Annotated in this window: 95 protein-coding genes, 5 tRNA genes, 3 rRNA genes and 1 pseudogene (2 of these 104 running past the window's edge); 45 read left to right on the top strand and 59 right to left on the bottom strand. The window is 63.7% G+C overall.

Annotated elements, in window-relative coordinates:
* The 8 genes from rseP to rpsB form a co-directional block, all read right to left on the bottom strand.
* Window positions 1-451 carry the 5' end (the start) of a sigma E protease regulator RseP gene (gene rseP, locus LCW13_RS15555; protein ID WP_043333016.1) on the bottom strand. The gene continues 905 nt to the left of window position 1, outside the view, so only the first 451 of its 1,356 coding nucleotides appear in the window; its start codon is at window positions 449-451; its stop codon lies off the left edge, out of view.
* A gap of 88 nt (window positions 452-539) precedes the next feature.
* Window positions 540-1,742: a 1-deoxy-D-xylulose-5-phosphate reductoisomerase gene (gene ispC, locus LCW13_RS15560; protein ID WP_394805779.1), complete on the bottom strand. Its 1,203-nt coding sequence runs from the start codon at window positions 1,740-1,742 to the stop codon at window positions 540-542.
* Between the two features lie 53 nt (window positions 1,743-1,795).
* A complete protein-coding gene (locus LCW13_RS15565; RefSeq protein ID WP_054556524.1) occupies window positions 1,796-2,599 on the bottom strand; it encodes a phosphatidate cytidylyltransferase in 804 nt (267 codons plus the stop codon).
* A complete protein-coding gene (gene uppS, locus LCW13_RS15570; RefSeq protein ID WP_043333020.1) occupies window positions 2,599-3,342 on the bottom strand; it encodes a polyprenyl diphosphate synthase in 744 nt (247 codons plus the stop codon). The genes LCW13_RS15565 and uppS overlap by 1 nt, the downstream gene beginning before the upstream one ends.
* Before the next feature lie 54 nt (window positions 3,343-3,396).
* On the bottom strand, window positions 3,397-3,954 hold the full coding sequence (gene frr / locus LCW13_RS15575) for a ribosome recycling factor (protein WP_043333023.1): 558 nt from the start codon (window positions 3,952-3,954) through the stop codon (window positions 3,397-3,399).
* A 4-nt stretch (window positions 3,955-3,958) separates the two neighbouring features.
* On the bottom strand, window positions 3,959-4,696 hold the full coding sequence (gene pyrH / locus LCW13_RS15580) for a UMP kinase (RefSeq protein ID WP_225347344.1): 738 nt from the start codon (window positions 4,694-4,696) through the stop codon (window positions 3,959-3,961).
* Window positions 4,697-4,812: 116 nt separating this feature from the next.
* The gene (tsf, locus tag LCW13_RS15585; protein ID WP_043333025.1) at window positions 4,813-5,682 is read right to left on the bottom strand and encodes a translation elongation factor Ts; all 870 of its coding nucleotides are present in this window, start codon (window positions 5,680-5,682) and stop codon (window positions 4,813-4,815) included.
* Window positions 5,683-5,860: 178 nt separating this feature from the next.
* A complete protein-coding gene (gene rpsB, locus LCW13_RS15590; RefSeq protein WP_043333027.1) occupies window positions 5,861-6,595 on the bottom strand; it encodes a 30S ribosomal protein S2 in 735 nt (244 codons plus the stop codon).
* Between the two features lie 315 nt (window positions 6,596-6,910).
* Between rpsB and map the strand changes: the two genes are divergently transcribed.
* From map to LCW13_RS15625, 7 genes are all read left to right on the top strand, one after another.
* A complete protein-coding gene (map, locus tag LCW13_RS15595; protein ID WP_043333030.1) occupies window positions 6,911-7,702 on the top strand; it encodes a type I methionyl aminopeptidase in 792 nt (263 codons plus the stop codon).
* A 5-nt stretch (window positions 7,703-7,707) separates the two neighbouring features.
* Window positions 7,708-10,419, top strand: coding sequence for a [protein-PII] uridylyltransferase (locus LCW13_RS15600; RefSeq protein WP_043333097.1), 2,712 nt, complete (start codon window positions 7,708-7,710; stop codon window positions 10,417-10,419).
* Window positions 10,420-10,614: 195 nt separating this feature from the next.
* Window positions 10,615-11,814 (top strand): succinyldiaminopimelate transaminase, encoded by a 1,200-nt coding sequence (gene dapC / locus LCW13_RS15605; RefSeq protein WP_225347345.1) that lies wholly within the window; start codon window positions 10,615-10,617, stop codon window positions 11,812-11,814.
* A 39-nt stretch (window positions 11,815-11,853) separates the two neighbouring features.
* Complete coding sequence (locus tag LCW13_RS15610) at window positions 11,854-12,255, top strand: arsenate reductase (protein WP_318527666.1); 402 nt, start codon at window positions 11,854-11,856, stop codon at window positions 12,253-12,255.
* A gap of 40 nt (window positions 12,256-12,295) precedes the next feature.
* A complete protein-coding gene (gene dapD / locus LCW13_RS15615) occupies window positions 12,296-13,321 on the top strand; it encodes a 2,3,4,5-tetrahydropyridine-2,6-dicarboxylate N-succinyltransferase (RefSeq protein ID WP_225347346.1) in 1,026 nt (341 codons plus the stop codon).
* 158 nt (window positions 13,322-13,479) lie between these two features.
* Window positions 13,480-14,679 (top strand): succinyl-diaminopimelate desuccinylase, encoded by a 1,200-nt coding sequence (gene dapE, locus LCW13_RS15620; protein ID WP_225347347.1) that lies wholly within the window; start codon window positions 13,480-13,482, stop codon window positions 14,677-14,679.
* Complete coding sequence (locus LCW13_RS15625; protein ID WP_043333036.1) at window positions 14,676-15,089, top strand: hypothetical protein; 414 nt, start codon at window positions 14,676-14,678, stop codon at window positions 15,087-15,089. Before dapE ends, LCW13_RS15625 begins: the two co-directional genes overlap by 4 nt.
* A 95-nt stretch (window positions 15,090-15,184) precedes the next feature.
* On the opposite strand, the gene LCW13_RS17490 is transcribed toward LCW13_RS15625, so the two are convergent.
* Entirely contained in the window at window positions 15,185-15,649 is a 465-nt protein-coding gene (locus LCW13_RS17490; RefSeq protein ID WP_043333039.1) for a cold-shock protein, read from the bottom strand.
* A 596-nt stretch (window positions 15,650-16,245) separates the two neighbouring features.
* On the opposite strand from LCW13_RS17490, the gene LCW13_RS15635 reads away from it, so the two are divergent.
* Entirely contained in the window at window positions 16,246-16,497 is a 252-nt protein-coding gene (locus LCW13_RS15635; protein WP_225347348.1) for a SlyX family protein, read from the top strand.
* 190 nt (window positions 16,498-16,687) lie between these two features.
* Here the strand turns inward: LCW13_RS15635 and trxB are convergent, their stop codons facing one another.
* Entirely contained in the window at window positions 16,688-17,644 is a 957-nt protein-coding gene (gene trxB / locus LCW13_RS15640) for a thioredoxin-disulfide reductase (protein WP_043333042.1), read from the bottom strand.
* 11 nt (window positions 17,645-17,655) lie between these two features.
* Here trxB and LCW13_RS15645 point away from each other — a divergent pair, with 11 nt between their 5' ends.
* Window positions 17,656-17,889 carry a hypothetical protein gene (locus tag LCW13_RS15645; RefSeq protein ID WP_225347349.1) on the top strand — a complete coding sequence of 78 codons (234 nt, stop codon included), beginning with the start codon at window positions 17,656-17,658 and terminating at the stop codon, window positions 17,887-17,889.
* A gap of 225 nt (window positions 17,890-18,114) precedes the next feature.
* Here LCW13_RS15645 and LCW13_RS15650 read toward each other — a convergent pair whose 3' ends face one another.
* Window positions 18,115-18,717: a peroxiredoxin gene (locus LCW13_RS15650; protein ID WP_043333044.1), complete on the bottom strand. Its 603-nt coding sequence runs from the start codon at window positions 18,715-18,717 to the stop codon at window positions 18,115-18,117.
* Window positions 18,718-19,001: 284 nt separating this feature from the next.
* On the bottom strand, window positions 19,002-19,367 hold the full coding sequence (locus LCW13_RS15655; protein WP_216060559.1) for a CPXCG motif-containing cysteine-rich protein: 366 nt from the start codon (window positions 19,365-19,367) through the stop codon (window positions 19,002-19,004).
* A gap of 377 nt (window positions 19,368-19,744) precedes the next feature.
* On the opposite strand from LCW13_RS15655, the gene acnA reads away from it, so the two are divergent.
* On the top strand, window positions 19,745-22,504 hold the full coding sequence (acnA, locus tag LCW13_RS15660; protein ID WP_225347350.1) for an aconitate hydratase AcnA: 2,760 nt from the start codon (window positions 19,745-19,747) through the stop codon (window positions 22,502-22,504).
* Between the two features lie 146 nt (window positions 22,505-22,650).
* Here the strand turns inward: acnA and LCW13_RS15665 are convergent, their stop codons facing one another.
* The 11 genes from LCW13_RS15665 to radC all read right to left on the bottom strand — a co-directional run bounded on the left by LCW13_RS15665 (window position 22,651) and on the right by radC (window position 33,530).
* A complete protein-coding gene (locus tag LCW13_RS15665; RefSeq protein ID WP_043333048.1) occupies window positions 22,651-24,330 on the bottom strand; it encodes an NAD-dependent malic enzyme in 1,680 nt (559 codons plus the stop codon).
* A 311-nt stretch (window positions 24,331-24,641) separates the two neighbouring features.
* Window positions 24,642-25,886, bottom strand: a complete 1,245-nt coding sequence (locus tag LCW13_RS15670; RefSeq protein ID WP_225347351.1) for a YeeE/YedE family protein — start codon at window positions 25,884-25,886, stop codon at window positions 24,642-24,644.
* A 250-nt stretch (window positions 25,887-26,136) separates the two neighbouring features.
* On the bottom strand, window positions 26,137-27,150 hold the full coding sequence (locus LCW13_RS15675; protein ID WP_225347352.1) for a tryptophan--tRNA ligase: 1,014 nt from the start codon (window positions 27,148-27,150) through the stop codon (window positions 26,137-26,139).
* A 186-nt stretch (window positions 27,151-27,336) separates the two neighbouring features.
* Window positions 27,337-28,458: an alanine dehydrogenase gene (gene ald, locus LCW13_RS15680; protein ID WP_225347353.1), complete on the bottom strand. Its 1,122-nt coding sequence runs from the start codon at window positions 28,456-28,458 to the stop codon at window positions 27,337-27,339.
* Between the two features lie 143 nt (window positions 28,459-28,601).
* Complete coding sequence (locus LCW13_RS15685; protein WP_216060563.1) at window positions 28,602-29,108, bottom strand: acyl-CoA thioesterase; 507 nt, start codon at window positions 29,106-29,108, stop codon at window positions 28,602-28,604.
* On the bottom strand, window positions 29,105-29,461 hold the full coding sequence (locus tag LCW13_RS15690; protein WP_225347354.1) for a putative signal transducing protein: 357 nt from the start codon (window positions 29,459-29,461) through the stop codon (window positions 29,105-29,107). The genes LCW13_RS15685 and LCW13_RS15690 overlap by 4 nt, the downstream gene beginning before the upstream one ends.
* Before the next feature lie 174 nt (window positions 29,462-29,635).
* Complete coding sequence (locus tag LCW13_RS15695) at window positions 29,636-30,826, bottom strand: class I SAM-dependent rRNA methyltransferase (protein ID WP_043336266.1); 1,191 nt, start codon at window positions 30,824-30,826, stop codon at window positions 29,636-29,638.
* Between the two features lie 130 nt (window positions 30,827-30,956).
* On the bottom strand, window positions 30,957-31,772 hold the full coding sequence (gene mutM / locus LCW13_RS15700; RefSeq protein WP_043336268.1) for a bifunctional DNA-formamidopyrimidine glycosylase/DNA-(apurinic or apyrimidinic site) lyase: 816 nt from the start codon (window positions 31,770-31,772) through the stop codon (window positions 30,957-30,959).
* A 156-nt stretch (window positions 31,773-31,928) separates the two neighbouring features.
* A complete protein-coding gene (gene rpmG / locus LCW13_RS15705; RefSeq protein ID WP_016417370.1) occupies window positions 31,929-32,084 on the bottom strand; it encodes a 50S ribosomal protein L33 in 156 nt (51 codons plus the stop codon).
* A gap of 92 nt (window positions 32,085-32,176) precedes the next feature.
* Window positions 32,177-32,413 (bottom strand): 50S ribosomal protein L28, encoded by a 237-nt coding sequence (gene rpmB / locus LCW13_RS15710; RefSeq protein ID WP_043336270.1) that lies wholly within the window; start codon window positions 32,411-32,413, stop codon window positions 32,177-32,179.
* Between the two features lie 442 nt (window positions 32,414-32,855).
* Entirely contained in the window at window positions 32,856-33,530 is a 675-nt protein-coding gene (radC, locus tag LCW13_RS15715) for a RadC family protein (RefSeq protein WP_043336272.1), read from the bottom strand.
* A 300-nt stretch (window positions 33,531-33,830) separates the two neighbouring features.
* Between radC and coaBC the strand changes: the two genes are divergently transcribed.
* From coaBC to slmA, 5 genes are all read left to right on the top strand, one after another.
* Entirely contained in the window at window positions 33,831-35,180 is a 1,350-nt protein-coding gene (coaBC, locus tag LCW13_RS15720; RefSeq protein WP_225347355.1) for a bifunctional phosphopantothenoylcysteine decarboxylase/phosphopantothenate--cysteine ligase CoaBC, read from the top strand.
* The gene (gene dut, locus LCW13_RS15725; RefSeq protein ID WP_107335897.1) at window positions 35,181-35,639 is read left to right on the top strand and encodes a dUTP diphosphatase; all 459 of its coding nucleotides are present in this window, start codon (window positions 35,181-35,183) and stop codon (window positions 35,637-35,639) included. It begins immediately after the preceding gene.
* Window positions 35,640-35,810: 171 nt separating this feature from the next.
* Window positions 35,811-37,193, top strand: a complete 1,383-nt coding sequence (locus tag LCW13_RS15730; RefSeq protein WP_054556539.1) for a phosphomannomutase/phosphoglucomutase — start codon at window positions 35,811-35,813, stop codon at window positions 37,191-37,193.
* A 231-nt stretch (window positions 37,194-37,424) separates the two neighbouring features.
* Entirely contained in the window at window positions 37,425-38,342 is a 918-nt protein-coding gene (gene argB / locus LCW13_RS15735) for an acetylglutamate kinase (protein ID WP_043336279.1), read from the top strand.
* A 112-nt stretch (window positions 38,343-38,454) separates the two neighbouring features.
* Window positions 38,455-39,072 carry a nucleoid occlusion factor SlmA gene (gene slmA, locus LCW13_RS15740; RefSeq protein ID WP_043336281.1) on the top strand — a complete coding sequence of 206 codons (618 nt, stop codon included), beginning with the start codon at window positions 38,455-38,457 and terminating at the stop codon, window positions 39,070-39,072.
* A gap of 142 nt (window positions 39,073-39,214) precedes the next feature.
* Here the strand turns inward: slmA and LCW13_RS15745 are convergent, their stop codons facing one another.
* The 5 genes from LCW13_RS15745 to ftsY form a co-directional block, all read right to left on the bottom strand.
* Window positions 39,215-41,845, bottom strand: a complete 2,631-nt coding sequence (locus tag LCW13_RS15745) for a putative bifunctional diguanylate cyclase/phosphodiesterase (protein WP_225347356.1) — start codon at window positions 41,843-41,845, stop codon at window positions 39,215-39,217.
* A 195-nt stretch (window positions 41,846-42,040) separates the two neighbouring features.
* Complete coding sequence (gene rpoH / locus LCW13_RS15750) at window positions 42,041-42,916, bottom strand: RNA polymerase sigma factor RpoH (protein ID WP_043336284.1); 876 nt, start codon at window positions 42,914-42,916, stop codon at window positions 42,041-42,043.
* Window positions 42,917-43,174: 258 nt separating this feature from the next.
* Window positions 43,175-44,257, bottom strand: coding sequence for a permease-like cell division protein FtsX (ftsX, locus tag LCW13_RS15755; RefSeq protein WP_225347357.1), 1,083 nt, complete (start codon window positions 44,255-44,257; stop codon window positions 43,175-43,177).
* Window positions 44,254-44,922, bottom strand: coding sequence for a cell division ATP-binding protein FtsE (gene ftsE / locus LCW13_RS15760; protein WP_043336289.1), 669 nt, complete (start codon window positions 44,920-44,922; stop codon window positions 44,254-44,256). The genes ftsX and ftsE overlap by 4 nt, the downstream gene beginning before the upstream one ends.
* The gene (gene ftsY / locus LCW13_RS15765; protein ID WP_404813692.1) at window positions 44,919-46,334 is read right to left on the bottom strand and encodes a signal recognition particle-docking protein FtsY; all 1,416 of its coding nucleotides are present in this window, start codon (window positions 46,332-46,334) and stop codon (window positions 44,919-44,921) included. Before ftsY ends, ftsE begins: the two co-directional genes overlap by 4 nt.
* A 451-nt stretch (window positions 46,335-46,785) precedes the next feature.
* Between ftsY and rsmD the strand changes: the two genes are divergently transcribed.
* Window positions 46,786-47,460, top strand: a complete 675-nt coding sequence (gene rsmD / locus LCW13_RS15770) for a 16S rRNA (guanine(966)-N(2))-methyltransferase RsmD (protein WP_225347359.1) — start codon at window positions 46,786-46,788, stop codon at window positions 47,458-47,460.
* A gap of 182 nt (window positions 47,461-47,642) precedes the next feature.
* Window positions 47,643-47,903, top strand: a complete 261-nt coding sequence (gene zapB, locus LCW13_RS15775; RefSeq protein ID WP_225347360.1) for a cell division protein ZapB — start codon at window positions 47,643-47,645, stop codon at window positions 47,901-47,903.
* Between the two features lie 193 nt (window positions 47,904-48,096).
* On the opposite strand, the gene LCW13_RS15780 is transcribed toward zapB, so the two are convergent.
* From LCW13_RS15780 to prfB, 6 genes are all read right to left on the bottom strand, one after another.
* Window positions 48,097-48,615, bottom strand: a complete 519-nt coding sequence (locus LCW13_RS15780) for a GNAT family N-acetyltransferase (protein WP_225347361.1) — start codon at window positions 48,613-48,615, stop codon at window positions 48,097-48,099.
* Window positions 48,612-49,583, bottom strand: a complete 972-nt coding sequence (locus tag LCW13_RS15785; protein ID WP_225347362.1) for a hypothetical protein — start codon at window positions 49,581-49,583, stop codon at window positions 48,612-48,614. The genes LCW13_RS15780 and LCW13_RS15785 overlap by 4 nt, the downstream gene beginning before the upstream one ends.
* A 2-nt stretch (window positions 49,584-49,585) precedes the next feature.
* Window positions 49,586-49,897 carry a BolA family protein gene (locus LCW13_RS15790; protein ID WP_043336297.1) on the bottom strand — a complete coding sequence of 104 codons (312 nt, stop codon included), beginning with the start codon at window positions 49,895-49,897 and terminating at the stop codon, window positions 49,586-49,588.
* Between the two features lie 229 nt (window positions 49,898-50,126).
* Entirely contained in the window at window positions 50,127-50,510 is a 384-nt protein-coding gene (locus tag LCW13_RS15795) for a hypothetical protein (RefSeq protein ID WP_043336300.1), read from the bottom strand.
* Window positions 50,511-50,877: 367 nt separating this feature from the next.
* Window positions 50,878-52,416, bottom strand: a complete 1,539-nt coding sequence (lysS, locus tag LCW13_RS15800; RefSeq protein ID WP_043336301.1) for a lysine--tRNA ligase — start codon at window positions 52,414-52,416, stop codon at window positions 50,878-50,880.
* Window positions 52,417-52,580: 164 nt separating this feature from the next.
* A protein-coding gene (gene prfB, locus LCW13_RS15805; protein ID WP_107335890.1) for a peptide chain release factor 2 occupies window positions 52,581-53,679 on the bottom strand; the annotation gives its coding sequence in 2 pieces (ribosomal slippage) (window positions 52,581-53,603 and window positions 53,605-53,679; 1,098 coding nt in all).
* A 419-nt stretch (window positions 53,680-54,098) separates the two neighbouring features.
* On the opposite strand from prfB, the gene LCW13_RS15810 reads away from it, so the two are divergent.
* From LCW13_RS15810 to LCW13_RS15835, 6 genes are all read left to right on the top strand, one after another.
* A complete protein-coding gene (locus tag LCW13_RS15810; protein WP_225347363.1) occupies window positions 54,099-55,724 on the top strand; it encodes a peptide ABC transporter substrate-binding protein in 1,626 nt (541 codons plus the stop codon).
* A 150-nt stretch (window positions 55,725-55,874) separates the two neighbouring features.
* Window positions 55,875-57,512: a peptide ABC transporter substrate-binding protein gene (locus LCW13_RS15815; protein ID WP_225347364.1), complete on the top strand. Its 1,638-nt coding sequence runs from the start codon at window positions 55,875-55,877 to the stop codon at window positions 57,510-57,512.
* A gap of 59 nt (window positions 57,513-57,571) precedes the next feature.
* Window positions 57,572-58,498: an oligopeptide ABC transporter permease OppB gene (oppB, locus tag LCW13_RS15820; RefSeq protein ID WP_043337152.1), complete on the top strand. Its 927-nt coding sequence runs from the start codon at window positions 57,572-57,574 to the stop codon at window positions 58,496-58,498.
* A 14-nt stretch (window positions 58,499-58,512) separates the two neighbouring features.
* Window positions 58,513-59,436 carry an ABC transporter permease gene (locus tag LCW13_RS15825; protein WP_107335886.1) on the top strand — a complete coding sequence of 308 codons (924 nt, stop codon included), beginning with the start codon at window positions 58,513-58,515 and terminating at the stop codon, window positions 59,434-59,436.
* Between the two features lie 147 nt (window positions 59,437-59,583).
* Window positions 59,584-61,179 carry an ABC transporter ATP-binding protein gene (locus LCW13_RS15830; RefSeq protein ID WP_225348186.1) on the top strand — a complete coding sequence of 532 codons (1,596 nt, stop codon included), beginning with the start codon at window positions 59,584-59,586 and terminating at the stop codon, window positions 61,177-61,179.
* Between the two features lie 353 nt (window positions 61,180-61,532).
* Window positions 61,533-62,615 carry a porin gene (locus tag LCW13_RS15835; RefSeq protein WP_225347365.1) on the top strand — a complete coding sequence of 361 codons (1,083 nt, stop codon included), beginning with the start codon at window positions 61,533-61,535 and terminating at the stop codon, window positions 62,613-62,615.
* 178 nt (window positions 62,616-62,793) lie between these two features.
* Here the strand turns inward: LCW13_RS15835 and LCW13_RS15840 are convergent, their stop codons facing one another.
* Window positions 62,794-64,047 (bottom strand): OmpP1/FadL family transporter, encoded by a 1,254-nt coding sequence (locus tag LCW13_RS15840; protein WP_225347366.1) that lies wholly within the window; start codon window positions 64,045-64,047, stop codon window positions 62,794-62,796.
* Window positions 64,048-64,490: 443 nt separating this feature from the next.
* On the opposite strand from LCW13_RS15840, the gene LCW13_RS15845 reads away from it, so the two are divergent.
* Together LCW13_RS15845 and LCW13_RS15850 are read left to right on the top strand one after the other, a co-directional pair.
* Entirely contained in the window at window positions 64,491-64,946 is a 456-nt protein-coding gene (locus tag LCW13_RS15845) for a MerR family DNA-binding protein (protein ID WP_213113556.1), read from the top strand.
* Window positions 64,943-67,753, top strand: coding sequence for a heavy metal translocating P-type ATPase (locus LCW13_RS15850; protein WP_286782323.1), 2,811 nt, complete (start codon window positions 64,943-64,945; stop codon window positions 67,751-67,753). Before LCW13_RS15845 ends, LCW13_RS15850 begins: the two co-directional genes overlap by 4 nt.
* Window positions 67,754-68,399: 646 nt before the next feature.
* On the opposite strand, the gene rrf is transcribed toward LCW13_RS15850, so the two are convergent.
* From rrf to ffh, 15 genes are all read right to left on the bottom strand, one after another.
* Window positions 68,400-68,515, bottom strand: a 5S ribosomal RNA gene (gene rrf, locus LCW13_RS15855).
* A 137-nt stretch (window positions 68,516-68,652) separates the two neighbouring features.
* Window positions 68,653-71,538: ribosomal RNA gene (locus LCW13_RS15860) — 23S ribosomal RNA — on the bottom strand.
* Between the two features lie 233 nt (window positions 71,539-71,771).
* A tRNA-Ala gene (locus LCW13_RS15865) sits at window positions 71,772-71,847 on the bottom strand.
* 39 nt (window positions 71,848-71,886) lie between these two features.
* Window positions 71,887-71,963 (bottom strand) — tRNA-Ile (locus LCW13_RS15870).
* 76 nt (window positions 71,964-72,039) lie between these two features.
* Window positions 72,040-73,580, bottom strand: a 16S ribosomal RNA gene (locus tag LCW13_RS15875).
* The 16S, 23S and 5S rRNA genes sit together here with 2 tRNA genes alongside, the layout of an rRNA operon.
* A 479-nt stretch (window positions 73,581-74,059) precedes the next feature.
* Window positions 74,060-75,865 carry a single-stranded-DNA-specific exonuclease RecJ gene (locus LCW13_RS15880; RefSeq protein ID WP_225348188.1) on the bottom strand — a complete coding sequence of 602 codons (1,806 nt, stop codon included), beginning with the start codon at window positions 75,863-75,865 and terminating at the stop codon, window positions 74,060-74,062.
* 159 nt (window positions 75,866-76,024) lie between these two features.
* Window positions 76,025-77,416 (bottom strand): threonine synthase, encoded by a 1,392-nt coding sequence (gene thrC, locus LCW13_RS15885; protein ID WP_225347367.1) that lies wholly within the window; start codon window positions 77,414-77,416, stop codon window positions 76,025-76,027.
* A 115-nt stretch (window positions 77,417-77,531) separates the two neighbouring features.
* Window positions 77,532-78,848 carry a homoserine dehydrogenase gene (locus tag LCW13_RS15890; protein WP_225347368.1) on the bottom strand — a complete coding sequence of 439 codons (1,317 nt, stop codon included), beginning with the start codon at window positions 78,846-78,848 and terminating at the stop codon, window positions 77,532-77,534.
* 172 nt (window positions 78,849-79,020) lie between these two features.
* Complete coding sequence (locus LCW13_RS15895; protein WP_213114777.1) at window positions 79,021-79,791, bottom strand: DsbC family protein; 771 nt, start codon at window positions 79,789-79,791, stop codon at window positions 79,021-79,023.
* Window positions 79,792-79,830: 39 nt separating this feature from the next.
* Window positions 79,831-80,736, bottom strand: coding sequence for a site-specific tyrosine recombinase XerD (gene xerD / locus LCW13_RS15900; RefSeq protein ID WP_225348189.1), 906 nt, complete (start codon window positions 80,734-80,736; stop codon window positions 79,831-79,833).
* Window positions 80,737-81,006: 270 nt separating this feature from the next.
* A complete protein-coding gene (rplS, locus tag LCW13_RS15905; RefSeq protein ID WP_043336437.1) occupies window positions 81,007-81,363 on the bottom strand; it encodes a 50S ribosomal protein L19 in 357 nt (118 codons plus the stop codon).
* A gap of 196 nt (window positions 81,364-81,559) precedes the next feature.
* Window positions 81,560-82,312 (bottom strand): tRNA (guanosine(37)-N1)-methyltransferase TrmD, encoded by a 753-nt coding sequence (gene trmD / locus LCW13_RS15910; protein WP_043336440.1) that lies wholly within the window; start codon window positions 82,310-82,312, stop codon window positions 81,560-81,562.
* A 25-nt stretch (window positions 82,313-82,337) separates the two neighbouring features.
* Window positions 82,338-82,904 carry a ribosome maturation factor RimM gene (rimM, locus tag LCW13_RS15915; protein WP_082388946.1) on the bottom strand — a complete coding sequence of 189 codons (567 nt, stop codon included), beginning with the start codon at window positions 82,902-82,904 and terminating at the stop codon, window positions 82,338-82,340.
* A gap of 7 nt (window positions 82,905-82,911) precedes the next feature.
* Window positions 82,912-83,163, bottom strand: coding sequence for a 30S ribosomal protein S16 (gene rpsP / locus LCW13_RS15920; protein ID WP_043336448.1), 252 nt, complete (start codon window positions 83,161-83,163; stop codon window positions 82,912-82,914).
* 223 nt (window positions 83,164-83,386) lie between these two features.
* Complete coding sequence (gene ffh, locus LCW13_RS15925; protein WP_054557273.1) at window positions 83,387-84,823, bottom strand: signal recognition particle protein; 1,437 nt, start codon at window positions 84,821-84,823, stop codon at window positions 83,387-83,389.
* Between the two features lie 385 nt (window positions 84,824-85,208).
* On the opposite strand from ffh, the gene LCW13_RS15930 reads away from it, so the two are divergent.
* From LCW13_RS15930 to LCW13_RS15940, 3 genes are all read left to right on the top strand, one after another.
* Complete coding sequence (locus LCW13_RS15930; RefSeq protein WP_043336454.1) at window positions 85,209-86,006, top strand: cytochrome C assembly family protein; 798 nt, start codon at window positions 85,209-85,211, stop codon at window positions 86,004-86,006.
* Window positions 86,007-86,105: 99 nt separating this feature from the next.
* Window positions 86,106-87,383 carry an HlyC/CorC family transporter gene (locus LCW13_RS15935; protein ID WP_043336457.1) on the top strand — a complete coding sequence of 426 codons (1,278 nt, stop codon included), beginning with the start codon at window positions 86,106-86,108 and terminating at the stop codon, window positions 87,381-87,383.
* Between the two features lie 332 nt (window positions 87,384-87,715).
* Complete coding sequence (locus tag LCW13_RS15940) at window positions 87,716-88,951, top strand: multidrug effflux MFS transporter (RefSeq protein WP_225347369.1); 1,236 nt, start codon at window positions 87,716-87,718, stop codon at window positions 88,949-88,951.
* Between the two features lie 122 nt (window positions 88,952-89,073).
* On the opposite strand, the gene LCW13_RS15945 is transcribed toward LCW13_RS15940, so the two are convergent.
* Window positions 89,074-90,966, bottom strand: a complete 1,893-nt coding sequence (locus LCW13_RS15945) for an MFS transporter (RefSeq protein ID WP_192839485.1) — start codon at window positions 90,964-90,966, stop codon at window positions 89,074-89,076.
* Window positions 90,963-91,607: a TetR/AcrR family transcriptional regulator gene (locus tag LCW13_RS15950; protein ID WP_043336466.1), complete on the bottom strand. Its 645-nt coding sequence runs from the start codon at window positions 91,605-91,607 to the stop codon at window positions 90,963-90,965. The genes LCW13_RS15945 and LCW13_RS15950 overlap by 4 nt, the downstream gene beginning before the upstream one ends.
* 295 nt (window positions 91,608-91,902) lie before the next feature.
* On the opposite strand from LCW13_RS15950, the gene LCW13_RS15955 reads away from it, so the two are divergent.
* Both LCW13_RS15955 and LCW13_RS15960 read left to right on the top strand, forming a co-directional pair.
* Window positions 91,903-92,613, top strand: a complete 711-nt coding sequence (locus LCW13_RS15955) for an SOS response-associated peptidase (RefSeq protein ID WP_084589627.1) — start codon at window positions 91,903-91,905, stop codon at window positions 92,611-92,613.
* A gap of 140 nt (window positions 92,614-92,753) precedes the next feature.
* Window positions 92,754-95,738, top strand: a complete 2,985-nt coding sequence (locus LCW13_RS15960) for an insulinase family protein (RefSeq protein ID WP_225347370.1) — start codon at window positions 92,754-92,756, stop codon at window positions 95,736-95,738.
* A 164-nt stretch (window positions 95,739-95,902) separates the two neighbouring features.
* Here the strand turns inward: LCW13_RS15960 and sbcB are convergent, their stop codons facing one another.
* From sbcB to minC, 4 genes are all read right to left on the bottom strand, one after another.
* Complete coding sequence (sbcB, locus tag LCW13_RS15965) at window positions 95,903-97,378, bottom strand: exodeoxyribonuclease I (RefSeq protein ID WP_225347371.1); 1,476 nt, start codon at window positions 97,376-97,378, stop codon at window positions 95,903-95,905.
* A 166-nt stretch (window positions 97,379-97,544) separates the two neighbouring features.
* Entirely contained in the window at window positions 97,545-97,805 is a 261-nt protein-coding gene (minE, locus tag LCW13_RS15970) for a cell division topological specificity factor MinE (protein ID WP_043336475.1), read from the bottom strand.
* Entirely contained in the window at window positions 97,802-98,620 is an 819-nt protein-coding gene (gene minD, locus LCW13_RS15975) for a septum site-determining protein MinD (RefSeq protein ID WP_054557277.1), read from the bottom strand. The genes minE and minD overlap by 4 nt, the downstream gene beginning before the upstream one ends.
* A gap of 82 nt (window positions 98,621-98,702) precedes the next feature.
* Window positions 98,703-99,461, bottom strand: a complete 759-nt coding sequence (minC, locus tag LCW13_RS15980) for a septum site-determining protein MinC (RefSeq protein ID WP_107335876.1) — start codon at window positions 99,459-99,461, stop codon at window positions 98,703-98,705.
* Between the two features lie 525 nt (window positions 99,462-99,986).
* Here minC and LCW13_RS15985 point away from each other — a divergent pair.
* Window positions 99,987-102,830: a DUF349 domain-containing protein gene (locus LCW13_RS15985; protein ID WP_225347372.1), complete on the top strand. Its 2,844-nt coding sequence runs from the start codon at window positions 99,987-99,989 to the stop codon at window positions 102,828-102,830.
* Between the two features lie 151 nt (window positions 102,831-102,981).
* On the opposite strand, the gene phbB is transcribed toward LCW13_RS15985, so the two are convergent.
* On the bottom strand, window positions 102,982-103,728 hold the full coding sequence (gene phbB, locus LCW13_RS15990) for an acetoacetyl-CoA reductase (RefSeq protein WP_043336510.1): 747 nt from the start codon (window positions 103,726-103,728) through the stop codon (window positions 102,982-102,984).
* A 370-nt stretch (window positions 103,729-104,098) separates the two neighbouring features.
* Between phbB and LCW13_RS15995 the strand changes: the two genes are divergently transcribed.
* The 5 genes from LCW13_RS15995 (at window position 104,099) to LCW13_RS16015 (ending at window position 106,144) form a co-directional block, all read left to right on the top strand.
* A tRNA-Met gene (locus LCW13_RS15995) sits at window positions 104,099-104,175 on the top strand.
* Window positions 104,176-104,227: 52 nt separating this feature from the next.
* Window positions 104,228-104,304, top strand: a tRNA-Met gene (locus LCW13_RS16000).
* A gap of 43 nt (window positions 104,305-104,347) precedes the next feature.
* Window positions 104,348-104,424: transfer RNA gene (locus LCW13_RS16005), tRNA-Met, on the top strand.
* Window positions 104,425-104,564: 140 nt separating this feature from the next.
* Window positions 104,565-105,044, top strand: coding sequence for an EVE domain-containing protein (locus LCW13_RS16010; protein ID WP_216059990.1), 480 nt, complete (start codon window positions 104,565-104,567; stop codon window positions 105,042-105,044).
* Between the two features lie 134 nt (window positions 105,045-105,178).
* Window positions 105,179-106,144 (top strand): tetratricopeptide repeat protein, encoded by a 966-nt coding sequence (locus tag LCW13_RS16015; RefSeq protein WP_043336518.1) that lies wholly within the window; start codon window positions 105,179-105,181, stop codon window positions 106,142-106,144.
* Between the two features lie 627 nt (window positions 106,145-106,771).
* Here LCW13_RS16015 and LCW13_RS16020 read toward each other — a convergent pair.
* A complete protein-coding gene (locus tag LCW13_RS16020) occupies window positions 106,772-107,926 on the bottom strand; it encodes a MalY/PatB family protein (RefSeq protein ID WP_225347373.1) in 1,155 nt (384 codons plus the stop codon).
* Between the two features lie 120 nt (window positions 107,927-108,046).
* On the opposite strand from LCW13_RS16020, the gene LCW13_RS16025 reads away from it, so the two are divergent.
* From LCW13_RS16025 to LCW13_RS16065, 9 genes and pseudogenes are all read left to right on the top strand, one after another.
* The gene (locus LCW13_RS16025) at window positions 108,047-108,472 is read left to right on the top strand and encodes a hypothetical protein (protein ID WP_043336524.1); all 426 of its coding nucleotides are present in this window, start codon (window positions 108,047-108,049) and stop codon (window positions 108,470-108,472) included.
* 590 nt (window positions 108,473-109,062) lie between these two features.
* On the top strand, window positions 109,063-109,500 hold the full coding sequence (locus tag LCW13_RS16030; RefSeq protein WP_043336528.1) for a universal stress protein: 438 nt from the start codon (window positions 109,063-109,065) through the stop codon (window positions 109,498-109,500).
* A gap of 80 nt (window positions 109,501-109,580) precedes the next feature.
* A complete protein-coding gene (locus tag LCW13_RS16035; RefSeq protein WP_054557282.1) occupies window positions 109,581-111,122 on the top strand; it encodes an alanine/glycine:cation symporter family protein in 1,542 nt (513 codons plus the stop codon).
* Between the two features lie 215 nt (window positions 111,123-111,337).
* Window positions 111,338-112,360 (top strand): zinc-binding dehydrogenase, encoded by a 1,023-nt coding sequence (locus LCW13_RS16040; RefSeq protein ID WP_225347374.1) that lies wholly within the window; start codon window positions 111,338-111,340, stop codon window positions 112,358-112,360.
* The gene (locus LCW13_RS16045) at window positions 112,357-113,178 is read left to right on the top strand and encodes a hypothetical protein (RefSeq protein WP_043336537.1); all 822 of its coding nucleotides are present in this window, start codon (window positions 112,357-112,359) and stop codon (window positions 113,176-113,178) included. Before LCW13_RS16040 ends, LCW13_RS16045 begins: the two co-directional genes overlap by 4 nt.
* Before the next feature lie 47 nt (window positions 113,179-113,225).
* Window positions 113,226-113,615, top strand: a pseudogene (locus tag LCW13_RS16050) (acyl-CoA thioesterase); the annotation flags it as partial.
* Between the two features lie 95 nt (window positions 113,616-113,710).
* Window positions 113,711-114,190: an aminoacyl-tRNA deacylase gene (locus LCW13_RS16055; protein ID WP_054557284.1), complete on the top strand. Its 480-nt coding sequence runs from the start codon at window positions 113,711-113,713 to the stop codon at window positions 114,188-114,190.
* A gap of 119 nt (window positions 114,191-114,309) precedes the next feature.
* On the top strand, window positions 114,310-114,639 hold the full coding sequence (locus LCW13_RS16060) for a hypothetical protein (RefSeq protein ID WP_043336543.1): 330 nt from the start codon (window positions 114,310-114,312) through the stop codon (window positions 114,637-114,639).
* The gene (locus LCW13_RS16065) at window positions 114,617-115,144 is read left to right on the top strand and encodes a DUF501 domain-containing protein (RefSeq protein WP_043336547.1); all 528 of its coding nucleotides are present in this window, start codon (window positions 114,617-114,619) and stop codon (window positions 115,142-115,144) included. The genes LCW13_RS16060 and LCW13_RS16065 overlap by 23 nt, the downstream gene beginning before the upstream one ends.
* A 104-nt stretch (window positions 115,145-115,248) precedes the next feature.
* Here LCW13_RS16065 and LCW13_RS16070 read toward each other — a convergent pair whose 3' ends face one another.
* Window positions 115,249-115,343, bottom strand: partial view of a sodium-dependent transporter gene (locus tag LCW13_RS16070; protein WP_043336549.1) — the final stretch only. Its footprint extends 1,246 nt past the window's final position; only the last 95 of its 1,341 coding nucleotides appear in the window; the start codon falls outside the window, past its right edge; the stop codon is at window positions 115,249-115,251.

The raw sequence follows: 115,343 nt of genomic DNA on the forward strand, positions 1-115,343 counted from the left end.
CGATCTCGGTCTTCGGCGCAAGGCCGGCGCGGCCAGCCGGCGAGTCCGGCGCCACGGCACCGACCATCGGCACCACCGTGGTGGTACCGGCGACGAACAGCGCCCAGTAGGCGACGATGGCCAGCAGGAAGTTGGCCAGCGGGCCCGCCGAGACGACGGCGATACGCTTCCACACCGACTTGGTATTGAAGGCCAGATGACGCTCGGCCGGATCGACCGGCCCTTCGCGCTCATCCAGCATCTTGACGTAGCCACCCAGCGGGATGGCGGCGACGCCGTACTCGGTGCCGTGGCGATCGGTCCACGACCAGAAGGGTTTGCCGAAGCCGATGGAGAAGCGCAGCACCTTGATGCCGCAACGACGCGCGACCCAGAAATGACCGTACTCATGGATGGTGATCAACACCCCCAACACGACGATCACGGCAAGAATATTCTGGATCACACCCATCACGCGCTCCTGGAGATTGGTGCCCGAGATGGGCAGCCTGCCTTGCAACGCTCACGAAGAAAGTGACAAGACAGTGCAAGATAGGATTTCAGGGCCCGGCGAGGGCCAACTCGGCGGCAGCCAGCTCACGCGCCGCCGCGTCTTCGGCGAGAATCACCTCGAGGCCATCCACCGCCAGTGGCGGACGCGCCTGCATGACGGCCTGCACCACTGCCGGGATTCGATCGAAGGCCAGGCGACCCTCGAGGAAGGCGGCCACTGCCACCTCGTTGGCGGCATTCATCACCGCAGGCCAGGTGCCGCCTGCCGCGATGGCCTCGCGCGCCAGCCGCAGACACGGGAAGCGCGTCTCGTCGGCGGCACGGAAATCGAGGCGCGCGACCTGAAACAGGTCCAGCGGCTCGACGCCGGCATCGATACGCTCCGGCCACGCCAGCGCATAGGCGATCGGCGTACGCATGTCCGGATTGCCCATCTGGGCCAGCACCGAGCCGTCACTGTAGGCCGCCATCGAGTGAATCACGCTCTGGGGATGCACGACCACCTGGATGTCGTCCGGCCCGCAGGCGAACAGCCAGCAGGCCTCGATCAGCTCCAGGCCCTTGTTCATCAGGGTGGCGCTATCGACGGAAATCTTGCGCCCCATCGACCAGTTGGGGTGCGCGCAAGCTTCGTCCGGTGTCACCGTGGCCAGCCGCTCGGCAGGCCATTCGGCATCATCGCGGAACGGGCCGCCGGAGGCGGTCAGCAACAGCTTCTCGACGCCGATCGGCGCCAGACCATCACGATGCTGGGCCGGCAGGCACTGGAAGATGGCATTGTGCTCGGAATCGATCGGCAGCAGGGTCGCCCCGTGCTGCTTCACCGCATCCATGAACAGCTGCCCGGCACACACCAGCGCTTCCTTGTTGGCCAGCAGCACGCGCTTGCCGGCTCGCACCGCCGCCAGTGTCGGCAACAGGCCAGCCGCACCGACGATGGCGGCCATCACGCTATCGACTTCAGGCGCCTCGCTGATGTCGACCAGCGCCTGCTCACCATGGCGTACCTCGATGGGCGTGCCCTGATAGCTCTCGACGCCCTTGAGCGCCTCACTGAGCCACGCAGCCGCCTCGCACGAGGCGATCACCGCCACCTGCGGGCGATGCGTCAGGCACAGCTCCAGCAGCGCCTCGTGACGCGTGGCAGCGCTGAGCGCATGCACCCGATAACGCTCGGGATGGCGCGCGATCACATCCAGGGTGCTGGATCCGATGGAGCCGGTCGCGCCGAGGATGGTGATGCGCTGCAACGCAGGCGCCTCATGAGGAGTCTCGTGGTTCACGCTCACGTTCACATTCGTGCTCACGCACCACCTCCCAGCACCCACGGCAACAACAGGGCAAACAGCGGCACCGCCGCGGTCAGGCTGTCGATGCGGTCCATCACGCCACCATGACCGGGCAGCAGATGGCTTGAGTCCTTCATCTGACGCTGGCGCTTGAACATGCTCTCGAGCAGGTCACCCAGCACCGAGACGGCGGTCACGCCCAGCGTGACCAGCAGCAGCGGCAGCCAGTCGGCCAGCCCCGCCAGCGCATAGCCGGTCGCCAGCAGGCCGGTGGCCACCAGACCACCATAGACGCCCTCCCAGGACTTGCCCGGGCTGACGCGCGGCGCCAGCTTGCGCTTGCCGAAGCGCTTGCCGGAGAAGTAGGCACCGATATCCGCCGCCCACACCATCAGCAGCACATACAGCAGCCACTCGCCGCCACTGGCCTTGAGCTGCACGAAGCCGAACCAGGTCGGCAGCAGTGCCAGCACGCCGACGCCCAGCCGCACGCCGGTCGCCTGCCATTCCTGACTGGCGGCCGGATAGCGCATCACCCAACGCAGATTGACCAGCCATGCCAGTGCGGCCAGATACAGCGGCCAACGCGCAAGAGCGCCATCGAACTGCCAGACCAGCAGCATCAGCACGCTGAGCACCAGCGGGAACAGCAGGCGCGCCATGCCGGCACGCACGCCAGACAGGTTGGACCACTCCCAGGCGGCCAACGCGACGACAGCGCCGGTGAAGGTGGCAAAGGCAGCACCGTCGAGGCCGAACAGCCCCCACAGCGCCAGCGGCGCGAGAATGAGCGCGGTGATGATTCGTTGTCTGAGCACTAGAGCCCCTCGGCGTCGAGTTGTTCGCTGGTCATGCCATAACGACGCTGACGCAGGGCGTAGGCGCTGAGCGCTTCATCGAAGGCGGCCGCATCGAAATCAGGCCACAGCACGGGCGAGAAATAGAACTCGGCATAGGCCAGCTGCCAGATCAGGAAGTTGGAGATGCGCTGCTCACCGCTGGTGCGGATACACAGATCCACCTCCGGCAGTTCGCTCAGGCACACTTCCGCCCCGAGACGTGACTCGTCGATGTCCGCGGCCTTGAGCTCGCCGCGCTCGACCTGCTCCGCCAGACGGCGGGCGGCCTCGGCGATATCCCAACGGCCGCCATAATTGGCGCAGATCACCACGTGCATGCCGCGATTGCCGCGCGTCATGTCTTCGGCGCTCTGGATATGCTTTTGAATCGAATTGGAAAAACGACTGCGCTCGCCGATGACCGAGAGTCGGATATCGTGGCGATGAAGCTTCTTGACCTCGCGCTTGAGCGCCAGCAGAAACAGCTCCATCAGCGCACTGACTTCATTGGCCGGGCGCTTCCAGTTCTCACTGGAGAAGGCAAACAGGGTCAGCACTTCCACGCCCTGCTCGGCAGCGCGACGGATGGTACTGCGGACGGTTTCGGCACCGGCGCGATGGCCGCGTATGCCAGCCCAGCCGCGGGACTTCGCCCAGCGGTTGTTGCCGTCCATGATGATCGCCACATGGCGTGGCGTGGAGGGGGAATTCGGTGACGTCATGGGGTCTCGCTACGAGCACCGGATGCCGCCGGCAAACGCCGGCGGCAGACCCGATCAGACCTGCATCAGGTCGGTTTCCTTGTGCTCCAGAGCACTGTCGACTTCCGCCACATACTTGTCGGTCAGCTTCTGGATCTCGTCTTCTCCGCGACGTGCATCGTCTTCGGAGATGTCCTTGTCCTTGAGCAGGCTCTTGATGTCGCCATTGGCGTCACGACGCACATTGCGGAGCGCCACGCGGGCGTTTTCCGCTTCTGCACGCGCCTGCTTGGTGTAACCGCGACGCGTCTCTTCCGTCAGCATCGGCATCGGGACGCGAATCACGTCACCGGCGGTGGACGGGTTGAGACCCAGGTCAGAAGTCATGATGGCCTTCTCGACCTTCGGCACCATGGGCTTTTCCCACGGCACGACAGTCAGGGTGCGCGCATCTTCGGTGGTGATGTTGGCCACCTGATTCAGCGGTACCTGGCTACCATAGTAATCGACCGTCACGGCATCCAGGATGCTGGGATGCGCACGACCCGTACGGATCTTGCCGAAGGCGGCACCGAGGGACTCGATGGTCTTCTTCATGCGTGATTCGGCGTCTTTCTTGATGTCGTTGATCACAGTCTTACCCTCTATCAATCAGCGTGCCTTCCTTGCCACCCACCACCAGGTTGAGCAGCGCGCCTGCCTTGTTCATGTTGAACACCCGCACCGGCATGTCATGGTCACGTACCAGGCAGATGGCGGTCAAATCCATCACGCCAAGCTTCTGGTCCAGCGCATCATCGTAGCTGAGGCTGTCGTACTTCACGGCATCCGGGAACTTGACCGGGTCCTTGTCGTAGACACCATCCACCTTGGTTGCCTTGATGACGGCATCCGCGTCGATCTCGATACCGCGCAGACAGGCAGCGGAATCGGTGGTGAAGAACGGGTTGCCGGTACCGGCGGAGAAGATGACCACATCGCCAGACGTCAGATAACGGATGGCGGTACGGCGATCATAATGTTCTACCACGCCACTCATCGGGATGGCAGACATCACGCGTGAACGGATGTTGGAGCGCTCCAGCGCATCACGCAGCGCCAGACCATTCATCACGGTCGCCAGCATGCCCATATGGTCACCGGTCACACGCTCCATGCCGACTTCCTGCAGGGCTGCGCCACGGAACAGGTTGCCGCCACCGATGACGATGCCGACCTGGACGCCGATGCCCACCAGCTGACCGATTTCCAGCGCCATGCGATCCAGCACCTTGGGGTCGATGCCGAAATCGCCATCGCCCATCAGGGCCTCACCGGAAAGCTTGAGCAGTATGCGCTTGTACTTGGCATTGCGTTCAGCGGAAATGGTGGCCATGCGAATCTCTCCTGATACTGACATACGGGGAACGGGGCGGCCCGAAGGCGGGGGCCAGATACACGATGGCGTGCGACTATGCGCACGCCATCATGAGAAGCGAAAACAGTCAGCCCTTACGCGCGGCTGGCCTGCTCACGGACTTCAGCTGCGAAGTCGACTTCTTCCTTCTCGATACCTTCACCGACTTCCATGCGTACGAAGGATACCACTTCACCACCGGCTGCCTTGACGAACTCGGCGACGGTCTGGTTCGGATCCTTGACGAACGGCTGTTCGGTCAGGCTGTTCTCAGCCAGGTACTTCTTCAGACGACCCTGGGACATCTTCTCGGCGATTTCCGCCGGCTTGCCTGCCATGTCCGGCTGAGCAAGGATGATGGCCTTTTCAGCGTCCATCTGTTCCTGCGGCATGTCGGACGGACGTGCACAGACCGGGTTGACGGCTGCGACGTGCATGGAGACGTCCTTGGCTGCTTCACCAGTACCGCCGTTCAGCAGGGTCAGCGCAGCGATGCGGCCGCCGTGGACGTAGCCACCGACGACGCCGCCAGCCGGCGCTTCGACCAGCTCGGCACGACGAACGGAGATGTTCTCACCGATCTTCTGAACCAGCTGACCACGGGTGTCTTCCAGCTCGCCTTCCATCAGGGAAGCGATGTCGGTGTTCTTGGTAGCGAACACACGATCGGCGATTAGCTGGGTGAAGGCCTTGAAATTGTCATCACGAGCGACGAAGTCGGTCTCGGAGTTGATTTCGACCATCACGCCGTAGCTGGCGTCGTCGGCGACCTTGATGACGATGGCGCCTTCAGCGGCCACGCGGCCAGCTTTCTTGGCGGCCTTCAGGCCGGAGTTCTTGCGCAGGTTCTCGATCGCCAGCTCGATGTCGCCACCGGCTTCGGTAAGAGCCTTCTTGCATTCCATCATGCCGAGCGCAGTACGCTCACGCAGTTCCTTGACCATAGATGCGCTGATAGCTGCCATGGGATGAAACCTCTGTCGTGTCGACGTCTTTGAATACGGGAATTCGGTCACGACCGCTGAACGGTCGCAAATAAGGGGGCCGTGGCCCCCTCATTGCCTGACCTGACTGCCACCTGGCTAGGCCATGCCGCACTTAGTGTAGCGCAGCGTTTGTGACAGTCAGATCAAGCCGCCAGGATCACTCTGCTGCGTCTTCTTCAGAAGCAGTTTCGACGAACTCACCGGCCAGCTCTTCTTCCTTGTTCTTGCCACAGGCGCCTGCAATTGCCTGGACATAGATCTGGATGGCGCGGATGGAGTCATCGTTACCCGGGATGACGTAGTCCACGCCGTCCGGGTTGGAGTTGGTATCGACGACGCCGATGACCGGGATGCCCAGCTTGTTGGCTTCGTTGATCGCGATGCGCTCGTGGTCAACGTCGATCACGAACATTGCGTCCGGCAGGCCGCCCATGTCCTTGATACCGCCGATGGAGCGCTCGAGCTTGTCCTGCTCACGAGTGGCCATCAGGACTTCTTTCTTGGTCAGCTTCGCGAAGGTACCGTCTTCATGCATCTGCTCGATTTCACGCAGGCGCTTGATGGACTGACGGATGGTCTTGAAGTTGGTCAGCATGCCGCCCAACCAGCGATGGTTGACGTACGGCTGGCCAGCCTTGCGAGCTTCTTCCTTGATGATCTTGCCGGCAGCGCGCTTGGTGCCCACGAACATGATCTTGTTGCCATTGGCAGCCATCTTCTCGACCACTGACACGGCTTCGTTCAGCGCCGGCAGGGTGTGCTCGAGGTTGATGATGTGGATCTTGTTGCGAGCGCCGAAGATGAACTTGGACATCTTCGGGTTCCAGTACTTGGTCTGGTGACCGAAGTGTGCGCCTGCCTTGAGCAGATCGCGCATGTTGACTTGCGCCATGTGAATATCTCCTGGATATCGGGTTGGGCCTCCACGTCCCCCATGGATCCGACCGCTTGCGCGGCACCCGGGACCATGTGACGGAACGTGTGTGGATTGGGGTTATGTACGTCAGTCCTTCAATCTCGCCTCGGCCAGGCGCCCGGAGGTGGCCGATCGAGGAGAATTTGCAGGAAAGCGCGCGGCTTTATACCATAGCTCGACCACGATATGAAGTCGCCACTGCCCGACGCGGCATGCGATGCGTCGCGCCATTCCCCCGTCACGCGCGGCCTGGCGGCGTTTCATCCCTCTTATCTCCTGCCTCGAGTCCTCATGAACATTCCCATCAAGACAGCTGAAGAAATCGACAAGATGCGCGTCGCCGGCCGTCTGGCGGCTGAAGTGCTGGAGCTGCTCGACGAGCATGTCCGTCCCGGCGTCACCACGGGCGAGCTCAACCGCATCGCGCACCACCACATCACCGAAGTTCAGGGCTGCATTCCGGCGCCGCTCAACTACCACGGCTTCCCGAAATCGATCTGCACCTCGATCAATCACGTGGTCTGTCACGGCATCCCCGATGACAACAAGAAGCTCAAGAAAGGCGACATCCTCAACATCGACATCACCGTGATCAAGGACGGCTATCACGGCGACACCTCGAAGATGTACATCGTCGGCGAGCCGAGCATCCAGGCCGAGCGCCTGTGCCGCGTCACCCAGGAATGCCTCTATAAAGGCATCGAGCTGGTACGCCCGGGCGTACGCCTGTCAGAAATCGGTCGTGCGATCCAGAAGCATGCCGAAGCGGCGGGCTACAGTGTCGTGCGTGACTTCTGCGGCCACGGCATCGGCGCCGGCTTCCATGAAGACCCGCAGGTGCTGCACTATGACGGCTACGAAGCCCGTGCCGACGCCGAGCTTCTGGAAGGCATGTGCCTGACCATCGAGCCGATGGTCAATGTCGGTGGCTACAAGGTGAAGGTCCTCAAGGACGACTGGACAGCCGTCACCAAGGACAAGAGCCTCTCGGCCCAGTGGGAGCACACCCTGCTGGTCACCGCCACCGGCGTCGAGGTGCTGACACGTCGCACGGAAGAGGACCTCTCCTTCCTCGAGGGTTGATCAAGATGCTCCTGCACCACTATCACTTCGTCGAGCGTGAAGCGCTCTACGATGCCGTCACCTTCGACGGCGAGCTGGCCACGACGAAGACACCCATCCCGCTGTTCAAGCGGGCTCTGGCACAGGTACAGGAGCGTCTCGAGGCTCGCTTCAAGGCGGGCGCCGACATCCGCGACCTCATCCATGGTCGTGCCCGCGCCATCGATCGCCTGCTGGCCATCGCCTGGCAGCGCCAGACCTGGCCGGATGACGGCATCGCCCTGCTCGCCGTGGGCGGCTACGGCCGCGGCGAGCTGCACCCGCATTCCGACATCGACCTGCTGCTGTTGCTGGAGCAGGACGACGACACGCCCTATCGTGAGGCGCTGTCCGACTTCATCACCTTCCTGTGGGATATCGGTCTCGAGATCGGCCAGTCCGTACGCTCGCTGAGTGACTGCGAGCGTGAGGCACGCGCCGATGTCACCGTGATCACCAACCTGCTGGAATCCCGTGTCATCGCCGGCCCTCAGCGGCTGCGCGAGGCCATGCGCGAACGTCTGGCCACCGACCGTCTGTGGCCGGCCGAAGCCTTCTTCGAGGCCAAGTGGCAGGAGCAGATCGCTCGCCACCACAAGTTCGCCAACACCGAATATCACCTCGAACCCAACATCAAGTCGTCGCCCGGCGGCCTGCGCGATATCCAGATGATCGGCTGGGTCGCCAAGCGCCACTTCGGGGTCGAGCGCTACGACAATCTGGTCGCGCTGGGCTTCATGAATGATGCCGAACTGCGCATTCTCAGCCAGGGCCAGGCCTTCCTGTGGCAGGTGCGCTTCGCGCTGCACATGCTGGCCGGACGCGCCGAGGACCGGCTGCTGTTCGACCACCAGCGCACCATCGCCGAGCTGTTCGGCTTCCGCGACACGCCCGAGCATCTGGCGGTCGAGCAGTTCATGAAGCGCTACTACCGCCACGTCACCGCCCTGGCGGGCCTCAACGACATGCTGCTGCAGCACTTCGACGAGGCCATCCTGCGTCATGACGAGCCGGTCAACATCGTACCGCTCAATCCGCGCTTCGAGATCCGCAGCGGCTACATCAGCCTGCGCGAGGAAGGCGTGTTCCGCCGCCGCCCCGCCGCGCTGCTGGAGCTGTTCCTGCTGATGGCGCAGCACCCGGAGATCGAGGGTGTGCGCGCCGACACCATCCGCGCACTGCGCGATCATCGCCACCAGATCGACGACGCCTTCCGCGACGACGTGCGCCACCAGAGCCTGTTCATGGAGCTGATGCGCTGCGGCGGCAACGTGCCCCGCGTACTCAAGCGCATGGCGCGCTACGGCATCCTCGGCAAGTACCTGCCGGCCTTCGGGCGTGCCGTGGGGCTGATGCAGCATGACCTCTTCCACGTCTACACCGTCGATGCGCATACCCTACGCCTGCTCAAGGTCGCCCAGGAGTTCCGCGCCCCCGATGCCGAGGAGGAATTCCCGGTCGCCGCGACCCTGATCCGCGAGCTGCCCAAGCTGGAGCTGCTGTGGATCGCCGGGCTCTATCACGACATCGGCAAGGGCCGTGGCGGCGACCACTCCGAGATCGGTGCCGAGGAAGTCGAGGACTTCGCGCGCCGTCATGACCTCAGCCCGCGCGACACCCGCACCCTGAGCTGGCTGGTGCGCCACCACCTGCTGATGTCGATGACCGCGCAGAAGCAGGACATCGCCGACCCCGAGATCATCACCCGCTTCGCCGAGATCGTCGGTGACGAGACGCACCTCGATTATCTCTACGTGCTGACGGTGGCCGACATCAACGCCACCAACCCGTCGCTGTGGAACGGCTGGCGTGCGGCATTGCTGCGCCAGCTGCACATGGAGACGCGCCGGGCGCTGCGCCGTGGCCTCGAACATCCTCCGGAGCGCCACGAGTGGATCACCGAGACCCGTGAGGAAGCGCTGTCCCTGCTGGCCGGCATGGGCACCACCCGCACTGATGCCGAGGCACTGTGGGCCAGCCTCGGTGACGACTACTTCGTGCGCTATGCCCCCAGCGAGGTGGCCTGGCACACCCAGGGGATCCTCGCGCGCCAGGCAGCCCCGCAGCTCGACGAGCATGGCGAGCCGCTGCCGCTGGTACTGACCAGCGCGCCCACCGAGGAGATGACCGAAGGCGGCACCAAGGTCTTCATCCACACCCGCTCGGTGGACAACCTGTTCGCGGCCACCGCCGCGGCGCTGGAGCAGCTGGGGCTCTCGATCCACGATGCGCGCATCGCCACCTCGAGCCACAACTGGACGCTCAACACCTTCATCCTGCTCGACGATGACGGTGAACCGATCCGCGACGCCGCACGTCTGGCCGATATCCGTACCCATCTGGTCGAAGAGCTGGATGACCCGGATGACTACTCGGTGATCGTCAATCGCCATACGCCGCGCCAGCTCAAGCACTTCCGCATCGCGCCGCGCATCACGCTGAGTCAGGACTACACCAACGGCCGCAGCGTGCTGGAAGTGATCGCCTCGGACCGCCCGGGCCTGCTGGCGCGCATCGGCCGCGTGTTCATGGAGCACGAGATCGCCATCGATGCCGCCAAGATCGCCACCCTCGGCGAGCGCGTCGAGGATATCTTCTTCATCACCGACCGCGCCGGTGAACCCATCACCGACCCCGAGCGCCAGACACGCCTGCGTGACGCCCTCACCGAAGTCCTCGAGGTCGGCGAGCGCGGCTGAGACGCGCGACGGCGCGTGACGGCACGTGACGAGAGTACAGAGGAAAAGCGCCGGCCGGCACCCCGCGATTGAGGGGACCGGCCGGCTTCCCTATAATCGCGAGTCGACCTGCATGGCAGTCCGGTGACTCGCGGACGCCTTCCTCCCTGCTCGGCCGGCAGCCTGGCTGCCACGGCCATCACCCATGGAACGTGCATGAACCCGGATCTCGACCAGCTCAAGCCCTACCCGTTTGAAACCCTGGCCAAGCTGCGCGAGGGCGTCGTGCCCAATCCCGCCCTGGACCCGATTGCACTGACCATCGGCGAACCGCGTCATGCGCCACCCGAGTTCGTGCTCGACACCCTGCGCGAGCACATCATGGGCGTGGCCAAGTACCCCGCCACCGGCGGTCTGGGGGAATTGCGCCAGGCGATCGCCGACTGGCTCGCGAAGCGCTTCTCGCTCAACGTCACGCCGGATATCGACCAGCAGGTCCTGCCGGTCACCGGCACCCGCGAGGCACTGTTCGCCTTCATCCAGGCCTCGCTGGACAGCACGCGTCCGGCGCGCGTGCTGGTGCCGAACCCCTTCTATCAGATCTACGAAGGCGCGACGCTGCTGGCCGGCGGCGAGGTCACCTACCTGCCCTGCCCCGCCGAGAATGGCTCCCGCCCCGACTACGCGGCAGTGCCGGCCGAGGTATGGCGTGATACCCAGATCGTCTTCGTCTGCTCGCCGGGCAATCCCACCGGCGCCGTGACACCGCTGGAGGACTTCCAGCAGCTGATTCGCCTCGCCGACGAGCACGACTTCCTGATCGCCTCCGATGAGTGCTACTCGGAGCTCTATCTCGACGAGTCGACGCCACCGCCGGGCCTGCTGCAGGCCTGTGCCGCCATGGGCCGCGATGACTACGCGCGCTGCGTGGTCTTCCACTCGCTGTCCAAGCGCTCCAACCTGCCGGGCCTGCGCTCCGGCTTCGTGGCCGGCGATGGCGAGGTGATCCGTCGCTTCCGTCACTACCGCACCTATCACGGCTGCGCGATGCCGCTGCATCACCAACACGCCTCCATCGCCGCCTGGAATGATGAAGCCCACGTGCTGGCCAATCGCGATGCCTACCGCGAGAAGTTTGCCGCCGTGACCGAAATCCTCGCACCGGTGATGGACTTCCCGACCCCGGAAGCCAGCTTCTACCTGTATCCCGCCGTGCCCGGCGGTGACGACGCCGCCTTCACCCGCGAGCTGCTGCGTGAAGAGGCGGTCGGCGTGCTGCCGGCAAGCTACATGGCGCGCGAGGTGGACGGCGTGAATCCGGGCGCCGGACGCATTCGTCTGGCGCTGGTGGCCGAACTGGAACAGACCGTCGAAGCCGCCCAGCGCCTGCGTCGCTTCGTCGAACGCCTGCGCTGAGCGCCAGGCCTGCACGGGCTGACAGCAGCCCAACACTGGATGACAGCCCCGCCCGGCGGGGTGGATTGGCTCAAGGAGACCGCCATGCACGTGCTCTACGGCATCAAGACCTGTGATACCTGCCGCAAGGCGCGCCGCGCCCTCGACGACCGGGGCGTGCCCTATCGCTGGTATGACCTGCGCGAGGATGGCCTCTCCGCCAGCCTGCTGGAATCCTGGCTGGAACAGACCGCCTGGAGCAGCCTGCTCAACAAGCGCAGCACCAGCTGGCGCAACCTGAGCGATGAACAACGTGACAGCCTCGATGCCAATTCGGCACGTGCATTGATGCTGGAGCACCCGACCCTGATCAAGCGTCCCATTCTCGAGCGTCATCCCGCCGACAATGAGATGGATCTGGTGATCGGCTATGACAAGGCGGTCTACGAACCGCAGGACTGAGTTACCCCTTACACCACTGGACACCCCGGAGATTGACACGATGTTGAGCCTTGCCCTCGGAATCGGCACCCAGAACACCACCGGCGACTGGCTGGAAGTCTACTATCCTGCCCCGCTGTTCAAGCCGACCGCTGCCGTTGCTGACGCCGCTCGCAAGGCACTGGACGCACCGGCTGGCACCACCGCCACCAGCTTCCTGCCGGAACACTGCGCCGCCCTGGCAAGCGCCCTGCGCGACGCCGGTGACAACGCCCAGGCCGAACTGGCCGAGAGCCTGGCCGCCAGCCAGCGCCCGCTGGTCGCCATGTTCATCGAGGAAGACGCCGCCCCGCAGAGCGTGCCGGAGGTCTACCTCAAGCTGCACCTGCTGTCTCACCGCATGGTGCGTCCGCACGGCATCGACCTGACCGGCATGTTCGGTCTGCTCAAGAATGTCGCCTGGACCAGCGAAGGCGCCATCGACATCGAAGAGCTGCCGGCGCGGCGCCTCAAGGCCCGTCTGGAAGGGCGCACCCTGTCCGTGGACTGCGTCGACAAGTTCCCGAAGATGACCGACTACGTGGTGCCGACCGGCATTCGTATCGCCGATACCGCACGCGTGCGTCTGGGCGCCTACCTGGGCGAAGGCACCACCGTGATGCACGAAGGCTTCTGCAACTTCAATGCCGGCACCGAAGGCCCGGGCATGATCGAAGGCCGCATCTCCGCGGGCGTCTTCGTCGGCAAGGGTTCTGATCTGGGCGGCGGTTGCTCCACCATGGGCACCCTGTCCGGTGGCGGCAACATCGTCATCAAGGTCGGTGAAGGCTGCCTGATCGGCGCCAATGCCGGTATCGGCATCCCGCTGGGCGATCGCTGCACCGTGGAAGCTGGCCTGTACATCACCGCCGGCACCAAGGTCATGGTCTTCGACAACGAAGGCCAGGAAGTCGAGACGGTCGCGGCCCGTGAGCTGGCCAGCCAGGACGACCTGCTGCTGCGTCGCAACTCCGTCACCGGCCGTGTCGAGTGCCGCACCAACAAGAGCGCCATCGCGCTCAACGATGCCCTGCACGCCCACAACTGAGGCGCGTGACGACGGCCTGTCAGGGGCTGCACCTCTGGCAGGCCGTCGTGGCATTTCCCGGCTCGGGCAGCAGTGCCCGGGCCGGCGTGAAGACACTTCGTCTCTCCCCCCGAATTTCGCGCTGTCGCTCCTCGCGATGACGCCTGCAGCGATGGCCCATGATGACTGATTCAAACGCACCGCTTCCGCCACGCCCCGCCGATCTGTCTCCGACGCTGGAGCTGGCCTTCGATCTCATCTCACGCCCCTCGGTCACGCCGGACGACCTGGACTGCCAGACCCTGATGATCGAACGCCTTGAGGCGCTGGGCTTCACCATCACGCGGCTGCCCTTCGGCGATGTCGACAACTTCTGGGCGGTGCGCGGCCATCATGGTCCGGTGCTGGCCTTCGCCGGCCACACCGATGTCGTGCCGACGGGCCCGGAAGCCAACTGGCAGTATCCGCCGTTCTCGCCGTGCATCGACGATGCCGGCTTCTTGTGTGGCCGCGGCGCCGCCGACATGAAGGGTTCTCTGGCCGCGATGCTGACCGCCACCGAGCGCTTCGTGACCGCCAACCCGGACCACGAAGGTCGCATCGCCTTCTTGATCACCTCCGACGAGGAAGGCCCGGCGGTTCACGGCACCCGTGCGGTGGTCGAGTATCTGCGCGAGCATCACGAGCGCCTCGACTACTGCATCGTCGGCGAACCGTCCTCCACCGATTACGCCGGTGACGTGATCAAGAATGGCCGTCGCGGCTCGCTGGGTGCGGTCATGCACGTCAAGGGTGTTCAAGGCCATGTGGCCTATCCGCACCTGGCGCGCAACCCGATCCACGATGCCGCCCCGGCGCTGGCCGCCCTGGCCGCCGAGCATTGGGACAACGGCAACGACTTCTTCCCGGCGACCAGCTTCCAGATCTCCAACATCCGTGGCGGTACCGGCGCGACCAACGTCATCCCCGGCGAGCTGGAAGTGGTCTTCAACTTCCGTTACTCCACCGAGCTGACCGCCGATGACCTCAAGCGTCGCACCTATGAGATCCTCGAGAAGCACGGTCTGGACGTCGAGATCGAGTGGAACCTGAGCGGCGAGCCCTTCCTGACGCCGGAAGGCGCGCTGGTCGATGCCGCCGTGCACGGCGTGGAACGTGCGCTGGGCCGCAAGCCGGTGCTGTCCACCTCCGGCGGCACCTCCGATGGTCGCTTCATCGCCACGCTCGGCACTCAGGTCGTCGAGCTGGGGCCGGTCAATGCGACCATCCACAAGATCGATGAACGCGTCATGGCCAGCGATCTGGACCGACTCTCCAGCGCCTACGAGCACATCCTGGAATACCTGTTTGTCCCCGCGACCCAAGAGACCACGGCATGAGCGACACCCCGCACAATGACGCCGATGAGCAGTACCCGGACATCGAGATCTATCTCAAGCCCTTGAGCCTGGAGGCGCTGGGCGCCTGGCTGGGCGAGCAGTTCGGTCAGGTCGTCGTCTTCCAGCCGGCCGGCAAGCTGCAGCACCGTACGCGCCTCACGCGTGATGGCGCCGAGATCGCGGTGCTGGTGGTCGAGAAGGTCGCCGATGGCTTCGCCAGCCTGTGGTTCGACAGCGCCAGTACCCCCTGGGCGCGCGATGTCGACTGCGCACGCGCTGCCGCCCGGGCCCTGCAGGTCGAGACGCGTTGCTCGCTGGGCAGCTGGCAGCCCGGTGATGAGCCGGACCGCTTCTTCCGTGTCATGGCCGACGGCAGCGAAGAGGCCTTCACCTGGCCGGACAAGGGCTGAGTGACCCGCCTCTTCTGGTGACAAGTCCATGAAACGACAACGCCCCGCAGGCTAGCCTGCGGGGCGTTGTCGTCTTTCACTGAGCGAGTCAGCGATCAGGTGATGACCGTCACGTCATCCGCCTGCAGGCCACGCTCATTGCTGATGACGTGGTAACGCACTTTCTGACCTTCGGCCAAGGTACGGTGGCCCTTGCCACGAATGGCACGGAAGTGAACGAAGACATCTTCACCACTTTCACGGGTCACGAAACCGTAGCCCTTGTTGACGTTGAACCACTTGACCTCGCCGATCTCACGATCGTCGTCCTCGACTTCAGCCAGTACTGCAGAGCGCGGAGACAGCACCGGAATGGCAAGCGTCGCGATCAACAGCAGGATGAACACGGCCGCGACGGCAGCCGCGTACGCCAGCTCGAAGCCCTCGACGCTAAGCGCCTGGCTCAGGGTGTCGGCCAGCTGGCCGCCGGTCAGGGTGATGAAGACAGCAATCAGCAACGGTGCCGGCAGTGCCAGCAGCAGGCTGATGATGAAACAACGGAAGAACGTCTTGGAACTCATCAAGATAAACTCTCTAGGTAATGGGTGGAGGTGTAACGCGAGGGCAGAAATGAGTGCTTCGGATGATCCCTATCAGAATGTTCTGCCCTTGATCGCAATGGACAGCGCCTGACCGCACGACAGGGTTACAGCAGCTATCGTCAGTCGGGAAACTGCCTGAATGCAGCGCCTCACGGCGGTGCCCGTCACCATCACTGATACACGCGAAGATGCCGGTGCATCGCTCTGGTGACGTCGTGGCTCGTGATGCAGGTAACTCCACATCAGTCGATGGAACCGGCCCTGTCAATGACGCGCGAAGCGCAGGCAATCGAAGGCCGTCAATGGGTGCGATATACGAAAAATAAGTCAATCGCACTGTCAACAGTCTATCACGCCTCTTCCTGATGCGTCTGAGGCAACTCAGTGACAATCCTTCAACACTTTGCGGTAATTCGACAACGATCCAGGCAACGACCGCAGCGATGATTCGGCGTGCCATCGCTCAGAAATCGTGGCAGGAGTCGTGGCAGGAGTTGTCATCCATCGCCGGCCACCTCACCCTCTTCCCCCACTGCCCACGCGGACCATTCCCTCACCCTCTGGAGCCCAGATGCATGACAACCTCGACTGATCCCGGCCTGGAAGCCCGACTGGAAGCACTGGAATCGCGCCTCGCGCATCAGGATGACTGGCTCGAGACCCTCGATCGCACCGTCATCACCCAGCAGCGTCAGATAGAGACCCTCGAGCGCCTCACCGCGCTGATGGCCAGCCAGCTACGCACCCTGCGCGACCAGCAAGGCGATGCAGACTCGACAGCACCTTTCAGTGCGCAGCCACACGACGAGCTGCCGCCCCATTACTGAGCTGTCAGCAGCACTCAGCTCTCTCGGCGCAGACCAGGCAGGGCCCTGAACGCAGACCGGCCCCGCAGCGAGGCTGCGGGGCCGGTCGGGCAGTGCTGAATCAGACTTTCTCGAATCAGACAGTGCCGAATCAGACACTCTCGACACAGGTCGTGTCGACATGGATCGTGTCGAAATGGACAGGATGATCTCAGGCGATGAGGCCGTCCAGATAACGCTCGGCATCCAGCGCCGCCATGCAGCCGGTACCGGCAGAGGTGATCGCCTGACGGTAGACGTGGTCCATCACATCGCCACAGGCATAGACGCCGGGGATGCTGGTCTGGGTGGCATTGCCTTCCAGACCGGACTGGACCTTGAGATAGCCGCCCTGCATGTCGAGCTGGCCTTCGAACAGGCTGGTATTCGGACGGTGGCCGATGGCGATGAACACGCCCATCGAGCTCAACTCCTTGGTGGCGCCGCTTTCGACATGACGCAGACGCACGCCGGTGACACCGGAGTTGTCGCCCAGCACTTCGTCGAGGGTGTGGTGCCATTCGACCGCCATGTTGCCGTTCTCGACCTTGTCGAACAGCTTGTCCTGCAGGATCTTCTCGGCACGCAGGCTGTCGCGGCGATGCACCAGCGTGACCTTGGAGGCGATGTTGGACAGGTACAGCGCTTCCTCGACAGCGGTGTTGCCGCCACCGACTACCACGACTTCCTGATTGCGATAGAAGAAGCCATCGCAGGTCGCACAGGCCGAGACGCCCTGGCCCATGAACTGCTGCTCACTCGGCAGGCCCAGATACTGCGCGCTGGCGCCGGTGGCGATGATCAGGGCGTCACAGCTGTAGCTGCCGTTGTCACCCTTGAGCAGGAACGGACGCTCGCCGAGGGTCACTTCGTTGATGTGGTCGAACAGGACTTCGGTCTCGAAGCGCTCGGCGTGACGGCGCATGCGCTCCATCAGCTCCGGTCCCTGCACGCCAGCATCGTCGCCGGGCCAGTTGTCGACGTCGGTGGTAGTGGTCAGCTGACCACCCATCTGCATGCCGGTGATCAGGAGCGGCTTGAGATTGGCACGTGCAGCGTAGACGGCAGCGGTGTAACCCGCCGGGCCGGAACCGAGAATGATCAGACGTTCGTGACGGACATTGCTCATGGATGACCTCAGTGACAGATGAAGGCGGAGGATTTCACCAGCAGCAATGGCGTCTGCTGGCGATCAATGTACTCAACGATACCGACAGCGCTGCAGACGGCGCATGCGATCGACATGGTTCAGGACACGGCATGATGGATCCGGGCCGGCCGGCGCCCGTGCAGGCTTCCCGCTGGAAGCACTTGTACTCGCTGGCTGACTGGCTCGCCGGGCTGGTTGAGGCGAACAAGGACTGCGCAGAGTAGCGCAGACGCCGCCAGCTTTCAGCACCGGACTCAGACCGGCATCGCAGAAGCTTATGCTCAAGCACACCCCCGCAGGATGGCATTGCCCAGATGCGCGGAAGCCGCCGCCAGGGGCGACGGCTTCCGGTTCGCCTACCTCTCGAGACACTCATTACCGAAGGTTCGAAAGGCAGTCGCGGGATCAGTCAGCGCGAACGCGTGAGCTGATCTCGTCCAGGCAGCGACTTACAGGCTGCTGGAGTGGCCTGCCAGGTACTTGGCAACACCTTCAGCGGTGTCCTTCATACCTTCCTGACCTTCTTCCCAGCCTGCCGGGCAGACTTCGCCGTTGGTCTGGTGGAACTGCAGGGCCTTGACCATGCGGACCATCTCATCGACGTTACGGCCCAGCGGCAGGTTGTTGACGACCTGGTGCTGAACGACACCGTCTTCGTCGATCAGGAAGGAAGCGCGCAGAGCGACGCCAGCTTCCGGATGCTCGATGCCGTATGCCTGGGTGACTTCGTGCTTGACGTCAGCCACGATCGGGAAGCCGACTTCACCGATGCCGCCAGCGTCCGGAGAGGTCTTGCGCCATGCGTGGTGAGTGAACTGGGAATCGATGGACACACCGATGACTTCGACGCCGAGTTCCTTGAACTTCGCCAGACGGTTGTCGTGGGCGATGATTTCAGACGGGCAAACGAAGGTGAAGTCCAGCGGCCAGAAGAACAGCACGCGCAGCTTGCCGTTGGAATCAGACAGCTTGTAGTTGTCGACGATGGTACCGTCGCCCAGCACTGCTGCGGCTTCGAAATCCGGGGCCTGACGTCCGACCAATACGCTCATGGTGATCTCCTGAGGAATAATGATGATAAAGGCAGCGGACCGCCTTTGTGATGAATCGCCACACAGACTAATCGCCACGTGTGGCAGATGCCAAATGTTTGCTGCAATCACCACCATAGAGATTGCCTATGGCAGCTCGATGACGCCAACAGCGGGTGTCGGGATCATAAGTGACCTTGGCTGCAGAATACAGCATCTACCGCGCCCTGCCCTGCAAGCCTGTCACTTTGCGTCACTGATGCCTGTCGGCGCCGGTGCCAGCGTGCCGCGCAGGTGAGATGCCGTCACAGCACGTCGTCATCCTGGCCGATATCCAGCCCTTCGAGCTCACCGCTGACCGGGTCGACCTGCTGGCGCACCTGGATCGGCTGACAGCAACGCTCGCAGTCGATGATGTTGGTCAGACTGCCCTCGTCCAGATCCAGGAACACCGTGAAGGGCGTGTCGCAGTAGGGGCAGTTGATTTCCGCCTCATGCAGCGCCTCATTGACCGCTCCTTCCTGCTTGTCTTCCAGCAACTCATGGCCCGGCCATTCATCGGACTGCCCCGAGGAATGCTCCGCCAGCCACTGCTCGACCGCCGCATCCAGAACCTCATCATCTTCCGGCAGCTCGCCGGACTCGCTCGGCCTGCGCCCTTGTTCGTTCATGACAGCCTCCGTTGTGCCTGATGGTGAACGCGACGGACGTTGCGAGTGGCACCGTCTGGGGTGCCACCGTCTTGGATGTCACCGTTTCGGATACCCCTGTCTCGGATACTTTAGGGGCCGCATTCACGCCGCGCGAGAGTCGTGGCGGCAATCTCTATGGCAGCGAACGCGACGCAGGGTTCCTTGCTTCACACTATCCTCGATGATGGTGTGCGCTTGAATTCCTGTCACATGATGACCATAGCCTTATGTAGGCAACCATCCGCGACCTGGCAGTCGCTCTCGCGACGCGTCGCATCCGGCCGAGGTACCTGACGCGCCTGTTGAACGACACTTCAGCAGTCTGGCCGGTGAAGACAACGACAAGGAGGAGAATCATGGGTTCCCAGCGCTCTCAGTCACTGGATTCGCTTGACACCCTCTCCGAGCTGGAAGTCGGAGACAAGCGCTATCACTACTACTCGCTCAAGAAGGCGGCCGACACGCTTGGCGACCTGACGCGACTGCCCTTCACGCTCAAGGTGCTGCTGGAGAATCAGCTGCGCTTCGAGGACGGTGAAACCGCGACCAAGGAAGACATCAAGGCACTGGCCGACTGGCAGAAGACCGCCTCCAGCACCCACGAGATCGGCTATCGTCCGGCGCGCGTGCTGATGCAGGATTTCACCGGCGTGCCCGGGGTGGTCGACCTGGCCTCCATGCGTGACGCCGTCAAGAAGCTCGGCGCCGACCCCGAGAAGGTCAATCCGCTGACCCCGGTGGACCTGGTCATCGACCACTCGGTGATGGTGGACCACTACGGCGATCCGAGCGCCTTCAAGGACAACGTGCGCATCGAGATGGAGCGTAACCGCGAACGTTACGAGTTCCTGCGTTGGGGCCAGCAGGCCTTCGACAACTTCTCCGTCGTCCCGCCGGGCACCGGTATCTGCCACCAGGTGAACCTGGAATATCTCGGCCGCGCCGTCTTCACCCGCGAGGAAGATGGCAAGACCTTCGCCTACCCCGACACCCTGGTCGGCACCGACTCCCACACCACCATGATCAACGGCCTCGGCGTACTCGGCTGGGGTGTCGGCGGTATCGAGGCGGAAGCCGCGATGCTCGGCCAGCCGGTCTCGATGCTGATTCCGGAAGTGGTCGGCTTCAAGCTGACCGGCAAGCTCAACGAAGGCATCACCGCGACTGACCTGGTGCTGACCGTCACCCAGATGCTGAGAAGCCGTGGCGTGGTCGGCAAGTTCGTCGAGTTCTACGGTGATGGCCTGGATGACCTGCCGCTGGCCGACCGCGCGACCATCGCCAACATGGCGCCGGAGTATGGCGCTACCTGCGGCTTCTTCCCGCTGGATGACGAGACGCTCAACTACATGCGTCTGTCCGGTCGCTCCGATGAGCAGGTCGCGCTGGTCGAGGCCTATGCCAAGGAGCAGGGCCTGTGGCGCGAGCCGGGCCACGAGCCGGTCTTCTCCGATACGCTCGAGCTGGACATGACCGAGGTCGTCGCCTCCCTCGCCGGCCCCAAGCGCCCGCAGGACCGCGTCGCCCTCACCGACATCAAGCAGACCTTCGAGAAGATTCTCGGCGATCAGCTGGGCGAAGTGCCGGACATCGAGGACGGCAAGTGGCTGTCCGAGGGTGGCCAGACCGCCGTCGATGTCGAGCAGAGCTACGACAAGCAGAGCGAGGTGAAGAACGGCGATTATAGCGAGCTGAATGGTGAGACCTTCCGCCTCGATCACGGTGATGTGGTCATCGCCGCCATCACCTCCTGCACCAACACCTCCAACCCCAGCGTGATGCTGGCGGCAGGCCTGGTGGCGCGCAAGGCACGCGAGAAAGGCCTGAGCAGCAAGCCGTGGGTCAAGACCTCACTGGCGCCGGGCTCCAAGGTCGTCACCGACTACCTGGCGACTGCCGGCGTGCAGGATGACCTCAACGAGCTGGGCTTCAACCTGGTCGGCTATGGCTGCACCACCTGTATCGGCAACTCCGGCCCGCTGCCGGAACCGGTCGAGGACGCCATCAATACGCGTGACCTGACGGTCGCCTCGGTGCTGTCGGGCAACCGCAACTTCGAGGGTCGCGTGCATCCCAACGTGCGTACCAACTGGCTGGCGTCGCCGCCCCTGGTGGTCGCCTATGCCCTCGCCGGCACCGTGCGGGTCGACCTTTCCAAGGAGCCGCTGGGCAAGGACACCGACGGCAATGACGTCTTCCTCAAGGACATCTGGCCGAGTCAGGCCGAGATCGCCGAGGCCGTCGAGCAGGTGCGTACCGAGATGTATCGCAAGGAGTACGCCGAGGTCTTCGACGGTGACGAGACCTGGCAGGCCATCGACGTGCCGCAAGCCGAAGTGTATGAGTGGAAGGACTCCACCTACATCCAGCATCCGCCGTTCTTCGAAGGCATGCAGCGTGAGCCGGAAGCCGTTCAGGATGTCGAGAATGCCCGCGTGCTGGCGATGCTCGGCGACTCGGTGACCACTGACCACATCTCTCCGGCCGGTGCCATCAAACCGGACAGCCCGGCGGGTCGCTACCTCAAGGAGAACGGGGTCGAGGTCAAGGACTTCAACTCCTACGGCTCACGTCGCGGCAACCACGAAGTGATGATGCGCGGCACCTTCGCCAACGTGCGTATCCGCAACGAGATGCTCGATGGCGTCGAGGGCGGCGAGACCCGCCACGTGCCGTCCGGCGAGCAGATGGCCATCTACGATGCCGCCATGAAGTACGCCGAGGAAGGCACGCCGCTGGTGGTCGTCGCCGGCAAGGAGTATGGCACTGGCTCCTCACGTGACTGGGCCGCCAAGGGCACCCTGCTGCTGGGCGTGCGCGCGGTGATCGCCGAGTCCTACGAGCGTATCCACCGCTCCAACCTGATCGGCATGGGCGTGGTGCCTCTGCAGTTCCCGCAAGGCGAGAGCCGCCAGTCGCTGGGGCTGACCGGTGATGAGGAAATCAGCATCAGCGGCCTGAATGACCTGACGGCCGGCGGCAAGGTCCAGGTCACCTATAAGAGCGACAAGGGTGAGCAGAAGATCGAGGCGCTGTGCCGCATCGATACCGACAACGAGCTGGAGTACTACCGTCACGGCGGCATCCTCCACTACGTGCTGCGCGGCATGCTGTAACCCGCCAGCCGCTCACCGCAGCGCTGACTGCAACACAAAAGCCCCCGCAGGCATTGCCTGCGGGGGCTTCTTCATTGACGCACTCTGTTTCATGCAACCTGTTTCATGCAATCTGCTTCATGCGCTCACTAGCGGCGCCGATGCAATCAGAACGCCTTGCGGCGGTAGGCGCGGTAACGCGGCTGCCAGAAGTTCTTCTCGATGTTGGCCTGGATGATCTCGTCGCTGGAGGTCAGCGCCACACCATCGGTCTGGGCCTGACGCGCCACGTCGAAGGCGATCTGACGGCTGATGTCCTGGATATCGCCCAGTGACGGCAGCAGCGCACCCTCGCCCTTCAGGACGATGGGGGCGTTGTTGGCCAGCGCGTTGGCGGCGGCCATCAGCATGTTGTCGGTGATGCGCGAGGCGTTGGACGCCAGCACGCCCAGACCGATGCCCGGGAAGATGTAGGCGTTGTTGCACTGGGCGATCGCGTGGGTGTGGCCGTTGTGCTCGACCGGTGCGAACGGGCTGCCGGTGGCGACCAGCGCCTTGCCGTCGGTCCACTCGATGACTTCCGCCGGTGTCGCTTCGACGCGTGAGGTCGGGTTGGACAGCGGCATCACCAGCGGGCTCTCGCAGCCGGCCTGCACGGCACGGATCACGTCTTCGCTGAACAGGCCACGCTGGCCGGACACACCGATCAGCACGCTCGGCTTGGCGGCCTTGACCACATCCAGCAGGCCGCGATCACCGAAGTCGGCCACGCTGTCGATATCGTGGGCCAGACGGCTCTGGAAGTCGTAGAGGCCTTCCATGTCGCTGGTCAGCAGACCGAAGCGATCGACCATGAAGACGCGCTTGCGGGCCTCGGCCTCTTCCATGCCTTCCTTGACCATCGCCACCACGATCATCTCGGCGATACCGCAGCCGGCGCTACCGGCACCCAGGAAGGTGACGCGCTGGTCGGAGAGCTTCTCGCCCTTGGCCTTGCAGGCCGCCATCAGGGTCGCGACCACGACGGAGGCAGTACCCTGGATGTCGTCGTTGAAGCAGCAGACTTCATCGCGGTAACGCTCGAGCAGCGGCATGGCGTTGGCCTGCGCGAAGTCCTCGAACTGGATCATGGCCTTCGGCCAGCGACGCTTCACGGCAGTGATGAACTCGGCCACGAAGGCGTTGTAGTCATCACCGGTGACGCGCTCGTGACGCCAGCCCATGTAGCGCGGGTCGTCGAGCAGCTTCTGGTTGTTGGTGCCCAGGTCCAGCGAGATCGGCAGGGTGTAGGCCGGACTGATGCCGCCACAGGCGGTGTACAGCGACAGCTTGCCGATGGGGATGCCCATGCCGCCGATGCCCTGATCGCCCAGCCCCAGGATACGCTCGCCATCGGTGACGACGATGACCTTGACGTTGTCCTTGGTCGCGGAGCGCAGGATGTCATCCATGTGCTCGCGGTCCGGGTAGGAAATGAACAGGCCGCGGTGGTTGCGGTAGATGTTGGAGAACTCCTCGCACGCCTGACCGACGGTCGGGGTGTAGATGATCGGCATCATCTCCTCGAGGTGTTCCTCGATCACGCGGAAGAACAGGGTCTCGTTGTCGTCCTGCACCGAGCGCAACAGGATGTGCTTGTCGAGGTCGGTGGCGCACTGCTGATACTGGCTGTAGACGCGCGCGACCTGCTCTTCGATGCTCTCGACATTCTGCGGCAGCAAGCCCATCAGATTGAAGCTGACACGCTCCTCGAGGCTGAAGGCGCTGCCCTTGTTGAGCAGCGGCATCTCGAGCAGGCTCGGGCCGGCGTAAGGAACATACAGGGCGCGCTTGGAAGTATCCGTCATGGCGAGACTCTTGAATCAGTGGGGACGACCTCACGCTCGGCAAGCTTCTCGGCATGCCGGCAGACAAGCGCAGCATGCCCGCTGAAGCACCGCAGAAGACCTGCTGGCAACCGGGCGTCCGAGGGACCTTTCGACGTGCAGTTTCCACGTGCGAACAAGGCATGATGATAGCACGCGCAGTGCTATCTCCGGCAGCCTGTGCAAGGTCGGCATGCGTTGCGCAGACAAGGGTACTGCATGACGAGAAACGCCTCGCTCATCCCCCTGACGGGGAAGGAGCGAGGCGTTCGCGGTCACGTGCGGGGTATGGCTCAGGCCAGATCGGCACGCGATGCCGGCTTGCGCGGCGCAAGGGCGAAGAAGGGACGCAGCTTCACGCCCAGCATGTTGCCGACAAAGGCCATCACCAGCCACAGCCAGCCATGCAGGCTGCCAGAGGAGATGCCGCCGAAGTAGGCGCCGATGTTGCAGCCGAAGGCCAGGCGCGCGCCGTAACCCAGCAGCAGGCCACCCAGCACGGCAGCCACCAGCGAGCGCAGCGGAATGTTCCACTTCGGCGCGAACTTGCCGGCCAGCAGCGCTGCCGCCAGCGCCCCGACCACGATGCCGATGTTCATCACCGTGGTGATGTCCGTGTAGAGCGGTGCCGCCAGTGCCTTGGCATTGCCCGCCGCCTGCCAGTAACCCCAGTCACTGACATCGAAGCCCAGCGTGGTGTAGACCTTGGTGCCCCACAGCGCGAAGGCCGAGGTGATGCCCCACGGACGCCCGGCCAGCGCCAGGGTGGCGAAGTTGAGCAGCGCCAGCGCCACCGCGCCCGCCAGCAGCGGCCAGGGGCCGCGCAGGAAACGTGACAGGCCGCGCGGCTGGCTGTCGGTCACGGCGGCCTTCTCGAGCTCACCGTGACGACGCTTCTCCAGCGTGCGCGTCACCAGCACGATGATGGCGAACAGCGCCAGGCTGACGATGATGCCGCCCAGCGCGCCGAAGCTGTCCACCAGCGAGACGGCGGGCAGTGACGGCAGGCTCTGCCACCAGCTGAAGTGCGCGGTGCCGATCACCGAGCCGACGCAGAAGAAGATCAGGGTGATCACCATGCGCGCATTGCCGCCGCCGACGGTGAACAGCGTGCCCGAGGCGCAACCGCCGCCCAGCTGCATGCCGAGGCCGAACAGGAAGGCGCCGACCACCACGGAGGTGCCCAGCGGCGAGACGAAGCCGGAGACGTCCTGTCCCCACAGGCTGCCCGCTGCCAATACCGGGAAGAACAGCACCACGGCAATCGCCAGCATCAGCATCTGCGCGCGCAGGCCGCGGCCACGACGCTCGGTGATGAACACTCGCCAGGCGGAGGTGAAGCCGAAGGCCGCGTGATAGAGCACCACGCCCAGTGCGCCACCGATCAGCAACAGGAGGCCCTGGCGCCAGCCGGCGACCAGGCTCAGCAGCACTGAGGCAATGACCAGCAGCCCACCCGCCCAGACGGCGCGAGGGTTGATGGTGGTAGATGGCTGGGCAGGCTCACTGGCCTTGCCCGGCATCGCGTGTTGACTCATGTCGTACCCCCTTGTGTATTCAGCATGCTTCAAGCTTTTATGCGGCAAGCCTAACGCGTCGCTTTATAGCTGTGAATGAATTTCCAGAACGCTTTTCATTCCCTGCAGATATATGCCTGACATCACGCCCCGGGTGCCATCAGCCCGCCAGCCCCGATGACGTCACCCTCTGAAACGACGGTGCCAGTAACAGAAACCCCCGCCATCCGGGAAGATGACGGGGGCCGATCGAGCAGCGTGGACGGACGACCTAGAGGAAGTTGCCCAGGCCGACGGCGCGACGCAGGCGCTCCATCATCGGTGCGGCCTCTTCGCGGGCCCGCTCGGCGCCACGCTTGAGGATCGCCTCGACATGCGCCGGGTCTTCCATCAGCTCGACGTAACGCTCGCGCGGCGCCTTGAGGTGATCATTCAGGTATTCGAACAGCTGGTTCTTGGCGTCGCCCCAGCCGATGCCGGCCGCGTACTGCTCACGCATGGCGGCGACTTCCGCCTCGGTGGCGAAGGCCGAATAGATCTGGAACAGCGAACAGGTATCCGGGTCCTTCGGCTCGCCCGGCTCCAGCGAGTTGGTCTTGATCTTGCGCACGCTCTTGAGCAACTGCTTCTCGGTGCCGAACAGCGGGATGGTGTTGTTGTAGCTCTTGGACATCTTGCGACCGTCGAGGCCCAGCAGCAGCTGGGATTTCTCGTCGGTCACCGCCTCGGGCATGGTGAAGTAGCTGCCCTTGAAGAGGTGGTTGAAGCGTCCGGCCATGTCGCGCGCCATCTCGATATGCTGGATCTGGTCACGCCCCACCGGCACCTTGTGCGCATTGAACATCAGGATGTCCGCCGCCATCAGCACCGGATAGCTGAACAGGCCCATGCTGATGCCGCGATCGAGATCCTCGATGCCGCTCTCTTCATTCTCGGCCACGGCGCCCTTGTAGGCATGCGCACGGTTCATCAAGCCCTTGGCGCACACGCAGTTGAGCAGCCACATCAGCTCCGGGATCTCCGGCACGTCCGACTGGCGATAGAAGATGGCGTTGTCGGTGTCCAGACCCAGAGCCAGCCAGGTGGCGGCGATCTCACGACGCGACTCCTGCACGCGCTTCGGGTCCTGACACTTGATCAGGGCGTGGAAGTCGGCGAGGAAGTAGAAGGACTGGACCGTCGGGTCCTGACTGGCTTCGATGGCAGGCTTGATGGCGCCGACATAGTTGCCGAGATGAGGGGTGCCGGTGGTCGTGATGCCGGTAAGAACGCGGGTCTTGGTCATGGATGCACTTCTTGGGCGTCTGGGTCGGGAGGTCGTGCCGCGGGGCTGCACTCGCTCACAATGGATCACGACAGGTCGCGGCAGCGCCCGCTCGAAGTCCTCGAACGCAGCCACCATGACCTGTCGCTATATGTCCCACATCTTACCCTGAGGCGTGCAGCCTTCGTAAGGGCCGGCGCGCCCGGCTCACTCCTTCGCCAGTGCCTCGGCGAGCGCAGTGACCGACATGTCGAAGGCCTCGCCGACTTCCGGCAGGATCAATTGCCCCGCGTGCACATTGAGGCCCGCGGCAAAGTGGCTGTCCCGGCTCAGCACCTCGCGATAGCCGCCATTGGCGAGGCGCACGATATACGGCAGCGTCGCGCTGGTCAGCGCCTGGGTCGAGGTACGTGCCACCGCGCCGGGCATGTTGGCCACGCAGTAATGCACGATGCCATCCACCACGTAGGTCGGCTCGGCGTGGGTGGTCGCCTGACTGGTCTCGAAGCAGCCGCCCTGATCGATGGCGACATCCACCAGCACGGCGCCCGGCGTCATCTTGCGCAGATGCTCGCGGCGAATCAGCTTGGGGGCCGCCGCGCCGGGCACCAGCACGGCACCGATGATCAACGCCGATTGCCGCACCGCTTCCTCCAATGCCTCGGAGGTCGAATAGACGGTACGAATCTGGCCCTGATAGCGATGATCCAGGGTCTCGAGGCGCGCCAGTGAGGTATCGAGAATCACCACCTCGGCGCCCAGCCCCAACGCCATGCGCGCGGCGTTCTCCCCCACCACGCCACCGCCGATCACCGTGACCCGCGCCGGCGGCACGCCGGGCACGCCGGGCAACAGCACGCCCATGCCGCCCTGCGCCTTCTCCAGCGCGTGCGCGCCGGCCTGGATCGCCATGCGCCCGGCGACGCGACTCATGGGTGCCAGCAGCGGCAGCCCCCCGTCGGCATCCGTGATGGTCTCGTAGGCGATGGCCGTCACGCCGCTCTCCAGCAGGCTCTCGGTCAGCTCACGAGCGGCCGCCAGATGCAGATAGGTGAACAGGGTCTGGCCGCTAGTGAGCCGCGCGACCTCGGCCGGCTGCGGTTCCTTGACCTTGAGAATCAGCTCGGCGTCGCGAAAGACCCGCTCGACGTCCGACTCGAGACGCGCGCCCACGCCCTGATATTCGGCATCGGGGTAGCCACTGCCCTCCCCGGCGCCAGACTCGACGATCACCTCATGGCCCTGGGCGATCAGCTCGCGCACACCGGCAGGCGTGAGGGCGACGCGATACTCGTGGTTCTTGATTTCCTTCGGCACGGCAATCTGCATGGTGAACTCCTTGCACTGCTGGCGGAATGCACTGACGTCATCACGACGCCTGCTACAAGCACAGCAGACTCGTCAGCGTCTCGCCAATCAGATACCAGCAAGATTCACCAAAACACGCCAATGATGCAGTGGAATGCGAGGAATCATCGCTGACTGGCAGTTTCCTCACTCACCAGCGCCGCCGAATAGCATTCACGATAGGCGCCGGGCATGCGCCGGGCCCGTCCACTCGAAAGCTCGATGCAGACAAAGCGCGTGCGCGCCTCCAGCAGCGTCTGGCCATCCGAGCACCGGCGCAACTGGAAGCGACGCGTCAGACTCAGGCGACCATCGCAATCCACCAGCCAGGTCGCCAGCATCAGTGAATCGCCAAGTCGCGCACTGGCCAGATAGTCGATCTCGTGACGGTGCACCGCCATGCCGCGGTCCTGCTCACGGTAGTGCGCCAGGCCAAGCCCCAACGCTTCGGAGTGTGCCCAGCTGATGTCCTCCAGCCAGCGCACATACTCGGCATTGTTGACGTGACCATAACCATCCAGCGCCTTCTTCTTCACGCTGATCGGCAACAGGAACGGGCGTGGCAGTGCCCAGCCGGGGGAATCTTGCGTCAACGGCGGCGCGTCGCTCGCCTTCGGGGTGCCTTTGCTCATGCCACGAACTCCGGGTCCTCATCGCGCGGACGCGCCTGTGGTGCGGCCTGCTGCGGCGCGCTTGCCCCACACGCCCAGCACTCACTGAAGCTGCCCTCGAGATGTTCGCCACAGGCACACTGCCAGTCCGGCAGGGCCGGCGCGGCCTCGATGCTCGCCAGCAGGCGGCGGGCACGTGGAAGGTCATGCTCTGCCACCCACAGCTGGGGCTCGCAGTCGAGCACGGGCAACTCGCCCGCGGCAGAACCGAGCAGGCGATTGCGCAGCTCACAGGGGATGCCCTCGCTTTCCAGCAGGTTGCGCCAGTGATCGAGCAGCACGAGATTGTGATGAGATGTCAGTCGTCTATGCATGCCGTCAGACTATCAGAGTCCATGAGCCATGGACGATTAGCCAAAAGCGAGCTGAAGTCGATAGGCAAGCCACAGACGACTCACAAGCCACAGACGACAACGCCGCCCCGAAGGGCGGCGTTGTCGTCGATGCCGGATGGCACAGCCATCAGTCCTGGTAGCCGTCAGGCGTCATCAGTCTCGATAGACGCGCACACCGAGGGCCTTGAGGTAGGACGTCTCGGGGATGGACGGGTGCACCGGGTGGTCGCTGGCCTGATGGCCCTGGAAGATGACCTGACCGTGGCGGTCCTGGTGACGCACGGCGCCACGTACCACATCCATCAGGCGCTCCGGCGCCAGATGCATGGAGCAGGAGCCGGACATCAGCAGACCGTCACGACCCAACAGGCGCATGGCTTCACGGTTGAGGCGTGCATAGGCGCGCTCACCGTTGGTGATGTCCTTGCGCTTGCGGATGAAGGCGGGCGGATCCGCGATGATGACGTCGAACTGCTCGCCTTCCGCGCGCAGAGCCGAGAGGGCCTCGAAGACATCCGATTCCGCGATGGAGACGCGGTCCTCGACACCGTTGAGCACGGCGTTGCCCGAGACGCGCTCGAGTGCCGCGCCGGAAGCATCGACACACAGCACTTCACTGGCGCCATGCGCCGCCGCCTGCACGCCCCAGCCACCGACGTAGCTGAACAGGTCCAGCACGCGCTTGCCTTCGACCTGACGGTTCAACCAGGCACGGTTGGCGCGGTGATCGTAGAACCAGCCGGTCTTCTGGCCATCGAGTACCGGCGCCGTGAACTGGACGCCGTTCTCTTCCAGCAGCACGCTTTCCGGCAGCTCGCCATAGACGACTTCGACGTTGCGCTCGAGCTGTTCCTGACGGCGACCGCTGGAATCGTTCTTGAACACGATGGCTGTCGGCTTGACGACCTTGAGCAGCGCATCGACGATGACTTCCGCCAGACGCTCCATGCCGAAGGTGTTGAGCTGACAGACCAGCACGTCGCCGAAGCGATCGACGATCAGGCCCGGCAGCAGGTCGCCTTCGCCGTGGACCAGACGATAGAACGGCTTGTCATAGAGGCTCTCGCGCAGCGACAGCGCCTGGTTGAAGCGGTGCACCAGCAGCGAGCGATCCAGACGCTGTTCCGGGTTGCGCGACACGATGCGCGCGCAGATCAGCGAGTTCGGGTTGACGTAGGCAACACCCATCGCACGACCATTGCTGGCCTCGATGATGGCCTGGGCGCCCGGCTCGAAGTTCTTGAGCGGCGTCGCGACGGTATCGACTTCATTGGAGTACAGCCACAGATGGCCGGCCTTGAGGCGGCGATCAGCATTCTTCTTCAGGCGCAGACGTTCAGTCACGGGAAATATCCAGAAAGCAGAGGAAGGGACAGGACGACGACAGGACGCGCCCGAACGGGCCTATTCTAGTCGTCATGGCGGCCCCGGTCACGGAGCCCCCGGTCAAGCAGTGGTCTGATGCGGCTCGCCGCTAGCGCTGACAATACGGGCAGAAGCAGCTGGCGCGTTGGCCCAGCACCAGACTCATGATCTCGTGGCCGCATTCGCGGCATGGCTCGCCACCCCGCCCGTAGACGTTGAGGCTTTGCGCGAAGTAGCCTGGCTTGCCATCTCCGCCGACGAAGTCACGCAACGTGGTACCGCCCTGGGCGATCGCCGCGGCCAGCACGCTGCTGGCGGCGTTGGCGAGGCGCTCGCATTCCTCGCGCGTCACTTCACCGGCAGGACGGCGCGGGTCGACACCCGCCATGAACAGCGCCTCGCTGGCGTAGATATTGCCCACGCCCACCACATTGGCGTTGTCCATCAGAAACGGCTTGATCGCCACGCGGCGCTTGCGGGAGCGCGCAAAGAGGTGCTCGCCATTGAAGGCATCGGACAACGGCTCCGGACCGAGTCGCGCCAGGCGCGTATCGGCATGCGGGTCACCGCGCACGAAGTCGACGAAGCCGAAGCGACGTGGATCGTGATAGCGCAGCACATGGCCGTTGCCGAGCACGACATCGACATGATCATGCGTGCGTGGCGGCGTGCCGATGGGCACCAGTCTGAGGCTACCGGACATGCCCAGGTGCCAGAGCAGATGGCCATCGGCGATCGGCAACAGCAGGTACTTGGCGCGACGCGCAAGCGTGCCGAAACGCTGACCCACCAGCCATTCGGCGAGCTCGCCGGGCACGGGGGTGCGCAGACGCGGCTGACGCACGATCACCTCGGTGACCTCCTGACCCTCGACCAGCGGCGCGATACCGCGACGGGTCGTCTCGACTTCCGGTAATTCGGGCATGTTCTCTCCTCGACTGACCGCCAGACGCACAACAGGGTGACGACAGAAGCCGCCACCCTGTTGCAGGATGCCCAGAACAGCGACATCCAGATACTCGAAAACCCGGTCAGGACCGGGTTTTCGAGGGTTCCGACAGCACGCTGGCGGGAGACAAGATCACTTGATCTTGGCTTCCTTGTACATCACGTGCTTGCGAACGACCGGATCGTACTTCTTGAATTCAAGCTTGTCCGGAGTGTTACGCTTGTTCTTGTCGGTGGTGTAGAAGTGGCCAGTACCGGCACTTGACACCAACTTGATCTTGTCACGCATTTTCAGTTTCCTTCCACAGTCGCATTCACCGAACGATTGAGAGCGTTGCCCTCGGCTCGGTTGCCATTGCTACAGGGGCTGTCTTCTAGTGTTTAGAAGCGCTCGCCACGTGCAGTGAGGTCCTTGAGGACTTCGTCGATACCCTTCTTGTCGATGATGCGCATGCCCTTGGTAGAGACGCGCAGCTTGACGAAGCGCTGCTGGGATTCAACCCAGAAACGGTGGGTGTGCAGGTTCGGCAGGAACCGGCGACGAGTCTTGCGCTGGGAGTGAGAAACATTGTTACCAGTCACCGGGCGCTTGCCGGTAACCTGACATACTTTGGACATTGGAGCCTCCAACCGCTGCGTTGGCTAAGTTGTTCAAAACCTGTCGGGCAAACCGGAAGTGGCAGGCGCCGCCTCATGCCCTGATTTCAAAGTGTTTACGTCCGTTCCGGAAGACAAGCTTTCGGGTGCTGGAACGTGCAGGCGCAGCATTTTACCCGAAGAGGAACGTGAAAGCACGTCCTATACGGATTTTTTTCGCCAGCACGCCCATGCCCGACGTGTCACATCGGTACAGACGCTTCTCAGCCAAACGCTTCACTCAGCCAATGTCGGCCAGAGTGGTCGCGAATTCTGTGGTGGGTGATACGGGAGGCGCAACATTACCACAACCAGTGCCCTGGTTTGCAATCCCTGCGCATTTCTCACGCCAGCGGCGTCCGCATCTGGCGGGGGCTGTGCCGTCATCGGGCACTCAGCGCCTCAGCCTCCTCGACACCCCCAACTAGAGCCAGCCGCGCTCGGCAAACGAGACCACCTCGCCGTCTCCGACCACGAAGTGATCCAGCACGCGAATATCGAAAAGCCCCAGCGCCTCTTCCAGGCGCTGCGTGATGCGTCGGTCGGCCTCACTGGGCTCCGCGACGCCGGAGGGATGGTTATGGGCCAGGATCAGGGCACCGGCATTGAGCGCCAGCGCCCGCTTGACCACCTCGCGCGGGTAGACGGCGGCGGCATCCAGCGTGCCGGTGAAGAGTGTCTCGAAGCGGATGACGCGATGCTGGCTGTCGAGAAACAACGCGGCGAACACCTCATGCGGCAGATCGCGCAGATGCGAGGACAGATAGCGCCGCACCAGCAGGGGCGATGTCAGGGCGGCCCCGCGCATCAACAGGCTCTCCAGATGGCGACGCGACAGCTCCAGCGAAGCCTGCAGCTGCACATACTTGGCGTCACCCAGTCCGCGCGCGGCGCAGAAGTCCTGCTGGGTCGCCTCCAGCAATGGCCTGAGTCCGCCGAAGGTGTTCAGCAGGTCGCGCGCCAGGTCCACCGCTGAGCGTCCTTTTATGCCCACGCGCAGAAAGATGGCCAGCAGCTCGGCATCTGACAAGGCCCCTGCCCCTGACGACAACAGCTTCTCGCGCGGACGCTCCCCGACCGGCCACTCTCGAATCCCCATGCACTCTTCTCCCATCACCTGTCGCCCCGAGTGGCTGACAGTCCAAAGCATGAGAAGCGTGGTCAGATGCCGTCTCTTTCGCCATTGTGAGCATCAACGCTTGCCGCCCCGTGGGTCTGCGTCTGGCCCCTGCATGCCACCTGATGACAGCTCCCGCCCCATGAAGCGAGCGCTCGCATGGACCATGGCGACACTCGGCGTCGCGGGCCAGCGGCGCTACGCAAGGTTGCATCACGGTGATATGGTAGAGGGCAAACGCGCGAGCGTAGCAATCGACGCATCAGGGACGCAGGACACACCATGCATTCACTCGCCGGACGGCGCATTCTGCTGGGCATCAGTGGCGGCATCGCGGCCTACAAGGCCGCTCTGATCACCCGCCTGTTGAAAAAGGCGGGCTGTGAAGTGCGCATCGCCATGACCGAAGGGGCTCAAGCCTTCATTACACCGCTGACCCTACAGGCGTTGTCGGGCAATCCGGTGCACACCTCCCTGCTGGACCCCGAGGCCGAGGCCGGCATGGGGCATATCGAGCTGGCACGCTGGGCGGAGGTCATCCTGATCGCGCCTGCCACCGCCGATCTGATGGCCCGCCTGGTGCATGGGCATGCCGATGATCTGCTCACTACCCTGTGCCTGGCCAACAGCGCGCGCTGGGTGATGGCCCCGGCGATGAATCAGGCCATGTGGGCGCACCCCGCCACCCAGCGCAACGCCCGCCAGCTCAGTGCCGACGGCTGGACGCTGCTCGGCCCGGCCAGCGGCGAACAGGCCTGTGGCGACGTAGGCGCGGGCCGCATGCTGGAGCCGGAAGAGATCGTCGCGGCGCTGAGCGATCTCATGAGCCAGAGCGACCTCATGAGCCAGAGCAATGAGATGTCATTGCCGGCCACAGGCCTGACGGTGACCATCACCGCCGGCCCGACCCGCGAGCCGCTGGACCCGGTGCGCTATCTGAGCAATCACAGCTCCGGCAAGATGGGCTATGCGCTGGCCGCCGAGGCCGCGGCGCTGGGCGCCAGCGTGCGCCTGATCAGTGGCCCGGTGGCGCTGGCGACCCCGGCTGGCGTCGAGCGCATCGATGTCGAATCCGCGCTGGACATGCAGGCCGCCGCCGAGGCAGCCGCCAGCGAGAGCGACCTCTTCATCGGCTGCGCGGCAGTCGCCGACTTCCGCCCGGCCACGGTCGCCGACCACAAGCTCAAGAAGCAGTCGGGCGAGGAGCAGATGCAGGTCACGCTGACCCGCAATCCGGACATCATCGCCGGTATCGCCGCCCAGACGCAGGCACGCCGCGCCGCCGGTCAGCGGGCGCCACTGGTGATCGGCTTCGCCGCCGAGACCCGCGATGTGCTGCGCTATGCACGCGATAAGCTTGCACGTAAACAGCTCGACATGATCGTCGCCAATGATGTGAGCACGCCGGGCCTTGGCTTCGGCAGCGACAGCAATGCCGCCACCCTGCTGTGGCAGCCGCTCGATCAGAACACGAACACGCAACACGAACAGGCCATCGCGGCCTGTCCCAAGACGGAACTGGCGCGCGCGATTCTGAAGCGCGCCCTGGCACTCCATCAGCACAGGGTCAGCCTCGACCCTGCCATCCAGACCGTTACACCGACTGTCACCGACGATCAGGAAGCACCCTAGATGACCCGCCCCCGGCTCGAACTCAAGATTCTCGACGAGCGCGTTCGCGATTACCCGCTGCCGCATCACGCCACTCCCGGCAGCGCCGGCATGGACCTGCGCGCACTGCTCGACGCGCCGCTGACATTGGCGCCGGGCGCCTGTGAGCTGGTGCGCACCGGGCTGGCGATCCACATCGCCGACCCCGCACTGGCCGGCATGATCCTGCCGCGCTCCGGTCTGGGGCACAAACACGGCATCGTGCTGGGCAATCTGGTCGGCCTGATCGACTCCGACTACCAGGGCGAACTGATGATCTCGGTCTGGAACCGCGGCAACAGCGAGTTCGTGCTGGAACCCGGCGAGCGTCTGGCACAGTACGTGCTAGTGCCAGTGGTACAGGCGGAGCTGGTGGAAGTCTCTGAATTCGAGGCCAGCCAGCGCGGCGAAGGCGGCTTCGGCCACTCCGGTCGCCACTGATTGACCCGTCATGCCAGAGGGCAGCCGAGCGGCAGGCTTGCGTCGGCTGCCGGGCTTCCGGTCACAAGGAAGCCATGCAGGTTTCCACACTGATCGTCATGCAGCGATAGCGTTCGAGACGCATGACGCCTCAAGCGACTTCACGATTGATTCAACCGACAGGGATGCACCATGAGTCAGGTACCCGCTTCAATTTTCCGCGCCTACGATATCCGTGGCATCGTGGATGAGACCCTCACCGAAGACGGCGTGCGCGCCATCGGCCAATCCATCGGCAGCGAAGCCGCGGCACGCGGTGAATCCACCGTCGTGGTCGCGCGTGACGGCCGTCTCTCCGGCCCGCGCCTGTCCAAGGCGCTGATCGCGGGCCTGCGTGATGCCGGCCGTGATGTCGTCGACATCGGCATGGTGCCGACACCGGTGCTCTACTACGCCACCAATATCCTGGAAGGCACCCGCTCCGGCGTGATGCTGACCGGCAGCCACAACCCGGCCAACTACAACGGCCTGAAGATCGTGCTGGCCGGTGAGACCCTGTCCGGCGACACCATCACCGACCTCTATCGTCGCCTGCAGGAAGGCGATCTGGCGCAAGGCGAAGGCAGCCTGCGTGAAGAGGACGTGCGTGAGCGCTATCTGGAGCAGATAACCGGTGATGTGGTCGTCAAGCGTCCGCTCAAGGCCGTGGTCGATTGCGGCAACGGCGTGGCCGGCGAGCTGGGCCCGGAGCTGATCCGTCGCCTGGGCGTCGACACCGTGCCGCTGTTCGACGAGATCGACGGCAACTTCCCGAATCACCACCCGGATCCGGGCAAGCCGGAAAACCTGCAGGACCTGATCAAGACCATGCAGGAAACCGGCGCGGACATCGGTCTGGCCTTTGATGGTGACGGCGACCGCCTCGGCGTCGTGACGCCCAAGGGCGAGATCCTCTACCCGGACCGCCTGATGATGGCGCTGTCGGAAGACCTGATCGAACGCGTGCCGGGCGCGCGCATCATCTTCGACGTCAAGTGCACCGGCAACCTGGCGACCGTGATCGAGAAAGCCGGCGGCACGCCGGAAATGTGGCGCACCGGCCACTCGCTGATCAAGGCACGCATGAAGGAAACCGGCGCAGCACTGGCCGGCGAGATGAGCGGCCACATCTTCTTCAAGGAGCGCTGGTTCGGCTTCGATGACGGCATCTACGGCGCTGCGCGCCTGCTGGAAATCCTCGCCAAGCAGGATGTCGATGCCGACACCTTCTTCGCCCGCTTCCCGCAGGACCTCGGCACCCCCGAGATCAATGTGGAAGTGACCGACGAGAACAAGTTCGCTATCGTCGAGCGACTGGCCAGTGAAGGCGACTTCGGCAGCGACGGCGTCAAGACCACGCTGGACGGCATTCGTGTCGACTACGCCGATGGCTGGGGCCTGTGCCGCGCCTCCAACACCACGCCGATGCTGGTGCTGCGCTTCGAAGGCAAGTCGGAAGCCGCACTGGAGCGCATCAAGGACAGCTTCCGCGCCGCGCTGAAGCAGGCCGAGCCGAGCATCCAGGCACCGTTCTGATCCCGCACTCGCTCGCCATCGACAGGATGGCATGAGCCGCAACGGGGGCGGCGGTCTGCCGCTTGATCGCCGCCCTCGCCTTGCCAGGCACTGCAGCCGCTCATCCGGGCGCATCAGGTGCCTGAAGCAACCGATTTGCATGACAGCGCGCACCGCGCGTGCTGAAAGACCGTTTCGAGTGACAGTGTCCGGACTCTCTTTCCGGACCATTTTCTGTGGAGTGATACGCTGATGAGCCACGCCAACCGCGACCCGCATCAGGTGGTCGAGGTCCTGTCCGAAGCCCTGCCCTATATCCAGCAGTTCTCGGGCAAGACCGTGGTGGTCAAGTACGGCGGCAACGCCATGACCGAAGAAGCCTTGATCGACTCCTTCGCTCGCGACATGGTGTTGATGAAGGAAGTCGGCATCAATCCGGTGGTCGTGCATGGCGGCGGCCCGCAGATCGGCGCGCTGCTCGAGAAGCTGAACATCGAATCGCGCTTCGTCGATGGCATGCGCGTCACGGATTCCGAGACCATGGACGTGGTCGAGATGGTGCTGGGCGGCCTGGTCAACAAGGGCATCGTCAACCTAATCAACCAGAGCGGCGGCAAGGCCATCGGCCTGACCGGCAAGGATAGCGGCCAGATTCGCGCCCGCCAGCTCAAGGTCAGCGGCCAGACGCCGGGCATGAATGCCTCTGAAATCATCGACATTGGTCATGTCGGTGAAGTCGAGCATGTCTCCACGGACCTGATCGAACTGCTGACACGCAACGATTTCATTCCCGTCATCGCGCCCATCGGGGTCGATGCCGAGGGTCGCAGCTACAATATCAATGCCGACCTGGTCGCCGGCAAGGTCGCCGAGGCACTGGGCGCGGAGAAATTGATGCTGCTGACCAACGTGGCTGGCCTGATGAACGCACAAGGCGAAGTCATGACCGGCCTGACCACCGAGGCGGTGGATGGCCTGATCGAGGATGGCACCATCTACGGTGGCATGCTGCCCAAGATCAGCTGTGCACTGGACGCCGTGAAGCAAGGCGTGCGCAGTGCTCACATCATCGATGGCCGCGTGCCACATGCGACCCTGCTGGAAATCTTCACCAATGCCGGGGTCGGCACGTTGATCAGCAACGCGGAAGCGGACACTGACAAGGCGTAAGGTGACAAGCCGGGGCTCGGCCCCGGTGTTTCGCGCGAGGCAAGCGACATGCCTCAGGACACGGACCCGCCCGTAGCACACTGCTGCAGGCCGCGATAAACGACAAGATTCCATGACGCAGGCGAATCCAAAACAATCACGTCGCGAACAGATCCTCCAGGCACTCGCTCTGATGCTGGAAGAGGACAGCGGCAAACGCATCACGACTGCAGCACTGGCACGACAGGTCGGTGTCTCGGAGGCGGCGCTCTATCGTCACTTCCCCAGCAAGGCACGCATGTTCGAAGGACTGATCGAATTCATCGAGAGCACGCTGTTCGAGCGTATCGCGCTGATCATTCAGGACAACGACACCGCGCATGCCAGGGTGCATCACATCCTGAGCCTGCTGCTGGGCTTTGCCGAGAAGAATCCGGGGCTGTGTCGCCTCCTCAATGGTGATGCCCTCACCGGCGAGACGGCACGCCTGCGCACGCGCATGGCGCAGCTGTTCGAGCGCCTCGAGACGCAGATCAAGCAGGTACTGCGCGAAGCCGAGCCTCGCGAAGGACTGCGACCGGCCATCACCGTCACGGCAGCGGCCAACCTGCTGCTGGCGTGTGCGGAAGGTCGTATCGGCCAGTACGTGCGCAGCGACTATCGCAAGCGCCCGACCGAGCACTGGGAAGACCAGTGGCAGCTGCTGAGCCGCGACCTGCTGCTGAGCAGTCAGGAGCGCATTGCCGTCTGAGGGGTTTGTCTCGCGCGCATGCGCCACACCAAAAAGAACGCCCCGCCTGCAGTCATTGCAGGCGGGGCGTTCTTTCTGGGTCAGGCCTTCTCATGTCACCACCGGGTGGGGTGGGATGGGGTCGGACTGCACGGACGGCACCTCAGGCGTTGACGCTGAAGCGCTCCAGTATGGCCTCGGCGGACATCGGCCGCGCCAGCAGGTAGCCCTGATAGGTGTCGCAACCCAGCCGCTTGAGCTCCTCGAACTGCACGTCCGTCTCGACTCCCTCGGCGACGATCTCATGGCCCAGCGAGTGCCCCAGGCTGATCACGGCACCGACCAGCTGGATGGCCTGCTGATTGGGGCAGCGGATACCACCGTCAGAGCCGGCGACAGCATCCATCTTCATCACGAAGCTGCGGTCGACCTTGAGCACATCCAGCGGCAGGGATGACAGATAGGACAGCGACGAATAGCCCTGCCCGAAGTCATCCAGCGCCACACGCACGCCCAGCTCACGCAGCGCGCCGAGCACCGCAAGCCCCCCTTCCATGTCCTGGATCAGCAGCGTCTCGGTCACCTCGACTTCCAGCCGCGTCGGCGACAGCTTCTGGCTTTCCAGCACGCCAAAGACTTCGTTCTCGTAGCCCGAGGTCAGCTGGCGCGCCGACAGATTGACCGCCATGCGCGGCATGTGAAGGCCGGCGTCCTGCCAGCGCACCATCTGGGCACAGGCTTCCTCGAGCACGAACCGTCCGAGACGGAAGATCAGACCGGTCTCTTCGGCCAGCGGAATGAACTGGGCCGGCGAGATCATGCCCAGCTCCGGATGCTGCCAGCGCAGCAGCGCCTCGACACCCTGCAGCTCACCGTGGCTATCCAGCTGCGGCTGGTAATGCAGATAGAGCTGCTCGCTGCCGATGGCCTGACGCAGATCCTGCTCCAGCGTCATGCGCGAGGCGACATGCTTGTCCAGCGAGGACTCCCAGCGCAGCGCATGATCGCCGCGCGACTTGGCGTGATAGAGCGCCACATCGGCATTCAGCATCAGCGCCTGGGCATCGCCATTGGTCTCGGACAGCACATAGCCGGCGGTCAGGCTGACGATCAGCGGGCGCCCCAGAATCGTGAAGGGACGCTCGACCTTCTGCTGGATCTCTTCCACCACCTGCGCCGGATCATCATTGCCATGCGGCAGGTAGAGACCGAACTCATCGGCCCCCAGACGTGCCACCAGACCACCCGGTGGCAGCAGACGACGCAGACGCTCGCCGACCGCGACCAGCAGCTGGTCACCGGCTTCATGGCCCAGACCATCATTGACGGTCGAGAAACGGTCGATATCGGCGTAGATCATCAAGCCACCCGCCGCGACGCGCTCGTCGGCCGCCGCCATGAAGGCCTTGCGGTTATAGAGCCCCGTCAGGGCGTCATGGCGCGCCAGGAAATCGAGCTGACGCTCGGATTCCTTGTGCGCACTGATGTCGAGCAGCAGGCCTTCCCAGTAGCGCACGCCATCCTCGCCCTCGATCATCACGCTGCGGTCCAGCACCCAACGCTCATGGTCAGCGATGATGCGGAAGACCTGCTCATGGCGCATCTGCGCGCACATCGCCCAGTGGCGAGCGGCGCTGACGGACTGGCGGTCTTCCTGATGGATCAGCTCGGTCAGGGTGATGCCGGCGCCGACCAGTGATTCGGCCGAGCGACCGAACAGCTCGGCCGAGCCGTTGCTGATGAAGGTCAGCACACCGGTGTTGACCTCGATGCGATACACCACGCCCGGCAGGTTATCCATCAGCGTCACCAGGGTGCGAGAGCGCGCCGTCATCGACTCGAGTGCGCCCTCCAGCTCATCGTGGCGCTCAGCGCGCTTGCGCTCGGCACGCGCCACCACGACCACCAGCACGACCAGGAAGATGCCGCCGAGCAGCATGCCGAACCAGATACGATTCCACCACAGCCACCACAGGCTGGAGAGTGGCTGACTCACGACGCTGAACAGCTTGAGCGGTGCGATATAGCTGCCCGCCGCCATGCGCGGCCGGCCGTCAAAGCCCGGCACATGATAGCGACGCACACCACGCTCGGAGATGTACTTGCCCATGTTGGCCATCGAGGACAGCGGCAGCTTGCCGGTCACGCCCAGCGCATGCTCCTGGGGGCTCGAGAACAGCAGCAGACCGTTGGTGGAAAACAGGCGCAGGCGCTGCCCATCATCGGAATTCGGGTTGGCCAGCAGGCTGCGTGACTCGGAGAAATCCAGGCAGCCGATCAGCAACCAGGACATGCCTTCGATATCCATGTGACGGTAGAACGGCAAGCCCGGCTGACCGGATGCCAGCGGCAGTGCCGAGCCGAACAGCAGGCTGCTGCGCCCGGGCAGCGCCTGGGCTTCCGGCTGGGTCAGCTGCCAGCTGCAACTGCGCCCCACGCCGATCTGACGCAGGCTGCTGCCGCGGTAATCGGCAAACGGCACCACCATCAGCGAGACCAGAGAGGGATGACGGCCCAGCGCGCTATCCAGCGAGCCACGCCACAGCTCCTTGCCTTCGCTGCTCAACACGCGCTCCAGCACCATCATCTCGCGCGAGACATTGGCGATCAGCTGCTCGGTGGAGATATGCAGCTGGGTATCCAGCAGCTCCAGGCGACGCATTTCCTGTTCACGCACATCAAACCATTGGCTGGCCAGAAACAGGCCACCCAATACCACCATCAAGGCTGCATTGAGCCCAAAGATTCGCCACAGCGAATGCGTGCCATTGACGTGCGGGGAGGTCGGGTCCACGGGGTCACCAGTAGAAATGTTTCATGTCTTAGTGTGACAGAATGAAACATTGTGTTGCAGTGTTCAACCAATAACGACGGATTCCTCGGGATCCACTCTCCCTCAACGAAAATGCCCCGCCGGGAAACCCGGCGGGGCATTTTCACGTGACAGCGAGCCTGAAAATCGCGGGCTCATGTCATGGGGTCATCAAGCTCAGGCAGCGAAGCCTTCGCTCATGTCACCCATCGATTCACGCAGCTTCTTCATCGCGTTCTTCTCGAGCTGACGGATACGCTCGGCAGAGACGCCATAGATGTCAGCAAGCTCGTGCAGAGTCGACTTGTTGTCGCTCAGCCAACGCTGCTGGAGGATGTCGCGTGAGCGCTCATCCAGTGCCGCCAGCGCCTTGAGCAGACGACCGTGGGAATCGTCTTCCAGGTCCTGCTGTTCCACCTGGGCAGCCGGATCGAGGCTGTGATCTTCCAGATAGTTGGCCGGCGCCTGATAGGCAGAGCTCTCGTCGTCGCTGGGGCCGGCGTCGAAGCCTGCATCATGGGCGGAGAGACGGCTTTCCATCTCACGCACTACGGCAGGTTTGACGTCCAGATCGCCCGCGATGGCATCCACTTCATCGTTGTTCAACCAGGCAAGACGCTTCTTGGCGCCACGCAGGTTGAAGAACAGCTTGCGCTGAGCCTTGGTGGTCGCGACCTTCACGATGCGCCAGTTGCGCAGCACGAACTCGTGAATCTCGGCCTTGATCCAATGCACGGCAAAGGAGACGAGGCGTACGCCCTGATGCGGGTCGAAACGCTTGACCGCCTTCATCAGGCCGACGTTACCTTCCTGGATCAGGTCCGCCTGCTGCAAGCCATAGCCGCTGTAGCTGCGCGCGATATGCACGACAAAGCGCAGGTGCGACATGACGAGTCGGCGGGCCGACTCCAGATGATTCTCTTCATGCAACCGCAGGGCCAGCTCATGCTCTTCTTCGGCAGTAAGCACAGCGATACGGTTCACCGACTGAATATAGCCGTTTAGATCTTGACCCGGTGACAGGTGGCCAAGTGGCTGAAGACTGGTGCTCATAGTGCAGATGTCTCCATGGTTGCCTAACACGCATGCAAGTAGTGAGACTGTGAAGGGTGGGACAGGTTCCCGTCAATAGCTGTACATGGCGTGTACAATTGTCATGACGAGTAGCACTTCGTAACGCTGTCGGGTGTGTGGTGCGTTTAACCGCCCACCAGCCCCCTTCACTGACGCCCGACAGGAATGTTGTCGGAACGTAACTTTTGACCTTCCTGGGCAGAAATACTGGCTGAAAACCGCGAAAAATAATCGGAATCAGCGCGGAGAAATACTCGCCAGATGACGTCCGACCGCGATCCAGGCCCCTATCCAGCCCAATATTGTACTCGAAAACAGCAGCGTGGCACCCCCTGCAACGCCCAGCGCGGGCAACACATAGTTGCCGCCATAACTTTGTACAAGGGCCGTCACGGGTGCCGCCAGCCAGTTGCCGCCAAGTGCCAGGATTCCGCAGGCCAGCAGCCCTCCTCCCAGACCGTACCAGGCACCGCTGTAGAGGAAGGGACGCCGCACGAAGGCGTGGGTCGCCCCGATCAGGGTCACGACCTCGATCTCCTGGCGGCGACTCTCCACGGACAGGCGGATGGTATTGCCCACCACCAGCAACACGCCCAGCCCGAAGAGTAACGCGAGTCCCAGCGTCACTTTCTGACCCAGCTCACCCAATTGGCGCAGACGCTCGAGCCAGGCCAGATCCAGACGTGCGCTGGCGACACCCGGCTCGCCCTCGAGGCGCGTGGCCAGGGCGCGGACGGACTCCGGCGTGGTGTCCAGCGGCGTGATGACGATGCTGGCCGGCAGGGGGTTGTCATCCAGCAGACTCAGCGAGCGCTTGAGGTCCAGCGCCTGGGCGAATTCCTGCATGCCCTCGGCGGCGGTGATCAGGCGCACTCCCCCGACACCGGCGGCATCGCGCAGCGAGTCCGACAGCGTCAGCGCCTGGCTCTCGTCGACCGAGGTCTCGAGATAGAGGGTGAGCTGGGCGCTGTCATTGAGCTCATTGTCGAGCAGGCGTGCGCTGTCCAGTGCCAGCCACAGCGCCGCCGGCAACGTCAGTGCGATGGCGATGGCCAGCATGGTCAGCAGGCTGGCGATGGGCGCGACCAGCAGGCGGCGTGCGCTGTCGCGCGCCATGGCAGCGTGATGACGCAGCCAGCTGCGGTAGCGGCTCTCGACCGAGACACGACTGGAGCGCGCACCCTTGCGCGCCGCACGCTCGGCGGCCTCCGGTGATTCAGGCGCCTGCGCGGCGGCCTTGCGGGTACGCGTCTCGGCGCGGGGCTGGCCACGCTCGCGTGAAGAAGAGGGAGACTCGTTGCGGGAACGCGGGGGGCTCATCGGGCATCCTTGTCGGCGATCAGACGACCATCGGACAGCTCCAGCGTGCGATGGTGCAGGCGGGCAATCAGCGCCAGATCGTGGCTGGCAATCATCACCGTGGTACCGATGCGATTGAAGTCCTCGAACAGACGCATGATGTCGGCGGACAGTGCCGGATCCAGATTGCCGGTCGGCTCATCAGCCAGCAGCAGCGCGGGCTTGTTGACCACGGCGCGCGCGATGCCGACCCGCTGCTGCTCACCACCGGACAGCTCGATCGGCAGCGCCTTCTCACGATGCAGAAGGCCGACCTTGTCGAGCGCCGCCCGCACCCGCCGCGCCTGTTCACGCGGCGGAACCCCCTGGATCATCAGCGGCAGGGCCACGTTGTGGAAGATGTTGCGGTCGGTCAGCAGCTGGTGGTCCTGGAAGACCACGCCGATCTGGCGGCGGTAATACGGCACCTGGGAGGTATGCAGTCGCCCGATATCGTGCCCCGCCACCAGAATGCGCCCACGCGAGGGGCGCTCGAGGAGCATGATCAGCTTGAGCAACGAGCTCTTGCCGGCACCGGAATGGCCTGTCAGAAAGACCATCTCGCCACGCTCGACCCTGAAGTCGAGCCCGGCCAGTGCATCGAAGCGCCCTCCATAGCGCTTGCCGACATGCTCGAAGGCAATCATGCCTCGCGCGACTCGGCGTTGGCCTCTTCGCTTGCCTCATCGCCAGCACGTGCAAACAGGGCACTGACGAAGTCATCAGCCGCGAAGGGACGCAGGTCATCGACACCTTCCCCGACACCGATATAGCGGATCGGCAGATTGAGCTGCTTGGCCAGCGCGAAGATGATGCCGCCCTTGGCGGTCCCATCCAGCTTGGTCAGCGTAAGGCCCGTGATGTTGACCGCTTCATGGAAGGTGGAGGCCTGTGACAGCGCGTTCTGGCCGGTACCGGCATCCAGCACCAGCATCACCTCGTGGGGCGCGGACACATCCAGCTTGGCCATCACGCGCTGCACCTTCTTGAGCTCTTCCATCAGGTGGCTCTTGTTGTGCAGGCGGCCCGCGGTATCGGCGATCAGGATATCGACGTTACGCGCCTTGGCGGCTTCCAGGGCGTCATAGATGACCGAGGCACTGTCGGCGCCGGTATGCTGAGCGATGACCGGCACCTTGTTGCGCTCGCCCCACACCTTGAGCTGCTCCACCGCCGCGGCGCGGAAGGTATCGCCCGCCGCCAGCATCACGCTGCGGCCCTGGCTCTGATAGCGCTTGGCCAGCTTGCCGATGGTGGTGGTCTTGCCGACGCCGTTGACGCCGATCATCAGGATCACGAAGGGACCGCTGCCCTTGGGCGGCAGCTCCAGGTCCTTGGCGACCGGCGCCAGCATCACGCGCAGCTCTTCCTGCAGCGCTTCGTAGAGCGCCTGCGGCTCCTTCAATTCCTTGCGCGAGATACGCGCGGTCAGGTTGTCGATGATCTCGGTGGTCGCCTCGATGCCCACGTCTGCCATCAGCAGCTGGGTCTCGAGGTCTTCCATCAGCTCGTCATCGATCTGCTTCTTGCCGAGGAACAGGCTGGCGACGCCCTCGGTCAGATTGGCGCGTGTCTTGCCAAGACCTGCCTTGATGCGCGCGAAGAAGCCACGACGCGGCTTTTCCCGACCATCGCGGGCCGTATCACGCGCAGCGTCATCCTCGACCACGACGTCTGCGCCAGCGGCGGCAGCCTCGGCGGCACGTGCTTCTTCTTCCTGGCGAGCCTGTTCCAGCGCGGCCTGCTCTTCGGCCTCGATGGCGGCCAGCTGCGCGGCGGCCTGACGCTCTTCTTCCTCGCGAGCCGCGATACGCGCCTCTTCGGCACGCGCTTCACTGGCGGCTTCTTCCGCACGGGCCTGAGCGGCCTGTTCGGCAGCGATGCGCTCGGCCTCTGCCTGGGCGGCCTGCTCGGCAGCCAGACGTTCCGCCTCTTCCCGGGCGGCCTTTTCGGCGGCGACGCGTTCTGCAGCGGCCTGCTCCTGGGCGATGCGCTCCGCTTCGTCTCGGGCGGCCTGTTCCTGAGCGGCCTGCTCCTGCGCTGCGCGTTCCTGCGCGATGCGCTCGGCTTCGGCCTTGGCGGCCTGATCGGCAGCCGCCTGTTCAGAGGCGCGGCGCTCGGCTTCAGCTTCGGCCTTCTGCTCTTCGAGCTTCTGAGCCTCGGCCTGCTGCTCTTCGGCCTTCTGAGCCTCGACCCGAGCCGCCTCTTCACCGGCAAGGCGCTCTGCCTCTACCTTCTCGGCCTCGAGACGCTTCGCCTCGAGCCGCGCTGCCTGCTCGGCATCGGCTTGCTCGTGGGGCGTGGCGTCTTGTGTCTGTTCAAGAGCCTGTTGCTCGAGGGCCTGCTGCTCGGAGGCTTTCTGCTCCTGAGCCTTGTGTTTCTTGCGCTTGAAAAAACCGAACATGGCGAGACAGTCCTGAACTCGTGAAAGTGGCGTCATCCTACCATCCCTTCGGGGCTGAAGGTACGCACCGCGCGGCATCCGGCGTCGCACATGCTAGACTCGCGGCATGAAAAAACGCGCATCCTCCCAAGGCCCCGCACGGGGCAAATCCAACGCGCCCTCGCGCGCTGACAAACAGAGCGGCAAGCGTGGCCAGGCCGCCGGCGGGCCAGGTCGCCTGCGCATCATCGGCGGGCGCTTCAAGCGCCGCCTGCTCAACGTGATCGACGCACCGGGCCTGCGCCCGACGCCCGACCGCGTGCGTGAGACGCTCTACAACTGGCTGGGCTTTCATGTCGGCGGCGCCCGCGTGCTTGACCTCTATGCCGGCAGCGGCGCGCTGGGCCTCGAGGCGCTGTCGCGTGAGGCGGCGCATGTCACCTTCGTGGAGCGCGACAGCCGCGTCGCGCGTGCGCTCGAGGCCAATCTCGCGACCCTCGCCAACGGCGACAGCCTGCCAACACAGGTGGTGACCGGCGATGTCCTGCACTGGCTCGAGACGGCCGCTCCCGCCGCGGGCGGCATGGACCTGGTGCTGCTCGACCCGCCCTTCCGGCTCGAGCTGGCCGCCGCGAGCTGCGCACTGCTCGAAGCGCATGGCTGGCTGAGCGATGACGCCATGATCTATCTGGAAGTGGAATCCGGTCTCGACCCCGTGGTGCCCGCCAACTGGCAGCTGCACCGGGAAAGCCGTGCCGGCGACAGTCATGGCCGCCTGTATCGGCGCCATCCGCCCGCCTGAGCCACCTTCCCACTTGTGTCGACTCAGGCGGCGTCGTAGTCTGCCTGCAGGCGGGTATCGCTGCGCCATCCGGCAAGGATTCCCGACATGGCCGATATTCATCGCACCAGCATTTACCGCATACCTTTACCGCCCTCAACGAACCCCCTCGGGCCACGACCGTGACTCGACAAGGAGATAGCATGAGCACCGAACTCTTTACCCAACTTGAGCAGAAAGTCGGCCAGGCCATCGACAGCATCGAGATGCTGAAGATGGAAGTCGAAGAGCTGAAGGAAGAGAACCAGCGCCTGACCGAAGCCAAGACAGGCCAGGGCGAAGAGCTGGAGCAGCTGCGCCAGACCAACACTCAACTGCAGGAAGAGCGTGACCAGTGGGCACAGCGTCTGGAAGCGCTGGTCGCTCGCTTCAGCGAGACCGAGAGCGAAACCCAGAGCGCCTGATGCTCCCGCGCGTCCTGCGCGCTGGGCCGCGTGAACATGCACTCTTGAACACTGGCTCTTGAACAGGAGCGCTTGAACAAGAGTTCATGAGCAGGGCCTCATGAAAACGCCGCCGACAGGAGACTGTCGGCGGCGTTTTCGTGTCGGCACCAGCACCAGAGCGATGCCGGAGCCCAAGACAGAAGGGCCAGGATCACACCAGCGGCAGCGACATGAGCCAGGCATCTTCTCGCCCGCCATCCGCCAGCGGATAGTAGCCCTTGCGCACTCCATCCCGGGTGAAACCGGCTTTCGCATAGAGGGCTGCGGCGGCGGCATTGCTGGCGCGCACCTCCAGCAGCAGACGCTCAAGTCCCGAGTCACGTTGCCAGTCACGCGCCTGCGCGATGGCGGCGGCCAAAAGGCGTGCACCGACGCCCTGCCCGCGCTGCGCGGCGTGCACGGTGATCGCCTCGATCTCGGCCTCGAAGGGCCCGCGCGCCAGCACCACGAAGCCGATCAGTTCTGCAGTCGACGCCTCACCGCCCGACGATTCACAGGCCTGCCACCAGGCGCCCAGCACGCAGCGCGCGTCATCGTTGAGCACCTCGATCAGCTGTGACTGGCTCAGGCCATGTGCCTGGCTGGCCTCGATGGCCTCAAGCGCCAGCAGAGTCGCTTGATCATCGGCCAGCTCACGCAGCTCGAGGCGCCGGGCAGCTGACTCGCTCATGAGGCGTCCGTCTGCGGCGATGCCGACTGCCACTCGCGCCCCCAGCGGATCAACAGCGGCCACAGTTTGCGCTTGGCGTCACTGGAGCGCGCCAGCGCCGACAGCGCCGGTCCCTGCCAGACCGGCAGGCTCAGCAGACTGGAGGTCGCCTCGCCGCGCTGGGAAGCGGTGATACCGAGCACCTCGCGCAGCGTCTCGCTGGCCTCATCGCTGCCGAAGATCAACAGCCGCTCCGGCTGCCAACCACGACGCGCCGGGCCACTCAGGAAGGCATGCAATCCTTCGCGGGCTTCCTCGAGTGGCGCACTGGCCTTGAGGTTGGGCAACAACGGCCAGCGGAAATGGCTGAAGGAAAGCCCTGATGCCGCCTCGATACCGGCGGCGCGCCACAACGCCTTGAGCAAGGCTTCCCCTTCCAGATGCGGTGCCTCGTCACCGGGCAGCATGATCAACCAGCGCCCTTCCAGCGCCGCCAGCTGAACGCTGAAGCGCAGTGGCGGCTTGTCTGCTGCTGGCGGCGTCACTGCCTCATCTGCTGCCGGTGCCTCGGCCGAGACCTGCGTCGGCGGCGTCCCCCAAGAGGCCGTGCTGCTGGTCTCGGCAGCGCCGGGCGTCGGCGAGGCAGCCGCAGCGGGGGCTTCGACCGCCGCCGGCGCCATGCCCAGCAAGGCGCGTGCACTCGAGGCCGGAGAAGGCCCTGGCGGGCGTGGCGTCGCGCTGCCGGCCATGCCGCCAGCCTGAGTGGAGGAGCCATGGCTGGCATCCGCCGTCTGGTGGGCAGCAGGCGGACGCGGCGTCTCATCGATCAGCGCGTGCAGGCGCGCCTGAGGCGCGACCGCCTCCGCCGCTTGCGGCTCGGGCCAGTCACACGCCTGGGTGGGCAAGGCATTGGGCAGCTGATAGCGACCGACCCAGGCGGTCAGTCCCATCGCGTCCAGATATTGCAGGCGTTGTGGTTCAGGGGTCATGGTCAGTGCTTGCCGCCGCCCAGACAGTTGGGGGAATCCGGAATCTCGCCGCCGCGTGCCGCCCACTCCTGCGCGGTGTACAGGTGCAGCGCCAGTGCGTGCACCGGGCCATCCAGCTCTTCGCTGAGCAAGGCATACAGCTGCTGGTGACGCTTGACCCGCGACAGGCCGCTGAAGCGATCGCTGACCAGCGTGACCTTAAAGTGGGTCTCGGAGTTGGCCGGCACGCTATGCATATGGCTCTCGTTGACGACTTCGACCATCAACGGGTCAAGCGTCGCGAGCTTGGTGTCTATCTGGGTCTGGATGCTCATGCGCAATCTCCTTGAAGGGGGGAAGCCGCACGACGGACATGCGGAAAAATGAGGGTGACGATGCGATCGCCACAACGCAAATGGCCTCGGGCATTTTGCCCGAGGCCATTGTAGCGTCTGTCGCCATCACTGACAGTCATTGCTGACGGCGCTTGCTGGCGGCTCTTGCGGAAAGTACGGCGACGGCGTTCATCACGCGTCTGGCAATCGGCGCGATCACACCGGAGATTCAGTCCAGATCGGCCAGCAGCTCGTCATCGACTTCGCTGACTTCCAGCGGTGCCTCGTCGTCCAGGTCGACCGCCAGATAGCTGTGCTCGACAGTCAGGAAGCGCTCGAAGAGTGCCTTGTCCATCGGCTCCGGCCAATGACGGGTATCTTCTTCCCAGGCGCGCAGCTCGCTTTCCAGCACGTCCAGCCAGCGCTCGGAGACGAAGCCATCCAGCGCCTCACGCGTGTCCATCTCGGGAATCAGGTAGACGGTGCTCTCCTGATTGACATCCTCCAGCGCCAGATCCTCGCCTCCCTCGCCTTCGGATTCCAGCGAGTTGATCCAGTCGACAAACGCCTGGGTCGGCTTGACGCTCAGGGCGGAACGGTTAAGCAGCTTCATTCTGCACTCTCCAGGACATTCAGGGACAATTCCGAGACAGGACACACCGTGGATGGCAGCGCCGCTCATAAAGCAGGCACGCGATGCGGGTGAGCCTCGAGGCGTCCAGCGCGTTACCCTGGCAGTGCCAGGGCGCCAGCAGACTGGACGCCGACCATTATGGCCGCTCGCGGGCAACAAAGCCAAGCGCCACCTTGCCTCATCGGCACCGATCATGCCCCGCGAGGCACTCGTCGTCAGTCATTCGTGTGAGCCAGAGACCACAACGCCCCCGATCAGGGATCGGAGGCGTTGTGGGTGCCCTCAGCGTGGCCCGTCACGATGGCGCGTCATTATGCGCCATCGTGACGGGCTGGCGGCCGACTGCTCAGCCCTGCTGCGGACGCATCGCCGGGAACAGCAGCACGTCGCGGATGGAGGCGCTGTCGGTCAGCAGCATCACCAGACGGTCGATGCCGATGCCTTCACCGGCGGTCGGCGGCATGCCGTATTCCAGCGCGCGCACGTAGTCGGCGTCGTAGAACATGGCCTCATCATCACCGGCGTCCTTCTCGGCCACCTGGGCCTGGAAGCGCTCGGCCTGATCTTCGGCGTCGTTGAGCTCCGAGAAGCCATTGGCGATCTCGCGGCCACCGACGAAGAACTCGAAGCGATCGGTCACGTGCGGGTTGGCATCGTTGCGACGCGCCAGCGGGCTGACTTCGGCCGGATATTCGGTGATGAAGGTCGGCTGGTCGAGACGGTGCTCGGCGACTTCCTCGAAGATCTCGGTCTCGAGCTTGCCCAGCCCCCAGATCGGCTTGACCTGGATACCGAGACGCTCGGCCGTGGCGCGCGCGGCGTCGTAATCGGCCAGGTCGGCTTCGGTGATGCCATCGCCGTACTTGATGATCGACTCGCGCATGGTCATCTGGATGAACGGCTGGCTCAGGTCGTACTCGCTGCCCTGACAGGTGATCTGCGTGGTGCCGAGCACTTCCTGGGCCGCGGTGCGGATCATGTCTTCGGTGAGCGCGATCAGGTCACGGTAGTCCGCGTAGGCCCAGTAGAACTCGAGCATGGTGAACTCGGGGTTGTGACGCGTCGACAGCCCTTCGTTGCGGAAGTTGCGGTTGATCTCGAACACGCGCTCGAAGCCACCCACCACCAGACGCTTGAGGTACAGCTCCGGCGCGATGCGCAGGTACATTTCCATGTCCAGCGCATTGTGGTGCGTGATGAACGGACGCGCGGTCGCGCCACCCGGAATCTGCTGCAGCATCGGCGTCTCGACTTCCATGAAGCCGCGCTCGCTGAGGAAGCGACGGATGGAGGCGACGATGCCGGCACGCAGCGCGAAGGTGCGGCGTGACTGCTCGTTCATGATCAGGTCGACATAACGCTGGCGATAGCGCATTTCCTGATCGGACAGACCGTGGAACTTGTCCGGCAGCGGGCGCAGGTTCTTGGTCATCAGCTGGGCGCTTTCGATCATGACGTACAGATCGCCCTTGCCGGATTTGTGCACCGGACCACTGGCACCGACGATGTCACCGATATCCCAGCTCTTGATGTCCTCGAGCAGCGCTTCCGGCAGGCCCTTCTTGTCGACGTAGAGCTGAATCTGGCCGGAGACTTCCTGCAGCACGATGAAGGGGCCACGTTTGCGCATGATACGCCCGGCGACGGCGGCCTTGCGGTCCAGCGTCTCCAGCTCGGCCTTGTCCTTCTCGCCCAGCTCTTCCATCAGGTCAGCGGCGAGGCTGTCACGACGGAAATCATTCGGGAAGGCACTCTTGCCTTCGGCGGCGGCCTGCTCGCGGCGGGCGTTCAGCTTGGCGCGACGTTCGGCGATCAGGCGGTTCTCTTCCTGAGCCTGTTCGGCGGCCTGCTGCTCATCAATGGCGGGGGTCTGCTCTGTCGACATGGAGGGGCCTGTCTCGTGTCAAAGGGTCATGGCCTGGGCCACGACAGATCATGGTCAGCCTGACGATTGTGACCATCAGGGCTGACCGCGATACGGGGATTCGTGGCCTCCGCCGGCGATACCGGCGGAGGCGAATAGGCGCTGGGCCGCGAGGGTACTCGCGCTCAGAGCCCCATCTTGAGGCTGGCGACGATGAAGTCATCGAGGTCGCCGTCGAGCACCTTGTCACAGTTGCTCGACTGGACGCTGGTCCGCAGGTCCTTGATGCGCTGGTCATCGAGGACGTAGGAGCGGATCTGGCTGCCCCAGCCGATATCGGACTTGGAGTCCTCGAGTTCCTGCTTGGCGGCGTTGCGCTTCTGCATCTCGGCTTCGTAGATACGCGCCTTCAGCATCTTCATGGCGCGGTCACGGTTGGAGTGCTGGCTTCGCTCGGTCTGGCAGGCCGCCACGATGCCTGTCGGCACGTGGGTGATACGTACCGCGGAATCGGTGGTGTTGACGTGCTGACCACCGGCGCCGGAGGAGCGATAGGTATCGGTGCGCAGGTCGGCCGGGTTGATGTCGATCTCGATGTTGTCATCGATTTCCGGCGACACGAACACGGACGCGAACGAGGTGTGACGACGGCCGCCGGAGTCGAAGGGACTCTTGCGGACCAGACGGTGCACGCCAAGTTCGGTGCGCAGCCAACCGAAGGCGTAATCGCCCTCGACGTGGATGGTCGCGGACTTGATACCGGCGACTTCACCGGCGCTCGCCTCGACGATCTCGGTCTTGAAACCGTGATGCTCGGCCCAGCGCAGGTACATGCGCAGCAACATGTTGCCCCAATCCTGCGCTTCGGTACCGCCGGAGCCTGCCTGGATGTCGAGGTAGGCGTTGTTGGCGTCCATCTCACCCGAGAACATGCGGCGGAACTCGAGCTTCTCGAGACTGGCCTTGAGCTGGTCCAGCTCGCGGACGACTTCGTCCACGGTGCCTTCGTCCTCTTCCTCGACCGCCATTTCCAGCAGGTCGGAGCAGTCGGACAGACCGTTGCTCATGTCGTCGAGGGTCTTGACGACCAGCTCCAGCGACGCACGTTCCTTGCCGAGCTTCTGCGCGTAGTCCGGGTCATTCCAGACATCCGGATTCTCGAGCTCGCGAGTGACTTCCTCTAGCCGATCCTGCTTTTCGGCATAGTCAAAGGTACCCCCTCAGGACTTCTGCCCTTTCGGACAGGTCCTTGATGAGGTTGGTGATCGGATTGATCTCTTGCATGGTCGTCCTGTCTTGAGGCGATGATGCGTGAATGGGTGCGCGGCGATCCTGTCGCAAGCGACGGGCTCCGCCACATGCCACCCGAGGGTGCATGTGCAGATCGACAGCGCGCAAAGCCCGATATTGTAGCCATTTCCCGGCGTGGCGACCATGCCCGGCCCATCATCCGTGGCCAGCGGGCAAGCGGCGGCTCTCGGCTGCCAGGCATGCCGCCCATCAGCGGGCAGGCGACGAATACGACCAAAGTGATTCAAAGGCCCGTCAGCCCCGAATGGCCCGAGTTTCCACGCCTTGCATGACGTTTATCGAATGCATGCATAAGCCATCCATTTTTTAACATGGACAGCGGGCAGGAAAAGATTCGATGGTAGAAGGCGACACTCGTATTACCCCTAACAACAATAGCGAGCCTCCCTATCATGGCACGACTGTACTCCCCCTCTCACACCCCGGTGCTCCCCGGACGCTTCGCGCTCAAACGCCTGGCAGGTTCTCTGCTGCTGGCCGGGGGCATCGTTGCCTCCCAGGGCATCATGGCCGACACGCTCAAGCTGGCGATCATGGGTGAACCGGCCTCGCTGGACCCGCAGCAGATCTCCGGCACCTGGGAAAATGACGTGGTGGGCGACCTCTTCGAGGGCCTGGTCACCGAAGCCGCCGATGGCGAGCGCATCCCCGGCGCGGCCGAGTCGTGGCAGATTTCCGACGATGGCAAGACCTACACCTTCACGCTGCGCGAGGACGGCAAGTGGTCAGACGGTGAGCCGGTGACCGCCGAGGACTTCGTGTACGCGCTCAAGCGCATCATGACGCCGGAAAATGCCTCGGATTACGCCTACATCCTGTATCCGATCAAGAACGCCAAGGCCATCAACAGCGGCGAGGCCGAGCCGGACACCCTCGGCGTGCGTGCCGTGGATGATCATACCCTCGAGATCACCCTCGAGCGCCCGACGCCCTACTTCCTGGATCAGCTGTCGCACTACACCGCCTACCCGCTGCCGAAACATGTGGTGGAGAAGTACGGCAAAGACTGGACCGACCCCGGCAAGATGGTCTCCAACGGTGCCTTCGAGCTGAGCGAGTGGCAGCCGCAGACCCGCATCGTCGCGCTCAAGAACCCTGAGTTCCACGATGCCAATGAGGTCGCGCTGGATGAGGTGATCTACTACCCCATCGAGGAGCGCAACAGCGCCCTGAAGCGCTTCCGCGCCGGCGAGATCGACATCGCGCGCGAATTCCCGACCCAGCAATACGGCTGGCTGAAGGACAACCTGCCGGACGCCACCCACGTCGCGCCCTACCTGGGCATCTACTACTACGTGCTCAACTCGCGCGATGGTCATGCCACGGCAGACCCGCGCGTGCGCGAGGCGCTCAACCTCTCCATCCGCCGCAACATCATCACCGACAAGATTCTCGGTACCGGCGAAGTGCCGGCCTACAGCTTCGTGCCCACCGGGGTGAACCACTACGACATCCAGGAGATGGCCTTCAAGGACATGTCGATGGATGAGCGCATGCAGAAGGCCAGGTCTCTGATGGAAGACGCCGGTTATGGCCCGGACAATCCGCTGGAGCTGACCCTGCGCTACAACACCAGCGAAGACCACAAGAAGGTGGCCATTGCCGCCGCCGCGATGTGGAAGCCATTGGGTGTGAAGGTCAATCTGTTGAACGCCGAAGTCGCGGTGCACTACGAGGACATGCGCCAGGGCAAGTTCGACGTCGGTCGCGCCGGCTGGATCGGTGACTACAACGACGCCCAGAACTTCCTCAACCTGCTGGAAAGCGGCGTGCCCAACAATTACGGCGCCTATTCCAACAAGGCGCTGGATGACGACATGCAGAAGGCCGCCAATACGCTCGACATGAAGGATCGCGAGGCACTGATGCAGGACGCCGAGCGCAAGGCGCTGGATGACTACGCCGTGCTGCCGATCTACTACTACGTGTCGCGCAATCTGGTGAACCCCAGGCTCAGCGGCTGGAAGAACAACATCGAGGATACCCACCGCTCGCGCTGGGTCTCGTTCTCCGAGTGAGGCGAGCCCTGTGAGCCTCTGACCCGGCTCGCCGCTCTCTAGATCGTCATGGGTCCACGCTCGTGCCTGGCAGGGCAGGAGCGTGGCATCTGCCAAGGATGGCACCAGAAGATGACGTCGCGCCCCACGGGCGTGACAAGGAGTTCATGCATGTCCCCCACCTCACCGATGCAATGCGCGGCAAGCCTCAGCGCAGGCCTGCTGCTGTCCGCTCTTTCCCTCTCCCTTGGCGCTTCCGGCTGCGCCATGGCCGCAGAATCTTCAAGCCAGAGCGAGCAGATCCTGCGTATCGCCAATGGCGCCGAACCCGGCTCGCTGGACCCGCAACAGACCAACGGCACCTGGGAGACACGCATCACGCGTGATCTGTTCGAGCCGCTGATCGCCTACTCCGCCAATGGCGAGCTGATTCCCGGGCTGGCAGAGCGCTGGGAGTCGTCCGCCGATGGGCTGAGCTGGACCTTTCATCTGCGCGAGGGGCTCGAATGGTCAGACGGCACGCCGCTGACCGCCGAGGATGCCGTCTTCGCGCTGCGCCGCCTGCTGACACCCGCCACCGCGGCCCACAACGCCACGCTCTACTACCCGATCGTCAATGCCCGAGCGGTGAATACCGGTGCGCTGGCGCCGGAGCAACTCGGCGTGGCCGCGCCCGATGCGCAGACGCTCACCATCACTCTCAGCCACCCTTCGGCGACGCTGGAGCAGACGCTGGCGATGAGCGAAGCCGCCCCGCTGCCACGCCATGTGATCGCGGCCAAGGGCGCTGACTGGACGCGGCCGGCCAACATGGCCACCTCGGGTGCCTTCGTGCTCAAGACCTGGTCGCCCCAGGCCGAGATTCGCCTGACGCCCAATCCGCGCTATCACGCGGCGGACACGGTCGCGCTCGATGAGGTGGTCTACCTGCCCATCGAAGAGAGTCATGCCGCGCTCAATCGCTTCCGCGCCGGCGAGGTCGAGATCGCCTACGGTGTGCCCGCCAGCCATTACGCCTGGATCCAGGACAATCTGGCCGCTGCCCTGCAGACCTACCCGATCCTCGGCGAGTACTTCTATGTCTTCAATCTGCGCGAGGGCTCGCCGGTGGCCGACCAGCGCATTCGTCGCGCGCTGAATCTGGCCACGCGCCGTGAGGTGATCACCGAGCGCATTCTCGGCATGGGCCAGATTCCCTCCTGGCACTTCGTGCCGAAGGCATTGGGTGAGCATCAGGGCGCGCGCTTCGACTTCGCTGACTGGTCGATGGACAGGCGCATGGCGAAGGCGCGTGAGCTGATGGACGACGCGGGCTACGGCCCGGATACCCCGCTTGAGCTGACCCTGCGCTACAACACCCTGGAAGACCACAAGAAGATCGCCGTGGCCCTGGGCGCGATGTGGAAACCGCTGGGCGTGAAGGTGACGCTGACCAACACCGAGGCCGCGGTGCATTACCGCGATCTGGCGCTGGGCGATTTCGAGGTCGGCCGTTACGGCATGATCGCCACCATCGCCGATGCCTACGACTTCCTGAACGCCTTCAGCAGCGACAACACCTCCAACGCGCCCGGGCTCAGCTCACCGACCTACGATGCGCTGATCGAGGCGGCGGCGCGTGAAGGAGACGTCGGCACCCGCCAGCGCCAGCTCCACGATGCCGAGCAGTATCTGCTCGACAACGATGTGGTGCTGCCGCTCTACGACTATGTCACCTCCAGCCTGGTCGACCCCGCCATCAGCGGCTGGGCGCCCAATGCGCTGGACGTGCACCCGAGTCGCTATCTGCAGCTCGATACCTCGCACTGACAGACGACAGTCACCAATAACAACGACACACCCGGGCAGCGGCCCGGACGGAGCACTGGATGCTGAGCTACACCCTCAAACGGTTGCTGCAGGCGATTCCCACCCTGCTGATCGTGATCACCCTGTCGTTCTTCCTGATGCGGGTCGCCCCGGGCGGCCCCTTCGATGGCGAGCGCCGCCTGCCCCCGGAAATCGAGCAGAACCTGCGCGCGGCCTATCACCTGGATGAGCCATTGCCGATGCAGTATCTGCGCTATCTGGGCGATCTGGTGCAGGGCGATCTCGGTCCGTCCTTCAAGTACAAGGACTTCGATGTCAGCGAGCTGATCAGCCAGGGCTTCCCGGCCAGTCTGGAGCTGGGGATGTGGGCGATTCTGGCCGCGCTGCTGATCGGTGTGCCGCTGGGGGTGATCGCGGCCATCCGGCGCAACTCGACGGCGGATTACGTGGTGATGAGTACTGCGCTGGCGGGGATCGCGGTGCCCAATTTCGTGATCGCCCCGCTGCTGGCGCTGGTGTTCGGCGTGCTGCTCGGCTGGTTGCCGGCCGGCGGTTGGAACGGTGGCGCCTGGCAGAACCTGCTGCTGCCGGTGGTGGCGCTCTCCATCCAGCAGATCGCCTACATCGCCCGCATGATGCGCGCCAGCATGATCGAGGTGCTCGGCAGTCACTACATCCGCACCGCCCGCGCCAAGGGGCTGAGCGAGTGGAAGGTGATTCTGCGCCATGCATTGCGACCGGCGATGCTGCCGGTGGTCTCGTATCTCGGCCCGGCCATCGCCGGCATCATCACCGGCTCGGTGGTGATCGAGCAGATCTTCGGCATTCCCGGCATCGGGCGCTATTTCGTGCAGGGTGCGCTCAATCGTGACTACACCCTGGTGATGGGTACGGTGGTCTTCTATGGCGCCTTGATCCTGCTGCTCAACCTGATCGTCGATCTGCTCTACAGCATGCTCGACCCGCAGATCCGCTACGACGACTGACCCGAGGCCCTGACATGTCACAGACAACTCCCGCTCCCCACGGCACCGGCGGTGCCAGCGCCTTCGACGGCCAGCCCCCTGCCGCGCCGGCAGGCGACAGCCTGACCCGCGACGCCTGGCGTCGTCTCAAGCAGAACCGCGCTGCCATGTGCAGCCTGGTGGTGATGGCCGTCATCGTGCTGGCCTGCCTGATCGGCCCATGGCTGACGCCCTTCGAACTCGATGAAGTCGACTGGAACGCCATCGGCACCGGTCCGGACCTGGCCTCCGGGCACGTCTTCGGCACCGACGTCAACGGCCGCGACCTGCTGACCCGCACCCTGCATGGCGGCCAGATCTCGCTGTCGGTGGCGCTGGTCGCCACCTTCGTCAGCCTGGTGATCGGCGTGCTCTACGGTGCCGTCTCCGGCTACTTCGGCGGACGCACCGACAACCTGATGATGCGCTTCGTCGACATCATGTATTCGCTGCCGTTCATGTTCCTGGTGATCCTGCTGATGGTGGTGTTCGGTCGCAACATCTTCCTGATCTACGCCGCCATCGGCGCGGTGGAGTGGCTGGACATGTCGCGCATCGTGCGCGGCCAGGTGCTGGCGCTCAAGAAGCGTGAATTCGTCGAGGCGGCGCATGCACTCGGCGTGCGTGACCTGCAGGTAGTCACCCGCCACCTGATTCCCAATGCGCTGGGGCCGGTGATCGTCTACGTCACGCTGACGGTGCCCAAGGTCATCCTGCTGGAAAGCTTCCTGTCGTTCCTCGGCCTCGGCGTGCAGGAACCGCTGACCTCATGGGGCGTGTTGATCTCCGAAGGCAAGGACATGATGGAGACCGCCCCCTGGATGCTGCTGGTGCCCTCGGCCTTCCTCGCCGCGACCCTGTTCTGCCTCAACTTCCTCGGCGATGGGCTGCGTGATGCCCTCGACCCCAAGACTCGCTGAACCGGAGCGCTGATCATGACTTCTTCACCCTCTACCTCCGGCACCTCCTCCAGCCTGCCGCCAGCACGCAACGCCGCCGACCAGGCGCGCGCCGACACCCTGACTCGCCTGGGGCTGGCCGCCGAGGCGCCGGGCACGCCGCCGCTGATGGAGATCAATGACCTCAAGGTCGACTTCCAGCTGCCGGATGGCGCGGTACCCGCCGTCAAGGGCGTCAGCTTCACTCTCAACAAGGGCGAGACGCTGGCGCTGGTCGGCGAGTCCGGCTCCGGCAAGTCGGTCACGTCCACCGCCATTCTGCGCCTGCTGCCGGAACTCGCCGAGATCAAGGGCGCCATCCGCCTGCGCGGCGAAGACCTGCTGAGTGCCTCGACGCGGCGCATGCGCGAGCTGCGCGGCAACCGCATCGCCACCGTCTTCCAGGAGCCGATGACCTCGCTCAACCCGCTGCACCGCATCGGGCGCCAGATCATCGAGGTACTGGCACTGCATCGTGACCTCAAGGGCCGCGCGGCCCGCCACAAGGCGCTGGAACTGCTCGAGCAGGTCGGCATTCCGGAGCCGGCGCGACGTATCGACAGCTATCCCCATGAGCTGTCCGGTGGCCAGCGTCAGCGCGTGATGATCGCCATCGCGCTGGCCTGCGAGCCGGACCTGCTGATCGCCGATGAGCCGACCACCGCGCTGGATGTCACGGTGCAGGCGCAGATCCTGCGGCTGCTCAAGTCGCTGCAGCAGCGCTACGGCATGGCGATCCTGTTCATCACCCACGACCTGAGCATCGTGCGCCACTTCGCGGACCGCGTCTGCGTGATGCGTCACGGCGAGCTGCTGGAAACCGGCGCCACCCACGACGTCTTCGAGAGCCCGCAGCACGCCTACACCCGCATGCTGATCGATGCCGAACCGGCCGGCGAGAAGGCGCCGGTGGCCGCGGATGCACCGGTGCTGCTGTCGGCGCGCGATGTGCGTGTCAGTTTCACCATCAAGCGTCCGCTGTTCGGGCCCAAGGTCGCCTTCGAGGCGGTGCGCGGCATCGATCTCGAGGTGCGACGCGGCCAGACCATCGGCATCGTCGGCGAGTCCGGCTCCGGCAAGTCGACGCTGGGGCGCGCCCTGCTGCGCCTGCTCAAGAGCCAGGGCCAGATCAGCTTCGATGGTGTCGATATCATGCCGCTGGACAAGTCGGGCATGCGCCCCTTGCGCTCGCGCATGCAGGTCGTCTTCCAGGACCCCTTCGGCTCCCTGTCGCCGCGCCTGACCGTGGGCGAGATCATCAGCGAAGGCCTGCGCGTGCATCACCCCGAGCTCAATCGCGCCCAGCGCGATGCGCGGGTCTGCGACGCCCTGAGCGAGGTCAGCCTCGACCCCGGCATGCGCAATCGCTATCCGCATGAGTTCTCCGGCGGTCAGCGCCAGCGCATCGCCATCGCCCGCGCCCTGGTGCTCAAACCGGAATTCCTGCTGCTGGACGAGCCGACTTCGGCGCTGGACCGCTCGGTACAGGTCACGGTCATCGACCTGCTGCGCGACCTGCAGGCGCGCCACGGCCTGACCTATCTGTTCATCAGCCATGACCTGGCGGTAGTCCGCGCGCTGTCAGACCACCTCATCGTGATGAAGGAAGGCGAGGTGGTGGAAAGCGGCAGTACCCACGCCATCTTCGAGGCACCCCGTGAGCGTTATACGCGTGAATTGATGCAGGCCGCCTTCGCCCCGGACCTGGGTCAGACGCACCACTGACACCCTGAAAAGACGACATGCCTGATGGGCGCTGCGGCGCCCATCAAGACCCCGCTTTGCCCGGGAAATGGCGCAGGGCCTCATCACTGCCTGTCTGAAGGGTGGCGATGAGCGCTCGGCCTCGCCCCGGGCAAGGGCAGCCGAGTCGCTCACACGAATCGACATTGGCTGCCAACCGGGTGCTTGCACCCGACCGAGGCCGGAGCAGGATGCTCCGGCATGACCCACACCGATGGAAAGACATGCACAGGATGACGATGCAACCTACAACAACAGCCAGCATCCCCCTCCACACTCACTCACGACTGCGTCACGCGATTGGCGCAGCCCTGCTCGGCACGGGACTGCTGAGCATGAGCCCCATGGCCCAGGCCATCGAGGTCTACAAGACGGATACCGACCGCGTCGAGTTCAGTGGCCGCCTGGCGGCGTTTGCGGTGATCCAGGATGGCGCACACGATGAGATCTACAACGGCGGCTCGCGGGTGCGCCTGATCCACGAGCATCAGTTCGAGCAGGGCTGGAGCTCCATCATCCGCGCCGAATGGGGCTTCGATCCCTGGTTCAAGGACGGCACCGATGCTCACTACAAGCGCATGCTCTATGCCGGAGCGGCCCACGAGAAATGGGGCAGCTTCACGGTCGGCAAGCAGTATGGCCCCTGGTACGACATGGTGGCCGTCAACACCGACTGGTTCTGGATCAATGGTGGCGAGGCGTCCGGCACCTTCGAAGGCCGCAGCGGTGACGGCGGCCTGCATGGCACGGGGCGGCCGGACAACTCGCTCTACTGGAAGAAGGGCTTCGACGATGTCACTGTCGGCCTGCTCTACCAGCTCGGCCATGATGGCCAGCACAGCAACGAGACCTCACTCTTCGAGGATGGCGTCTTCACCACCGAGACCGAGTATTCGGGGTATGAGCGTGACTACAGCTATGAGGCCGCGCTCAACTGGCACCCGAACGAGGACTTCACGGTGGGCGGCGTCTTCCACCATACGGAGCTGAGCGACTACGAGAGCGGCAACAGCGAGAACGGCGATATCGATGCCTGGCTGCTCGGCGGTCACTGGTCACCGGGCAACTGGTACATCGCCCTCGTCGGCGGGGAGTATCGCAACCACATCGCCGGCAGCACCCTGGACTCCTCGGAAGATTTCGTCGACAAGGCGCGCGGCGCGGAATTCGTGGTCAACTACAAGTTCAAGGAGGTCATCTGGGGCGATGACAGTGTCGAGCTCTACGGTGGCTTGAATCACCTGGAGGACGCCGACAGCGAAGCACGCTACGCCTATCAGATTCTGGGCGCGGCCTGGCGGGTCAAGGACCTGACGCTGGCCACCGAGTATCGCTTCGACAACAGCCGCCTGTCAGACGGCAGCGAGTACAGCGCCGACCGCGACCAGCTGATGTTCCTGGCGCGTTATGACTTCTGATCGTCATGTCAGACGCTGGTGACGGTTCGCCAATGCTCGCGCTGAGGCGATAGTTCCGCCCTTGCCTGATGAACCCGGCAGAGACGACAAAAAACGCCCGGTCATATGACCGGGCGTTTTTTGTATCGGCTGTATCGGTTGTCCCGAGACCAGCTCAGCGTTTCAGCCGCTTACGTGCTCAGAAGCGATAGGTCGCGCCGAGACCGAAGCCATGCGCTTCATTCTCGTAATCGGCTTCATAGGTGCCACGGTTGGGCTCGCTCAGGCTGACGGTGGCAGTCTCTTCCCACAGGTAGGTGTAGGCCATGTCGATGGTCAGCTCCGGCATCGGCGTCCAGCCGGCCCCCAGCGAGAAGATGGTGCGATCACCGGACGGGATACGCGCGCTGCGATGCTCATCCACGGTCGGGCTGTCATCGAAGGCCATGCCGGTACGCAGCACCCACTGCGGATTGAGCTGATAGCTGAGGCCCACCGCGTACTGCCAGCTGTCCTCGTAGCCCTGCTCCTCGACGATGTCGCTCGTGTTGTCGACTTCCACCGCGATCTCGTCGAAGCGGCTCCAGTGCACCCAGGTCACGCCCGCCATCAGCGTCCAGCGATCATCCAGCTTGTGCGTCACGGAGAAGTCGATGCTTTCCGGCAGGGTCACGTCCAGCGACGCATCCTGCTCGGTATTCGCGAAGCCCGCGCCAGTGAAGACATTGTTGTACTTGGCCTCGCCATCCAGGCTGTAATCCACCTTGGAGCGATAGGACAGACCGAGACGGGTACTTTCCACCGGCTGGAAGATGACCCCGACGTTGTAGCCCCAGGCGGCATCGTCGCCCTTGATCTTGACCTTGCCATCGCCGGCGCCGACATCGACAGTATTCGACGTCAACTCACCCTTGATACTGTTGTAGGTCACACCGGCGCCGATGGCCCACTTGTCATTGATGCGATAGGAGATGGTCGGCTGGGCGGTGACCACCTCGACTTCACTGTAATTGGCGAAATAACGGCCACGGAAATCAGAACCATAATCGGTGATCACACCAAAGGGTGCGTAGACCCCGAAGCCCAGTGCTACCCGGTCATTCATCGGCTGCACGTAATAGAAGGAAGGCACTGCCGCCCCCGGCACCATGTCGCCGTCATCTCCCCCAGAGACTGTCTGATTTCGAGCGTCCTTTGCGCTGGCGACATCAATATCGGTATTGACGTCGAGATAGGTCACACCGCCGGTGATCTGGGCGCGATCCAGGAAGGACATGCCGGCCGGGTTGCCGAACACGGTGGAGGCATCATTGGCATTCGAGGCGCGCCCGGCGAAGGAGGTGCCCTGGGTACTGACACTCTGCTCGTTCAGCTGGAAGGCCCCCGCGTGAACGCCACCGGCATAAGCCGTGGCAGCCGCTGCCAGAGCGACCCCGAGGGTGAGTTTGTTCATCTTGTTTTTCATTATGGATGGCGTCCCATTGCAGGTGGCTGGAGAGCCGCATGTTGTTGTTATCATTCGTTGATGCATAGCTCTGTCACCTACGTTTTGGGCGAGTCGTGCGTTCAAGTCAAGGGCGAACGTTCGTTTGAATAGGGAGATTTCTAGTATTCAGGGAACTTTCATTCATGTCTGCACTGTCACGTGCTGCTAAGCCCATGACCTGACGACGATTTAGTGCCTTGTCTCCAGCGTTTAAAACACGACAGCCTCCTCTGCTCCCCCCTCTAGCCTATTGGTCGAACATCAGCTTTTTCGTATGTATCGGCTCGCTTGACCTATGTGCAACACATAAGTCTTACACTGATGATCAGTCACGGAACATTGGCTGCCGACAGACCTTCAGGGCAGCCGAATGCTCTCTCCGCCATTCTTGATCACCAGGAGATGATGCAATGAAAGTCGCCGAACTGGCCCGCGCGGGGGGCGTCACCGCCGAAACCGTTCGCCATTACACGCGCCAGGGGCTGATCACGGCCCGACGTGATCCCGTCAACAACTACCAGCGCTTCGATGAGCAGGCGCTGGTACGCCTCAAATTCATCAGTCAGGCACGCCAGCTGGGCTTCAGCCTTGCCGACATCAAACAGATTCTCGAGCAGGCGGACCAGCACGACTCGCCGTGCCCGCTGGTGCGTGACCTGCTGCGACAGCACCTGCCGAGAGTGCGCGAGCGCATTCGTGAGCTGGAAGCCCTCGCAGAGCGCATGGAGCACGCGCTGGATTGCTGGCAGGACCTGCCGGATGGCGTGCCGGACGGCAACAGCGTGTGCTGCCTGATCGAAGGCTTTCCACAGGACGTGCCCGACACCGCTTCCACTTCCAAACGCCGCGACGGGGGGCAATCATGATGACCACATCACTTCCCGAGACACGCCTTCTGCAGGCGCCAGGCATCCATTGTCAGGGCTGTGTCAGCAGGATTCGTCGTGCCCTGCAGGCGCAGGACCCGCAGGCCGAGTTGCTCGGCGCGCCTGACGCAGAGCTGTTGCTGATGCACAGTCAGCTGTCATCCACGGCACTGCAGGAAGTCGCGGACGACTGCGGCTACCCCCTCAAGGAGGAAGCCCTGCCGGAACGCGCCCATCACGATCTGTCGGTGTACGGCATGCACTGCCAGAAGTGCGTCGCCAGATTGCGCGAGGCCATCCAGCACTGGGATGAGGCTGCGCAAGTCACTGGCACGCCGAAAGAAGACATTCTCGACGTGGACACCTGTCTGCCGCGCGGGCTGCTCGAGAGAATCATCCTCGAGACGGACTATTCGCTTGAGGCCCCCACCGTGGAGGGGGAAGCTCAAGTCGCGCCGGCTGCTGATACGCCGGTCGTTGCAAACAAGACAGCGACTGCGAGCCAGCCAGCCGATAGCGCAAGCGCCGAGTTCTCACTGTCCGGCGTCACCTGCGCCAGCTGCGTGGCGACGATCCAGAAGGCACTGGATGGCCTGGATGGAGTGGAGCAGGCGCAGGTCAACTTCGCCTCGCGCACCGCCCAGGTCACGAGCCGCCTCGCTCCCGACGAGATCGTCTCTGCCATCGAAGGCGTCGGCTATGGGGCAAGCCTGGTGGAAGACGCGCAGGCCGGTGAGCAGCAACAGCAAGAGGACGCCGATCAGGAATATCGCTCTCGTGTCCGTGACAGCGTGCTGTCACTGGGCATTGGCATCCCCCTGATGATCAGCATGTTCTTCCATCATCCCGGCTTCGAGGGGCTCGAGCGCGGGGTGTGGCTGGCTATCGGCGTCGCCGTGCTGGGCGTGCTCGCCACGGCAGGACGCAGCTTCTTCACCAGCGCCTGGAAGGCCTTCACGCACCATCAGGCCAACATGGATACGTTGGTGGCGCTCGGTACCGGGGCGGCATGGCTTTACTCCATGGGCGTGCTGCTGTTTCCCGACAGCGTACCCCCGGCGGCGCGCGGGCTCTACTTTGAAGCCTCGACCATGATCATCGGCTTGATCAGCCTGGGGCAGGCACTGGAAGTCCGCGCCCGGGGCCGTACTCAGCAGGCGCTGCGCGCGCTGCTGGATCTGCAGACCCGCACGGCCCGCGTGATCCGCGACGGGGAAGAGCGCGAGATCGATATCAACGAGGTCCGCAGCGGGGACCAGGTGCGCATTCGCCCCGGTGAGCGCATCCCGGTGGATGGCCGGGTCATCGAGGGCCAGAGCCACATCGATGAATCGATGCTCAGCGGTGAGCCGCTGCCCGTGTCACGCGGTATCGGCGACGAGGTAGCCGCCGGTACGCTCAATACGCGTGGCAGTCTGGTCTTCGAAGTCGAGCGAGTCGGTAGCGAGACGCGCCTGGGACGCATCATCAGCCAGGTGCGTCAGGCGCAGAATTCGCGCCCGCCGATCGGCCGGCTGGCTGACACCATTTCCGGCGTATTCGTGCCCAGCGTGATGATCATCGCCATCGTCGCGGCGCTGGTGTGGTTCAACTTCGGGCCTGCGCCGACCGGCGTGCATATGCTGGTGGTCGCGACGGCGGTACTCGTCATCGCCTGCCCGTGTGCGCTGGGCCTGGCGACGCCGATCTCGACCATGATCGGGGTCGGCAAGGCGGCGGAACATGGCGTACTGGTACGCAGCGGTGAGGCACTGCAGACCGCCAGTCGCTTGACCGCACTGGTGGTCGACAAGACCGGCACCCTGACGCGCGGCAAGCCGGAGGTCACCGAGGTCTCGCTCCTCGAAGGGGAAGACGAGGAAACCGTACTGGATGCAGCATATGCACTGGAGCGGGGCTCCGAGCACCCGCTGGCCGCGGCACTGCTGGCACATATCGAAGCCAGACGCCCCGATGCCTCGCGCAGCAAGGCCTTCCATGACTACCAGACCATCAGCGGGCGCGGCATTCAGGCCCAGGACGATGCAGGGCGCACCTGGCGCATGGGCAACGCTGCCATGCTGGAAGAGGCAGGCATCAGCCTGACCCCTCTCAGCGAGCAGATCACAGCGCTGGAAGACAATGCGCGCACCTTGATCCTGATGGCCCGCGACGATGAATTGCTCGCCGTCTTCGGCCTGGCCGATCCGCTACGTGACGATAGCCGCGATGCCATCGCTCGCCTGCATGCCATCGGCCTCAAGGTGATCATGCTGACCGGTGACAACCCTCACACGGCAGCGGCCGTGGCGCGCGAGACCGGTATCGATGATTACCGTGCCGGCGTCTCGCCGGATGACAAGCACGACGAGATCGCGCGGCTGCAGCAGGAAGGTCATGTAGTGGGCATGGTCGGCGATGGCATCAATGATGCGCCGGCGCTGGCGCTGGCCGATGTCGGCTTCGCGATGGGCGAAGGTACCGACGTCGCCATCGAGACCGCCGGTATCACGTTGATGCAGCCGTCGCTGGGCGGGGTCGCGGATGCGATCGCGATCAGCCAGGCCACCCTGCGCAACATCAAGCAGAACCTGGTGGGGGCCTTCGGCTACAACCTGATCGGCATCCCGATTGCCGCGGGCATCCTCTACCCCTTCACGGGCATGTTGCTGTCGCCGGTCATCGCGGGACTGGCCATGTCCCTGTCCTCGGTCACCGTCGTGACCAATGCCAATCGTCTGCGTCGCTATACGCCCCCGAGTGCAGCTGGATCCGCAACGAGTAACCCTGAGAATACCGCCACCACCTCACAAGGAGCGTCAGCATGATCTGCATGGCCATCAATCTGCTAGGGCTCGGCCTGATCGCCGCCATTGTCTGGTGGTTCTGGCTCGCCAAGTCATGAAGCACACTCCAAGCCTTGCTCTGTAGTCGCTGAAATAGAGCAAACTGATCGCACAAGACAATCGCGCAAGATCATCATCTCAAAGCCCTGTCACACGCTGTGTGGCAGGGCTTTTTTCGTGACTGAGCCATGCTCAAAAGCGCACCAGACGGCTCTCGCAAGACTCGTATCGAGAGCGCTCATGGCATGCCGCCCAGTGGCTCCGAGACCCGTGTCACCCAACAGCACACGGGAGGGAAAGCAGCTGCCGCGAGTTCGTGTGGGTAGCTCCTGCACTGACGAATCTTGAGTTTTCCACAGCCGCTTTGCTCTTCTTTACCCCGAGCATCACTTCTTTACCCCGCTCGACCAAGGCGCCGAGAATGCAAAAACGCCCCTGCCACATCAGTGACAGGGGCGCTTCCTTTGAGCTTCTTTCTGCACAGCGGATCTGCTGACGTCTCTATGCGTGCCTTTCCACACATGTCACACATGGCTTATCCCACGCATGACCTTCACGCCTATGATTTTTCCTGCGCACAAAGAGAACCGCCCCTGCAGCAAGGCTACAGGGGCGGTTCGGGATAAGTGCCTGACGATGACCTACTCTCACATGGAGAAACTCCACACTACCATCGGCGCTAAGCGGTTTCACTTCCGAGTTCGGCATGGGATCGGGTGGTTCACGCTCGCTATGGTCGTCAGGCGAAACGGTGGCATCTTGCGATGCCTGAGTCTCGAGGCTTTTGGCCTCGCGACTCGCAATATGAATCATGCTGACCGATATGTCTCGATCCTGTCGCAATCCCGGCGGTTTGCCGAAGCAAACCCCTTGGGTGTTATATGGTCAAGCCTCACGGGCAATTAGTACTGGTTAGCTCAACACATTGCTGTGCTTCCACACCCAGCCTATCAACCTTGTAGTCTTCAAGGGCCCTTCAGGAGGCGCAAGGCCTCAGGGAAGTCTCATCTTGAAGGGGGCTTCCCGCTTAGATGCTTTCAGCGGTTATCCCGTCCGAACGTAGCTACCGGGCAATGCCATTGGCATGACAACCCGAACACCAGAGGTTCGTCCACTCCGGTCCTCTCGTACTAGGAGCAGCTCTTCTCAAACTTCCGACGCCCACGGCAGATAGGGACCGAACTGTCTCACGACGTTCTAAACCCAGCTCGCGTACCACTTTAAATGGCGAACAGCCATACCCTTGGGACCGACTTCAGCCCCAGGATGTGATGAGCCGACATCGAGGTGCCAAACACCGCCGTCGATGTGAACTCTTGGGCGGTATCAGCCTGTTATCCCCGGAGTACCTTTTATCCGTTGAGCGATGGCCCTTCCATACAGAACCACCGGATCACTAGAACCTACTTTCGTACCTGCTCGACGTGTCTGTCTCGCAGTCAAGCACCCTTATGCTCTTGCACTCAATGCACGATTTCCAACCGTGCTGAGGGTACCTTCGTGCTCCTCCGTTACTCTTTAGGAGGAGACCGCCCCAGTCAAACTACCCACCATACACTGTCCTCGATCCGGATAACGGACCTGAGTTAGAACGCCAATGATGTCAGGCTGGTATTTCAAGGTTGGCTCCACCGCATCTGGCGACGTGGTTTCAAAGCCTCCCAGCTATCCTACACAGACAACATCAGCATCCAGTGTAAAGCTATAGTAAAGGTTCACGGGGTCTTTCCGTCTAGCCGCGGGTACACAGCATCTTCACTGCGATTTCAATTTCACTGAGTCTCGGGTGGAGACAGCGTGGCCATCATTACGCCATTCGTGCAGGTCGGAACTTACCCGACAAGGAATTTCGCTACCTTAGGACCGTTATAGTTACGGCCGCCGTTTACCGGGGCTTCGATCAAGAGCTTCGCGTGAGCTAACCCCATCAATTAACCTTCCGGCACCGGGCAGGCGTCACACCCTATACGTCCGCTTGCGCGTTTGCAGAGTGCTGTGTTTTTAATAAACAGTTGCAGCCACCTGGTATCTTCGACCGGTAGGAGCTTACGGAGCAAGTCCTTCACTCGAACCGGTGCACCTTCTCCCGAAGTTACGGTGCCATTTTGCCTAGTTCCTTCACCCGAGTTCTCTCAAGCGCCTTGGTATTCTCTACCTGACCACCTGTGTCGGTTTGGGGTACGGTCGCATGTGATCTGAAGCTTAGAGGCTTTTCCTGGAAGCGTGGCATCGATGACTTCCTGACCGTGGTCAGTTCGTCTCGCATCTCGACCTCAGAGGAACCGGATTTGCCTGATTCCTCGGCCTACATGCTTTCACCAGGACAACCAACGCCTGGCTCACCTAGCCTTCTTCGTCCCCCCATCGCAACCACATCCGGTACGGGAATATTAACCCGTTTCCCATCGACTACGCGTTTCCGCCTCGCCTTAGGGGCCGACTCACTCTGCTCCGATTAACGTAGAACAGAAAACCTTGGTCTTCCGGCGGGGGAGTTTTTCACTCCCCTTATCGTTACTCATGTCAGCATTCGCACTCGTGATACCTCCAGCAGACTTCTCAATCCACCTTCATTGGCTTACACGACGCTCCTCTACCGCTCATCCAGAGGATGAACCCGTAGCTTCGGTACCTGATTTAGCCCCGTTATATCTTCCGCGCAGGCCGACTCGACTAGTGAGCTATTACGCTTTCTTTAAAGGATGGCTGCTTCTAAGCCAACCTCCTAGCTGTCTGAGCCTTCCCACATCGTTTCCCACTTAATCAGGATTTTGGGACCTTAGCTGACGGTCTGGGTTGTTTCCCTTTTCACAACGGACGTTAGCACCCGCTGTGTGTCTCCCACGCTGCACTCACTGGTATTCGGAGTTTGCCTCGGGTTGGTAAGTCGGGATGACCCCCTAGCCGAAACAGTGCTCTACCCCCAGCGGTGATACGTGAGGCGCTACCTAAATAGCTTTCGAGGAGAACCAGCTATCTCCGGGCTTGATTAGCCTTTCACTCCGATCCACAGCTCATCCCAGCATTTTTCAACATACTTGGGTTCGGGCCTCCAATTGATGTTACTCAATCTTCACCCTGGCCATGGATAGATCGCCCGGTTTCGGGTCTATACCCTGCGACTGGTCGCCCAGTTAAGACTCGGTTTCCCTACGCCTCCCCTATACGGTTAAGCTCGCCACAGAATATAAGTCGCTGACCCATTATACAAAAGGTACGCGGTCACACCACGAAGGTGCTCCCACTGCTTGTACGCATACGGTTTCAGGATCTATTTCACTCCCCTCGCCGGGGTTCTTTTCGCCTTTCCCTCACGGTACTGGTTCACTATCGGTCAGCCAGGAGTATTTAGCCTTGGAGGATGGTCCCCCCATGTTCAGTCAAGGTTTCTCGTGCCCCGACCTACTCGATTTCACGTGACTCAGACTTCGACTACGGGACTATCACCCTGTATCGTCAAGCTTCCCAGCTTGTTCGTCTGTCAGTTGTCACGCTTAAGGGCTGGTCCCCGTTCGCTCGCCGCTACTTGGGGAATCTCGGTTGATTTCTTTTCCTCCGGGTACTTAGATGTTTCAGTTCCCCGGGTTTGCCTCTATAGGTTATGTATTGGCCTATAGATACTCACCTGATGGTGAGTGGGTTTCCCCATTCGGAAATCGTTGGGTCGCAGGGTATTTGCCACCTCGCCAACGCTTATCGCAGGCTATCACGTCCTTCATCGCCTCTGGCTGCCAAGGCATCCACCGTATGCGCTTAATCGCTTGACCATATAACCCCAAGGGGTCTGTCAAGGATTACGAATCTGTCGGACCTCTCCGACATATCGTTTTGATAGACATGCGCTTGGCGCACACATCTATCGTCAGCATGATTCACATTGTTAAAGAGCGGCTGTTCAGAGAACAGTGAGAAGTCACACAACCTTCACGAGGAAGGCGATATGCTTGTCACTGTGGACTGTGCAGCGTTATCAGGTAGTAGAAGCTGAACCGGACTTTCATGGTGGAGCCAAGCGGGATCGAACCGCTGACCTCCTGCGTGCAAGGCAGGCGCTCTCCCAGCTGAGCTATGGCCCCAAAGTCGGCAAAACCGTGTCGACAAAAGCACGAAGCTTTTGGTGGGTCTGGGCAGATTTGAACTGCCGACCTCACCCTTATCAGGGGTGCGCTCTAACCAACTGAGCTACAGACCCGACACTACTACTCGATAAACTAACTTGATCAGGTAATTCGTTGTGAGCACTTGCCGCGAGCGATAGACAGTGTCGATAAGGAGGTGATCCAGCCCCAGGTTCCCCTAGGGCTACCTTGTTACGACTTCACCCCAGTCATGAACCACACCGTGGTGATCGCCCTCCCGAAGGTTAGGCTAACCACTTCTGGTGCAGTCCACTCCCATGGTGTGACGGGCGGTGTGTACAAGGCCCGGGAACGTATTCACCGTGGCATTCTGATCCACGATTACTAGCGATTCCGACTTCATGGAGTCGAGTTGCAGACTCCAATCCGGACTGAGGCAAGCTTTATGGGATTGGCTCCACTTCGCAGTATTGCAACCCTTTGTACTTGCCATTGTAGCACGTGTGTAGCCCTACCCGTAAGGGCCATGATGACTTGACGTCGTCCCCACCTTCCTCCGGTTTGTCACCGGCAGTCTCCTTAGAGTTCCCGACATTACTCGCTGGCAAATAAGGATAGGGGTTGCGCTCGTTACGGGACTTAACCCAACATTTCACAACACGAGCTGACGACAGCCATGCAGCACCTGTCTCAGAGTTCCCGAAGGCACCAATCCATCTCTGGAAAGTCCTCTGGATGTCAAGGGTAGGTAAGGTTCTTCGCGTTGCATCGAATTAAACCACATGCTCCACCGCTTGTGCGGGCCCCCGTCAATTCATTTGAGTTTTAACCTTGCGGCCGTACTCCCCAGGCGGTCAACTTATTGCGTTAGCTGCGCCACTAAGTCCTCAAGGGACCCAACGGCTAGTTGACATCGTTTACGGCGTGGACTACCAGGGTATCTAATCCTGTTTGCTACCCACGCTTTCGCACCTCAGTGTCAGTGTCAGTCCAGAAGGCCGCCTTCGCCACTGGTATTCCTCCCGATCTCTACGCATTTCACCGCTACACCGGGAATTCTACCTTCCTCTCCTGCACTCTAGCCAAGCAGTTCCAGATGCCGTTCCCAGGTTGAGCCCGGGGCTTTCACACCTGGCTGACTTAGCCACCTACGCGCGCTTTACGCCCAGTAATTCCGATTAACGCTTGCACCCTCCGTATTACCGCGGCTGCTGGCACGGAGTTAGCCGGTGCTTCTTCTGCGAGTGATGTCTTTCCTCGGGAGTATTAATCCCAAGGCGTTCTTCCTCGCTGAAAGTGCTTTACAACCCGAAGGCCTTCTTCACACACGCGGCATGGCTGGATCAGGCTTTCGCCCATTGTCCAATATTCCCCACTGCTGCCTCCCGTAGGAGTCTGGGCCGTGTCTCAGTCCCAGTGTGGCTGATCATCCTCTCAGACCAGCTACGGATCGTCGCCTTGGTGAGCCATTACCTCACCAACAAGCTAATCCGACATGGGCTCATCCGATAGCGCAAGGTCCGAAGATCCCCTGCTTTCTCCCGTAGGACGTATGCGGTATTAGCCTGAGTTTCCCCAGGTTGTCCCCCACTATCGGGCAGATTCCCATGCATTACTCACCCGTCCGCCGCTCGACGCCTCCTAGCAAGCTAGGATCGTTTCCGCTCGACTTGCATGTGTTAAGCCTGCCGCCAGCGTTCAATCTGAGCCATGATCAAACTCTTCAGTTGAAAGCTTGATAGTCTGTTAAGCAGACCAAACTTGGTTCAGAGTCAAACTTCTCGTGAGAGGCTTGCTCCGATATTTGGTGACCTTGTCACCACTCATCGGCAAGCGCTCACACGAATTACCTGATCAAATTTTTAAAGAGCGTCGCTGCTAAGCGAGGAGGCATATTCTACCCGGAACGCTTGAGAAGTCAAGCACTTGATGATGAGTCGGTCGACTGCCTCTAAGCATCATCAAGCGGTGAGGAGCGTTGCTCGACCACCTGTTCCGTAAGGAGTGCGGCGTATTCTAGCGAATCGCCCGGGATTGTCAATCGATGATGTCGAAGCGGACTTCAAAACATCAAGAAAAACAATCACCTGCAAACCTCTTTCACCGCTGGTAACGCCATGCGTCCCCGGCAGCGGATGCGTACTTTACGCAGGAATCGGCTTGATGGCAAGAGCTTTTTGGCCAGATATCGCTGTCAATTCAAACAAGCTCATGCAGGCACTGCGTGCTCCAGCATCAACTGCAGTGACTCCCTCCCCCGCCAGCGGTTGCGCGACAACTTGTAAGCACACTTCAGAGAGGCCCCAACGCCGAATGCCGGCGATTCCCCCGGCGACAGCGCACGGAACCAGATCGCCTTGAGGCGCGTACGCCCGAGCGAAAGTTCCAATGACAGGTGCGTGCCATCGGCACCTACCGGCCTGAGGCTCTCGACCAGAAAGCTGCCCTCGAAGAGAGGCGCCTCGAACTCACGCCCGAAGGGCGCCAGACACTCGAGCTCATCCAGCGTTTCCAGACTCAACTGCCCTTCCACCAGCTCACCATCGCTGAGAATCAAGGGGTTGAGCGCCCTCTCCCCCAACTGCTCCGCGGCTGCCTGTTGCAAGGCACGAGTGAAGGTATCCTTTTCCGCCAGCGGCAAGCCCACGCCGGCGGCGCCGCGATGCCCACCGAAACGCGGCAGACACTGCGGCGCGAGATCATGGGCACGCTGCAGCGCATCCCGCAGGTGCAATCCTTCGATGGAGCGTCCGGAGCCCGTCAACATGCCGGGCACCGCGGCTGGTGTCAGCACGACGGTCGGTCGCCCGAACTGCTGCACCAGGCGCGAAGCGACAATGCCCTGCACCCCGGGATGACCATCCTCCAGGTGGACCACGATCACCTGATGCCCTTCCCGCAAGGAGGTGAGCGCCAGGGCACGCGCCGACTCCACCATCTCGGCCTCGATCGCCTTGCGTGACTGGTTGTCCTGATCGAGCACTTCCAGTGCACGCTGCGCTGCGCCATCTTCCCGCGCCAACATGAAATGCAGCGCGGCGTACGGGTCATCCAGACGCGAGCGGGCATTGATACGCGGCCCCATCTGGAAGGCCAGCGTCTCGGCATTGAAGGGCACGCTATCCGCCCCGAGCCGCTCTGCCATCGCGCGCCAGCAGGGTTCCTGCATGCGGTTGATCAACGTGAGGCCGAGATTGACCACCGCGCGATTGATCGCACTGCCCCCCAGCGACACACAGTCCGCCACCGTCCCCAGCGCCACATACGACAGCCACGGCGACAGCTTGGGGGCATCGCTCGGCAACCTGCCCTGTTCGATCAAGACGTTACGGGTCAATGACATCGTCAGCCAGGCGACCATGCAGCCGGCAATGGTCGCGTCGGGATAGGCGCAGTCATCTCGTGTCGGATTGACGGTCGCGTAGGCGGAAGCCGGCGGCCCTTCCTGAGGCAACGCATGGTGATCCGTCACCACCACCTCTATCCCCGCCTCCTTGAGCAACGCCAGACGCGCCTCATCACTGGAGCCGCAGTCCGCGGTCACGATCAGAGACGGACGCGGTGACAGCGTCATGATGCGCTCGACCAGCGGCAGACTGATGCCATAGCCATCATGGATGCGATGGCCGATCAGACTGTGCACGCGGTCGTTGGGCACATCGAACAGCTCGGTCAGCGTGCGCAGCATCACCACATGCGAGGTGATGCCGTCCACGTCATAGTCGGTGAGGATGCCGATATGCTCCCCCTCGGCGACGGCGCGCGCGATGCGCTCTGCCGCGCGCCGGCCATCGGCCAGCCGTTCGGGATGCTCGATATGCCGGAGTGCCGGCGTGACCAACGCCTCCAGGGGCGCCTTGCAGCTCTCCAGCGTCAGACGCCCTGCCAGCACACGTGCCTGCAATTCGCTGAGCCCGGTCGCGATGCCCTGCTGATAGAGACGCTCGTCACGCACGCGCGGCTGAATGACCCGCGCAATGCTGGCCGCAAGCGTGCGCTCGTCCGGACGACTCATGGAATCTTGCGAGAATGGGGGCGACACGGGGGAAGTGACAGACATGGAGAGCTCCTGACAAACGACATGGCCGTCATCTCGGCAGCGGACTGCAGACATGACGGCCATGAAAAGATGACTGCCGATCACCCCGAGCGGGCCAACCGGCAGTTGCTGCAATCACCCGCGGCGATTCTCGCGCACGAAGTCCTGCACTGCCGCCAACTCCGCCGGCAGTACGCTGTAACGCTCCTCGCGCTCCAGCAGGTCATGCAGATGCGGCGGCAGATCGACGCCAGCAAAGCCGGCACGCGCCACGGCTTCGGCAAACTTGGCCGGATGCGCCGTCGCCAGCGTGATCATCGGCGTCGCGCTATCGGTACGGCAGACCTCAGCCGCACGATAGCCGGTTGCCGTATGCGGATCGAGAATCTCGCCGGTGCGATGGTGCGCCTCACGGATGACCTCGAGGATCGTCTCGTCATCGACACTGTGACTGGAGAACAGCTCACGCAGCTTCGCCAGCGGGGCATCCGCCAGTGCTGCCGGTTCCCGCGAGAAGTGCTCGAGCAGCTCACGGATCGCCTGACCATCGCGGCCATAGGCTTCGAACAGCAGACGTTCGAAGTTGGAGGACACCACGATATCCATCGACGGTGCCAGCGTCGCCTTCAGCTCCTGACGCGAGAAGTCATTGGAGGAGATGGTGCGATGCAGGATGTCGTTGGCGTTGGTGGCGATCACCAGCTGGCGCACCGGCAGCCCCATGCGCGAGGCCAGATAGCCGGCAAAGATGTTGCCGAAGTTGGCCGACGGCACCGTGAAACTGACCTGACGCGCCGGAGCGCCCAGCGCCACACCGGCGGCCACGTAGTAGACGGTCTGGGCCATGATGCGCGCCCAGTTGATCGAGTTGACCGCGACCAGACGCGTGCCGTTCAGGAAGTCCTGATCGGCGAAGCTGGCCTTCACCATCGCCTGGGCATCATCGAAGTTGCCTTCGATGGCGATGTTGAAGACGTTGGGCGCCAGCACGGAGGTCATCTGGCGGCGCTGCACTTCGGAGACACGGTTGTGCGGATGCAGAATGAAGATATCCACATGATCGCAGGCACGGCAGCCCTCGATGGCGGCGGAGCCGGTATCACCGGAGGTCGCGCCCATGATCACCGCACGCTCGCCGCGCTTGGCAAGGAAGTGATCCAGCAGGCGACCCAGCAGCTGCAGCGCGACATCCTTGAAGGCCAGTGTCGGGCCGTGGAACAGCTCCAGCAGGTAATGGTTGCTGTCGAGCTGATTGAGCGGCACGACGGCATCGTGACTGAAGGTTGCGTAGGTCTCGCGCACGATGTCACGGAAGGTCTCGCCATCGATGGCGCCATCGACGAAGGGCTTCATGACACGGAAGGCGATTTCCGCGTAGGACTCACCGGCCATCGCCGTCAGCTCATCGGCGCTGAACTGCGGCAGGGTTTCCGGCACGTACAGACCGCCATCACTGGCAAGCCCCGTGAGAACCACATCTTCAAAACCGAGCGCCGGCGCCTGGCCGCGCGTGGAGATATAACGCATGTCGTGTCTTCCCGTGGCTCTTGCCACCGTTATGATTCTTGCTCTTCCGGCCTGCGCCGGCTGCCCAGCGGGGCGGTGCCATCACCGTCGATAGCCCCGCCCCGTTTGCCCGCGATCAGGCGTTGTCGTCGAGATCCTCGACACGAATGCGCACCACGGAACCGGCGACATCCACCAGCGCTTCCAGCTGACGAATCGCTTCGTTCATGTGCAGTTCGCGCGCACGGTGCGTGAGCAGAATGATCGGCACCAGCTCCCCTTCGGTGGCTTCCTTCTGGATGATCGCCTCGATGGAGATGCCCTGCTCGGAGAGGATCGACGCGACACGCGCCAACACGCCCGGGCGGTCCACTGCGTGCAGACGCAGATAGCAGGCCGTCTCGATCTCTTCCATCGGCAGGATCGGCAGGGTGTCGCCGTGCTGATTGATCTCGGCGAAGGCCAGATACGGCACACGGTAGCGGTGGTCGGTGGCGATATCGCGCGCCACGTCGAGCAGGTCCGCGACCACGGCAGAGGCCGTCGGCTCGGCACCGGCGCCGGCACCGTAGTAAAGGGTCGGGCCGACAGCGTCGCCCATCACCTCGATGGCATTCTTGACGCCATGCACATTGGCCAGCAGACGTCCCTTGGGAATCAGCGTCGGATGCACGCGCAGCTCGAGGCCCTTGGCCGTGGCGCGGGTGATGCCCAGATGCTTGATGATGTAGCCCAGGTTATCGGCCTGCTCGATGTCCTCGGCCGTGATGCGCGAGATGCCTTCGGTGTAGGCCTTGTCGAACTGCAGCGGCACGCCGAAGGCAATCGAGGCCAGGATGGTCAGCTTGTGCGCGGCATCGATGCCTTCGACATCGAAGGTCGGATCGGCTTCGGCATAGCCCAGCGCCTGCGCCTCGGCCAGCACGTCCTCGAAGCTGCGACCTTCATCACGCATCGCGCTGAGGATGAAGTTGCCGGTGCCGTTGATGATGCCGGCCAGCCACTGGATGCGGTTGGCACCCAGGCCTTCACGCAGCGACTTGATGACGGGAATGCCACCGGCCACTGCGGCTTCGAAGGCCACCATCACGCCTTTCTCGGCGGCGGCACGGAAGATCTCGTTGCCGTGGACGGCGATCAGCGCCTTGTTGGCGGTCACGACATGCTTGCCGTTGGCGATGGCTTCCATCACCAACTGATAGGCGACATCGTAGCCGCCGATCAGCTCGACCAGCACATCGACCTCGGGATTGCGCGCGACCTCGAAGATGTCGTGCGTGCGGCTGACGCCGGTGATATCGCAGTCAGGATTGTCGCGTCGTGCGCCGACCTGTTCGACGATGATCGGGCGTCCAGCACGACGCGCAATCTCATCGGCATTGCGAATCAGCACGTTATAAGTGCCGCCGCCTACGGTCCCTAGACCACAGATTCCTACTTTCACCGGTTTCAACGTCGCTTTCCTCTCTTGTTACGGTATCCAGCCTTGAGGGCCGCGCCACTGTCAGCGACGGCCTTGCCGATCTCACGTCGGTCTATTATCCAGACATCCTGCACGTACGTCTGTCGTGACCACGGTAGCAAGGCAGGACGCCCTGTCAACGCGCAGTCTTGTCGCCTGTGGTTCAGTCATCGATGCCCAGCATGCTGGCAAGACGCTCCACGGGCAGGTAGCCCGGCACCATCTGGCCATCCGGCATCACGATGGCCGGGGTACCCTGCACTCCCATGCGCGTGCCCAGCTGATACTGGCTTTGCACCGGCGCATCGCAGCTGGCCGCCTGCTTGGGCACTTCGCCTTCATTCTTGATCTGGTTCATCGCCTCGGTGGGATTGTCCGCACACCACACCTGCGCCAGCTCACGCGCGCCCTGCGAGCGCATGCCACCGCGCGGGAAGGCCAGATAGCGCACTTCGATGCCACGTGCATTGAGTTCCGGCACTTCCTGGTGCAGCTTGCGGCAATACGGGCAGGTGGTATCGGTGAATACACTGATCACCGCCTTGACCTCACCCGCCGGGCGGAAGATGACCATATCATCTTCACTGACCTCGGCCAGCAGCTCGAGGCGCTCGCCATTGGCCTTCTGCTCGCTGAGATTGACCAGCCCCTTGTCGCCATCATTGCGGTACATCTCACCCACGATCAGATGCTTGCCGTCGATATCGGTAAAGAAGCTCTCGCCACTGGTCAGGCGCACCTCATAGAGGCCGTCGATGGGGCTTGAGGCCAGTGATTCGACCGGCAGCGGCTGGCCATTGACGACGAGCTTGTCGCGCAGATCATCCAGCGCATCAGCCTGGGCCAATGGCGCCACAAGCGTCAGCACGGCGCCGGCGCTCAGGAGGCGGATCGCACGGGACAGGGCCTGCGGACGACGGAAAGACTTGCTCATCAAACACTCCTTGGCGTCCGCGCGCAGAGGGAAGGACACTCAGCCACGCGGATGATGTTCGGCATGCAGACGCTCCAGACGCGCCTGGGCCACATGGGTATAGATCTGGGTCGTGGAAAGATCACGATGTCCCAGCAACAGCTGCACGACACGCAGGTTGGCACCGTGATTGAGCAGGTGCGTGGCGAAGGCATGGCGCAGCGTATGCGGTGACAGAGGCTTGCTGATGGCCGCAGTCACGGCGTGACGCCGGATGCGATGCCAGAAGGTCTGTCGCGTCATGGCCTTGTCGTGTCGGCCGGGAAACAGTGCCGGACGCGTCTGGTCGGCCATCATCGCAGGTCGGCCAACGGACAGCCAGCGTGACAACCAGTCACAGGCCTCCTCGCCCAGCGGCACCAGCCGCTCACGATCGCCCTTGCCGGTGACACGCACGACACCCTGGCGCAGATTGAGCGCATCGACACTCAGGTTGACCAGCTCGCTGATGCGCAGGCCCGCTCCATAGAGCACTTCGAGCATGGTGCGATCACGCAGCCCGATGGGCGTCTCGAGATCCGGTGCCTCCAGCAGGCGCTCGACCTCCTCCTCATCCAGCGTGCCCGGCAGGCTGGGAATCACGCGCGGCAGGCGTACCTCATGCAGCGGGTCCGCCTCGATCATGCCTTCGGCCAGCGCCCAGCGATAGAAGCGCCGCAATGCCGACAGCAGACGCGCCGTGGAGCGCAGCGCATGTGACTCACGCCGCGAGTCACAGAAGGCCTGCACCTGCTGCGGTGCCACGCTCAGCAACGGCACCGTGTCAGCGCCCGTCTCCGCCTGATCGGCCAACCAGCGCCGCCAGGCCGTGAGATCACTGCGATAGGCGCCGAGCGTATTGTCACTGGCACCCCGCTCTAGCCACAACGTATCGAGAAAGGCCTCGACCAACGCATCGTCGTCCATCATTCCCGCTTCCCCGTCCTGAATGACGCGCCATCCGCGCTCGCCGTGGCCATCATGTACCGCGGCACCTGGCCTGCGTGAGCCTCGATTCTACCGTGATGCCCTGACGATGAAATGAACCCGCTGCAAGTCATAGCGGATTTCCCTGGTGCACAAACACGAAGACCCCGCCATGCGATGCATGGCGGGGTCTTCATATGGCGGAGGAGCAAGTGGCAATTCGCTCCCCCGCAGTACTGCCGAGTTCTGCAGTCAGGGAATGCGGAGCGCTTAGCCCAGCTTTTCCTTGATGCGTGCAGACTTGCCGCTACGCTCACGGAGGTAGTACAGCTTGGCCTGACGGACGTCACCACGACGCTTGACGTCGATAGCGGCAACCTGCGGGCTGTAAGTCTGGAAGGTACGCTCGACGCCCACACCGTGGGAGATCTTGCGGACGGTGAAGGCGGAGTTCAGACCGCGGTTACGCTTGCCGATCACCACGCCTTCGAAGGCCTGCAGACGCTCGCGAGTACCTTCGACGACCTTGACCTGGACGACGATGGTGTCGCCCGGTGCAAAGGCCGGGATTTCCTTGGCCATCTGCTCGTTTTCGATCGCCTGGATCAGTTTATTCTTGCTGCTCATCGCTAGCTCCAAATTCGTTAGCATCAACCCTGGGATTGATGTTCGTCATGACCCCGGCACCGCAAACGGCCTTGAACACGGGGATCGACCTTGTGTGTGACGCGCCACGGAACTCCCGCAAGATGACTCCGGGCCGTGCCGCACCTCCGCCACGGTGGCGGCCTTCTCCTGACTGCGAACCTTCGGTTCGCAGCGGTCAGGCCTTGCCTTTCCGGGCGTGCTGCGCGATGAACTCGTCGAGCAGCTTGCGCTCCTCACGAGTCAACGTGCGACTCTCCAGCAAATCCGGACGCCTGAGCCAGGTACGTCCCAGAGACTGCTGCAACCGCCAGCGCTTGATCAGGGCATGATTGCCACTGAGCAGAACATCCGGCACCCGCTTGCCGTCGATGACTTCAGGGCGGGTATAGTGCGGACAATCGAGCAGGCCATCGGTGAAGGAATCCTCCTCCGCGCTGGCTTCATGCCCGAGTACGCCCGGCACCAGGCGTGCCACCGTATCGATCAGGACCATGGCCGGCAGTTCCCCGCCAGACAGGACGTAATCGCCGATCGACCACTCCTCGTCGATCTCCTCTTCCACCACGCGCTCATCAATGCCTTCATAGCGTCCGGCCACCACGATCAGACGCTCTTGCGTCGCCAGTTCGCGGGCACCGGCCTGATCCAGCTTGCGGCCTTGCGGGGAGAGATAGATCACACGAGCGTTGTCACCGCCAGCGGCGCGGGCGTCACGAATGGCGCCACGCAGGGTCTCGACCTTCATCAACATGCCGGGACCACCGCCGTAGGGACGATCATCGACCGTACGGTGCCTGTCGGTGGCGTAGTCGCGAGGATTCCAGAAATCGACCTCGAGCAGGCCCTTGTCGACCGCTCGGCCGGTCACGCCACTGGCGGTAATCGCCGTGAACATTTCCGGAAACAGGCTCACTACACCAATCCACACAGGCGTCAGCTCTCTGTGCTTAACATCAGAATTCGGGATCCCAGTCGACGCTCATGCGCCCAGTGGTGAGATCCACATCGCGAACCACCTGATCGGGAAGGTACGGCACGAGCCGTTCCTTCTCATCGATGCTGTCGTCGTTCGGCTTTATCACCAGAACGTCGTTGGCACCGGTTTCCATCAGGGTGCTCACTTTCCCGAGGCGCTGGCCATCCAGCGTTACCACCTCGAGACCTTCCAGTTGATGCCAGTAGTACTCACCGACTTCCAGCTGCGGCAGGTGCTGCTTGGGCAGGAGAATCTCCGCCCCGGCCAGCTCCTGTGCTGCTTCGCGACTGTCGATACCTTCGAGCTGTGCCACCAGGCCCTTGCCATGGCGACGTGCCTGAGCGAGGCGGGCGGGAATCTGCTTCCCGTCCAGCTTCAGCATCCAGCCAGCGTAATCGAAGATGCCATCAATCGGGCTGGTGTAGGAATACACCTTGAGCCAGCCTTTGACGCCATAGGGGCTGGTAAGCTTCCCCATTACCACGACATCATCGTCATGCGATGATGCTGCGGTCGGCTGCGGGTTGTTCGGTTGAGTAGGCATTCTGGAATCAAGCCTGCTGCTTGCCAGCTTCCTTGATCAGCTGAGCGACACGGTCAGAGACCTGTGCGCCCTGCTGCTGCCAGTGAGCGACGCGCTCGAGATCGACGCGCAGACGCTCTTCCTGGCCGCGAGCGACCGGGTTGAAGAAGCCGACGCGCTCGATGAAGCGGCCATCACGGGCTGTGCGGGAATCAGCCACAGCGAGGTGGTAGAAGGGACGCTTCTTGGCGCCACCACGTGCCAGACGAATGGTAACCATTGCGTAATCTGTCCTTCGTGTTGAAGTGAAAATCGTGCCACAGAACTCGTCTTCGCATGGAGGGTCCACACGAAGAGGCGACATTCTACGGAAATTGGCAAGCCTTGGAAACCTTTTTCCAAGGCCATACACACGCTCCGTGGCACGGGACGTGCCACGGAGCGCAATTCCTGGTGTCAGCGCCCATGTCTCATCAGCGCTGCATCGGGCATCGGGTCAGCAATCAGCGACGCGGGAAGCGTCCGCCGCCCATGCCGCCGGGGCCACCCATACCGCCCATGCCACCCATACCACCGGGGCCGCCAGGACCACCGCCACCGCCCATCATGCCGGACATGCCACGCATCATCTTCTGCATGCCACCTTTCTTGCCGGCCTTCTTCATCATCTTGGCCATCTGCTTGTGCTGCTTGAGCAGACGGTTGAGGTCCGGCACCTGGGTACCGGAGCCCATGCAGATGCGGCGCTTGCGCGACCCATTGATGAGGTCGGGGTTGCGGCGCTCCTTGGGCGTCATGGAGTTGATCATCGCCTCGAGCTTGCCCAACTCCTTCTCGCTGGCCTGGCTCTGGGCGACTTCCGCCAGCTGACCCATGCCCGGCAGCTTGGACATCAGACTGCCCATGCCACCCATGTTCTTGAGCTGCTGGAGCTGGTCACGGAAGTCCTCGAGATCGAAGCCTTCGCCTTTCTTGACCTTGCTGGCCAGCTGCTCGGCCTTGCTCTTGTCGACGGTGCGCTCGGCTTCCTCGATCAGCGACAGCATGTCGCCCATGCCGAGGATGCGCGAGGCGATCCGGTCCGGGTGGAAGGGTTCGAGGGCGTCGACCTTCTCCCCCATGCCCATGAACTTGATCGGCTTGCCGGTGATGTGACGCACGGACAGGGCCGCACCGCCACGCGCATCACCGTCGGCCTTGGTCAGCACGACACCGGTCAGCGGCAAGGCTTCATGGAAGGCCTTGGCGGTGTTGGCGGCATCCTGACCGGTCATCGCATCGACGACGAACAGCGTCTCGTCGGGATTGACGCTGCGGTGCAGGGCGGCGATCTCGTCCATCATGTCGGCATCGACATGCAGGCGACCGGCGGTATCGACCAGCACCACGTCGTGGAACTGGATACGCGCGTGCTTCATCGCCGCTTCGGCGATGGCCACCGGCTGCTGGGAGGAGTCGGAGGGGAAGAAATCGACCCCGACTTCCTTGGCCAGCGTTTCCAGCTGGTCGATGGCGGCCGGGCGATAGACGTCGGCCGAGACCACCAGCACCTTCTTCTTCTCGCGCTCGCGCAGGTAGCGTGCCAGCTTGGCGACGGTGGTCGTCTTGCCCGCACCCTGCAGGCCTGCCATCAGAATGACGGCCGGACTGCCCTTGAGCGTCAGACCTTCATTGGCTTCGCCCATGATCGCTTCCAGCTCCTGCTGGACGATCTTGACGAACTGCTGGCCCGGCGACAGGCTCTTGGACACTTCCTGACCGACGGCACGTTCGCGCACTCGCTCGATGAAGGCCTTGACCACCGGCAGCGCGACATCGGCTTCAAGCAACGCCTTGCGCACTTCGCGCAGGGTGTCCTTGATGTTGTCTTCCGTCAGCTTGGCCTGGCCGGTAATCGACTTCAGCGTATGCGACAGGCGATCACTCAAACTTTGAAACATGGGCCTCTCCGGCTAGGGACGTCTGGGGTCCGCGCTGCGGGGACGAGGGCGTAAGCCACCTCGTGACCGGCGCACGGCATGACGCCCCAGCGCGTGAATGGTTATCCTGTCGCGCATTATACGCACAGGGCGGCCGTGTCTCCATGCATGCAAGACTTGCAAGCCGCCATCACTGGCGATGACATGCATGAAGGAAGCAGCGCCGACAATCGTCATGCAATGCGGAGTCTGTCGCCGCGCAGGCCTCATCGCCCGTCAGAGCACGCGACAGGACACCGCGAGTGGATGCAATCCCGGCGGCGCATTCGGTATAGTCTCTGCAGATAGACAGTGCCTCATGCGAGGCCTGATCTCCCGCTACCCTCCGGCACCTGGACAACAGCACATGCAGGCTCTGCCTTTTGCCTTTCTGGCCATCATCTTCTATCTCGGCGCCGGCCTCTGGCAGGGCCTTACCCTGACACGCCGCGTCCCGGCACGCACGCGTCTGGTGCGCAGTCTGGCGCTGATCGCCGTCGCCTGCCATGCCGTCATCGTCTGGGTCACGCTCAACCACGGTGGCGCGCTGCACCTCGGACTGTTCGAGAGCGCTTCGCTTGTCAGCTGGGCCATCTGCCTGCTGTTGGTCATCGCCAGCCTGTTCAAGCCGGTGATCGCCGGGGGCGCGGCGCTGTTCCCGGTCGCCGCCGCCTGCGTGCTCGGCGTGATGAATCTGCCGAGCGCCACCACCGAGAACCCGCTCTCCCCCGGTCTGGTCGCCCACATCTTCACCTCGGTGGCGGCGTTGGCCTTCTTCAGCATCGCCGCCATGCAGGCCGGACTGCTGTCGCTGCAACAGCACGCGCTCAAGAAGCGCCATACCCGCGGCATCGTCCAGGTGCTGCCGGCACTGACCAGCATGGAACGCGCGCTGTTCGAGCTGATCTGGGCCGGCATGATCCTGCTCAGCGTGTCGATCATCAGCGGCACCATCTATCTGGACAACATGTTCGCCCAGCATCTGGCTCACAAGACGGTGCTCAGCCTCGGCGCCTGGATCATCTTCGCCGTGCTGCTGTTCGGGCATCACGTACTGGGCTGGCGCGGCCAGCGTGCCGCCCGCTGGACACTGGGCGGCTGCCTGGTACTGGCGCTGGCCTTCTTCGGCACCAAGTTCGTGCTGCAAGTGGTATTTTCCCACTAAGCCCTGCCACCCCGACAGAGATCGCTCGCTGCGCCTGATGCATTGCAGCGAGCGTGTCAGTATCATGCGCCTAAATCCGCCACCGAGGACCCTTCACTCTTGAGCGACGACACCCCGTTGGGGCTGCTGTTCGGCCTACTGGTCATCCTGATCATCCTGTCTGCCTTCTTCTCGAGTTCCGAGACCGGCATGATGTCGATCAACCGCTACCGTCTCAGTCACCGCGCCAAGGGCGGTGAGCGCGGCGCCAAGCGTGTTACCCGCCTGCTTTCCCGTCCGGACCGCCTGATCGGCGTCATCCTGATCGGCAACAACTTCGTCAACAACCTGGCCGCCTCGCTGGCGACCATCATCGCGATCCATTACTTCGGTGATGTCTCGGGTCCGGCCGTCTCGACCGCCGTGCTGACCATCGTGGTGCTGATCTTTGCCGAAGTGACGCCCAAGACCATGGCCGCCGTGAATCCGGAGCGCATCGCCTATCCGGCCTCGCTGGTGCTGGAACCGTTGCTCAAGCTGCTCTACCCGCTGGTCTGGCTGGTCAATGGCATCTCCAATGGCCTGCTGCGCCTGTTCGGCGTGCGCGATGTCAGCGGCGGCGCCGACAGCCTGACCCGTGACGAGCTGCGCACCGTGGTCCACGAAGCCGGCAGCATGATCCCGCGTCGCCACCAGGGCATGCTGCTGTCGATTCTCGATCTCGAGAACGTCACCGTCGATGACATCATGGTGCCGCGTCAGGAGATCTTCGGCATCGACCTGGACGATGATCTCGACATCATCCTCAGCCATATCCGCGCCAGTCAGCACACGCGGGTGCCGGTCTACAAGGGTGACATCAACAACATCATCGGCATCCTGCACCTGCGCAACGCGGCACGCTTCCTGTCACTGGACGAGGTCACCAAGGCCTCCATCATCCAGGAAGCCCGCGAGCCCTACTTCATCCCGGAATCCACGCCGCTGCATACCCAGCTGCTCAACTTCCAGAAGCAGAAGCGCCGCATCGGCATCGTGGTCGACGAGTATGGCGATGTGCAGGGGCTGGCGACGCTGGAGGACATCCTCGAGGAGATCGTCGGCGAGTTCACCACCGATGTCGCCGGTACGCATCAGGAGATCCACCCGCAGGACAACGGCAGCTACGTGATCGAAGGCACCGCCAACATCCGCGAGATCAACAAGGCCATCGGCTGGCAGCTGCCGACTGACGGCCCCAAGACGCTCAACGGCCTGATTCTGGAACATCTGGAATCCTTCCCGGATGCCCCGGCCAGTCTCGCCATCGGCACCACGCGCATCGAGATCCAGCAGGTGAAGGACAACCAGATCACCTCGGCACGCTGCTGGCAGGCGGCTCGCACCACACGCAGCTGACGCGCCACCCGCATTGCCACGCAGCACGGCACTCTCGACGACAGGCCCGCCAATTGGCGGGCCTGTCGCGTCTGGGGCACGGCAACTCGCCCAGGTGCTCACTTGCAGGTACTCCTTTGCGGGTGCTCATTTGCAGGTGCTCAGACGCAGCGGCTCAGGTGCAAGAACCAGCTGCAATACGGTGTTGCAGACCACGACACGCAAGCGGCCCGAACCCACGCTATGCTGTGCGCGTTCGCGCTGCCCGCCAGCGCCAGACGTCACGGACCTGCGCCAGAGCAGGCTGACTCACCGCTCCCCCTGCAATGCCCCACAACCTTCGAATGGCCCTCATGACTTCAGCTTCCGCCCCAACGGCGTCCCCCGCCCTGCATCGACAACCTCACTTCACCGTGCTGCTGGCCCTGATGGTGGCGCTTGCCCCGCTATCGATGGATGCCTTCCTGCCAGCCATCCCCGCCATGGCCGCGGAACTCGGTGTCGATCACTCCCGCCTCGGCCTGACCATCACCTTCTTCCTGGCCGGCTACGCCTTCGGTCAGCTGAGTGGTGGCCCGCTGTCGGACAGCCTGGGCCGTCGCCCGATCGCGCTGGGCGGCATCGTGCTGTTCTTGATCGCGAGCCTCGGCTGCGCCATGACGCATAGCCTGGAATGGCTGATGGTCTTCCGTGTCCTGCAGGGGATCGCGACCGGCATGACCGGCGGCGTCTCTCGCACCGTGGTGCGCGATGTCGCGACCGGCAAGGACGCCGCACGCCTGATGACCAACGTCATGATGGTGCTGATGGCAGCCCCGCTGGTCGCCCCCAGCCTCGGCGCCCTCATCCTGGCACTGAGCACCTGGCAGATGGTCTTCATCGGCCTGGCCGTCTATGGCGTGATCGCCGGAGTCGCCATTCGCCAATGGCTGCCGGAGACCCTGCCTGCCTGCGAGCGTTCACCGCTCAGCCTGCGCGGCGCATTGGCCAGCTATCGCACGGTACTGACCACGCGCGGCGTCCCCGGGCACCTGATGCTGCTGCTGTGCGGACCCGGCATCATGTTCACCTTCCTGACCAACGCGAGCTATCTCTATCAGGGCGTGCTGGGGCTGAACTCCGGTGAGTTCGCGCTGGCCTTCGGCGCCAATGTCGGCGCGATGCTGATCGGCAACCGCCTCAACCACTTCGGCCTCAAGCATCTGCGCACGCGCAAGCTGGTTCAGGTGGCGCTGTGCATACAGGGGATCGGCATCACCTGGCTGATCTCGCTGGTCATCACCGACAACGTCCAGGTCGCCACCCTGATTCCGGGCATCCTGTTCGTGCTGGGCGCCGGCGGCATGATCACGCCCAACGTGATGGCCGACTACCAGTCGCTGTTCGCACGTGGCCATGGTGCCGCCAATGCCATCTCCGGCACGGTGCTGTATCTCGGCGGCGGTCTCTATGGCGCCCTGGCCAGCCTGTGGCTGAGCGGCGACGACATGCTGGCAGTGCCGCTGGTCATGCTGGGCGCCTGGGCCATCGGTGGCTTCGGCTTCTGGGTCACGCGCCACACCGCTCCCTCCGAGCAGTCCAGCGACTGACGCGACGCCGCGCTCACCACCAGTAGCCATCTGCTGGTCGCCAGAACGAGAAATGCCGCCCCTGCCTGACGATCGTGTCGGCATGGGCGGCATTTTCATGCAGCACTGATAAAAGTGAGCGGCTAGCGGGAGCGCGCCAGGCGTGTCGCCTTGCGATGCAGATCACGCACCGCCTCTTCGAGTTCCACCGCCTTGGTGCCGACAGGGTCGAAGGTACGCCCGACACACAGCTCTACGCGCCCGCGCAGGCGCCGCGGAAACTTGGCGAAGGCAGGCCCGCCGCCGTGGGAGAACCAGGAGCCCCACAGGCCACCCAGCGCCATCGGAATCACCGGCACCGGGTCACGCGCCAGAATCAACTCCAGCCCGCGCCGGAAGCGCCCGACCTCACCGTCGCGCGTCAGCTTGCCCTCGGGGAAGATCATCACGACCTCTCCCTCGCGCAGCGCCTTGCCGACTTCCTCCAGCGAGCGGCGCACCCCTGCCGGGTCCTTGCGCGAGGAGTCCACCGGAATCGCCCCGGCGATGCGGAAGAACCACTTCAGCCACGGCGAGTGATATATCTCGGCATCCATCAGGAAACGCAGCGGGCGCGGACTGGCCCCGCCCAGAATCAGCGCATCCATGAAGCTGACGTGATTGCACACCACCAGCGCCGCCCCTTCCGCCGGTATCCGCCAGCGTCCCTTGAGGTGTAGGCGATACATCAGGTGGATGAGGATGAAGATATTGAGGCGCAGGAAGGGCCGCGGGTCACGCAGCATGCAGACCACCGCGATCAGCCCGCTGATCAGGGACAGCAGCAGCAGGAAGTCCGGAATATCGCGCCCCATCACGCCCAGCACCAGAATGCCGGCACCGGCCGACAGCACCATCAGCAGGGCATTGAGCACGTTGTTGGCGGCGATCATGCGCGCGCGGTGATCTTCAGGACTGCGAATCTGCAGCAGGGTATAAAGCGGCACGATATAGAGGCCGCCGCCGAAGCCGATGACACCGAGATCCAGCCACATGCGCCAGAAACCGGCGATGCCCAGCAGCTCGATCAGCGGTGTGGCCATCTGCGCCTCGGCCAGCGCAGGGCGCAGGGCAAGATCCAGCCCGCCAGCGAAGATGATCAGCGCGCCGAAGGGCACCAGCCCCGTCTCGAGACGCCCGCGCGAGACACGTTCACAGGCCAGCGACCCCAGCCCGATGCCGATGGCGAAGGCCGCCAGCAAGGCAGAGGTCGCCCCTTCGGCCCCATGCACGATATCGCGCGCATAGGCCGGCAACTGCGTCAGATAGCTGGCGCCGAGGAACCAGAAGGCACTGATGCCCAGCAGCGCCCAGCGTAGCCGGCGGTTGCTCAGCCCTTCACGCATCACCGCGATGCTGCCGGAGAGAGGCCGCCACGGCACAGGGCCGGGCGAAGCGGAGGGTGCCGGCGGAATCTTGCCGGCCGCCATCACGCCTAGAAGAGACAGGGAGACCAGCGATGCGGACAGCGCCCAGCGTGCCAGCTCGCCGCCCAGCGCCATCAAGGCCGCGGCGGCAAGGGTACCGATCAGGATGGCGAGGAAGGTGCCCAGCTCGACCCAGGCATTGCCGCTGACCAGCTCATCCGGCTTGAGGTGCTGGGGCAGGATGGCGTACTTGACCGGGCCGAAGAGCGCCGACTGGGTGCCCATCATGAACAGCAGCGCCAGCAGCAACTCCCAGGCCTCGAAGATCAAGGCGCCGGCCGCCACGCTCATGGTGGCCAGCTCCAGCCACTTGAGCCGCACGATCAGGCGCTGCTTGTCGAGGCGGTCAGCCAACAGGCCGCCCCAGGCGGAGAACAGCAGAAAAGGCAGGATGAACAGACCGGCCGCCAGGTTGTTGACGATGCCGGTGTCCCAGCCCCGCTGCTCGATGACCACGAAGGTCATCAGCAGCAGCAAGGCGTTCTTGAACAGATTGTCATTGAAGGCCCCGAGGGCCTGGGTCCAGAAGAAGGGCGCAAAACGGGGTCGCCGGAGCAGTTCTCGACTCATTTGCCAGCTTCCGTGGCATCCCCCGCACACGCAGCCTCGCTGCGCACCTTGAGCCCCGCCAACATGGTGTCCAGCAACTGATCGAGCAGCTCCGTCACTTCCAGTGGCTGCCCCTGCCAGAGTCCCAGACGCTCGTTCATGCCCAGCTGCACCAGACCGTGCACGCTACCCCACAGCGTGCGCGCCATGCGCTTGGCCTCGACGGACTCGACGCGTGGGGCGTACTCGACCAAGGCCCCCTCCACACGCTCGAACAGCCCTTCGATCATCGCGTTCTGACGCTGGTCCAGCTCACCTTCCTGCGCAAGCGGGAAGTCGAACAGCAGCTGCCAGCGGTAAGGGTCGCGCTGGGCGAAGCCCCAGTAGGCGCGCGCCAGGGCCTTGAGGCGTTCCGAAGGACTCGGCGTCTCCTGTCCGGCTATCGCATCGCGCAGCCTGTCCAGCGTCGCCAGATTGACGTGCTGGAGCAGGTTGCCGAAGCTGCCATAAAGCTTGAGCAGGGTGCTGGGCGCACAACCGACTTCGCGAGCCAGGTTGCGCAGAGACAGGGCGTGAACGGGCTGCTCTTTGAGCCATTCATCGCAGGTCTCCATTACCCGCGCATGCAGCGCTTCCGGTGCATGCTGACGTGGACGGGCCATCGAATTCCTCTGATGCTTGAGATGCGTTACCGCGTAGCGAATCTGACGCGGTGTGTGTTCGGACAGCACGGGTGGGCAAAGGGTTGCGACGCCTAGCGGGCATCTCTTGGAGCACCCCGTATCGGTCATTGAATCGAACAGTGTTTCCGTCCAGCATATCGAGACTGAGCACAAACGCAAGCACCACCAAGGTGTGGCATGCTGGCATCCGTGGCGTGCAGCGCGATCCACACCCCATCTCAGGCAGCAGCTGCCGCTGCATGTTCCCTTCGCCTCATCGCCTCAAAGGATTCTCGTGGCCGGTCGTCTGTATATCCCCCCCTACCCCGCTGACCTGCCCCCCGACGAGCTGTTCGGGTCGCTGGCGACTCCCGCGCTCGAACGCCAGTTGCGCAGCGAACTGCTGGTCAGCGCCAATCGCGCCCCGCGCATGCCCGCCTCGATGCTGCGCATGGAAGGCCCCCGCCTGCGCCTGGTGCCGGCACTCTGGGGCCTGACTCCCAGTTGGCTGGAGATCATGGACCACGCCCCGCACGTGGCGCGGGCAGAGTCGCTGGAAACGCGACGCATGTTCCGCGAGTCGTTCATCAGCCAGCGGGCACTGATCCCCGTCGGCGGTGTCTATGTGTGGAAGGAACAACCGCGCATGAAGCAGCCGTTTCTGGTCACGCACCCGACCCGCGCCCCGCTGTTGCTGGCCGCCCTGTGGACGCGCCACTTCAGCGCCCCCCTGATGGAGGGGCTGCCCCCCGAGGGGCGCGACAGCTTCGCGCTGATCAGTGTCGAGTGTGCCGGGGTCACGTCACGCCTGACCGATCGCATGCCCGCCGTGATTGCGCCGCATCAGGTACGCGACTGGCTGAATGCCGAGACGCCGCTGGAGACGGTACGCAGCATGCTGACACCGAACGCCAGCCTGGCCGCCTTCCCGGTCGCACGCCTCGTCAACGACCCCGAGCATCAGGAGTGGAGCGTCGCGCACCCCACCGGCCCGATGCTGACCTGAATCCGCCTGCGCCGACGGCACGTATCGAGGATGGCGGCACTGCATCGCTCTACCGCCTCGCGCGCATGTTCGCCCAATGAGAACCATCACCGAGTCAGCGCCACCTGCCCGAGCAGCGGTGGCATGAATCAGGAGAGAAGATGTCACTGCCTTCAGGATTTCGCCCTCTTGCACTGAGCACGGCCATTGCCGCCATCGTCATGAGTGGTCTGGCGCCGGCCATCAGCCAAGCCGATACCCGCCCGGCTTCCGCGCCCGCGTCGTCCCTTGCGCCGGCCGCCAACTCCGCCTCAAGCACGGCGCCCGCCAGAGCCGAGCAGGCCAGTCCCGTCATCAAGAGCGAGAACGACCAGCGACTTTATCGCAGCCTGACCCTCGACAACGGCCTCAAGGTCCTGCTGGTCAGTGATGCCAAGGCCGACAAGGCCGCCGCCGCCGTCGATGTCGAAGTCGGCAGCGCCCAGGACCCCGACGATGTCCCGGGGCTGGCACACTTCCTGGAGCACATGCTGTTCCTCGGCACCGATCGTTATCCGAAGCCGGATGCCTACCAGGACTTCATCACCAAGCATGGCGGCCAGCACAACGCCTTCACCGCCAGCCAGGACACCAACTACTTCTTCGACATCGACCCGGATGCCTTCGATGAGGCGCTGCCGCGCTTTGCACGCTTCTTCGTCGCGCCGCAGTTCAATGCCGACTACGTGGATCGCGAGCGCCATGCGGTCAATTCCGAATATCAGGCGCGCCTGCAGGACGATGGCCGGCGTATCTACGAGGCTGTCGAAGCGGCCCTCAACCCGGAACACCCCTTCAACCGCTTCAGTGTCGGCAGCCTCGAGACCCTCAAGGACACAGAGGCCGGCAGCCTGCGCCAGCGACTGGTCGACTTCTATCAGGCCCACTACGGCGCCAACGTGATGCGCCTGTCACTGGTCGGGCCGCAGTCATTGGAAACGCTCGAACAGCTGGCCCGTGACAACTTCAGTGATGTGCCCGACCGCGGGCTGTCGCGCCCCGAGATCACCACGCCCCTGGCCAGCGGTGACGAGCTACCGGCACGCCTTGAGGTCAAGGCGCTCAAGCAGGAGCGCAAGCTGTCGTTCATGTTCCCCATCGACGACCCGATTGCCCACTACCGCTCACAGCCGGTCAGCTACCTGGCCAACCTGATCGGTCATGAGGGCGAAGGCAGTCTGCTGGCGGTGCTAAAGGACAAGGGCTGGGCAGATGGCCTCTCGGCCGGCGACGGCCTCAGTGATGGCGAGCATGCCCTGCTCAGCGTCGACATCAGCCTGACCCCGGAAGGCGCGCAGCATCAGGCGGAGATCCGTGCCGCGCTGTTCGACTACCTGGCGCTGATCCGCGCTGAGGGCATCAACGACTGGCGCTATACCGAACAGGCACAGCTGGGCGAGCAGAGTTTCCGCTTCCAGCAGCGCAGCTCGCCGGTCAATCTGGCCAGCAATCTGGCGATGATGATGACGCGCTACCCGATCGAGGACGTGCTGGCGGCACCCTACCTGATGCAGGACTTCGACCCGGACCTGATCAAGGACACCCTCGCTCGTCTGACACCCGACAACCTGCTGGAGGTCTACTCCGGCCCGCAGGTGGAGGGGGATCAGCAGGGCGAGTGGTTCAAGGCGCCCTACACCCTGACGCGCCTGACGGCGGATGCCGCTGCTCAGACCGCCGGCGACGACACCCTGGCCAGCCAGCTGGCGCTGCCCAGGCCCAACCCCTATCTGGCCAAGGACTTCCGCGTACTCGACCTGGCCGACGCCAAGCCGAGCCAGTTGATCGATGAGCCCGGTGCCGAGCTCTGGTATCAGGGCGATGCGAGCTTCGGCGTGCCGAAGGCCGAATGGCGCTTCGGTCTGCTCAATCCCGACGTCAGTCGCTCGGTGGATGACCAGGCCATGAGTCAGGTGCTGGCGGCGTGGCTGAATGACAACCTCAACGCGCGTCTGTATCCGGCACGTCTGGCGGGGCAGGATGCGCTGGTCTATGCCCATGGGCGTGGCATCACCCTACAGTTCAGTGGCTGGCGTGATGGTCAGCAGCCGGAAATGCGTGAAGTGCTCGACCAGCTGGTGAACGGCGAGATGGCCCCCGCCACCCTGGAGCGCATCACTCAACGCCTGCGTCGCAGCCTGCAGAACCGCGCTCAGGCACCGCTCTACACGCGCCTGGGCCGCAGCCTCAGTGAAACGCTGGTCGGCCTGCCGAGTACCGCCGCGCAACAACTGGCGGCCCTGGACAAGATCGACGCCCAGTCACTGGACAGCTTCCGCAAGCGCTTCCTTGCCAAGCTGCACGTGCAGGCGATGGTGACCGGCAACCTGACCGCCGACCAGGCCCGCGAGACCGGTCAGCTGGTGATCAACGGCCTTGCGCCGCGCATCACGCGCGAGGCGGTGCCAGACCTGGAAGTGCGTCAGGTCACCCAGCACACGGTACTGCGCCCGGACAGCACACGCGGCGATGCCGGCGCCCTGCGCTACCTGCAGGGCAAGGACCGTACGCTGCAGTCCCAGGCACGCATCGCGGTGCTGGGCCAGCTGCTCGAAGCGCCCTTCTACAGCCAGCTGCGCACCGAGGAGCAACTCGGCTATATCGTCTCCGCACGCTATTCGCCCATGCTGGATGCGCCGGGGTTGAGCCTGCTGGTGCAGTCGCCGTCCAAGGACAGCAAGACGCTGTTTTCGCGCATGGATGCCTTCCTCACCCGCTTCGACAGCCGCGTAAAGTCGCTGGATGAGGCCGCGCTTGCCAGCTACCGCGACGCCGTCGTCGACAGCCTGACCCAGAAGCCCCGCAAACTGTCCGAGCTGGCAGCGCGCAACTGGAGCGAGCTGAGCTTCGGCTGGACAGGCTTTGACCGCCGCCAGCAACTGGTCGCGGCCGTCGAGCAGGTCAGCGCGCAGGATATCCGCGCCATCTGGCAGCAGCTGAATGCCTCCAGCGCGCTGGAACTGGCCTTCGACCCCGGCACGCCCAGCGACTTCGACCAGCGCCTTACCGAACTGGACCTGCCGCCGCTGCCCGAGGCGCCGCGCGCCGAGACAGGCGCGACCCTGGCGGCACCCTCAGCCGAGGCCAGCGGCAATGCTCAGCATTGAGTCTCGCCGGCCCGCCAGCGGCTTGACGGGCAAACAAGGCACCTGTCCTCACCGGACGGGCGTCTGAAACGACAAGACCCCGACGAGGTGCAGTTCAATAACCGCGTCGGGGTCTTGTTCATTCATGCCTTGCCGGCAAGCACAGCAGGCCGGCTAGCCCGTCATCAGCCGAAGGCCTGCGGCGGCATGATGCCTTCCACGTACATCGCCAGTTCTTCGAGAATCTGCACGCGGTCCGGGTCCTGTTCGCTCTGGGCCAGCCGCTGGATCTCGCTGACGAAGCCCTTCACGGTCAGGCTCGCGACCTGCTCATCGTTCATGCGCTCCCAACGCCACTGCTCCCAGCGTTCGCGCTCGGCGGAATTGAGCGTGTAGCCGTAACTGCGCGCACGATAGCGGAACAGCATCTCCTCGAGTCGGCCATCCTGGAAGGCGAACGGCGTATCGTCGAGCGCCTCGGGATGGGTGGCGCGCACACGCTCCATCTCCTTGCGGTCCGCGGGCGAGAAGAAGCCACCGGAATAGAGCATCAAGTCCGGATCAGCCGGGCCGGCCGGCGGCGCCTCGGCGAATACCTGCGCCACCTTCACGCCGACACCGGCGTTGTCCTTCAGCCACTTCCAGTGCACGCGACACTGGGCGGGGTCGATCTTGAAGCGCGCGGCGATCTCGCCGTACTCGCCCTCATGCGTCCCGGACACATCCTTGAGCGCATTGGCCGGCAGCAGCACCGGACTCTTGTTGAGATGGATGACCTTGAGCGGAATCCGCTCCTCGCCTTCCGCGAGGTCATCGGCACTAGCGAAGACGCGAGCACGAATCTCTTCCGGTGACAGCTCCATCAACGGTGCCGGGTCGACCGAGAGGTCATAGACGATCACGCCATTGGCATTCGAAGGATGCTCCGCCAGCGGCACCACCAGCGCGCCACAGGCCCGCGAGGCCGGATAGCGACGCGAGATGTGCAGCATCGGCTTGCGTGCGCCGATATCCAGCAGACTGGCGACATGGCGCTTGTTGCGCAGCTTGAGCAGGTAATCGAACAGCCGCGCATTGCGCGACTTGAGCAGGCGTGCCAGCGCGATGGTGGCGCGCACATCCACCAGCGCGTCATGCGCGCCGGCGTGCTCGATGCCATTGGCCGCCGTCAGGTGCTCCAGACGGAAGCTGGGCGCACCATCTTCTCGTTTGGGCCATTCGATGCCCTCCGGGCGCAGGGCATGGAAGGCGCGCACGACATCGATCAGGTCCCAGCGCGAATTGCCGTTCTGCCACTCACGCCCGTAGGGGTCGAGGAAGTTGCGGTAGAACAGATGACGGCTGACTTCATCATCGAAGCGCAGGCTGTTGTAGCCCAGCGTGCAGGTCCCCGGCACGCTCATCTCGTCATTGATGCGCCCGGCGAACTCGGCCTCGGGAATGCCGCGACGCTCGGCCTGCTGCGGGGTGATGCCGGTGATCAGACACGCCATCGGCTGGGGCAGGAAGTCATCGGCCGGCTTGCAATAGAGGGTCAGCGGCTCGCCGATCTCATTGAAGTCAGCATCGGTACGGATGGCCGCGAACTGCGAAGGACGGTCACGGCGCGGGTCGGCGCCGAAGGTCTCGTAGTCGTGCCACAGGAAGGTGGGCTCTGCCACAGGATGTCTCCACGCGGGCGGTCGAAAAATGAACGTGCCAGAGCACCGTCTCCAGCAAGGCTGGCACGGTGCTCTGGCAGGCAATGGGCATTGGCTGGGGCGGGACGTCGCAGGCGCTGCCCGCTCGGCAACGCCTCAGGTGGCAAGCACCCGACGCCCCGCGAACTCAGGCCTCGCCGGGGCGCGGCAGAGTGACGTTGAGTTCCAGCACCGAGCAGTCGTCTTCGCGGTCCAGCGAGATGTTGATGGCATCCTGGTCGACCTGCACATACTTGCGAATCACCTCGAGCAGCTCACGCTCCAGCATCGGCATGTAATCCGGCTGGTCACGCTGGCTACGCTGGTGCGCGACGATGATCTGCAGCCGCTCCTTGGCGACATTGGCGGTCTTCTTGCGCTCTCGCTTCAGAAAATCCAGTAATTTCACTTGCGCCCCCCTCCAAACATTCTGGCCAGCAGACCGCGCTTCTCGACTTCATGGAAACGCAGCTGCACTTCCTCGCCCAACAGGCGGGACACGCAATCCACGTACGCCTGGCCGGCATCGCTCTTCTGGTCATGCGTGACCGGCACACCCTGGTTGGACGCGCGCAGCACGGCGTCGGATTCCGGAATCAGGCCGATCAGCGGGATCGACAGGATTTCCTGGATATCGGTCAAGTTGAGCATGTCACCGCCGGTGACGCGCGCCGGATGGTAACGGGTGATCAGCAGGTGTTCACGCACCGGGGTGTCGCCATTCTCGGCGCGACGCGTCTTGGAAGACAGCAGGCCGATGATGCGGTCGGAGTCACGTACCGAGCTGACTTCCGGGTTGGTCACCACCACGGCCTCGTCAGCGAAGTACATCGCCAACTGGGCACCACGCTCGATACCGGCCGGCGAGTCACAGATGACGTAATCGAACTCCTCGCGCAGCGCGTCGAGCACCTTCTCGACGCCTTCCAGCGTCAGCGCGTCCTTGTCACGGGTCTGGGAGGCCGGAAGGATGTGCAGGTTGTCGATGCGCTTGTCGCGGATCAGGGCCTGCTTGAGATTGGCTTCGCCCTGGATGACGTTGACCAGGTCATAGACCACACGGCGTTCGCAGCCCATGATCAGGTCCAGGTTACGCAGGCCCACATCGAAATCGATCACTACGGTCTTGTTGCCGCGCAAAGCCAGTCCGGTGGCAATGGCGGCGGCGCTGGTCGTCTTGCCGACTCCGCCCTTGCCTGACGTCACTACGATAATCTTGGCCAAAGGTATCTTCCTTGCTGAGAGTCCCTCGCCGAGCGAGGATCACCTGTAAATATTGGATATCGTTCAGAACACAGTGCTGGGGTCAGCCGAGTCGTGCGATACAGAGTTGGTCGTGTTCAAGCACGACTTCGACATTGGCACCCAGCAGGCGATTGTCGATGTCATCGAGCCGCTTGTAGGTTCCGGCCACCGAGAGCAGCTCGGCGTGCAGTTCCTTGCAGTAGATGCTGGCGTTGCGATCGCCATGGATACCCGCCAGCGCGCGGCCACGCAGAGCGCCATAGATATGCACGCTGCCGGCGGCCAGGATCTCGGCGCCGGCATTCACCGCGCCGATGATGACCAGGTCGCCCTCCGGTGCGCTGACCTGCTGGCCCGAGCGCACCGTGCCGCGATACACCTTGCTGGCGTGGGCTGGCTCCGCTTTCTCGGCCGCGCTGTCCGCGACTGTCTCGGCAGGTTCGGCGACCGGCTCAGCGGCCACCGGCGGCACGGACTCGAGGGAGCGCCCGCGATTCTCCTGCGGCGGGAACCACCCCAGCCCCAACGCCCAGGCGGACTGACGCACCGGGTCTCCACCGCCACGCACCGCGACCGGCAGCAGCTTGTGGCCACGGCAGACGGCACAGATGCGCTCCAGCGCCAGATGCGGCTCGTCGAGCTTCTCGACGCTCAGCACCACCGGCGTATGTTGAAAGAAGGCCGGCGACTGGCTGAGCTTGCTGGCCAGCTGAGCACGGATCTGCTCCGGATCACCGCTGACCAGCTCCATGACCGTCATCGGCAGCATGCCGCCCTTGAAGGTGAAGGCCTGAGGGGCCCTGTCCGTACTGAGACTCATGACCTGACTCCGGTTGCGTAAGGAGTGTCGAAGCCCTCCGACACTCTTGATGATGCACGTGCTGTTCACGGCATCCTCAAGGCGACCCTCGATTGGAAAGGCCACCTGAATAACATAGCTCGCCGTCGCACACGGCACAGCGACTGCTTGATAGGCGCCGAGCATGAATGACAGACACTGAATGGCATAGCGGTAACGTACAAAACTATGTGAGCGAACACAGTGCTGCAACTGATGATACGGCCAGCAGCAGGCACTGTCAGGTGTCGCGAGCCTACGACGTGGCTCCCTTGCCGACCTGTCACCCGCCGCCGGTCGCCCTGCACGCCGCCGCGCGCGTGCAATAAGGCACATCGATCGACATGCGATACCACACAACGGGGGGCTGTGACTGGTAAGATAGCGGGGTGACGAAATTCATGCGCCGTCACTCCGCCCACTCCGTCGTGCCCACCCGATTGCACCCGCCGAGTGTGCGGCCAATTGTTGCGCCCCTCTATTTTTTGCCTGGATAACCGCTCTCTCATGACCGGACTGCTCTCCCGCCTCACTGGCCGCCTGTTCACTCCTCGCTGGCAACACGCCAACCCTGCCATTCGCTCCGCTGCCACTGACCAGCTTGATCCGGAGATTCCAGACCAGCGCAAGATCCTGGAGACCCTGATTCTCGAAGATGACGCCCTGGAAGTGCGCCATGCCGCCCTGACGCGCATGCAATCTCCCGAGCGTCTGCTGCCACTGCTCGACCGCGCCGATGGCCTGGTACGCGAGCGCCTGATCGAACTGTTGAGCGGCGGCCAGGATGCGCCCTCACTGTTGAGCCGTGAACAGCTGGTCGAGCGCCTGGACGATAGCGAACTGCTGTCCGCCGTGGCGTCCCGCGGCGACAACCAGCAACTGCGTCTGACGGCACTGAGCCGTCTGGAAGATGAAGAGGCGCTGATCCATCAGGCCTGCCACAACACCATCGCCGCCGTGCGCCATGCCGCTGCCGCCCGCATCACCAGCCAGGCCGGCCTCGAGCGTCTGGTGCGCGATGCCAAGCGAGACCGTTACGTGCAGCGTCAGGCGCGCGACACCCTCGCCCAGCGCCGCGCCGATGCCCAGCAGGCCGACGCACTGGCCGCCAGCCGCGACAACCTGCTGCGCCAGATGGAGAAGCTGCCGCGTCAGGCGTGGGAAGACAGCGTGCCCTCGCGTTACCGCTCGCTGCTGCGCGAGTGGGAGCGTCTGCCGGCCGCGGACTACGAGATTCAACAGCGCTTCGAAGAGGCGCGCCAGCAGGCGCACAAGGTCATCAGCGACCATGAGGCCCGCGAGGAAGCCATTCGCGCCCATGAGCGCCTGAGCGCCAACCTCAACACGCACCTGGAAGAGATTCTCAGCGCCGTGGATCAGGCGCGGGAAGACCTCTACAGCCGCGACTGCGTCAATGACCACGACTTCGCCAGCCTGCAGGCCCAACGCCGTCTGCAGGGAGAACGCTGGAGCGAGTTGACCGACCAGTTCTCTGCCCCGGCCGAACTGCTCGAACGTCAGCAGCGCCTGCAACAGCAGCTTCAGGATGCCCTCGATGCTTGGCATCGCCATCAGCTGTGCCAGGGCGAGCTGGATGCCGCGCTGGTCGACAATGACATCGACCAGCTGCGTCGTCTGGAAAGCGAAGTGGCCTGGCCTACGGGTCTGCCGCAGACCGCCAGCCTGAGCGCGGTGCGTCAGGCGATCAGCGCGGCGCAGCCAGAAGAGCCGACAGAGGCAGCGCAGGAGCAGGACGCGCTCGATGGCAGCCCTGCACAAGACGCCGAGTCAGCTGACGCCTCCCGCGCGGCCGACGGCAAGGCGAGCCTGGATCTGGACGCACTGGATGCCGAACTGGCACGCCTGGAAGCGGATCTCGATGCCGGCAAGCTCAAGCCGGCCAGCCGTCTGCATCGCTCACTGCGCGATCGCACCGAAGGCCAGCTCGACAATGCCCGCCAGACACGCCTGCGCCAGCTGGGCGCGCGTGTCGCGGAACTCCGTGACTGGCAGAACTTCGTCGCGGCACCCAAGCGCGAGCAGCTGCTCGAGGCCATCACCACCCTGAGCGAGCGCGATGACATCAGCGATGAGCAACGCGACCGCCAGCACCAGCAGCTGATTCAGCAATGGCGCGAGCTGGGCGATGCAGCCGCCAGCCGCGATGCCAGCCAGGCCTTCCGCACCGCCTCTGACGCCATCAAGCTGCGCCTGCGGGATTACCGCGAATCGCGCAAGCAGCTGCGTGAATACAATCTGGCCATGCGCGAAGCGCTCTGCGAGCAGCTCGAATCGCTCAACGGCCACGCCATGGACGATGCCGACCCCGACTCCCTGCGCCAGATCCGCGATCGCGCCCGTGAGGAATGGCGTCGCCACACGCCGGTGCCCGCAGGCCCCGGTCGCCAGCTATCGCACCGCTTCGGTGAAGCACTGACGGCACTGCAGGGGCTGATCGACAGCCGCGCGGGCCAGATCGCCGCCGCCAAGCAGGCACTGGTCGATGCCGTCGAGGCGCTGGCCAATGAGGACTCACCGGCACGTGCCCGCGCCGAACAGGCCAAGGCACTGCAGAGTCGCTGGCGCGAGATGGGCCGCGCACCCAAGGGCGAAGAGCAACGCCTGTGGGCCGCCTTCCGCGCGGCGTGCGACCGTATCTTCGCCGCGCGCGATCAGGACCGCGAAGACCGCGACAGCCGCGAGCAGGCACGTCTGGATCAGTGGCAGGCGCTGATCGAACGCCTCGACAGCTGGGAGCCGGAGACACTGGAAGACGCCGCCCTGCTCGATGACGCCCTGAAGGAAGCCGACACCCTTGGCCCGCTGCCGCGCGGCAAGCGGGGCGACGGCATGCGTCGTCGCTGGACCGGCATTCTCAAGCGTCGTGAGCAGCGTCTGGATGAACTGCACGCCCTGCAGCTGCGCGAGGAATGGCAGCAATGGCGTGATCTGCTCGAACAGCACGCCGTGGCGGATGCCAGCGCGCGCAACGGCGACGTGCAGGATGTCGAGCTGCCGAACACCTCGGCCTTCGACGACAACAGCCGTCAGGCCAATGCGGCGCGCAACCAGATGCGCCAGGCCCTGCCGAGCAACTGCAGCGCCGCCAATGAGCGCCTGGCCGAGCTGCGTGTCCACTTGGCCATTCTGTTCGAGGCCCCGCTGGGCAGCGAAGATGAATCACGCCGCCTGACCGTGCAGGTCGCGCGCATCAACCAGCAGCTGGGCGAGCGCATGGAACGTGAAGAAGAGCTGGATGAGGTGCTGGATGCGCTGCTCGCCAACGGTCCGCTGGACTGGGACGCCTGGCAGACCGAACTGCCGCGCTTCGATGCGCTGTTCAATCACTGAGCCAGTGCTCTTGAGCTGGTGACGACGCGCTCGCAAGATTGAAGTCATGGCAACGAAAAGCCCCCGCCTCGAGAGAGACGGGGGCTTTTTCATTCTCTTGCCAGAGGGGGCCGGGTGCCAACCCTGCTCTGGCTCGCGCTAGCGCAGAGCATCAGCCCATGAACTGGCCGCCATTGATATCCAGGTTGGCACCGGTGATGAAGCCGGATTTCTCGTCGGCCAGGAAGGCGACCGCACGTGCGATCTCGTCCGGCTGACCATAACGCTTGACCGGGATGGTCTCGCGGATCGATTCACGGATCTCTTCGGGGATCTTCATGATCATGTCGGTGGCGATGTAGCCCGGTGACAGGGTGTTGACGGTAATGCCCTTGGTCGCGGTTTCCTGCGCCAGCGCCATGGTCAGACCATGCATGCCCGCCTTGGCGGCCGAGTAGTTGACCTGCCCGAACTGGCCCTTGCGGCCATTGATGGAGGAGATGTTCACGATGCGGCCGTACTTGTGCTCCAGCATGTCATTGATGACGGCACGGCAGGTGTTGAAGACGCTGTCGAGGTTGCAGTTGATGACTTCGCGCCACTGCTCATAGCTCATCTTGCGCATGGAGGTATCACGCGTGATGCCGGCGCAGTTGACCAGAACCGCGATCGGACCGAAGCGCTCGCGGATTTCGTTGACGCCTGCCTGACAGGCTTCGAAGTTGTCCAGCTCGATGCCGGACAGTGCGATGTTCTCGAACCCGGCAGCGCGCTGTTCCGACAGCCACCCCTCTGCCTTTTCCTTGTTCCTGTAACCCGCAATTACCTGATACCCCTGGTTCGCCAGCTCGCGGCAGATAGCGGAACCAATGCCACCGGTACCACCGGTAACCCATGCGACGGGTGCTGTTTGTGTCATCTTATTGTGTCTCCCTAATCCTGGAACGTCCTGTGTCCTTGGCTTGGGCACAGCTTGGCGAATCTGCGGACACCCCCGCCCTGAGAAAACGAGAATGCCTGCAACGACAACAATGACCCGCGTCTCTAACAGCCTGATGACAATCGTGCACTCTGTGACGCCTGCCATCCGCCTGCGCGAGGCGCGTCACCCTCAGTATGGACAGGATGCAGCGGGAATGTATGTAGCAGATCTCTCACACAAGATGCCGATAATCGCTCGAGGTACGCAGACGGGTTGGTGACGACTCACCGGACACGAGAAGTTTGCGTCAATTACGGGATAACGGTTGACGCAGCACTGTATATCCTTATACTACGCCCCACGTTGATGCGGGGTGGAGCAGTCTGGTAGCTCGTCGGGCTCATAACCCGAAGGTCATCGGTTCAAATCCGGTCCCCGCTACCACTGACAAGTCGTTGCCTATCAGGCAATTGCCGGTCAGACACCAACGTGATGTTGCGGGATGGAGCAGTCTGGTAGCTCGTCGGGCTCATAACCCGAAGGTCATCGGTTCAAATCCGGTTCCCGCTACCAACCTCTGATGCGTCAGAGTTGGAGCAAAGGCAGTACCCAGTGTTGCGGGGTGGAGCAGTCTGGTAGCTCGTCGGGCTCATAACCCGAAGGTCATCGGTTCAAATCCGGTCCCCGCTACCAAGAATTCGAAAGGCCTGATGCCATGCATCAGGCCTTTTTCGTATGCGTGAAATTCCTGTGCGATGATGGCGAGGAAGCCGGTTCACGAGCCTGGCTACCCCTATCCATACTCATCATGTCAGTCCCAAGGGAGTGCCTGCATGCGCCACTGGCTGGTCAAGACCGAACCCGATGCCTTCTCGCTGGATGACCTGCGCCGCGAATCACCGGCGCTCTGGGATGGCGTGCGCAACTATCAGGCGCGCAACTTCCTGCGCGAGATGCAGCTCGGTGATGTCGTGCTCATCCAGCACTCCAGCTGCAAGGTGCCTGCGGTGGTCGGACTGGCCGTCGTCAGCGAACTCGCCCTGCCCGACCCGACGGCCAGTGATCCCGAGCACAAGGGCTTCGACCCACGTCAGGTGGCAGATATCGATGCCGACAAGCCTCCGCGCTGGGTCGCCCCGCGTCTGAGCTACCTTCGCCCGCTGCGCACCACCCTGCCCATCGCGCGCCTGAAGGCCCGGCCCGAGCTGGCGGACAGCCACTTGGTGCGCCGCGCACGCCTGTCCGTGATGCCGCTCAGCGAGAGCGAAGCCGCTTGCATCGCCAGCATGGCCGGCGACACCCTGCTGCCGTGAACCGACGCGCCCGGGACGCTCGCGCGAGGAAGTGTCCGGCAGCGCCTTGAACTCCACTGCGACGGGCCGCATCATCAGCCCAACCGGCTCGCGCGCGAGCCTTGAATCGCAGACAGAATTTCGGGGCATGCACCATGATCATCGATCCCAATACCGGCCAGCCACTGACCGGCAATGACACCACCGCCGCCCAGCCACAAGGGGTGGTCGGCGGCGGTGCCGCGAGTGCACCGCGCCAGGCAGAAGACGCCAACACCTACATCATCGATGTGGACATGAGCAATCTTCAGCAGGTGCTGGAAGCCTCACAGCAAGTGCCGGTACTGCTGGATTGCTGGTCGCCGCAGAGCGAGCACTGCCTCGTCCTGACGCCGATCCTCGAGAAGCTGGCACGTGAATATGCGGGCGGCTTCATCCTGGCCAAGCTGAACGCCGAGGAACAGCAGGACATCGCCGCTCAGCTGGGCGTGCGCTCGGTGCCGGACGTCAAGCTGGTCATCCAGGGCGGTCTGGCAGGCAACTTCACCGGCGCACGTCCGGAAGCCGAGATTCGCCAGTTCCTCGAGCAGCACAAGGTCCAGCCGGCGGCAGGAGCAGGTCCCAGCCTCGCGGAGCAGGCGGCCACTGCACTGGAAAGCGGCGACCTCGTCACCGCCAAGGCGCTGTATCAGCAGCTGGCGCAGGAATCCCCCGAGACACCGGAATACCGCATCCACCTCGCCTCGGTGCTGGTCGCAGAAGGCAATGGTGAAGAGGCCCGTCAGCTGCTGGACTCCCTCAAGCCGGAAGACCGTGACGGCGCCCAGGCGCGTGGCGTACGTGCGCGCATCGACTTCATCGCCGAGGCACCGTCTCCCGAAGAGGTGCAGGCGATGATCGAGCGGGACGACAGCGAAGCCCGCTACCAGCGCGCCATGCGTGATCTGGCGGATGGCCACTACGAGCTGGCGCTGGATGCCCTGATCAGCCTGGTGAAGACCGACCGCCAGTACGGCGATGATCTGGCACGCAAGACGCTGCTGCGTGTCTTCGACGCCCTCGGTGCGACCCATGAGTTGACCGTGCGCTTCCGTCGCCAACTGTTCGCTCTGATGTACTGATCGTACTGGCGTGCTGATCGTACTGATGCGCTGATCTTGCTGCTGACCATATCAATGAGTTGATCACGCCACGCAGACGACAAGGCCCCGCCTCCGGTAAAGGAAGCGGGGCCTTGTCATTGAGGGCCTGCCGTCGCGCCGACTCAAGGGCTAACGACGGCTCCAGCCCTTGAGAAGCGAGGGGCGAGCACGCGATTCGCGCACGCTGGGCGGAAAGTCCACCTCTAGTTCCTGGCCCGCAGACTTCACGGCGTCTGGCGCAGACGGGGTGGCAGATGACGCCGCGGGAGCACGGCAGCGGGAAGATGGCGGCGACGAACGCGCCAGGCGCAGGCTCCCGCCCTGACAACACCATTCACGACAGGCCGTCACGCCTGCATCCCTGCTTGCTGGCCGCCCCTGTCGCGGCGTCTCTGCCACCTCATGTCTCATCGTCGCATCTCCTGATGACAAGCCCCTCCCGATGAGCGGCCTGACTTCAGAGTTGACGATAATGATTCTCAATTCAAGTTTGCGATGAGCGATAGCTGCCAACGAAACGCCGCAGACTGACCCAGATCAACTCCGGTACTGTCGCCCCCCCCCTTCTCGGTCGCTTCGCTCGCCCCCGCGATCCCTTCGCCAACCTCAGCCTTTCTGCAGGCGCTCATCCATCTGCTGCAGCGCCTTCTCCAGCTGCACGCGCGTGGTGCCGTAGTTCAAGCGCACGAAGCCCGGCCAGCCGAAGTCTGCGCCATCCGACAGCGCGACATCGCATTCCTCGAGCAGGGTCTGCTGCGGAGACTCCCCGAGCCCTGCCTTGCGCATATCGAGCCAGGCCAGATAGGTGGCCTGCGGGCGCGACATGCTGACACCGTCCCAACGTGCCACATGGCTTTCCAGCAGATCGAGGTTGTCACGCAACACGCCCAGCAACTCCTGACGCCACGGCTCGCCCTCGCGCCACGCCGCTTCGGTCGCGGCCATGCCCAGCACATTGGTATCGGGCATCAAGCCATTGGCGGCGCCGGTGAAGCGTGCACGCAGCTTGGGATCGGTGATCACCGCACAGGCGAACGTAAGCCCGGCAGTGTTGAAGGTCTTGGAGGGCGCCCACAGGGTCACGCAGCGCGCCGCCAGTCGCTCGTTCAGGCTGGCCAGCGGAATATGGCGGGCCGTCGGGTCCACCACCAGATCCGCATGCAGCTCATCGGAGACCACCAGCAGATCGTGACGCTCGACCAGCTCCGCCAGCGCCTCGAGCTCTTCCTCGCGCCAGACGCGGCCGGTAGGATTGTGCGGGTGGCACCATAGCAGCAGCTCGGTCTCGGGGGTGATGGCCGCTTCCAGCGCCTCCAGATCCAGACGCCAGGGGCCGCCTTGTGTCTCGGGCTCTGCCAGCGGTGCCATCTGCGCCAGTCGCCCGGTCTTCTGGGCCACCTTGAGGAAGGGCGGGTAGATCGGGGTCGTCGTGACCACGCCCGCGCCGGGAGAGGTCAATGCCAGACTGGCCAGATGCAAGGCCGGCACCACGCCCGGCAGCCAGACGATGGAGTCACGCGGCACCTCCCAGCCATAATGCTCGCGACTCCAGTCACACAGGCTGTCATCGAGGCCCTCCGACGGCTTGGCATAGCCGTAGACCGGGTGCGCCACTCGCTCGGCCAGCGCTCGCGTCACGGCGGGCGGGGCGCTGAAGTCCATGTCGGCGATCCAGAGGGGCATGACGTCCGAGGCGTAGCGATCCCACTTCTGGGAAGGATACTGGCGTCGATCGAGCGGGGTGATGAAATCGAATGGCAAGATGGAGTCTCCCTGTGGCGGGCAAATTTGGCAGGCAACGCGAGCAGTGCGCTCGACTCACGTCGCCCTCGGGCGGCGAGAAGAATACCTGTGGACCAACTACAGCATAAGGCTTTGTGCATGTCTGAAGACACCTTTTACCCACAGGCCCAGCGCGGGCTGCCCGGTCTGTTGCGTGCCTGGCTGACCCATGGCCGTGGCGACAGCGAGCGCCTCGCCGTGCTGCTGGCCGATACCGCGCGCGTCGCAAGTCTTGGCCAGCCCGCCAGCAATCCCGATGGCGAGACGCTGGAGCAGTGGGCCGCCGAGGGCGGTGCGCCGCTGTGGGCCCCCAAGGCAGCGCTGTTCCTGTTGATGCAGATGCCGGCACGCCCGGTGCCGCAGGGCCCTGATGACGCCTGCGCCTGGGCCTATTGCTGGTTGCGCATGCGCGAACACGACAGTCCCACGGCCGCCCTGATGGCGCTGCCGGAACACCTGCGTCAGCCACTGGCCTGGCCCATCGAAGCCGCCTGGCAAGACCTGACGCACCAGCGGCTGATCTAGCCGCGTCGATTTTGAACACTCGCAGCGCTGTTGGTGAGCAGCGCTGCGTTTTTCTCTACTCTGCTCTCCCCGTGCTCTCACCGGCGCTCTCATCCGTGCGCCCTTCTTCCTCTCCTCGGCTTTCCCTCCCCTGCTTACCCTCTCTTGTCCGTTCCTGTCCGCTCTGATCTATCTCTGCCCGCACTCTCCTTGCCGATCCTTCTCCTTGCGGCTCTTACTCCTTGCCCCTGCGTCACTCCCGGGTCACATCCTCTTCACTCCCGCTCCTCCCTGCTACTGACAGCGATTCTGATGGTGACCCTGCTGGTGCCCTAAAGGGCAGCTCGTCCCGCTCTCGGCATTGCTGACAGCCATGGGTAGCAGTTTTCTCAGCGAATATCGTCACCACCGGCTAATGGCGTAGCGGAAACCTGAGACTCGTCAACGCGCAACTGACGCCATTTCGTTTAATCATCGTTTTGTGAAGCGATACACCCGAAGGGATTTCTTGTGTGAGCGAGGAGTAAAGTTCTTTCAACCGCAACGAAACGGTAATTCAACAAGAATCCGCTGGCGCGACACGACGACCAGCAAGCTTCAGGAGAAGCTCCATGACCACCTCCCTGATTGTCGGACTGGATGGAACCCCGGGCGGCGACAGTGCCATTGCCTATGCCAAGCGCGTCGCCTCTCTGGTGGGCGCGGAAACCAGGATCATTCTCTGCTACGTGGTCGAATGGTCGCCCTACAGCTTCAACACGCCGGAGGAGAACGCCCAGCGTGCCAGCCGCCGTGAGAACGAGATCAAGCTGGCCCGCGAGCGTGTGCTGGCGCCTGCCATCAGCGAGCTGGAAAAGGAGGGCTATCAGGTCGAGGGCCGTGTCCGCCACGGCGATGCCGCCGAGATCCTCAGCCTGCTGGCGCGTGAAGTGAATGCCGAGCAGATCATCGTCGGCCGCAAGGGGGAAAGCGTGCGCTCACGCATCTTCGGCAGCGTGACCGCCCATCTGATTCAAGAGGCCTCGGTGCCCGTCACCATCGTTCCCTGAGACAGGCGCCTCCCGCACCCGCCGCCTGCAGAGATTCGCACCAGACAATAACGACAATTCGCTTTTCGAGGTTACCTCTCATGAGTCGATTCCGCTCCCTGGCCCCCTGGGCTGCCGCGATGGCAGCCCTCATGGCCGCAAGCTCTGCCCGTGCCGAAGGCATGGACCAGGCCATCAGTGACATCGTCGGACCGATCGTCAATCCGATCGTCTCGACTATCTTCTATTCCGTGCCGGTGGCCGGCACCCAGTTCCCGCTGATCGTCGGCTGGCTGATCATCGCGGCCGTCATCTTCACGCTCTATTTCGGCTTCGTGCAGTTCCGCCTGTTCGGCCATGCCATCCGTCTGGTCAAGGGCGACTACACCGACCCGAAGGATGAAGGCGAGGTATCCCACTTCCAGGCACTGGCCACGGCGCTGTCCGGCACGGTCGGCCTTGGCAACATTGCCGGCGTCGCGGTCGCCGTCTCGCTGGGCGGCCCGGGCGCGACCTTCTGGATGATTCTGGCCGGCCTGCTCGGCATGGCCTCCAAGTTCTGTGAATGTACGCTTGGCGTGAAGTACCGCAACGTCAACGCGGATGGTTCCATCTCCGGCGGCCCGATGTACTACCTGTCCAAGGGCTTCGCGGAAAACGGCAAGGCGGGTCTGGGCAAGATTCTGGCGATCTTCTTCGCCATCTGCGCCATCGGTGGCTCCATCGGCGGCGGCAACATGTTCCAGGCCAACCAGTCCTATCAGCAGGCCGTCAACGTCACCGGCGGTGATGCCAGCTTCCTGGTCGGCTACGGCTGGCTGTTCGGTCTCGTGATGGCCGCCATCGTCGGCATGGTCATCATCGGCGGCATCAAGTCCATCGCACGTGTCACCGAGAAGCTGGTGCCGATGATGGCTGTCATCTACGTGATCGCGGCACTCATCATCCTCGGCTTCAACTTCAGTGCGATTCCGGCCGCCTTCGGCGCCATCATCGAAGGTGCCTTCGCACCGGTCGCGGTCGGCGGCGGTATCGTCGGCGTGCTGATCCAGGGCTTCAAGCGTGCTGCCTTCTCCAATGAAGCCGGTATCGGCTCCGCGGCCATCGCCCACTCTGCCGTCAAGACTTCCCAGCCGGCGACCGAAGGGATCGTCGCCCTGCTCGAACCGTTCATCGATACCGTCGTCATCTGCACCATGACCGCGCTGGTCATCGTCATCACCGGCGCCTACCAGGTCGAAGGCCTCGGCGGCGTCCAGCTGACCTCCTACGCCTTCGAGACCGCCTTCCCGTGGTTCCCGTATGTGCTGGCCCTGGCGGTGCTGATGTTCGCCTTCTCCACCATGCTGTCCTGGTCCTACTACGGCTTGAAGGCCTGGACCTACCTGTTCGGTGAGAGCAAGGGCTCCGAGATCGTCTACAAGCTGATCTTCCTCGCCTTCGTGGTCATCGGTTCCTCCATGAGCCTCGGCCCGGTCATCGACTTCTCCGACGCCATGATCTTCGCCATGTCCATCGCCAACATCATCGGCCTCTACTACCTGATGCCGGTAGTGAAGCGTGAGCTGGCCCAGTACATGGCCAAGCTGAAGTCCGGCGAGATCGCACCGGTCGACAAGGAGGCCAAGCGCCAGAACGCGTGATCCCCATCACGCCCAGGCGGGCCTGACACAGCCGTCAGCCGCCGCATGACCCAAGCCCCTGCCCATCGGCAGGGGCTTTTTCGTTGTCGATCATGCAATTCCGTGCATTGGACGGCTGAAACCACCCAAGTCGGATTGCCGCAACGCAGCGCAATGGGTAGGGTGTGGCGCTCACTGGCCACACTGGCCGGAACCCGTATCAACGAGGACGTCTCATGCTCGCTTCCATGCATGCCATGGTGCTGCGCAATCCCGGCCCGGATGCCGACTTCGTGGCGACCGAATGCCCGCTGCCCACTCCCGGCCCCGGCCAGGTGCGCATTCGCGTCGCTGCCTCCAGCGTCAATCCACTGGATCTCAAGCTGGCCAGCGGCCAGGTGCCTCTCCTGCCGCCAGCGCCCTGCGTGCTGCACGGCGACGTGGCCGGTGTGATCGATGCCGTCGGTGATGACGTGCTGGCCTTCTCGCCCGGCGACGAGGTGCTCGGCTTCGCCGGCGGTGTCGCCGCTCATCCGGGCGCGCTGGCGGATTACATGCTCGCCGATGAGCGCCTGATCACCCGCAAGCCGCGCCGCCTGAGCTTCATGGAAGCCGCCGCGTTGCCGGCAGTGTTCATTACCGCCTGGCAGGCACTGGTGGAGCGTGGCCGGCTGGAAGCAGGACAACGCGTGCTGATCCACGGCGGCGCCGGTGGCGTCGGCCATGTGGCATTGCAGATCGCCCGTTGCATCGGCGCGGAAGTCGCCACCACGGTGTCCAGCGATGACAAGGCCCGGGCGGCACGCGACTGCGGCGCGGACCACGTCATTCGCTACCGCGAGGAAGCCGTGGCCGATTACGTGGCCCGGCTGACGGGTGGCGAGGGCTTCGATCTGGTCTTCGATTGCGTCGGTGGCAAAAACCTGGCCGCCAGCTTCGCCGCCAGCAAGCTGGGCGGACGCATCGTGACCATCAATGCGCGCACCACGGTGGATCTCTCGCCGCTGCACGCCGGCAGCCGCAGTCTGGAAGTGCTGTCGATCCTGCTGCCGCTGACCGCGGGCATCGGGCATGAGCAGCAGCGCCAGGCGCTGGGCAAGCTGGTGGAGCTGGTCGAGGAAGGCGAATTCAAGGTGCGCCTCGATGAGCGCCAGTTCGACTTCAGCGAGGTCGCCGAGGCTCATCGTCATCAGGCCTCCGGCAAGGCAGTGGGCAAGGTCTCGCTGGTGCGTCGTCAGTTCTGGGACGCCGCCCAATGAGCGCAGCGCTTCAGGGTGAGCTGGGCCTGCAACTGCTCAAGCTGCTGATCTCGGTGGCGGTGGTGATCGGGCTGTCATTGATCGCGGAGCGCCTCTCGACGCGCATGGCCGGGCTACTGTCCGGCTACCCGCTGGGCACGGCCATCACGCTGGGCTTCATCGGCGTTGAGATCTCTCCCGAGTTCGCCGGCCAGAGCGCCGTCTACACTCTGGCCGGCTTCTCCTCGACGCTGGCGCTGGGGGTCGGCTACTGGCTATGCGGGCGCGCACAGGGACTGCGCGGCGTCATCAACGGCACCCTGGGCGGCCTGCTGGGTTGGCTGCTCGCCAGTCTGGTGCTGGCGCAGTTCGAGTTCACGCGCGTCAGCGGCGTGATCGTGACGCTGATCGCCATCGTGCTGTGCATGCGCCTCTATCGCGGCGTACCGGAGAGCACGGCGCGCAAGTCGCCCTTCTCCTGGGTCTCGCTGCTGGCGCGCGCCGGACTGGCCGCCGGCATCGTGTTCGGCATCACCGCGCTGGCCCATCTGCTGCCGCCCTCGTGGGCAGGCCTGGTGGCGGCCTTCCCGGTCACCATGTACCCGCTGCTGGTGATTCTGCATCTCACCCAGGGGCCAGTGGCCGTCGCGACCGTCATCAAGCACTACCCGGCCGGCCTTGGCTCGCTATTGTGCTATGCGCTGGTGGTCTCGCTCAGTTACCCCGGCATGGGGGTCGGCCTGGGCACCCTGCTCGGTTTCATCGTGGCGACGGCGTGGCTGGGCGTGTTCACGCCGTTGCAACGTCGACTAGCCTCACGACGTACAGCCAGCGCCTGAGCTTCCTGATAGGCTGAAATGCCGCATGGATGCCCAGGAGCGATGACATGTACTTCAAGACGCTGGAACCGGCCTTCTACGACACCGATGCCCTCGGGCACGTCAACAACACGCGCCTGCCGGCCTGGTTCGAGTGGGCGCGCAATGACCTGTTCCGCGTCTTCGTGCCGGACCTCGACCTGCGCAAGTGGCCGCTGATCATGGCGCGCATCGAGGTCGACTTCCTCGCCGAGCTGCAATACGGCCAGCCGGTGGAGATTCGCACCTGGCTGTCGCGTCTCGGCGGCAGCTCCTTCACCGTGACCCAGGAAGCGTGGCAAAGCGGCGTCTGTGGCGCGCGTGGCCACTGCGTGCTGGTGCAGTTCGATCATCATGCCAAGCAGTCGCTGCCCATCGAGGGCGAGCTGCGCGCGACCCTGGTCAGCCATGTACACGAACACACCGACAGCGCCGAACTGGATGTCCCCGCCCTGCGCGAGGCCGCCCGGGCACTCGGGACGCACAGCGCCACCTCCGAGGGGAGCGTGCCGGCATGACACCCGCGCTCAAGCTGCTCAAGGGCAAGCCGCACCGCACACTCGAGTATGCCCACGACCCGCGCGCCCCCGCCTACGGGGAAGAGGCCGCCCGCACGTTGGGGCTTGATCCCGCCCAGGTCTTCAAGACCCTCGTCTGCCAGCTGGAAGGCGGCAATGCACGTCAGCCGCTGGTGGTTGCCGTGGTGCCGGTCAGCGGTACGCTCGACCTCAAGGCACTGGCACGCGCCTGCGGGGCACGCAAGGCGGCGCTGGCCGCGCATGAGGCCGCCGAGCGTGCCACCGGCTATGTGGTCGGCGGCATCAGTCCGCTGGGTCAGAAGAAGCGCCTGCCACTGTGGGTCGATGACAGCGCCGCGACACAGGCGGAAATCTTCATCAGCGGCGGCCGCCGCGGACTGGAGATAGCGCTCGCCCCCGCGTTACTGTGTGAGCTGGGCAATGGTCAGTTCGCCCCGCTGGCCCGTGACGACTGAGGGCCACGGGCCAGGCATTCCAGCACAGGCACTTCATGGCAGTCCCTGCATGATGGACTCTCCATGACGGCTCTCCACGACAAGCACCCGCCACAGCACCGCGTCAGCGAGGAGGCCCGATGGGCATTCGCTACAGCAAGTGGATCTACCCGGACATGACCGAGCTGCATGCGCAGGTCGAGGCGGCGCTGGAGCACTGGTTCAGTGAGCGCTTCGCCGACTACCCGCACATCAGCTTGCCGGGCCTTGACCCCTACGATTATGATGGCTGGTTCAATCGTCTGGCCCCGGAGCTGATGGCGCGCGGCAGTGACTACTGCGAGCGTGAGTGGCATGGCTATGTGCCGAGCCCCCAGCAGCTCAACCAGGCTTTCTTCCGGGCCGTATCCCGGTCCAACAAGTGTGTGCTGGAGCCTGACCGCAAGCATGGTGATCCTGACCAATCATAGTCCCGACGCGCGGGAGCTCGAGATCATCGAGCGCCAGCTCGGGCGCAAGCCGCGCGGCATCCAGGCCGTGGCCGCCACCGATGGCGAGGGCACTCCGCTGGTGCTGCGCATGCATTCGCTGGTGGACGGCAAGCCCTTCCCGACCCTCTACTGGCTGTGCGATGAACGCCTCAAGATCTCGCTGTCACGCATCGAGGCCGAAGGCGTCATCAAGGGACTGGAAGAACGCCTCAAGACCGACGAGGAACTGCTGGCGCGCTACCGTGCCAGTCATGAGGCCTACGTCGCCGAACGCTGGAGCTTCATGAGCGAGGCCGAGCGCAGCGCCATCGAGTCCCAGGGCTTCGCCGACCTGATGCGTGAACGTGGCGTCGGCGGTATCCGTGACTGGAATCAGGTGCGCTGCCTGCACACCCAGTACGCCCAGCATCTCGCCTACGCCGAGGGCAACGCCATCGGTCACTGGGTCGATGCCCATTACGACGTGCTGTCCGAGCTGCCCTGAGCCCTGAGCCCTGACAACGATCGAGCCGATGCCGTCGGCTTGAAGGCAGAAGACGAAGAAGCCCGCCAATTGGCGGGCTTCTTGCGTTGGGACGAGCGTCAAGTCTACAGCGAGTGCGCGAAGACCAGCGCGATGCACAGCGGGCAGATCAGGCGCACGTACCACGGCCAGATCTTCCAGAACAGGCTGGACTCGATGT

The organism is Cobetia amphilecti, from assembly GCF_020217465.1.
Lineage (GTDB): Bacteria > Pseudomonadota > Gammaproteobacteria > Pseudomonadales > Halomonadaceae > Cobetia > Cobetia amphilecti.

Bases quoted from the DNA above. Each gene is read 5' to 3' on its own strand.
- uppS (WP_043333020.1), bottom strand. From the start codon at position 3,342: ATGACGTCACCGAATTCCCCCTCCACGCCACGCCATGTGGCGATCATC.
- pyrH (WP_225347344.1), bottom strand. From the start codon at position 4,696: ATGGCCACCATTTCCGCTGAACGCAATGCCAAGTACAAGCGCATACTG.
- tsf (WP_043333025.1), bottom strand. From the start codon at position 5,682: ATGGCAGCTATCAGCGCATCTATGGTCAAGGAACTGCGTGAGCGTACT.
- rpsB (WP_043333027.1), bottom strand. From the start codon at position 6,595: ATGGCGCAAGTCAACATGCGCGATCTGCTCAAGGCAGGCGCACACTTC.
- map (WP_043333030.1), top strand. From the start codon at position 6,911: ATGAACATTCCCATCAAGACAGCTGAAGAAATCGACAAGATGCGCGTC.
- LCW13_RS15600 (WP_043333097.1), top strand. From the start codon at position 7,708: ATGCTCCTGCACCACTATCACTTCGTCGAGCGTGAAGCGCTCTACGAT.
- dapC (WP_225347345.1), top strand. From the start codon at position 10,615: ATGAACCCGGATCTCGACCAGCTCAAGCCCTACCCGTTTGAAACCCTG.
- LCW13_RS15610 (WP_318527666.1), top strand. From the start codon at position 11,854: ATGACAGCCCCGCCCGGCGGGGTGGATTGGCTCAAGGAGACCGCCATG.
- dapD (WP_225347346.1), top strand. From the start codon at position 12,296: ATGTTGAGCCTTGCCCTCGGAATCGGCACCCAGAACACCACCGGCGAC.
- dapE (WP_225347347.1), top strand. From the start codon at position 13,480: ATGATGACTGATTCAAACGCACCGCTTCCGCCACGCCCCGCCGATCTG.
- LCW13_RS15625 (WP_043333036.1), top strand. From the start codon at position 14,676: ATGAGCGACACCCCGCACAATGACGCCGATGAGCAGTACCCGGACATC.
- LCW13_RS17490 (WP_043333039.1), bottom strand. From the start codon at position 15,649: ATGAGTTCCAAGACGTTCTTCCGTTGTTTCATCATCAGCCTGCTGCTG.
- LCW13_RS15635 (WP_225347348.1), top strand. From the start codon at position 16,246: ATGACAACCTCGACTGATCCCGGCCTGGAAGCCCGACTGGAAGCACTG.
- trxB (WP_043333042.1), bottom strand. From the start codon at position 17,644: ATGAGCAATGTCCGTCACGAACGTCTGATCATTCTCGGTTCCGGCCCG.
- LCW13_RS15650 (WP_043333044.1), bottom strand. From the start codon at position 18,717: ATGAGCGTATTGGTCGGACGTCAGGCCCCGGATTTCGAAGCCGCAGCA.
- LCW13_RS15655 (WP_216060559.1), bottom strand. From the start codon at position 19,367: ATGAACGAACAAGGGCGCAGGCCGAGCGAGTCCGGCGAGCTGCCGGAA.
- acnA (WP_225347350.1), top strand. From the start codon at position 19,745: ATGGGTTCCCAGCGCTCTCAGTCACTGGATTCGCTTGACACCCTCTCC.
- LCW13_RS15665 (WP_043333048.1), bottom strand. From the start codon at position 24,330: ATGACGGATACTTCCAAGCGCGCCCTGTATGTTCCTTACGCCGGCCCG.
- LCW13_RS15670 (WP_225347351.1), bottom strand. From the start codon at position 25,886: ATGAGTCAACACGCGATGCCGGGCAAGGCCAGTGAGCCTGCCCAGCCA.
- LCW13_RS15675 (WP_225347352.1), bottom strand. From the start codon at position 27,150: ATGACCAAGACCCGCGTTCTTACCGGCATCACGACCACCGGCACCCCT.
- ald (WP_225347353.1), bottom strand. From the start codon at position 28,458: ATGCAGATTGCCGTGCCGAAGGAAATCAAGAACCACGAGTATCGCGTC.
- LCW13_RS15685 (WP_216060563.1), bottom strand. From the start codon at position 29,108: ATGAGCAAAGGCACCCCGAAGGCGAGCGACGCGCCGCCGTTGACGCAA.
- LCW13_RS15690 (WP_225347354.1), bottom strand. From the start codon at position 29,461: ATGCATAGACGACTGACATCTCATCACAATCTCGTGCTGCTCGATCAC.
- mutM (WP_043336268.1), bottom strand. From the start codon at position 31,772: ATGCCCGAATTACCGGAAGTCGAGACGACCCGTCGCGGTATCGCGCCG.
- rpmG (WP_016417370.1), bottom strand. From the start codon at position 32,084: ATGCGTGACAAGATCAAGTTGGTGTCAAGTGCCGGTACTGGCCACTTC.
- rpmB (WP_043336270.1), bottom strand. From the start codon at position 32,413: ATGTCCAAAGTATGTCAGGTTACCGGCAAGCGCCCGGTGACTGGTAAC.
- radC (WP_043336272.1), bottom strand. From the start codon at position 33,530: ATGGGGATTCGAGAGTGGCCGGTCGGGGAGCGTCCGCGCGAGAAGCTG.
- coaBC (WP_225347355.1), top strand. From the start codon at position 33,831: ATGCATTCACTCGCCGGACGGCGCATTCTGCTGGGCATCAGTGGCGGC.
- dut (WP_107335897.1), top strand. From the start codon at position 35,181: ATGACCCGCCCCCGGCTCGAACTCAAGATTCTCGACGAGCGCGTTCGC.
- LCW13_RS15730 (WP_054556539.1), top strand. From the start codon at position 35,811: ATGAGTCAGGTACCCGCTTCAATTTTCCGCGCCTACGATATCCGTGGC.
- argB (WP_043336279.1), top strand. From the start codon at position 37,425: ATGAGCCACGCCAACCGCGACCCGCATCAGGTGGTCGAGGTCCTGTCC.
- slmA (WP_043336281.1), top strand. From the start codon at position 38,455: ATGACGCAGGCGAATCCAAAACAATCACGTCGCGAACAGATCCTCCAG.
- rpoH (WP_043336284.1), bottom strand. From the start codon at position 42,916: ATGAGCACCAGTCTTCAGCCACTTGGCCACCTGTCACCGGGTCAAGAT.
- ftsX (WP_225347357.1), bottom strand. From the start codon at position 44,257: ATGAGCCCCCCGCGTTCCCGCAACGAGTCTCCCTCTTCTTCACGCGAG.
- ftsE (WP_043336289.1), bottom strand. From the start codon at position 44,922: ATGATTGCCTTCGAGCATGTCGGCAAGCGCTATGGAGGGCGCTTCGAT.
- rsmD (WP_225347359.1), top strand. From the start codon at position 46,786: ATGAAAAAACGCGCATCCTCCCAAGGCCCCGCACGGGGCAAATCCAAC.
- zapB (WP_225347360.1), top strand. From the start codon at position 47,643: ATGAGCACCGAACTCTTTACCCAACTTGAGCAGAAAGTCGGCCAGGCC.
- LCW13_RS15780 (WP_225347361.1), bottom strand. From the start codon at position 48,615: ATGAGCGAGTCAGCTGCCCGGCGCCTCGAGCTGCGTGAGCTGGCCGAT.
- LCW13_RS15785 (WP_225347362.1), bottom strand. From the start codon at position 49,583: ATGACCCCTGAACCACAACGCCTGCAATATCTGGACGCGATGGGACTG.
- LCW13_RS15790 (WP_043336297.1), bottom strand. From the start codon at position 49,897: ATGAGCATCCAGACCCAGATAGACACCAAGCTCGCGACGCTTGACCCG.
- LCW13_RS15795 (WP_043336300.1), bottom strand. From the start codon at position 50,510: ATGAAGCTGCTTAACCGTTCCGCCCTGAGCGTCAAGCCGACCCAGGCG.
- lysS (WP_043336301.1), bottom strand. From the start codon at position 52,416: ATGTCGACAGAGCAGACCCCCGCCATTGATGAGCAGCAGGCCGCCGAA.
- LCW13_RS15810 (WP_225347363.1), top strand. From the start codon at position 54,099: ATGGCACGACTGTACTCCCCCTCTCACACCCCGGTGCTCCCCGGACGC.
- LCW13_RS15815 (WP_225347364.1), top strand. From the start codon at position 55,875: ATGTCCCCCACCTCACCGATGCAATGCGCGGCAAGCCTCAGCGCAGGC.
- oppB (WP_043337152.1), top strand. From the start codon at position 57,572: ATGCTGAGCTACACCCTCAAACGGTTGCTGCAGGCGATTCCCACCCTG.
- LCW13_RS15825 (WP_107335886.1), top strand. From the start codon at position 58,513: ATGTCACAGACAACTCCCGCTCCCCACGGCACCGGCGGTGCCAGCGCC.
- LCW13_RS15830 (WP_225348186.1), top strand. From the start codon at position 59,584: ATGGAGATCAATGACCTCAAGGTCGACTTCCAGCTGCCGGATGGCGCG.
- LCW13_RS15835 (WP_225347365.1), top strand. From the start codon at position 61,533: ATGAGCCCCATGGCCCAGGCCATCGAGGTCTACAAGACGGATACCGAC.
- LCW13_RS15840 (WP_225347366.1), bottom strand. From the start codon at position 64,047: ATGAACAAACTCACCCTCGGGGTCGCTCTGGCAGCGGCTGCCACGGCT.
- LCW13_RS15845 (WP_213113556.1), top strand. From the start codon at position 64,491: ATGAAAGTCGCCGAACTGGCCCGCGCGGGGGGCGTCACCGCCGAAACC.
- LCW13_RS15850 (WP_286782323.1), top strand. From the start codon at position 64,943: ATGATGACCACATCACTTCCCGAGACACGCCTTCTGCAGGCGCCAGGC.
- LCW13_RS15880 (WP_225348188.1), bottom strand. From the start codon at position 75,865: ATGAGTCGTCCGGACGAGCGCACGCTTGCGGCCAGCATTGCGCGGGTC.
- thrC (WP_225347367.1), bottom strand. From the start codon at position 77,416: ATGCGTTATATCTCCACGCGCGGCCAGGCGCCGGCGCTCGGTTTTGAA.
- LCW13_RS15895 (WP_213114777.1), bottom strand. From the start codon at position 79,791: ATGAGCAAGTCTTTCCGTCGTCCGCAGGCCCTGTCCCGTGCGATCCGC.
- xerD (WP_225348189.1), bottom strand. From the start codon at position 80,736: ATGGACGACGATGCGTTGGTCGAGGCCTTTCTCGATACGTTGTGGCTA.
- rplS (WP_043336437.1), bottom strand. From the start codon at position 81,363: ATGAGCAGCAAGAATAAACTGATCCAGGCGATCGAAAACGAGCAGATG.
- rimM (WP_082388946.1), bottom strand. From the start codon at position 82,904: ATGCCTACTCAACCGAACAACCCGCAGCCGACCGCAGCATCATCGCAT.
- rpsP (WP_043336448.1), bottom strand. From the start codon at position 83,163: ATGGTTACCATTCGTCTGGCACGTGGTGGCGCCAAGAAGCGTCCCTTC.
- ffh (WP_054557273.1), bottom strand. From the start codon at position 84,823: ATGTTTCAAAGTTTGAGTGATCGCCTGTCGCATACGCTGAAGTCGATT.
- LCW13_RS15930 (WP_043336454.1), top strand. From the start codon at position 85,209: ATGCAGGCTCTGCCTTTTGCCTTTCTGGCCATCATCTTCTATCTCGGC.
- LCW13_RS15940 (WP_225347369.1), top strand. From the start codon at position 87,716: ATGACTTCAGCTTCCGCCCCAACGGCGTCCCCCGCCCTGCATCGACAA.
- LCW13_RS15945 (WP_192839485.1), bottom strand. From the start codon at position 90,966: ATGAGTCGAGAACTGCTCCGGCGACCCCGTTTTGCGCCCTTCTTCTGG.
- LCW13_RS15950 (WP_043336466.1), bottom strand. From the start codon at position 91,607: ATGGCCCGTCCACGTCAGCATGCACCGGAAGCGCTGCATGCGCGGGTA.
- LCW13_RS15960 (WP_225347370.1), top strand. From the start codon at position 92,754: ATGTCACTGCCTTCAGGATTTCGCCCTCTTGCACTGAGCACGGCCATT.
- minC (WP_107335876.1), bottom strand. From the start codon at position 99,461: ATGAGTCTCAGTACGGACAGGGCCCCTCAGGCCTTCACCTTCAAGGGC.
- LCW13_RS15985 (WP_225347372.1), top strand. From the start codon at position 99,987: ATGACCGGACTGCTCTCCCGCCTCACTGGCCGCCTGTTCACTCCTCGC.
- phbB (WP_043336510.1), bottom strand. From the start codon at position 103,728: ATGACACAAACAGCACCCGTCGCATGGGTTACCGGTGGTACCGGTGGC.
- LCW13_RS16010 (WP_216059990.1), top strand. From the start codon at position 104,565: ATGCGCCACTGGCTGGTCAAGACCGAACCCGATGCCTTCTCGCTGGAT.
- LCW13_RS16015 (WP_043336518.1), top strand. From the start codon at position 105,179: ATGATCATCGATCCCAATACCGGCCAGCCACTGACCGGCAATGACACC.
- LCW13_RS16025 (WP_043336524.1), top strand. From the start codon at position 108,047: ATGTCTGAAGACACCTTTTACCCACAGGCCCAGCGCGGGCTGCCCGGT.
- LCW13_RS16030 (WP_043336528.1), top strand. From the start codon at position 109,063: ATGACCACCTCCCTGATTGTCGGACTGGATGGAACCCCGGGCGGCGAC.
- LCW13_RS16035 (WP_054557282.1), top strand. From the start codon at position 109,581: ATGAGTCGATTCCGCTCCCTGGCCCCCTGGGCTGCCGCGATGGCAGCC.
- LCW13_RS16040 (WP_225347374.1), top strand. From the start codon at position 111,338: ATGCTCGCTTCCATGCATGCCATGGTGCTGCGCAATCCCGGCCCGGAT.
- LCW13_RS16045 (WP_043336537.1), top strand. From the start codon at position 112,357: ATGAGCGCAGCGCTTCAGGGTGAGCTGGGCCTGCAACTGCTCAAGCTG.
- LCW13_RS16055 (WP_054557284.1), top strand. From the start codon at position 113,711: ATGACACCCGCGCTCAAGCTGCTCAAGGGCAAGCCGCACCGCACACTC.
- LCW13_RS16060 (WP_043336543.1), top strand. From the start codon at position 114,310: ATGGGCATTCGCTACAGCAAGTGGATCTACCCGGACATGACCGAGCTG.
- LCW13_RS16065 (WP_043336547.1), top strand. From the start codon at position 114,617: ATGGTGATCCTGACCAATCATAGTCCCGACGCGCGGGAGCTCGAGATC.